87 protein-coding genes (1 of these 87 only partly in view) are annotated in these 99,157 nt (G+C 54.3%); 41 read left to right on the top strand and 46 right to left on the bottom strand.

Translation table 11 applies throughout. From position 1 onward, the window contains the following. On the top strand, positions 1–275 hold a 275-nt coding region (locus tag HEQ61_RS02595; protein ID WP_168084748.1), incomplete at its 5' end, for a helix-turn-helix domain-containing protein. Between the two features lie 246 nt (positions 276–521). Here HEQ61_RS02595 and HEQ61_RS02590 read toward each other — a convergent pair. Continuing rightward, positions 522–1,673: an OpgC family protein gene (locus HEQ61_RS02590; RefSeq protein WP_168019181.1), complete on the bottom strand. Its 1,152-nt coding sequence runs from the start codon at positions 1,671–1,673 to the stop codon at positions 522–524. A gap of 186 nt (positions 1,674–1,859) precedes the next feature. Between HEQ61_RS02590 and HEQ61_RS02585 the strand changes: the two genes are divergently transcribed. Both HEQ61_RS02585 and HEQ61_RS02580 read left to right on the top strand, forming a co-directional pair. After that, entirely contained in the window at positions 1,860–2,582 is a 723-nt protein-coding gene (locus HEQ61_RS02585) for an SDR family NAD(P)-dependent oxidoreductase (RefSeq protein WP_168019276.1), read from the top strand. A gap of 27 nt (positions 2,583–2,609) precedes the next feature. After that, a complete protein-coding gene (locus HEQ61_RS02580) occupies positions 2,610–3,146 on the top strand; it encodes a gamma carbonic anhydrase family protein (protein WP_168019180.1) in 537 nt (178 codons plus the stop codon). Positions 3,147–3,153: 7 nt separating this feature from the next. On the opposite strand, the gene HEQ61_RS02575 is transcribed toward HEQ61_RS02580, so the two are convergent. Beyond that, positions 3,154–4,968, bottom strand: a complete 1,815-nt coding sequence (locus HEQ61_RS02575; protein WP_168019179.1) for a PHA/PHB synthase family protein — start codon at positions 4,966–4,968, stop codon at positions 3,154–3,156. Positions 4,969–5,201: 233 nt separating this feature from the next. Between HEQ61_RS02575 and HEQ61_RS02570 the strand changes: the two genes are divergently transcribed. The 5 genes from HEQ61_RS02570 (at position 5,202) to recJ (ending at position 11,598) form a co-directional block, all read left to right on the top strand. Beyond that, positions 5,202–6,011 (top strand): hypothetical protein, encoded by an 810-nt coding sequence (locus tag HEQ61_RS02570; protein WP_168019178.1) that lies wholly within the window; start codon positions 5,202–5,204, stop codon positions 6,009–6,011. A gap of 164 nt (positions 6,012–6,175) precedes the next feature. Next, a complete protein-coding gene (locus tag HEQ61_RS02565) occupies positions 6,176–7,411 on the top strand; it encodes an LL-diaminopimelate aminotransferase (protein WP_168019177.1) in 1,236 nt (411 codons plus the stop codon). Positions 7,412–7,445: 34 nt separating this feature from the next. After that, the gene (locus HEQ61_RS02560; RefSeq protein ID WP_168019176.1) at positions 7,446–8,738 is read left to right on the top strand and encodes a homoserine dehydrogenase; all 1,293 of its coding nucleotides are present in this window, start codon (positions 7,446–7,448) and stop codon (positions 8,736–8,738) included. 68 nt (positions 8,739–8,806) lie between these two features. After that, positions 8,807–9,811, top strand: a complete 1,005-nt coding sequence (glpX, locus tag HEQ61_RS02555; RefSeq protein WP_209315584.1) for a class II fructose-bisphosphatase — start codon at positions 8,807–8,809, stop codon at positions 9,809–9,811. Positions 9,812–9,828: 17 nt separating this feature from the next. Then, positions 9,829–11,598, top strand: a complete 1,770-nt coding sequence (gene recJ / locus HEQ61_RS02550; protein ID WP_168019175.1) for a single-stranded-DNA-specific exonuclease RecJ — start codon at positions 9,829–9,831, stop codon at positions 11,596–11,598. A gap of 59 nt (positions 11,599–11,657) precedes the next feature. Here recJ and HEQ61_RS02545 read toward each other — a convergent pair whose 3' ends face one another. Genes HEQ61_RS02545 through sdhC form a run of 4 tightly spaced genes read right to left on the bottom strand, consistent with a single transcriptional unit; the run spans position 11,658 to position 15,051 of the window. After that, positions 11,658–12,440, bottom strand: coding sequence for a succinate dehydrogenase iron-sulfur subunit (locus tag HEQ61_RS02545; RefSeq protein WP_168019174.1), 783 nt, complete (start codon positions 12,438–12,440; stop codon positions 11,658–11,660). A gap of 26 nt (positions 12,441–12,466) precedes the next feature. Continuing rightward, positions 12,467–14,257, bottom strand: coding sequence for a succinate dehydrogenase flavoprotein subunit (sdhA, locus tag HEQ61_RS02540; protein WP_168019173.1), 1,791 nt, complete (start codon positions 14,255–14,257; stop codon positions 12,467–12,469). Further along, positions 14,257–14,643 carry a succinate dehydrogenase, hydrophobic membrane anchor protein gene (gene sdhD / locus HEQ61_RS02535; RefSeq protein ID WP_168019170.1) on the bottom strand — a complete coding sequence of 129 codons (387 nt, stop codon included), beginning with the start codon at positions 14,641–14,643 and terminating at the stop codon, positions 14,257–14,259. The genes sdhA and sdhD overlap by 1 nt, the downstream gene beginning before the upstream one ends. 24 nt (positions 14,644–14,667) lie before the next feature. Next, a complete protein-coding gene (gene sdhC, locus HEQ61_RS02530; protein ID WP_168019168.1) occupies positions 14,668–15,051 on the bottom strand; it encodes a succinate dehydrogenase, cytochrome b556 subunit in 384 nt (127 codons plus the stop codon). A gap of 385 nt (positions 15,052–15,436) precedes the next feature. Between sdhC and HEQ61_RS02525 the strand changes: the two genes are divergently transcribed. After that, positions 15,437–17,002, top strand: coding sequence for an ATP-binding protein (locus tag HEQ61_RS02525; RefSeq protein WP_168019166.1), 1,566 nt, complete (start codon positions 15,437–15,439; stop codon positions 17,000–17,002). A 43-nt stretch (positions 17,003–17,045) separates the two neighbouring features. On the opposite strand, the gene HEQ61_RS02520 is transcribed toward HEQ61_RS02525, so the two are convergent. After that, positions 17,046–18,611, bottom strand: coding sequence for a catalase (locus HEQ61_RS02520; RefSeq protein ID WP_168019164.1), 1,566 nt, complete (start codon positions 18,609–18,611; stop codon positions 17,046–17,048). A 59-nt stretch (positions 18,612–18,670) separates the two neighbouring features. On the opposite strand from HEQ61_RS02520, the gene HEQ61_RS02515 reads away from it, so the two are divergent. Together HEQ61_RS02515 and pdxY are read left to right on the top strand one after the other, a co-directional pair. Next, a complete protein-coding gene (locus HEQ61_RS02515; RefSeq protein WP_168019162.1) occupies positions 18,671–18,928 on the top strand; it encodes a hypothetical protein in 258 nt (85 codons plus the stop codon). Beyond that, positions 18,909–19,787, top strand: a complete 879-nt coding sequence (gene pdxY / locus HEQ61_RS02510; RefSeq protein WP_168019160.1) for a pyridoxal kinase — start codon at positions 18,909–18,911, stop codon at positions 19,785–19,787. Before HEQ61_RS02515 ends, pdxY begins: the two co-directional genes overlap by 20 nt. A 12-nt stretch (positions 19,788–19,799) precedes the next feature. On the opposite strand, the gene ctrA is transcribed toward pdxY, so the two are convergent. Then, positions 19,800–20,525 (bottom strand): response regulator transcription factor CtrA, encoded by a 726-nt coding sequence (gene ctrA, locus HEQ61_RS02505; RefSeq protein WP_168019158.1) that lies wholly within the window; start codon positions 20,523–20,525, stop codon positions 19,800–19,802. A gap of 176 nt (positions 20,526–20,701) precedes the next feature. Here ctrA and fliI point away from each other — a divergent pair, with 176 nt between their 5' ends. Continuing rightward, complete coding sequence (fliI, locus tag HEQ61_RS02500) at positions 20,702–22,048, top strand: flagellar protein export ATPase FliI (protein ID WP_168019156.1); 1,347 nt, start codon at positions 20,702–20,704, stop codon at positions 22,046–22,048. 14 nt (positions 22,049–22,062) lie between these two features. Then, positions 22,063–22,509 (top strand): hypothetical protein, encoded by a 447-nt coding sequence (locus HEQ61_RS02495; RefSeq protein WP_167804767.1) that lies wholly within the window; start codon positions 22,063–22,065, stop codon positions 22,507–22,509. Here HEQ61_RS02495 and HEQ61_RS02490 read toward each other — a convergent pair. The 18 genes from HEQ61_RS02490 to HEQ61_RS02405 all read right to left on the bottom strand — a co-directional run bounded on the left by HEQ61_RS02490 (position 22,492) and on the right by HEQ61_RS02405 (position 44,894). Further along, positions 22,492–23,403, bottom strand: coding sequence for an amino acid ABC transporter substrate-binding protein (locus HEQ61_RS02490; RefSeq protein ID WP_168019154.1), 912 nt, complete (start codon positions 23,401–23,403; stop codon positions 22,492–22,494). The two genes, HEQ61_RS02495 and HEQ61_RS02490, sit on opposite strands and share 18 nt — an antisense overlap. 135 nt (positions 23,404–23,538) lie before the next feature. Beyond that, positions 23,539–24,282, bottom strand: coding sequence for an energy transducer TonB (locus tag HEQ61_RS11470; RefSeq protein ID WP_168019152.1), 744 nt, complete (start codon positions 24,280–24,282; stop codon positions 23,539–23,541). After that, on the bottom strand, positions 24,279–24,704 hold the full coding sequence (gene exbD / locus HEQ61_RS02480) for a TonB system transport protein ExbD (RefSeq protein ID WP_168019150.1): 426 nt from the start codon (positions 24,702–24,704) through the stop codon (positions 24,279–24,281). The genes HEQ61_RS11470 and exbD overlap by 4 nt, the downstream gene beginning before the upstream one ends. 6 nt (positions 24,705–24,710) lie before the next feature. After that, positions 24,711–25,634, bottom strand: coding sequence for a tonB-system energizer ExbB (gene exbB, locus HEQ61_RS02475; RefSeq protein ID WP_168019148.1), 924 nt, complete (start codon positions 25,632–25,634; stop codon positions 24,711–24,713). A gap of 221 nt (positions 25,635–25,855) precedes the next feature. Next, entirely contained in the window at positions 25,856–27,127 is a 1,272-nt protein-coding gene (locus tag HEQ61_RS02470) for a DnaJ domain-containing protein (RefSeq protein WP_168019146.1), read from the bottom strand. 117 nt (positions 27,128–27,244) lie between these two features. Then, positions 27,245–28,828, bottom strand: coding sequence for a hypothetical protein (locus tag HEQ61_RS02465; protein WP_168019144.1), 1,584 nt, complete (start codon positions 28,826–28,828; stop codon positions 27,245–27,247). A 23-nt stretch (positions 28,829–28,851) separates the two neighbouring features. Continuing rightward, the gene (locus HEQ61_RS02460) at positions 28,852–29,655 is read right to left on the bottom strand and encodes a MinD/ParA family protein (RefSeq protein WP_066136004.1); all 804 of its coding nucleotides are present in this window, start codon (positions 29,653–29,655) and stop codon (positions 28,852–28,854) included. Further along, on the bottom strand, positions 29,652–30,824 hold the full coding sequence (locus HEQ61_RS02455) for a GTP-binding protein (RefSeq protein ID WP_168019142.1): 1,173 nt from the start codon (positions 30,822–30,824) through the stop codon (positions 29,652–29,654). The genes HEQ61_RS02460 and HEQ61_RS02455 overlap by 4 nt, the downstream gene beginning before the upstream one ends. Positions 30,825–30,882: 58 nt before the next feature. Beyond that, on the bottom strand, positions 30,883–32,961 hold the full coding sequence (flhA, locus tag HEQ61_RS02450; protein WP_209315605.1) for a flagellar biosynthesis protein FlhA: 2,079 nt from the start codon (positions 32,959–32,961) through the stop codon (positions 30,883–30,885). 161 nt (positions 32,962–33,122) lie between these two features. Then, positions 33,123–34,457 (bottom strand): sigma-54-dependent transcriptional regulator, encoded by a 1,335-nt coding sequence (locus tag HEQ61_RS02445; RefSeq protein WP_168019138.1) that lies wholly within the window; start codon positions 34,455–34,457, stop codon positions 33,123–33,125. Positions 34,458–34,535: 78 nt separating this feature from the next. Further along, positions 34,536–35,405: a motility protein A gene (locus tag HEQ61_RS02440; protein ID WP_168019136.1), complete on the bottom strand. Its 870-nt coding sequence runs from the start codon at positions 35,403–35,405 to the stop codon at positions 34,536–34,538. Positions 35,406–35,439: 34 nt separating this feature from the next. Next, positions 35,440–35,796: a flagellar motor switch protein FliN gene (fliN, locus tag HEQ61_RS02435; protein WP_168019134.1), complete on the bottom strand. Its 357-nt coding sequence runs from the start codon at positions 35,794–35,796 to the stop codon at positions 35,440–35,442. A gap of 19 nt (positions 35,797–35,815) precedes the next feature. Beyond that, positions 35,816–36,859, bottom strand: coding sequence for a FliH/SctL family protein (locus HEQ61_RS02430; protein ID WP_168019132.1), 1,044 nt, complete (start codon positions 36,857–36,859; stop codon positions 35,816–35,818). Positions 36,860–36,891: 32 nt separating this feature from the next. Then, on the bottom strand, positions 36,892–37,911 hold the full coding sequence (gene fliG / locus HEQ61_RS02425; protein WP_066135988.1) for a flagellar motor switch protein FliG: 1,020 nt from the start codon (positions 37,909–37,911) through the stop codon (positions 36,892–36,894). Positions 37,912–37,982: 71 nt separating this feature from the next. Next, complete coding sequence (fliF, locus tag HEQ61_RS02420; RefSeq protein WP_168019130.1) at positions 37,983–39,599, bottom strand: flagellar basal-body MS-ring/collar protein FliF; 1,617 nt, start codon at positions 39,597–39,599, stop codon at positions 37,983–37,985. A gap of 266 nt (positions 39,600–39,865) precedes the next feature. Then, complete coding sequence (locus HEQ61_RS02415; protein WP_168019129.1) at positions 39,866–42,052, bottom strand: flagellar hook-basal body complex protein; 2,187 nt, start codon at positions 42,050–42,052, stop codon at positions 39,866–39,868. Between the two features lie 133 nt (positions 42,053–42,185). Continuing rightward, positions 42,186–43,298 carry a FlgD immunoglobulin-like domain containing protein gene (locus HEQ61_RS02410; RefSeq protein WP_168019128.1) on the bottom strand — a complete coding sequence of 371 codons (1,113 nt, stop codon included), beginning with the start codon at positions 43,296–43,298 and terminating at the stop codon, positions 42,186–42,188. A gap of 21 nt (positions 43,299–43,319) precedes the next feature. Next, complete coding sequence (locus HEQ61_RS02405) at positions 43,320–44,894, bottom strand: flagellar hook-length control protein FliK (protein WP_168019127.1); 1,575 nt, start codon at positions 44,892–44,894, stop codon at positions 43,320–43,322. A 501-nt stretch (positions 44,895–45,395) separates the two neighbouring features. Between HEQ61_RS02405 and HEQ61_RS02400 the strand changes: the two genes are divergently transcribed. Then, positions 45,396–45,668: an HU family DNA-binding protein gene (locus HEQ61_RS02400; RefSeq protein ID WP_066135973.1), complete on the top strand. Its 273-nt coding sequence runs from the start codon at positions 45,396–45,398 to the stop codon at positions 45,666–45,668. 91 nt (positions 45,669–45,759) lie between these two features. On the opposite strand, the gene HEQ61_RS02395 is transcribed toward HEQ61_RS02400, so the two are convergent. Then, on the bottom strand, positions 45,760–46,473 hold the full coding sequence (locus HEQ61_RS02395) for a response regulator (protein ID WP_168019126.1): 714 nt from the start codon (positions 46,471–46,473) through the stop codon (positions 45,760–45,762). Between the two features lie 125 nt (positions 46,474–46,598). Then, the gene (locus tag HEQ61_RS02390; RefSeq protein ID WP_168019125.1) at positions 46,599–47,120 is read right to left on the bottom strand and encodes an invasion associated locus B family protein; all 522 of its coding nucleotides are present in this window, start codon (positions 47,118–47,120) and stop codon (positions 46,599–46,601) included. A 274-nt stretch (positions 47,121–47,394) separates the two neighbouring features. On the opposite strand from HEQ61_RS02390, the gene HEQ61_RS02385 reads away from it, so the two are divergent. From HEQ61_RS02385 to rpe, 4 genes are all read left to right on the top strand, one after another. Further along, a complete protein-coding gene (locus tag HEQ61_RS02385) occupies positions 47,395–49,509 on the top strand; it encodes a bifunctional diguanylate cyclase/phosphodiesterase (protein ID WP_168019124.1) in 2,115 nt (704 codons plus the stop codon). A gap of 302 nt (positions 49,510–49,811) precedes the next feature. After that, on the top strand, positions 49,812–51,794 hold the full coding sequence (gene tkt, locus HEQ61_RS02380) for a transketolase (protein WP_168019123.1): 1,983 nt from the start codon (positions 49,812–49,814) through the stop codon (positions 51,792–51,794). A gap of 66 nt (positions 51,795–51,860) precedes the next feature. After that, positions 51,861–52,925: a class II fructose-bisphosphate aldolase gene (gene fba, locus HEQ61_RS02375; protein WP_168019121.1), complete on the top strand. Its 1,065-nt coding sequence runs from the start codon at positions 51,861–51,863 to the stop codon at positions 52,923–52,925. Positions 52,926–52,976: 51 nt separating this feature from the next. After that, positions 52,977–53,624 (top strand): ribulose-phosphate 3-epimerase, encoded by a 648-nt coding sequence (gene rpe / locus HEQ61_RS02370; protein ID WP_168019120.1) that lies wholly within the window; start codon positions 52,977–52,979, stop codon positions 53,622–53,624. Between the two features lie 57 nt (positions 53,625–53,681). On the opposite strand, the gene hemA is transcribed toward rpe, so the two are convergent. Further along, positions 53,682–54,902: a 5-aminolevulinate synthase gene (gene hemA / locus HEQ61_RS02365; protein ID WP_168019119.1), complete on the bottom strand. Its 1,221-nt coding sequence runs from the start codon at positions 54,900–54,902 to the stop codon at positions 53,682–53,684. A gap of 104 nt (positions 54,903–55,006) precedes the next feature. Continuing rightward, positions 55,007–56,488: a thioredoxin-like domain-containing protein gene (locus tag HEQ61_RS02360; RefSeq protein ID WP_168019118.1), complete on the bottom strand. Its 1,482-nt coding sequence runs from the start codon at positions 56,486–56,488 to the stop codon at positions 55,007–55,009. Between the two features lie 162 nt (positions 56,489–56,650). Here HEQ61_RS02360 and HEQ61_RS11465 point away from each other — a divergent pair, with 162 nt between their 5' ends. Continuing rightward, positions 56,651–57,487 (top strand): universal stress protein, encoded by an 837-nt coding sequence (locus HEQ61_RS11465; RefSeq protein WP_168019117.1) that lies wholly within the window; start codon positions 56,651–56,653, stop codon positions 57,485–57,487. Positions 57,488–57,707: 220 nt separating this feature from the next. Then, positions 57,708–59,843, top strand: a complete 2,136-nt coding sequence (locus HEQ61_RS02350) for a YgiQ family radical SAM protein (protein ID WP_168019116.1) — start codon at positions 57,708–57,710, stop codon at positions 59,841–59,843. A 50-nt stretch (positions 59,844–59,893) separates the two neighbouring features. On the opposite strand, the gene HEQ61_RS02345 is transcribed toward HEQ61_RS02350, so the two are convergent. Beyond that, on the bottom strand, positions 59,894–63,502 hold the full coding sequence (locus tag HEQ61_RS02345; protein WP_168019115.1) for a vitamin B12-dependent ribonucleotide reductase: 3,609 nt from the start codon (positions 63,500–63,502) through the stop codon (positions 59,894–59,896). 390 nt (positions 63,503–63,892) lie between these two features. Between HEQ61_RS02345 and HEQ61_RS02340 the strand changes: the two genes are divergently transcribed. The 4 genes from HEQ61_RS02340 to HEQ61_RS02325 are packed head-to-tail and all read left to right on the top strand — an operon-like array spanning position 63,893 to position 65,764. Further along, the gene (locus tag HEQ61_RS02340) at positions 63,893–64,243 is read left to right on the top strand and encodes an NADH:ubiquinone oxidoreductase subunit NDUFA12 (protein ID WP_168019113.1); all 351 of its coding nucleotides are present in this window, start codon (positions 63,893–63,895) and stop codon (positions 64,241–64,243) included. Continuing rightward, entirely contained in the window at positions 64,228–64,860 is a 633-nt protein-coding gene (locus HEQ61_RS02335; protein ID WP_168019112.1) for an outer membrane lipid asymmetry maintenance protein MlaD, read from the top strand. Before HEQ61_RS02340 ends, HEQ61_RS02335 begins: the two co-directional genes overlap by 16 nt. Beyond that, positions 64,860–65,357 carry an MlaD family protein gene (locus HEQ61_RS02330; protein ID WP_168019111.1) on the top strand — a complete coding sequence of 166 codons (498 nt, stop codon included), beginning with the start codon at positions 64,860–64,862 and terminating at the stop codon, positions 65,355–65,357. Before HEQ61_RS02335 ends, HEQ61_RS02330 begins: the two co-directional genes overlap by 1 nt. Then, positions 65,357–65,764 carry a DUF2155 domain-containing protein gene (locus tag HEQ61_RS02325; RefSeq protein WP_168019274.1) on the top strand — a complete coding sequence of 136 codons (408 nt, stop codon included), beginning with the start codon at positions 65,357–65,359 and terminating at the stop codon, positions 65,762–65,764. The genes HEQ61_RS02330 and HEQ61_RS02325 overlap by 1 nt, the downstream gene beginning before the upstream one ends. A 15-nt stretch (positions 65,765–65,779) precedes the next feature. Here the strand turns inward: HEQ61_RS02325 and aat are convergent, their stop codons facing one another. The 4 genes from aat to aroQ form a co-directional block, all read right to left on the bottom strand. After that, positions 65,780–66,418, bottom strand: a complete 639-nt coding sequence (gene aat, locus HEQ61_RS02320; protein WP_168019110.1) for a leucyl/phenylalanyl-tRNA--protein transferase — start codon at positions 66,416–66,418, stop codon at positions 65,780–65,782. Positions 66,419–66,579: 161 nt separating this feature from the next. Beyond that, positions 66,580–67,923, bottom strand: a complete 1,344-nt coding sequence (gene accC / locus HEQ61_RS02315) for an acetyl-CoA carboxylase biotin carboxylase subunit (RefSeq protein WP_168019109.1) — start codon at positions 67,921–67,923, stop codon at positions 66,580–66,582. Positions 67,924–67,943: 20 nt separating this feature from the next. Next, complete coding sequence (locus HEQ61_RS02310) at positions 67,944–68,387, bottom strand: acetyl-CoA carboxylase biotin carboxyl carrier protein (protein ID WP_168019108.1); 444 nt, start codon at positions 68,385–68,387, stop codon at positions 67,944–67,946. Beyond that, positions 68,388–68,885 (bottom strand): type II 3-dehydroquinate dehydratase, encoded by a 498-nt coding sequence (gene aroQ / locus HEQ61_RS02305; protein ID WP_168019107.1) that lies wholly within the window; start codon positions 68,883–68,885, stop codon positions 68,388–68,390. A gap of 138 nt (positions 68,886–69,023) precedes the next feature. Here aroQ and thiS point away from each other — a divergent pair, with 138 nt between their 5' ends. The 10 genes from thiS to HEQ61_RS02260 all read left to right on the top strand — a co-directional run bounded on the left by thiS (position 69,024) and on the right by HEQ61_RS02260 (position 78,490). Next, positions 69,024–69,224, top strand: coding sequence for a sulfur carrier protein ThiS (thiS, locus tag HEQ61_RS11580; RefSeq protein WP_168022321.1), 201 nt, complete (start codon positions 69,024–69,026; stop codon positions 69,222–69,224). A gap of 3 nt (positions 69,225–69,227) precedes the next feature. Further along, a complete protein-coding gene (locus HEQ61_RS02300; protein ID WP_168022322.1) occupies positions 69,228–70,022 on the top strand; it encodes a bifunctional sulfur carrier protein/thiazole synthase protein in 795 nt (264 codons plus the stop codon). A gap of 169 nt (positions 70,023–70,191) precedes the next feature. Continuing rightward, a complete protein-coding gene (locus tag HEQ61_RS02295) occupies positions 70,192–71,475 on the top strand; it encodes a flagellar hook protein FlgE (protein WP_168019105.1) in 1,284 nt (427 codons plus the stop codon). A 203-nt stretch (positions 71,476–71,678) separates the two neighbouring features. After that, positions 71,679–71,960, top strand: coding sequence for a hypothetical protein (locus tag HEQ61_RS02290; RefSeq protein ID WP_168019103.1), 282 nt, complete (start codon positions 71,679–71,681; stop codon positions 71,958–71,960). 94 nt (positions 71,961–72,054) lie between these two features. Continuing rightward, positions 72,055–73,239, top strand: a complete 1,185-nt coding sequence (locus tag HEQ61_RS02285) for a phosphoserine transaminase (RefSeq protein ID WP_168019101.1) — start codon at positions 72,055–72,057, stop codon at positions 73,237–73,239. Positions 73,240–73,417: 178 nt separating this feature from the next. Next, the gene (locus HEQ61_RS02280) at positions 73,418–74,707 is read left to right on the top strand and encodes an adenylosuccinate synthase (RefSeq protein WP_168019099.1); all 1,290 of its coding nucleotides are present in this window, start codon (positions 73,418–73,420) and stop codon (positions 74,705–74,707) included. 145 nt (positions 74,708–74,852) lie between these two features. After that, positions 74,853–76,865: a protein kinase family protein gene (locus HEQ61_RS02275; RefSeq protein ID WP_168019097.1), complete on the top strand. Its 2,013-nt coding sequence runs from the start codon at positions 74,853–74,855 to the stop codon at positions 76,863–76,865. Then, on the top strand, positions 76,865–77,377 hold the full coding sequence (locus HEQ61_RS02270) for a hypothetical protein (RefSeq protein WP_168019095.1): 513 nt from the start codon (positions 76,865–76,867) through the stop codon (positions 77,375–77,377). Before HEQ61_RS02275 ends, HEQ61_RS02270 begins: the two co-directional genes overlap by 1 nt. A 335-nt stretch (positions 77,378–77,712) precedes the next feature. After that, complete coding sequence (locus HEQ61_RS02265) at positions 77,713–78,141, top strand: DUF423 domain-containing protein (RefSeq protein ID WP_168019093.1); 429 nt, start codon at positions 77,713–77,715, stop codon at positions 78,139–78,141. Further along, positions 78,116–78,490 (top strand): response regulator, encoded by a 375-nt coding sequence (locus HEQ61_RS02260; RefSeq protein ID WP_168019091.1) that lies wholly within the window; start codon positions 78,116–78,118, stop codon positions 78,488–78,490. The genes HEQ61_RS02265 and HEQ61_RS02260 overlap by 26 nt, the downstream gene beginning before the upstream one ends. 53 nt (positions 78,491–78,543) lie before the next feature. Here the strand turns inward: HEQ61_RS02260 and rpmG are convergent, their stop codons facing one another. From rpmG to dprA, 5 genes are all read right to left on the bottom strand, one after another. After that, the gene (gene rpmG, locus HEQ61_RS02255; protein WP_066135890.1) at positions 78,544–78,711 is read right to left on the bottom strand and encodes a 50S ribosomal protein L33; all 168 of its coding nucleotides are present in this window, start codon (positions 78,709–78,711) and stop codon (positions 78,544–78,546) included. Between the two features lie 115 nt (positions 78,712–78,826). Then, positions 78,827–80,482: a S41 family peptidase gene (locus HEQ61_RS02250; RefSeq protein WP_168019089.1), complete on the bottom strand. Its 1,656-nt coding sequence runs from the start codon at positions 80,480–80,482 to the stop codon at positions 78,827–78,829. Positions 80,483–80,566: 84 nt separating this feature from the next. Further along, positions 80,567–82,879 (bottom strand): ribonuclease R, encoded by a 2,313-nt coding sequence (gene rnr / locus HEQ61_RS02245; RefSeq protein WP_168019087.1) that lies wholly within the window; start codon positions 82,877–82,879, stop codon positions 80,567–80,569. Positions 82,880–82,897: 18 nt separating this feature from the next. Beyond that, positions 82,898–85,546 (bottom strand): type I DNA topoisomerase, encoded by a 2,649-nt coding sequence (gene topA / locus HEQ61_RS02240; RefSeq protein WP_168019085.1) that lies wholly within the window; start codon positions 85,544–85,546, stop codon positions 82,898–82,900. Positions 85,547–85,619: 73 nt separating this feature from the next. Continuing rightward, the gene (gene dprA / locus HEQ61_RS02235) at positions 85,620–86,759 is read right to left on the bottom strand and encodes a DNA-processing protein DprA (RefSeq protein WP_245183054.1); all 1,140 of its coding nucleotides are present in this window, start codon (positions 86,757–86,759) and stop codon (positions 85,620–85,622) included. A gap of 112 nt (positions 86,760–86,871) precedes the next feature. Here dprA and HEQ61_RS02230 point away from each other — a divergent pair, with 112 nt between their 5' ends. Beyond that, positions 86,872–87,858, top strand: coding sequence for an asparaginase (locus HEQ61_RS02230; protein WP_168019083.1), 987 nt, complete (start codon positions 86,872–86,874; stop codon positions 87,856–87,858). Here the strand turns inward: HEQ61_RS02230 and plsY are convergent, their stop codons facing one another. From plsY to ruvX, 4 genes are all read right to left on the bottom strand, one after another. Beyond that, a complete protein-coding gene (gene plsY, locus HEQ61_RS02225; protein WP_168019081.1) occupies positions 87,859–88,476 on the bottom strand; it encodes a glycerol-3-phosphate 1-O-acyltransferase PlsY in 618 nt (205 codons plus the stop codon). It lies immediately after the preceding gene. Further along, a complete protein-coding gene (gene pyrC, locus HEQ61_RS02220) occupies positions 88,460–89,749 on the bottom strand; it encodes a dihydroorotase (protein WP_168019079.1) in 1,290 nt (429 codons plus the stop codon). The genes plsY and pyrC overlap by 17 nt, the downstream gene beginning before the upstream one ends. A 24-nt stretch (positions 89,750–89,773) precedes the next feature. Continuing rightward, positions 89,774–90,721 (bottom strand): aspartate carbamoyltransferase catalytic subunit, encoded by a 948-nt coding sequence (locus HEQ61_RS02215; protein ID WP_168019077.1) that lies wholly within the window; start codon positions 90,719–90,721, stop codon positions 89,774–89,776. A gap of 116 nt (positions 90,722–90,837) precedes the next feature. Continuing rightward, positions 90,838–91,299 carry a Holliday junction resolvase RuvX gene (gene ruvX / locus HEQ61_RS02210; protein ID WP_415877246.1) on the bottom strand — a complete coding sequence of 154 codons (462 nt, stop codon included), beginning with the start codon at positions 91,297–91,299 and terminating at the stop codon, positions 90,838–90,840. Positions 91,300–91,468: 169 nt separating this feature from the next. Here ruvX and gatC point away from each other — a divergent pair, with 169 nt between their 5' ends. The 3 genes from gatC to gatB are packed head-to-tail and all read left to right on the top strand — an operon-like array spanning position 91,469 to position 94,690. Continuing rightward, on the top strand, positions 91,469–91,756 hold the full coding sequence (gatC, locus tag HEQ61_RS02205; RefSeq protein ID WP_168019073.1) for an Asp-tRNA(Asn)/Glu-tRNA(Gln) amidotransferase subunit GatC: 288 nt from the start codon (positions 91,469–91,471) through the stop codon (positions 91,754–91,756). Then, positions 91,757–93,229 carry an Asp-tRNA(Asn)/Glu-tRNA(Gln) amidotransferase subunit GatA gene (gene gatA / locus HEQ61_RS02200; protein WP_168019071.1) on the top strand — a complete coding sequence of 491 codons (1,473 nt, stop codon included), beginning with the start codon at positions 91,757–91,759 and terminating at the stop codon, positions 93,227–93,229. 6 nt (positions 93,230–93,235) lie between these two features. Continuing rightward, positions 93,236–94,690, top strand: coding sequence for an Asp-tRNA(Asn)/Glu-tRNA(Gln) amidotransferase subunit GatB (gene gatB, locus HEQ61_RS02195; protein WP_168019069.1), 1,455 nt, complete (start codon positions 93,236–93,238; stop codon positions 94,688–94,690). An 80-nt stretch (positions 94,691–94,770) separates the two neighbouring features. Here the strand turns inward: gatB and HEQ61_RS02190 are convergent, their stop codons facing one another. Both HEQ61_RS02190 and HEQ61_RS11165 read right to left on the bottom strand, forming a co-directional pair. Further along, positions 94,771–96,093: a sugar MFS transporter gene (locus HEQ61_RS02190; RefSeq protein ID WP_168019067.1), complete on the bottom strand. Its 1,323-nt coding sequence runs from the start codon at positions 96,091–96,093 to the stop codon at positions 94,771–94,773. Between the two features lie 236 nt (positions 96,094–96,329). Next, the gene (locus tag HEQ61_RS11165; protein ID WP_168019065.1) at positions 96,330–97,355 is read right to left on the bottom strand and encodes a glycosyltransferase family 4 protein; all 1,026 of its coding nucleotides are present in this window, start codon (positions 97,353–97,355) and stop codon (positions 96,330–96,332) included. 94 nt (positions 97,356–97,449) lie between these two features. On the opposite strand from HEQ61_RS11165, the gene HEQ61_RS02180 reads away from it, so the two are divergent. The 3 genes from HEQ61_RS02180 to nhaA form a co-directional block, all read left to right on the top strand. After that, positions 97,450–98,175 (top strand): polysaccharide deacetylase family protein, encoded by a 726-nt coding sequence (locus HEQ61_RS02180; protein WP_168019063.1) that lies wholly within the window; start codon positions 97,450–97,452, stop codon positions 98,173–98,175. 40 nt (positions 98,176–98,215) lie between these two features. Continuing rightward, positions 98,216–98,677 (top strand): YccF domain-containing protein, encoded by a 462-nt coding sequence (locus HEQ61_RS02175; RefSeq protein WP_168019061.1) that lies wholly within the window; start codon positions 98,216–98,218, stop codon positions 98,675–98,677. A 158-nt stretch (positions 98,678–98,835) separates the two neighbouring features. Next, positions 98,836–99,157: the start of a Na+/H+ antiporter NhaA gene (gene nhaA, locus HEQ61_RS02170; protein ID WP_168019059.1), read on the top strand. 863 nt of this gene lie beyond the right edge of the window; 322 of the gene's 1,185 nt are visible here — the first part of the coding sequence; the start codon lies at positions 98,836–98,838; its stop codon lies off the right edge, out of view.

The following is a 99,157-nucleotide window of genomic DNA, read 5'->3' as shown; positions in this document are numbered from 1 at the left end:
CCGACCCCATGGGGAAGATGTTCTTCAACATCCTCGCTACCTTTGCGGAGTTTGAGTCGGACATCATCCGGCTACGGACCCGCGAGGGCATGGCGGTAGCCCGCGCCAAGGGCAAACTACGCGGCAAGAAGCCCAAGCTCTCCGAACGGCAGCAATGCGAGTTGCGGCGGATGTACGATACCGGTGACTACAGCATCAGCGATCTGGCCGAGCTGTTCTCCGTCTCCAGGCCAACCGTGTACCGCACCCTCACACGCACCGAGCACGCCAAATAGCAATCAAAATTCAAAGCCATTTAGCGATCAAGCTCACAAACAGGAGAGCACGAATGCATACTACACCCTCATTGAATGGCATGCCCCTGTAAAAACACGCAACCCCATAATTTAACGATGATTTTTTCTGGATGATCCTTCCTGAAGCAGGGGGAATGCTTAACATTTTTTACTGGCAGTATCGATTCGTCAGAAACCCTCTGTCTGTATATGGGTCTTTGGTATTGTGTCTTTCCAGAAAACTTTTCAGGCTGTTTTTGCATCTGTTCTGGATGCATGCATTGGAATAACGCTCGCTTTCCTGTCTGTGGCACTTGCAAGCAGGGCGAGCAGTGTGGTTCCGGCAAGCCCGGTCACAATATGGGCGACAGGGCTGTTTCCCGCCGCGTAGGCCGGAATGGTCAGGAAGGGAGTGACGATAACGCCGGTACCAAAAACAAATAGAGAGTGACGGCCCATTCTTCTCAGGCAAACAGAATACGTGTGATCCAGCCATGGTCCCGAGGGGATCACCACGATGCTAAACCAAGCGAGGGCAAGAAAGTGAAGGATGCGCATAGGGTCTGGTAGGCTTTTGTCAATGGGATAAAGCCATGTTGCCAACGTTTGGGGTACGAAGGCGTCGTGCAGTTCCGGAAATTTCCAGCTCCAGGCAAGCAGGAAGCCGGTGCCGAGAATCAGCAGGGCCATGGTGCGGGTGCGTGAGGAGTGGGAGGACGGAAGAAAGCAATCACTGTATAACGCGCACAGACCGCCCAGACAAAAAAGAAACTGCCACCCAAGAGGGTTGAAAAAGAGGGGATTTGCAGCCGTTCCCGGAATAGAAAGTTCAAATAGCAGGGTTGAGGCATACAGGCATGCCGACAAGGCCCCGAGAACAAGCGGGCGGTAGACAAGAAGCGGTAGTGTAAGAGCCATGCCAAGCAGAAGAACAATATAGAGCGGCAGTGGATCAAGAAGCGGCAGGCAGTATTGCAGGGTTACAATGCCCCACCAGGCTTGTGTATCATTCAGCCAGACGGGCAGTTGGCTCCATTCCCCTTTATACGCCGATGATTGTGGCAGGAGCTGTAGGGCACAGGCATTGGCAACGAGCAATCCTGTCAGGAGAAGATACGTTCCGTAGAGCGTTATGGCCCGTTTCAGTATGCGCCTTGCCGCAATCCAATACCCTTTCTGCCGCAGAAGGTTCCCCCATGCCATGGCTGCAGAGTATCCAGCGAGAAAGACAAAGATTTCAGCAGCATCGCTCAATCCGAAGTTCCGGATTGTTATCAGGCCCAGAGGATTGTCCGGCAGGTGGTCCCAGAACATGAATACCAGCGCCAGGCCCCGGAAGAAATCAACCCTGGGATCGCGCCGTTTGGTTGTAGGCAGTGTGGGCGTGACAAGGCCCATGGTGGTATTCTTCTCTCATTTGTGGAAGCAGGCTCGGGCGCGGATGTATAGAAGTGAAACGTTGTCCTTTCAATCGGGATATTTTTCTGTTCAGGCCAATATGTAGACCGATATCTGTTATATGCTTTGTTCCATAGTGATGGTCTTCTGACCGGGGAAGAGTAAAGGGCATCGATTGTGGCTATTGTGCATACTGTTTTTATCAGTGGCGCCAGCCGTGGCATTGGCTTGGCAACAGCTTTGCGTTTCTGTGCCGAAGGATGGCGGGTTATAACCTGTGCCAGGGGGGCTGTGTCTGTGCCGCGTCCCGGGGAATGGAGCGAGCACCTCTGTGCCGATTTATCCTGCCCTGATTCTGTCGAGCGTTTGGTGGAGCAGGTGCATTCGGTCTTGGGTGGTGATCCGTTGCATGCCTTGGTCAATAACGCCGGGATCTCCCCAAAAACGCCTTTCCGTGAGCGTTTGGGGGTCCTGAATGGTGATCTCGATGGGTGGCGCTCTGTTTTCGAGCTTAACTTCTTCACCCCCCTGCGTTTGGCCCGGGGGTTCGCTGCTGATTTGCACCGGGGGCAGGGGGCAATCGTCAATATTACCTCGATTGCCGGGCATGCTGTGCATCCCTTTGCTGGTTCTGCCTACTCCACAAGCAAAAGTGCCTTGTCGGGCTTGACCCGGGAGATGGCGGCTGAAATGGCCCAATTGGGCATCCGGGTTAATGCTGTTGCCCCCGGAGAGATAAAAACAGAAATGGTGTCGAGCGAGTATGAGGCTCTGATTCCACGTATTCCGCTTGATCGTATGGGAACACCCGAGGATGTCGCCTCTTGTGTGTTTCGGCTTTGTTCGTCAGAGTTTGGTTATATAAATGGCAGCGAAATTTTTGTGACCGGCGGGCAGCACTTGTATTAAGTCTGCGCAGGCAAAAGGAGCTTTCGCATGCAGACCAATCCCATCATTCTGCCGTGGCGTGGTGTGACTCCGGCTCTTGACCCTACGGTTTTTGTTGCCCCGGGCGCTAGTGTGATTGGTGACGTGGTGATTGGTGCGGGATCTTCGGTTTGGTTCGGGGCTGTGGTGCGGGGGGATGTTCACCAGATCCGGATCGGGTGCCGCTCCAACATTCAGGACGGGACGGTTGTCCACGTCTCGCGCGGGAAGTCTGGTACCGCGATAGGGGATGATGTTCTGGTCGGTCACAACTGTATTATCCATGCCTGTACCTTGCAAAGTCGCTCCTTCATAGGCATGGGGGCCGTTGTTATGGATTTTGCCGTGGTGGAAAGCGGGGCTATGGTTGCTGCCGGTGCATTGGTACCCCAAGGGCGCAGGATACCGTCCGGAGAATTATGGGGAGGGAGTCCGGCCCGTAAAATGAGGGATCTGACGCCGGATGAGACAGACTTTATCGTCAGCCAGTGCGCGCATTACTCTGCACTGGGAAAAGAGTACCGGGAGATGATCGTCTCACTTTGAGAGACTCTCAGCCGGCACGGATGCGGACATACTGGCCCGGTGCGGGTTCAAGCGGTGTCATTGGGCCATGTTCGGGGTCTCGGGCCGGTATGTCTTCACCACTTTGTGGCTTGAGCCATGCCATCCAGTCCGTCCACCAGCTTCCTTTATGTTCCTTGGCTTTCTGCAGCCAGTCATCCGGTGTTTTGGCCTTCTGGCCATTGGTCCAGTATGCATATTTACCGGCTGCCGGGGGGTTTATAACGCCGGCAATGTGTCCTGATGCGCCCAATACAAAGCGTACCTTGCCCGTGAAAATATGTGTTGCGGCATAGGTCGCTTTCCATGGGGCGATGTGATCCTCGCGGCAGGACAGCATATAGACCGGGGTATCGATGCAGCGCAGGTTTATCGGTGTTCCCTTCAGGGTAATGCCGCCTGGTTTGATCAGGTTGTTTTCCCTGTACATGTTGTGCAGGTAGAAGCTGTGCATGGATGCCGGCATCCGGGTGGAATCGCTGTTCCAGTACAGAAGATCAAAAGGGAACGGTTCCTTGCCAAGCAGGTAGTTATTGACGACAAAAGACCAGATTAGCTCGTTGGAGCGCAGCATGTTAAAGCTGTTCGCCATGTCTGCGCCATCAAGATATCCTGTCCTTGACATCTTGCTGTCAAGAACCTCCAGCTGCTCGTCATCGATAAATACGCTGATCTCACCGGGATCAGAAAAATCGGTCAGGGCTGCCAGAAGGGTGGCAGAGGTTATGCACCTGTCCTGTCCGTTGGCTTTGAGCCATGCCAATGTACTGGCCAGCAGTGTGCCGCCAAGGCAATAGCCCAGGGCATGGATGGATTCCGTGTGTGTCTGGGCCTTGATTGCCTCTATTGCAGCCAGTGGGCCTTCGGTCATGTAATCTTCAAAAGACTTTGCCGCCAGATGTTCATCCGGATTGACCCACGAGATGACAAAGACACTGAAACCCTGATCAACACACCATTTGACGAGGCTGTTGTTCTCTCTCAGGTCAAGAATGTAGTACTTGTTTATCCAAGGCGGAATAATAAGAAGGGGTACATGTTTCACAGTTTCTGTTGATGGCGCGTACTGAATAAGCTGGATAAGGTCATTCTGGAAAATGACCTGTCCCGGGGTGGATGCAACATTCCGGCCGATATCGAAAGCATTCTCGTCGGTCATGGAAATCCGCAGCCGTCCGCGCCCGCGTTCAAGATCAGACAGAAGGTGTTCAAGTCCCTTGATCAGGTTCTCACCGCCAGTCTCAGCTGTAATACGCAGAACTTCGGGGTTGGTCAGAACGAAGTTGGAGGGAGCCATCGCGTCAACAAACTGGCGTGTGTAGAAGTCAACCTTGCGGGCTGACTGTTCATCAAGTCCTTCAACATCCTTGACGGTGCTGCGGATCCAGCGCGCTGTCAAAAGATACGACTGTTTTATGAAGTCGAAGAGCTCGTTATCTTGCCATGCCTCGTCACGGAAGCGTTTGTCGCTCTTGTCAGGCTCTACCACGGGAGGGGCTTTTTCACCCATCATGCGCAAGGCTGTGTTCTGCCAAAGATTGACGTAGTCCTGCCAAAGAGACACCTGAGCTTCGACAAGTCTGGCTGGGTCAGCCATCAGGCGGGTTGTCATTTCCAGGAACGCACCGGCGATATTAAGAGGGTCGAGCGTATCCGGTTCTGCATTTTCGGGATGACGCCGGATAAATTCCTGAATCAGGCGCTGACTGCGTTCTGCAATACTGGACAAGGCCCGGGATATGTCCGTGGGGTCCGGGATCTGGGCGTCCGGGCGCGCTGGATGATCAGGGATCTTGTCCGGCATGGGCGTTTTCTTTCCTGGGTCCTTGATCGTTCAGGTCTTGGTGATGGGGTACAAATCAGGCAGACGAGAGAGGATGGCCCAGAAATCAGGATCTGGGGAGGGAACAAGTAGATGCTATCATGAAGATAGTTTCTGTGAATTTCACTACCTTTCAGTAGATTGTTTTTCTTGGGAGTTATAATAAACCCGGGTGGGGTATGGAACGGGTTTCTCGCAAGGGGAGGATTCAAGACATGTTCAGGGCCTTCTATGTGCACCCTTCGGTCATTTCTCGGTTTCTTGCTGTGCTGATCTGCTGCTTGGAAGTGGTTATGCCTGCCAAGGCTGACGGGACGAATCCGGACCTTGTGCGTGATCAGGCTCATGGATCTGAAGGCCTGGTCTCTGCTCCATCTCATCCAGAGTATGTGCTGGATAGGAAGAGAGAGCAGCCTTTCGAGCAAAAGATTCTGAGCCGCTCTGCTGCTGCGTCTGATGTTTCTGTCGATACAGCACCTGCCCCTGCTGTACCAAAGCCGGTTGCTCCTGTGAAAGCGGAGTCTGTTGTTGATGACGTTGCTCCATCAGCAACGCCAAGTAATGGGGACAGAGCCTTCGTGGCAAAGCCTGTTGTTGATACGCAACCGGAATTTCCAGTTACCGTGCTTGTTGATTCGCAAGGCGTATCTGCTGTCTCTCCCGACAGGGTGAGTATTCCTGAAAGGGCAGCCCAAGAGTCCGGGAAAACCACGTTGGTAGCAACCATTGAATATCAGCCCGCATCTTTTTCTCTCGACCGTACAGACCATGACATTCTGCGCCAAGTAGCACGCCTCAGGCATCAGCGGGGGGCAGATGAGACCGTCCACGTGGTTGGTCACGCTGCATCTTATAGTACAGCCTTGCAACGAGCCCGCAGTGTGGTCAGCGTTCTACAGGCCCAAGGAATTCCTGCTACAGCTCTCTATGCATCGGCTATTGTCATAGGTGACAGGGAGGAGCATGAATCGGAGACTTCTTCGGATGAAGGGGGGCATTATACCCGGATTTGGTTTGGTTATTGATATTCTATGTTTTTCCTTTTTTTGTTATGAATGTTCCCGAAAATTGCTTTGATCGTATTTTGATCACTGGAAAGCTGTTTTCTGAAAAACAACTATCGCTTCCGTTTGTGTGACGCGGTAAACAGTGCAGTATCAAGTGCGCAGTGTTTTTTCCGGAACGGGACATGGACCAGGAATTTCATCGTATAAAACGCCTTCCGCCCTATGTTTTTGCTGAAGTCAACGCGATGAAAGCAAAGGCTCGTGCTGCCGGGGAAGACATTATTGACCTTGGCATGGGGAATCCCGACCAACCGACGCCACCCCATATTGTTGAAAAACTGATCGAAGCTGCCACCAATCCAAGGGCGCACTGCTATTCCCAGTCGCGGGGTATACCTGGTCTGCGCAAGGCATTGGCGGGGTATTACCGTCGTCGGTTTGATGTCAGCCTTGATCCCGAAGATGAAGTGATTGTTACTATCGGCTCCAAGGAAGGGCTCGCTAATCTTGCCCAAGCCATAACCAGCCCGGGTGATGTTATCCTGTCCCCTGACCCCAGTTATCCCATTCATGCCTTCGGTTTCATCATTGCCGGTGCAGCTGTGCGGTCAATACCCGCCTGTCCCGATGAAGAGTTTTTGCGTGCCTTGGAGCGTGGAGTACGCCACAGTGTTCCCAAGCCGGTTGCTGTTATTGTCAACTTCCCGTCCAACCCGACGGCGATGGTTGCAACGCTTGATTTTTATAAGGATATCATCGCGTTTTGCCGTAAGCATGACATCTTTGTGCTGTCCGATATTGCCTACTGTGAAATTTATTTTGACGGGAATCCTCCCCCATCCATCTTGCAGGTTCCGGGTTCAAAGGACGTGGCGGTGGAATTTTCCTCTATGTCCAAGTCCTACAACATGGCCGGGTGGCGTATTGGGTTTGCCGCAGGGAATCCCAGGTTGATCAAAGCGTTGGCCCGCGTCAAAAGTTACCTGGACTATGGTGCCTTTACACCTATTCAGGTGGCTGCTACAGCAGCCCTGAATGGCCCTCAGGATTGCGTGGAACAGATCCGCACCATGTACCGCCAACGCCGTGACGTTCTGATCGAGGGTCTGCACCACGCAGGTTGGATGGTTCCCAGCCCGCCGGCTTCCATGTTTGCCTGGGCGCCCATTCCACCCGCTTTCAGTCACCTCGGGTCTGTCGAGTTTGCCAAGCTGCTGATGCAAGAGGCCAAGGTCGCGGTTGCCCCTGGCCTTGGTTTCGGAGAGCATGGCGATGGCTATGTCCGCATTGGCTTGGTTGAGAACAAACACCGGATCCGTCAGGCTGTTCGCAATATCAAGGGGTTCCTGCAGCGCCAGGGGGCGGGTGTAGTGTCGGAATCCGAGATCGGGCGCGTTATGGATCGTCCGGTTATATAAACTCCCCCTTAATTCCCAAGGAGCTTGTTTTCTCGTGCCCAATTCCCTGAAGGTTGCTGTTGTAGGTCTTGGTACGGTTGGTGCGGAAACGATCAGGGTCTTGCAGAGAAATGCCCCGGTTATCGCGGCCCGTTGTGGGCGCCCGATAGAGGTTGTTGCGGTCTCTGCCAGAACACCTGGTCGGGAACGTGGTTTTTCCATGGAAGGGATTACATGGTACGACGACCCTGTGGCGTTGGTTTCTGACCACCACGTTGATGTCGTCTGCGAGCTGGTTGGCGGCGAAGATGGTGTAGCTGGACAGGTGGTCAGGGCGGCCTTGGGGCGCGGGTATCACGTAGTTACGGCCAACAAGGCTTTGTTGGCCCACCATGGCGCTGAACTGGCTGCCCTTGCGGAAAAGAAGGGTGTTGCCTTGGGCTGGGAGGCTGCTGTTGCTGGTGGTATTCCTGTCGTCAAGGTCTTGCGGGAGGGTCTGTCTGCCAACCAGATAAGCTGCGTTTATGGCATCTTGAACGGTACCTGCAATTATATCCTTACAAACATGCGCGAGACCGGACGGAATTTTGCGGATGTTCTACTGGATGCCCAGAAGCTGGGATATGCGGAAGCAGATCCGTCTTTTGATGTTGATGGTGTTGATACGGCTCATAAGTTGGCGATTCTCACCAGCCTTGCATTTGGTACGCGTACTGACTTTGATGCCATTTATGTCGAGGGTATTCGTTCGTTGACGGCTATGGATATCGCCTTTGCTGACGAGCTGGGATACCGAATCAAGCTGTTGGGAATTGCGCAGGCTACAGATCGTGGTATCGAGCAGAGGGTACATCCTTGCCTGGTTCGCAAGGATGCCCCCATTGCTGCCGTAGAGGGTGTTTTTAATGCCGTTGTCGCCGAGGGTCAGTTTGTCGGGCGTTCGGTCCTGGAGGGCCGGGGTGCCGGTGGTGGTCCGACCGCTTCCGCTGTGGTGGCTGATTTGATGGATATTGCGGCGGGGCGTGTTGGTCCTGTCTTTGGTGTTCCGGTGGCTGATCTTGTGCCTTTGCCGGAGTGGACCATGGAAGCCCGCAAGGGTGCTTATTATGTGCGTCTGATGGTCGAGGACCTGCCGGGTGTTTTTGCCGAGATTGCTGCGGCCTTGCGTGATGCCAAGGTTTCGATGGAAGCGGTTGTCCAGAGAGGTCGTGCGCCGGGTGAGGCGGTGCCGGTGGTCATGATCCTTCATGAGACGGTGGAAGCCGCCTTGAATGACGCGTTGCGCCGGATCCGTATCATTGCTGCTGTTGTTGAGCCTCCGCAGGTTATCCGTATTGAATCCTTCTGACATTCTTTTGCCGGAATTTTTACGGCATAGTTCTCTTTTGTTGATCACGACTGGGCGGAGCCGGTGTTATGGCTGATACATCACGTACACCGGTCCCCGGTCTGGAGCGGAACTTGGCACTGGAAATGTGCCGCGTTACCGAAGCGGCTGCTCTTTCAGCGTCCCGCTGGATGGGGCGTGGTAACGAAAAGGCTGCAGACCAAGCTGCTGTTGACGCCATGCGTCGTGCTCTCAATTCCATTCTGTTTGACGGAACCGTTGTGATTGGAGAGGGAGAGCGCGACGAAGCGCCCATGCTCTATATTGGAGAGAAAGTCGGGCAAGGGCAGGGGCCGAAAGTCGATATTGCATTGGATCCTCTTGAAGGGACCACGATCGTTGCAACCGGAGGAGCCAACGCGCTGGCTGTTGTTGCCTGTGCCGAACATGGGGGTTTTCTCAATGCTCCTGATGTTTACATGGACAAGATAGCGGTTGGTGCAGGTCTCCCGGGTGATCTCGTCGATCTTGATGCAACGCCACAGGATAATCTGGAAGCCTTGGCATCGGCCAGGAAGGCTGCAGTCTCGGATTTGGTTGTGTGTATTCTTGATCGACCGCGTCACAAGGACTTGATCAGGGCTGTGCGGGAAGCCGGGGCACGCATTACCCTGATCCCGGACGGAGATGTTTCGGGTGTGATCGCAACAGCAACGCCGGGTTCTGGCGTTGATATGTATATTGGCAGCGGTGGTGCTCCGGAAGGTGTCTTGGCTGCTGCGGCCTTGCGCTGTATTGGCGGCCAGATGCAGGGGCGACTTTTATTCCGGAACGATGATGAGCGTGCGCGTGCCGCCCGTTGGGGCATTACGGATCTTGATCGCAAATACGGTCTTGCCGATATGGCCAAGGGAGACGTTATGTTTGCCGCAACAGGGGTGACGGATGGTGCCATGTTGCGCGGTGTGCAGCGGTGGCATAACGGGGCGCGGACACATTCGTTGGTTATGCGTTCGCGTTCTGGAACGGTCCGTTGGGTTGATGCCTTGCATAATTTTGATCGCAAGGTAGGCTTCCTGCCTGTCGATATGTAGGACGCGCGAGAAAGAACATGGTTGCATTTCTGGATGTGGAGCGGTCATTGGCTGGCCGTCGGTGGTGTCTACGTGCCGGTGATGAGCGCCATGCTGAAACCATCAGCCAGCGTTTCGGGCTTCCTGGTATTGTTGGTCGCATGCTGGCTGCACGTGGTGTTGATGTGGATGCAGCGCCCTTGTTTCTCAATCCAACCTTGAAGGCTCTTTTGCCCGATCCTCTCCATCTGAAGGGCATGGCACAGGCTGTAGAGCGTTTGTGTTCTGCTATCAGGCAAGGGGAAACGGTTGCAGTATTTGGTGATTATGACGTGGACGGGGCTACCTCGTCCGCCTTGTTGCTGCGTTTCTTGCGGATGCTTGGCCTGAAGCCCGTTCTTTATATTCCCGATCGTATTGCCGAGGGATATGGACCCAACACTCCTGCCATGCTTGCACTCAAGGAGCGCGGTGTAGATCTGGTGATAACGGTTGATTGCGGAACAACAGCGTTTGAGCCGCTTCAGGCTGCAGCGACAGCGGGTCTTGATGTTATTGTGGTCGACCATCACGAGGCAGAGCCGACCTTGCCTGAGGCGGTGGCGGTGATTAACCCCAAGCGTCTGGATGATCCCAGCGAGCACAAGCATCTTGCTGCTGTTGGTGTGGTTTTTCTGTTGATTGTTGCCGTCAACCGTGCGCTGCGTCAGCAGGGTTGGTACAGCGATTCATCCCGGCCCGAGCCAGACCTGATGACATGGCTCGATATCGTTGCCCTTGGTACGGTTTGTGACGTTGTTCCCCTTGTCGGGGTCAACCGGGCCTTGGTCGCACGTGGGCTGGAGGTGATGGCGCGTCGCGGTAATGCCGGGCTGGCAGCTTTGGCTGATGTGGCCAAGATCACCGAAACTCCGACAGCTTTTCATCTGGGGTATCTTTTGGGGCCACGTGTCAATGCCGGTGGGCGTGTAGGACAAGCAGATCTGGGGGCCAAGCTCTTGGCGTGTGACGATCCGGTCGAGGCTGGTGTTCTGGCCTTGCGTCTGCACGAGTATAATGCAGAGCGTCAGGATATAGAGGCTGCTGTTTTATTTGAGGCCATCGAACAGGCAGAGAGTCGTGCAAACACGGATGATCCGCTGGTTATGGTAGCCGGAGAAAACTGGCATCCCGGCGTTATTGGTATTGTCGCGGGGCGTTTGAAGGAGCGCTATAACCTGCCTGTTTGCGTGGTTGCGCTTGATGGGGGAATGGCCAAGGGATCAGGGCGCTCTGTTGTTGGCTTGGACTTGGGACGGGCGGTTATTGCTGCCCGTGAAGCTGGCCTTTTGGAAGCCGGTGGGGGCCATGCCATGGCGGCGGGTTTTTCCCTGAAGGCCGAGCGCTTGGATCAATTCCGTCAGTTTCTGGCTGACAGGCTGTCCAGTCAGCTGAAAGAGGGGACCTTGTCGCCCGTTCTTGAGGTTGATGGTGCTGTGGATATTCGTGCGGCCACGCCTGATTTTTTACAGACCGTCGGGAAAGCCGGCCCGTTCGGGGCGGGTAATGAACCCCCTAAATTTGTTGTGCCATCTGCCCGTATTGTCCGTGCAGATGTTGTCGGGCAAGGTCATGTGCGGATGACCCTGACTGGTGCATGCGGCGGGCGCCTGAAGGCTATTGCTTTCCGCAGCATTGATACCGATCTTGGTGTTGCCCTGCTTAATGCCCAAGGGACAGCGTACCATCTGGCCGGATCCCTGCGTCTGGATACGTGGCAGGGGCGGAATGAGTGCCAGCTGGTTGTCGAGGATGCGGCACCGGCCTGAGAAAGAGAAAGGGGAAGCGCGGTCACGCCTCCCCTTCCAACATGCGTTTGTGCGTTCAATCAAAGTGAACGCTCGATGATCTTCTTCTTGATATCCGCAATGGCTTTGGCCGGGTTCAAGCCTTTCGGGCACGTATTGGTACAGTTCATGATTGTGTGACAGCGATACAGCTTGAACGGATCTTCCAAGGCGTCCAGGCGTTTCCCTGTTGCCTCGTCACGGGAATCATTGATCCAGCGCGCGGCCTGCAGCAGCACGGCAGGCCCCAGATAGCGATCACCATTCCACCAGTAGCTGGGGCAGGAGGTGGAGCAGCAGAAACACAGGATGCATTCCCACAGTCCATCAAGCTTCTCCCGGTCTTCTGGAGACTGGAGGCGCTCCCCGTTCGGGGGGAAAGGGGTGTCGGCCTGCATCCAAGGCTCTATGGAGGCATACTGGGCATAGACGTGTGTCAGGTCCGGTACCAGATCCTTGACCACAGGCATGTGCGGCAACGGGTAGACTTTGACATCGCCCTTCACATCCCCGATTGGTTTCAGGCACGCTAGTGTATTTGTGCCGTCAATGTTCATGGCACACGACCCACAAATACCTTCCCGGCAGGAACGACGAAGTGTCAGTGTCGAGTCAATCTCATTCTTGATTTTCAGCAGTGCATCCAGAACCATCGGGCCGCACGCATCAAGATCAATCTCGAAGGTGTCCAGTCTCGGGTTCTGCCCGCTGTCCGGATCATAGCGATAAATCCGGAAGGTCTTGACGTTCTTGGCACCAGCCGGGGCCTTGACGGTTTTTCCTTCGGTAACCCGGCTGTTGGCAGGCAGGTTGAATTCAACCATGGTGTTTTCCCTTTCAGCCAGCGCGCTCAGTAAACGCGCTTTTGCGGCTTGATATACTCAACCTCGTTCGACAGCGTGTAGGTATGCACTGGCCGATAGTCCAGGCGGACGGAATATTTCTCGTCAACATAAGCCAGCGTGTGCTTCATCCACGTCTGGTCATCGCGTTCCGGGTAATCTTCGTGGGCATGCGCCCCGCGTGATTCCTTACGGGCTTCGGCAGAAACCATTGTGGCATTGGCACAGGCCATAAGATTTTCAAGCTCCAGAGCCTCGATCAGGTCGGTGTTGAAAATCAGTGAGCGGTCGGTAATGCCCATATCCGGCATGGTGCCTGCAATTTTCTTCAGGTTGCTCACGCCTTCCTGCAGGGATTTAGACGTGCGGTATACCGCCGCATCCATTTGCATGGCTTTTTGCATGTCAAGGCGAATATCAGACACGCGACGCGGCCCTTTGGCGTGACGAACGCGATCCAGACGGTCCAGCGCATTCTGTCCGGCATCGGCGGGTAGTGGCTTGTGTTTGGAGCCCGGCTTTATCAGCTCCGCTGCCCTGTGTGCTGCGGCGCGCCCAAAGACAACAAGGTCCAGCAAGGAGTTTGTACCAAGCCGGTTGGCTCCGTGAACGGAAACGCAGGCCGCCTCTCCGACAGCCATCAAGCCTCCGCATAGATTATCCGGGCTTCCCGCTTTGGGGCGTACAACCTCGCCGGTGTAGATCGTCGGGATGCCACCCATATTGTAGTGTACGGTTGGAAGAACCGGGATCGGCTCACGCGTGGCGTCAACTCCGGCGAAAATTTTGGCAGTTTCTGTAATGCCTGGCAGGCGTGCATGCAGAACATCAGCACCCAGATGTTCCAGATGCAGGAAAATGTGGTCCTGCTCTTTTCCGACACCCCGTCTTTCGCGGATTTCCATGGTCATGGCGCGGGATACGACGTCGCGTGATGCCAGATCCTTCGCTGTTGGTGCATAACGCTCCATAAAACGGTCGCCACTGGAGTTTGTCAGATAGCCCCCCTCGCCACGGGCACCTTCTGTAATCAGACAGCCTGATCCATAAATGCCGGTGGGATGGAACTGGACAAACTCATGATCCTGAAGAGGCAGCCCGGCGCGGGCAACCATGCCATTGCCGTCCCCGGTACAGGTATGGGCGGATGTACAGGAGAAATAGGCGCGACCGTATCCCCCGGTTGCCAAGACCGTTTGGTGCGCCCGGAAGCGGTGGATGGCACCGGTTGCCATATCGAGTGCGACAACGCCCAGACATTCTCCACTGGATGGATCCATGATCAGGTCAAGGGCAAAATATTCAACAAAGAACTCTGCCTTGTGCTTCAGGCTTTGCTGGTACAGCGTATGCAGAATGGCGTGGCCAGTCCTGTCTGCGGCAGCACAGGCCCGTTGTACCGGGGCCTTGCCAAAGTCACGCATATGGCCACCGAAGGGACGCTGGTAGATCTTGCCTTCGGGGGTACGCGAAAAGGGGACCCCGAAGTGCTCCAGCTCGTGAACAGCCGGTATGGCCTCGCGGCACATGTATTCAATGGCATCCTGGTCGCCCAGCCAGTCTGACCCCTTGACCGTGTCGTACATATGCCATTCCCACTTGTCCTCGGCCATGTTGCCCAAGGCAGCGCCGATGCCACCTTGTGCGGCAACGGTATGGGACCGTGTAGGGAAAACCTTGGTGATGCAGGCCGTCTTCAGCCCGGCAGCCACCATGCCGAATGTGGCACGCAAACCAGCCCCGCCCGCGCCGACAACAACAACATCATACGTGTGGTCAATAAAGGTATATGCAGCCATCAGCCCCGGCCTCCCATTGCAATCATCAGCACCAAAACAACAGAAAAGATGCCGAACAGGACTGCAAGCAGTTTGGTGACAATAATTCCGGCAACCTTTGCCGCATTACAGTGGACGTAGTCTTCAATCACCACCTGGAGGCCCAGCTGGGCGTGGTGAAAAACGGCAACCAGAAGCGCAATCAGCAGCGTTGCGTTGAGCGGCGAAGACAGCCAGCCCCGCATTGCCGCATGATCGGCCCCTACGTGTGATGCCAGCGAGGCAACAAACCAGAACACGAGGGGGATCATGGCAACCGCCGTGACGCGTTGCTGCCACCAGTGGTGTGCGCCCTCGTGGGCAGATCCAAGCCCGCGGGCCCGGGAAAGTGGAGTGCGCAAGGTCATGGTATTCTCAACTCCCTGTCCGGCTCAGTGCATCATGCCTATGCCCCAGGCCAGGGCCGTCAGGGCAATAGAGGCAATGAGAACAACAATGCCGGAACCCCGTATTTCATGAATTTCGAAAAGCTTGCCGGCATCCCAGAACAGGTGCCGGATGCCGTTACATACGTGGTAAAACAGCGCAAAGCTCCACCCTGCAAGCAGAAGCTTGCCCAGCGGAGAACCAATCAGGGATGCGGCGCGGGCATAGGCATCAGGGCCTGATGCTGCAGCCCACAGCCAGTACATCAGCAGGGCGGTTCCTGCGATCAGGGCAACGCCGGTAATGCGATGGCTGATGGACATCGCCATGTGCAGCCTGAAGGCATAAATCTGGAGATGCGGGGATACTGGTCTGGTATCAGCTTTCATGGCCCAAGCCTCTTGCGGGGTTTCCCTGCCGGAGCGCAATACCCTGGATGCGCATGGTGCGGAAAATTTCTGGTTTACGGTGCGTCGGTGATGTAGCTCTTCGTCTCGTTTCTTGTCAATGATTGGAACAGTTTCCAAAGGGTTGTCCGGTATCGTGCCCCAGACACGGGGCTTCTGCAATCCAAAGCCCTGGTATCATCTGCCTTGCTGCGGTGTGAAAGCCCATTTCCATGACCTGAATGGCAGAAAGGCTGGAGAATTGGTGCCTTGGGCAGGGGGAGGCAAAGGGCTGTACAGACAACTTTGCTGTTGGCTCAAGGGTTGACATATACGCCCCAATGGACAGATTCGCCCCTTTGCTGTGTTGACCATTACCGGAGAGATCATGACCGTCAGCATCGATATGGGCCGGACGCAGACGGGAACCCCTGCTTTTCTTGATCTGGAAGAGCTGCTTGCAACACGTTTGCTGGTACAGGGAAACTCGGGATCGGGGAAGTCACACCTGTTGCGCCGTTTGGTGGAGCAGGCGGCCAGTCATGTCCAGCAGGTTATTATTGACCCTGAGGGTGATTTTGTAACCCTGTCCGAACGTTTTGGGCATGTTGTGGTGGATGCGGCCGAGCATTCCGAGAATGGTCTGCAGAAAGTGGCCGGGCGGGTCCGCGAACATCGCGTTTCTGTTGTCCTGACCTTGGAGCACCAGGAAACAGAACGGCAGCTGCGGTCGGCTGCAGCCTTCCTTGGGGGGCTGTTTGATTCAGATAGAACGTTCTGGTATCCAGCTTTGGTTGTTGTTGATGAAGCGCAGCTGTTTGCGCCATCTGCAGCGGGAGAAATATCGGATGAGGCCCGCAAGGTGTCTTTGGGGGCGATGACCAATTTGATGTGTAGGGGTCGGAAACGTGGCCTGGCCGGGATTATTGCAACCCAGCGCCTTGCCAAACTGGCCAAGAATGTTGCCGCCGAGGCTTCCAATTTTCTGATGGGGCGGACCTTCCTGGATATCGATATGGCGCGTGCCGCAGATTTGCTGGGGATGGAGCGGCGCCAGGCCGAGATGTTCCGTGATTTGCAGAGAGGGCAGTTTATTGCGCTTGGGCCGGCGCTTTCCCGTCGTCCCTTGCCCATTCGCATTGGTGCGGTCGAGACTTCGGGCCGCTCTTCCAGCCCGCGTCTTTTGTCTCCACCTCCTTCGCTGGGGGAGCAGGCCCGCGATTTGCTGATGGCTTCCGAAGGGCATGATACTCGGCATATGTCTTGTGCGCGTATTACCCCTGTGACGACGGAGCCTCCCCCTCCGATATCAGATATGCCGTTGGCGCGTGCCCAAGATGAGGGGCAAGAAATTCGGTCGTCTGTTTTTGCTGAAGCTGGAGAAGCTGACTCCCTTCTGGCCCCTTGCCCTGTTGCTGCACCTGCTCCGGTCCAGGCCGTCAAGCCTATCGCTGAAATTGGACAGAGCGCTTTTTACGACATGGTGCTCCGCGATCTGTTGTCTGATGACGATGCGCCCTATCGTTCAGTCGCCGTCCTGTATCAGGATTTCCTGGTCTGCTGTCGTAGTCATGGTGCCAGCGGTCGGGGCCTTGATCTTCCTGGCTTCCGGCGCCGTCTGGCTGTTGTGCGGGCCGGGTTGACCGAGCGTTGCATGCCGGAAGAGGATTGGAATCGTGTGATGGCGGCTGCAGATCTGATTCCCGAAGATTTACGGGCGTTGTTCCTGATGTTGGCCAAGGCCGCCTTTGAGAAGGGCCCTTGTCCATCCGATGCGGATATTGCCAAGGCCAGAGGCAGCCGGTCATCACGCCGTGCCCGTGGCTTGTTAAGTCATCTGGAGGAACAAGGCGTGATTGTCATTCGTGACGATGTGTACGGGAACCGGGCGATTGCACTGCCGGGTCTTGGTTGGGAAACTGCACCGGGGCATCCGGATGCTGTAGACGCTTAGGCAGCACCTGCCATCGTGTGAGATGACAGGTGCTACATTAGGCCTACTTCTTACGTGTTCCTGACTTTGCCGTTTTACTTTTGGCGGTAACTGTTTTTTTCTTTGTCTCTTTTTTTGCCTTTGCAGCTTTCTTGGTTTTGTCACTTGACCCACCTTCTTTCAGGCCAAGCGCTTTGGCAACGCCAGCCCCGTAGTCTGGATGCACTTTCTTGAAGAGGGCAATCTGGCGCTTTTGTATATCCTTTGGCACTCCATCCATATCTGCCGCAATGTTTTTGAAGAGCCTTTCTCTTTGCCCTTTGTCGAACAGCTCGAACAAGGCGCATGGCTGGCTGTAGTAATCTGTATCCTCACGATGGTTCCAATGATCCGCATCGCCTTCAATTTTCAGCGGCGGTTCGGCATGTTCCGGATGTTCATTCCAGTATCCGAAGCTATTCGGTTCATAGGTCACGCGCCCGGAGTTGATGTTGTCAACGCGCATGGGTCCATCCCGGTGGTAGATCCCATGTGCCGGGCAACGTGATGCATTGACCGGAATTTGATGGTGGTTGACACCCAGCCGATAGCGTTGTGTGTCCCCATAAGAGAAGAGCCGGCCCTGTAGCATCTTGTCCGGCGAGAACCCAATACCGGGCACAACATCAGCCGGGTTGAAGGCTGCTTGCTCCACTTCTGAAAAGTAATTTTCAGGATTGCGGTTCAGTTCCAGCTCGCCGACCTCGATCAGGGGATAATCTTTGTGAGGCCAGACTTTTGTCAGGTCAAAAGGATTGAATCGATATTTGGCCGCGTCTTTTTCCGGCATGATTTGTACACAGAAACGCCAGCGCGGGAATTTGCGGTTTGAAATGGCATCGTACAGGTCGCGTTGAGAGCTTTCGCGGTCCTGCCCGATCAGGGTGGCTGCTTCTGCGGGGTCCAGGTTCTGGATTCCTTGCCGTGATTTCAGATGGAATTTGACCCAGAAGCGTTGCTTTTTGGCATTGATGAAGCTGAACGTATGGCTGCCAAAGCCATGCATATGGCGATATGAACGGGGGATGCCTCGATCACTGAAATCTATGGTCAACTGGTGCAGGCTTTCCGGCAGATGGGAGAAAAAGTCCCACTTCCATGTGGCATTGCGCAGGTTGGTGTGTGGATCGCGCTTCACCACGTGATTGAGGTCGATAAACTTGAGCGGGTCGCGCAGGTAAAAAACAGGTGTGTTGTTGCCAACCAGATCCCAGTTTCCATCGTCAGTATAGAACTTGATGGCAAATCCACGGATATCACGTTCGGCATCGGCGGCACCGCGTTCTCCGGCAACGGTTGAGAAGCGTATGAACAAGTCGGTTTTCTTGCCAACTTTGGAAAAGATCTTTGCTTTGGTGTATTTGGTGATGTCCTTGGTAACGGTAAAGGTGCCATAGGCACCTGATCCCTTGGCATGCATTCTGCGCTCGGGGATAACTTCACGGTCGAAATGCGCCATCTTTTCCAGGAACCATACATCCTGCAACAGGAGTGGCCCCCGGGGTCCTGCTGTCATACTGTTCTGGTTGTTGGTAACTGGTGCGCCCGCTTTTGTGCGTAAGCGGCGATGTGACGTTGGTGTACTGGCCATGGATTCTTCCCCCGAAATCCAGAATGTGTTCTAGAGCGGTAGTGAGAATGAGCGAGGCCATGACCGATGCAAAGAGGCGACAACAGGCGAGAAAATTCATGGAACGTACAGCCATGACTTCTTTTTATGATACCGATAGTTATGAGATGTTACGTCATGCCGTCGTCAGGGCAAATTTTCTGTTCGGAGATATACCGGTTCGTTCTGGTGCTGTGACCGCAACACAGTGCGGTACTCAAAAGATGTTCGTGATGTTTTGTGCGACGCAGTTTTGTTCTTCAGGAGTGTTCTTTGGGCATGTTTCCTCCTGTTCGTAGTGTCGTATCCGTACAGTCGCATGTAGCCTATGGCCATGTCGGCAATGCTGCTGCTGTCTTTCCCTTGCAGCGGATGGGATTTGAAGTGTGGCCGGTTCATACGTGTCAGCTGTCCAGCCGGCTTGGTTATCCCGATGTTCGTGGTGATATTTTTCGTCCGGCGCATGTCCGCGATGTTTTGTCTGGTTTGGACAGTAACGGCATTCTTGGGCAATGTTCTGCCATGGTATCGGGTTTTCTCGGACGTGCCGCACTGGGAAAGGTCATTGCAAAGGCCGTTTGTCGCATGCGTGATTGCAACCCGGAAAGCTTGTATGTCTGTGATCCTGTTATGGGAGATGACAATGCTTCCGGAACCGGGGTCTTGTATGCACCTGCGGATATCCCGGCCTTCTTTGCCGATTGTTTGGTACCAATGGCTGATGTTGTGGTTCCAAACCGTTTTGAGCTGGCTCTTCTTGCTGGCATGGATGTTCGTACAGTTGAAGATGCCTTGAAGGCAGCCAAGATTGTTATTGGACGGGGGCCCCGCCTTGTGGTCACGACCAGTCTTCCTTTGCCTGATCCTGGCGAGATTGGTTGTTTGGCTGTAACTGCTGAACAGGCTTGGTTGGTTCGTGTCGAACGTATTCCAGTCAAGGCCAGCATGCATGGAACCGGTGACATTTTCACCGCATTGCTGACCGGTGCCTTGTTACACGATGTGCCTGTTCCTCAGGCAATGTCACATGCGGCATCCTCGCTGCATGCCATTATTAAAGAGACCGTTCATCGGGAAGAGGTGGAGCCTCAACTGATCGTATGCCAAGAATATCTCCTGACACCCCCATACCTGTTTGATTCTGAAAGTCTTGTGTAGTATGCGCCTGTTTCAGGCTGACACAGCATCGGAGGTCTGATAAGCGGCTGTTTCGCCGGCAATAGATGGATCGCGCAGTACATAGCCACGCCCCCAGACTGTTTCGATGTAATTATCTCCGTCTGATGCTACGGCAAGTTTTTTCCGTAGTTTGCAGATGAAAACATCGATAATTTTCAGCTCTGGTTCATCAATGCCATTGTAAAGATGGCTGAGAAATTGGTCCTTGGTGAGTGTCGTGCCCTTGCGGAGAGCCAGAAGCTCAAGAATACCGTATTCCTTGACCGTCAGGTGTACGGGGTTGCTGTCGATCGTGACGGTATGGGCGTCCAGGTTGACGCACAGCCGCCCTGTTCGCACAACGGATTGGGAGTGACCCTTTGAGCGTCGCACGATTGCCTGAATACGTGCGATCAGTTCTGAGCGGTCGAATGGCTTTGTCAAATAGTCATCGGCGCCGCTGCCAAGCCCACGGACTTTTCTGTCTGGTTCGTCAAGGCCGGACAGGATCAGGACTGGTGTTTCAATCCGCGCAGCCCGCAGCTGCCGGATGACGTCCACCCCGTCCATGTCCGGGAGGACCAAGTCGAGCAAGATGATGTCATAATCGTAGAGCTTGCCGATCTCCAGGCCATCTTCGCCCAAGTTGGTGGAGTCAACAACCCACTGCTCTTTGCGAAGCATGAGTTCGATACTCTGCCGGGTGGCTGTATCGTCTTCTACGACAAGAACGCGCATGGGGCACCCTCATGCTCTGCGCAGATGTCTTGATCCCTGTTCTTTGAATCCGGACATCCGATTAACCCGAGATTAACGATAGAGTGATTGATTGTTACGTGCAAGCACCAAGTGTCTGTGTGCCCGTAGTGTAACAGTACGCAGTGTCTTGTGATTCATGGCGGAAAGATCCTCGTATGCCCATACCGACAAGCAATCTGCTGACAGACATTGCTCGCTTGCCTGATTACAGACTTTTTGGTCGCGTGGTTGCTGTACAGGGGCTTCTGGTCGAAGTTGGAGGCATACAAACATCTGTCTCGGTCGGAGACCGTGTGATGCTCACAAGGCGGGATCAGCACATGGTGCCGGGAGAGATTGTCGGTTTTCGCGATGGTCGGGCACTGCTGATGCCTTTTGGGACCTTGGACGGGATAGGTTTGGGGGCTTGTGCCGAGGTGGTTGCTGCCGCTCCGGCTGTCTATCCGCATGAATCATGGCTGGGGCGTGTCATAACCGCCATGGCTGAGCCTGCAGACAGTTTGGGGCCTTTGTTGTCAGGACCTGTTGCCTATCCGGTTCGGGCCTCGCCGCCACCAGCTCATGCACGACAGAGAGTAGGGGGGAAGCTGGACCTTGGTATTCGGTGCCTGAACGCTTTCACAACGTGTTGCGTTGGCCAGCGTATGGGGATTTTTGCCGCATCAGGCGTCGGAAAATCTTCTGTCATGTCCATGATGGCCAAGTACTCATCGGCTGATGTGATTGTTTGTGGGCTTATAGGAGAGCGCGGGCGTGAGGCCCGGGAGTTCATAGAAGATGATCTGGGGCCTGAAGGTTTGGCCCGCTCTGTTGTTGTGATTGCCACGTCTGATGAGCCCCCCTTGATCCGGCGTCAGGCTGCTTATTTGACCATGGCGGTGGCAGAGTATTTCCGGGACAAGGGTGCCGAGGTCCTCTGTTTGATGGACAGTGTGACCCGTTTTGCCATGGCCCAGCGCGAGATCAGCCTTTCTGCGGGAGAGCCACCGGCCAGCAAGGGGTATACACCAACCGTTTTTGCCGAGTTGCCCAAGTTGCTGGAGCGTGCTGGCCCGGGAGGTCCCGGGCAGGGTAACATAACCGGCCTATTCACGGTTCTGGTCGAGGGGGATGATCACAACGAGCCCGTATCCGATGCTGTGCGCGGTATTCTGGATGGACATGTTGTGCTGGAGCGGTCCATCAGCGAGAGGGGTCGCTATCCCGCCATGAACATCCTGCGATCTGTTTCCCGGACCATGCCCGGCTGCAATACGGAATGGCAAAACCAGTTGATTTCACGTTGCCGCCGGATTGTGTCTGTTTATGAGGATATGAGTGAACTGATCCGTCTTGGTGCCTACAAAGATGGATCCAATGCGGAAGTGGACGAGGCGATAGCCCTGTATCCCCGTATAGAAGCCGTGCTGGGTCAGGGCAAGACTGAGTCCGCAACGCTGGATCAAACGTATGCCGCTCTGGCTGAGGCCGTTGGGTTCGAGATGGCAGCTGATAGCAGATAAAAGGGGAGTCTGTCGTGTCACGTACCCTGAAGGGTCTTGTACGCCTACGTAAGTGGGATGTTGATGAGAAACGTCGCTTTCTGGCGCGTCTGATCGCTTCGGAGGAGCAGCTTATCGCTTTGCTTCTTGCTCTGGAAGAGCAGGGGATCAAGGAGCGTCATGCAGCCGCGGCTGATCCCTTGGGTGCCGGCCTGACCTATGGCGGCTATGTGCGCTGGGCCAAGGAGCGCCGCGAGACACTTGAAAAAACTCTGAAAGACCTTCGTCGGCAGATCAGTGCTGCCCGTGATACGCTGGCCGAGGCATTCAAGGAACTGAAGACCAGTGAAATTGCCGAGGACAACCGTATCGGGCGTGAGACATCCATGCGTGAACGCCAAGAACGTGCCCTGCAAGATGACATCGGTCTTGAGATTTATCGCCGTCGTGGGGGGCGGACCAGTTTATTGACCCGTAAGTAACTCTGTGGTCGGGATTGCCAGTGTGGGACCGTGAGCATCCGGATCATTCAGCATAATAACGTGACGGCTCTTCAGGTTCAGGGCCTCCAGATCCTTGCGGAACAATGCGTCAAACCGGGTCTTCAGGGCTCCATTGGCCAATATGCGGTCCATCCCCGCTTCGAGGCGTTCTTTCAGCCTGTCCTCACCGACTGATACGTAAAGCCACATGGCAATCGGGGTTCGGACCAGTAGTGTTTGTTCGATCGCCAGGTCCGGGTATGTCTGCTTGTAGTGATCAAGTTCACGCATGACTTCGTAGACGCTACGGGACAAATAATCTACCCGACCTATAGACAGGAGATTGTACAGGCCATCCAGATCAGGCCACAGAGTCACGGGCAAATCATTACCTATGAAGATTTTGCTTATATGCCAGTTCCGGCCAGAGGCAACGGCGAAGGCAGCAAGATCATTCAGAGTTTTGACGCCGGAAAACTTGTTCTGCTCACCGGCCCGTATAATGGCAACCCGGTATCCCAGAAGACCCCGGTCCGCAACGTGACTGACCCGCATGAAGCGTTTGTCACTGATCGTACAGCTGGGGAGAAGGGCAACATTGATCAAGCCCCCCTTCTCAAGCTCTGTTTCCAGTCGTGTTCTATCCGAGACCCTGGATTCCAGAACCAATTTCCATGGACCAAAGTCCTGCTCTGTTGCCTGTAGGGCCATCCTCAGCACTTCTACAGACCAGGCAAAGCGGGGATCATCCGGATTTTCCGGGGCAGGCGTCCGCACTTCCATAGGCTCTTGCGCCAGGCAGAGGCCAGATACGGGAAGCAGGGCAACCATCAGCGCAACCATTGCCAACCTCAACATCCGCCATGCCTGACAGGGACTGATGGTCTGGAACATATGCGCTCACCCCTTGTCATGCGATAGAGTGTTGACCGGGTACTCTGGTATTCAGGAAGACCTCAGTAAGTATGGCAAATATACTTACGCAAAACCAGTATACTTGACCAAAATGTGTCACCGGGATCTTTGATCTTATCTCAGGTAGAATTGTATCGGAGAGACAAGCTCAAGAACAGAGCTTTCTGTTCCGGACGGAGGGGGAGGAAGAGGGCTTGCGCGCCTTACCAGATCCAGACCTTCCTGATCCAGAAGCGGGAAGCCCGATGATTCTTCCAGGCCCACGGACAAAACATCCCCCGTTCTGGCAATCATGAACCGGATAACAACAGTACCTTCCTGATAGCGTGCTTTTGCAAGGCGGGGGTAATGTTTGTGGCGTTCAAGATGTGACAGGATCTGGCCATGCCAGAGCGACATTTTGGCCGCAGCAGAGCTGTCGGATTGTGTTGTGACGCTGGTGTTGGAAGAAGGTGCTTGTTGGCCTGGGGTATCCTGCGACTGGTCCCGTTGTACCGGGTTCTCTTCCGTAGTACGTAATGCAGCAGGCTTGGAATTGGTTTTGCGGCGGCGCGTTTCTGTCCTGGGGGCCGGCTTGGGGAGCGTTACGTCTGCTTCCTGAACGGGTTGCAGTTTTTGCTCTTGCTGGTGTGGTTCTTCTACCGCATGAGATGGTGGTGCAGAGGCTGACGGCGCAGGCAGCATGTCAACAAGCAAAGCTTGCCCTGTGACAAAGCCTGCTGTCGGCTCCGGTGTGATCCAGGTTTCCAGCGCGGCAGCCACAAGAAGGCAGTGAGCCAGAAGCACAGTACCAAAACAGCTCGCCCAGCGATTGAAGGATTCTGGCTCCCATGGCAAGGATGCTGTGTGCTTCCTCACGGATTTTGTCCTTCCTCCACTCCGGTCAGGGCAATTTTCAGATATCCATTGTCCCGCAGTACATTCATGACGGCCATGACTGTTCCGTAATTCACCGCCTTGTCTGCCATAAGAAAAATGCGCTGTTCACGGTTCTGACCGGTTTGGGCATCCAGTGCTGCGGGGAGCATGGCGGTGGACAGTGTCTCGTGCCCCAGAAGAAGGTTCCCGTCGCGGGTCACTGTCAGAAAGACGGGATTGTCTGGTCTGGGTGTTGGTATCGCGGTTGAGGAGGGCAGATCAACGGGTGTGTCAACGGTCGACAGGGGGGCGGCTACCATGAAGACGACCAAAAGCACCAGAACAACATCGATAAAGGGTGTCACGTTGATAGCGTGATTTTCCATCAGTTCATCGCGACTATTATGAACAGGGCCGGCCATGCCTTTTTACTCCGCAGCAGAGCGCGGGATTGCCACCCGGACGGGGGAGGATTGGTGGTTGCGTGGCTGATGAACATCGGGGGAGCTGTCCGAGCGCAGATCCAGCTCACGACTGACCAAACGCAGCATAGTTGCCGACATATTGCCAACAAGACCACGGTACGCCCCTATCGAACGAACCAGCAGATTATACAGGATAACCGCCGGGATTGCCGCTACCAGCCCCATTGCCGTTGCCAGTAAAGCCTCGGCGATACCTGGTGCCACGATCGCCAAGTTTGTTGTTTGTGCTTTTGAAATACCAATAAAGCTGTCCATGATCCCCCAGACAGTGCCGAACAGACCAATGAACGGGCTGTTCGAGCCTATGCTGGCCAGGACACCCAGGCCTGAGGCCATACGTCGCCCGGCATCGGCCTCAATCTGTTCAAGCCGTGAAGATGTCCTGTCTCTGATGCCGTCCTTACCGCTTTCTCCGGACAGGGTGATTTCAATAATGGCAGCTTCGATCATTGTGTGGCACAAGCCGGTATAGTCGCGGAGTGCGGTGCGTGCTTCTTCCGTTGTGCGGCATGCATCCAGTACATGGATGGCACGGGATAGGTCGCGCTTTGCCTTGCGTAATTCAAGGCTCTTTGCCCCCCAAGTGGTCCATGTCATAACCGAGGCGAGAGCCAAGCATCCCATAACAGCTTTGACCACGCTGTCGGCAGCCATGAACATGCCGCCCAGCGAAAGATCATGAGGCAGTGCTGAAATGGCGGCTTCAACGGCTCCGGTGGCTTCAGCAGCAGCGGTTGTTGCTTCTGTGGCATCGGTCGCGGACGCTTGGGACAGAAGGGAAAATACACAGAAAAGCACCACGGCCGACGGGATAGTCAGAAGGCGTATGGTGTCTGTCGAGAATACTTTTGCATTTATTTTATACATTTCAAAAAACCCTGTCCGCCCTGGCGGGGCATTCTGGAACAGCGCTGCCTTGATTCCCGCGCTGTCCGATTGTCCGGAGAGACAGGCACTTTATGGAAAGTGAGAGTCATCCGCAACAAGACTCGTGCCAGCATACACGTCCTGACGGAGATGGGTCCAGCCCATGATCGGGCTTTTTGGCCTGATTCTGCCAGTATGCCTTACTGTAACTATACTTTCTCCTATTCCCTTTGTGTTCCCGTTGTTCGCTCTTGGCGTGGAATATGAACCGGGTTAAGAAACCGGGACGGGACATAGCCTGACATGCCTTCCGGTGTGATAATGCGGGCCCAGTTACCACCGGTATCTGTCTCTGTTACCAGAACCATGGCACCGGCTGCAAGTTCTCCCGTTTTCTGGAAACCTGTCCCCGGTCCGCTGCGTATGGCCAAGCCCGCAGCCATGGTTTCATGCAGCCCCCCCGCTTTCAGGGACGGTGACGACGGGGATACAGAGTCAGTGTTTCCAGGCTTGTCTTTATCAGGCCCGACAAGGGGCGTCTCGGCATCACGGATTGTATTCCAGCTGACAACGGCTGTTACGGCGCCGGCCAGGTACAGTGGCGACAATTGAAGCAGACGGAAAGCGCCAACGCCGCTCCATCGATCCTTCAGTTGGCGGGCCGCCGACTGTGGGGAGGCAGGGACAAGACTATCCGCCATATACTGTTGCCCGACTGTTGTGGCAAATTGCCTGGCCTGCCGCGCGATATTATGGGCCATGTCCCTGTCCTGCCTGGCCAGGAAGGCGCGTGCCTGGTGCATAAGGGCCCGATAGTTACGATCCGCAGGCAGAATTCCTCCCCGTGCGGTTACCCAAAGGGCATGAATGGTATCAACTGCTCCAGATAGGCTCCACCAGCCCAAAAGCCAGTTCCGGATGGAAACCTGCAAGCCGGTTATATCGGCACAGCGGCGACAGTACAGACCCTCGATGCTGGAGTGCAGACTGCGTACCAATGTCCCACGAACCAGTGGAAAAATAACGTAACGCGGCTGTGCTGCAACGCGGCCACAGCGGTCGCACGTGGAGAGAGGAAGAAGGGGAGGGGGGGATGATGTGGACCATGTCCGTTTCCGTCGTTGGTCTTGCGGTTTTTCCTGTCTGGCTTGATTGGCTGAGGGTCTGGGGTCTGTACGTTCGGACTTCTGCTTGTCCCGTGCCCCTGTTCCTGCGGACGCTTGCCGTTTATACTGTGTTTGCTGTTTTTCGGCTGTATCAGTATTCCGGGACAGCGCATCGTATTGCGCCTTTTTCTCGGGGTTGGAGAGAATTTTATAGGCTGCGGTAATGGCATGAAATTTTTCGTGTGCATCCGGGCTGTTGTTCCGATCCGGATGCAGCGCCATGGCCAGCTGACGAAAAGCTGTTTTGACAGCGGCGCCATCCGATCCGGGATCAAGGCCCAGAACGTGGTAATATCCTTTGGGATCACCGGGGAGCTTGGCAGCCATTCCGTACGGTCTCCTCGTATCCTTTGAATCTGTACGGACTGTCTTTCACGTTCTGATCCTTAGTACAGGCATTACATGCATGTCAAATGATCTGCACGTCATGCTGTCCCCGTTTCCTTATACAATCAGACCCGGGCCTGGATCAGGGTGTCCGGGTATGGCATCAGCCGGTCCTGCGAAGGCTGTTGAGACATGAAACAGCAGGCTTCCGACCAGGTTCAGGGCTTGGGATGCATTGGTATGCAAGGCCAGCATGGTGGTTCTGATCTCTGTATCCAAGGGGATGTGCGTGCGGATCAGAAGGTCCAGACGGCGGTCCTTATACAGGTAAAGGCCATCGAATTGCATTGGGCCAAGGCGGGAAAGGTTGAGATTAAGCAGAAAACGGAACCGTTCTCCTTTTTTTGCTTTCGCTGCGTCCTTTTCACTTTCCTGCTCTCCGTCGCGCCTGCTGATAAGGGCAATCTTTTCAATACTGTTTCCATTCAGGAAGGGGAGATTCTGAAGTCTCCAGTCTCCTCCGCCATCTGTAGAGGGGCGTATCATTTCGCGCAGTTCTGCGGAAAGGGTACGGGCACTTTCACGCCCCAAGGATTGTTCAAGAACATCGCGCAGGGTTTCCCCCGGCCATGGGCGCATGCTCCCAACCGGGCGTGATAACTGGCTGAACGCCATAAGGGCGAGCAGCATGCGTCCGTCGCTGGTTGGAAGGTGGCGGAGCAAAGCCTTGATCCCTTCAGGTCCGTTGCTCTGCAGGGCCATGGCCAAGACCCGCTCCATCCCTGGCCAGCCAGGCGCGGATACGGGGCCGGTCTTCATGCTTTCAGCTGATGATATGATGTCTGGGCGAACGGATTGTGAGGTGACCTGCATAATATCCAGCGTAACAGGTGTACCAGCCGGAAGGGACAGGGGACGATCCATGGATAGCAGGCCCATGGGAGTGGCAATAATGGTATGCCCGGAATTGGTATGTGGGGCGATGATTCCGGTTATGGATCCAGGAGTGGGTATTGATGCTCCGGCAGGAACCGCGGATGGAGTGCCCTGCGGCACAGGTTGGGGGACGGAACCTTGCCCTGTCAGCGATCCGGTTTGAGAGGCAGGGACCGGAGAGTGTATGGATGACGGTGCGGGTGCTGCTCCGGCATTGTCGGACGCAATTGGGGTGAGGCGGACCAGAACACTTGTCCCTATTGGCCACGGAGGCAAGGGGGCTGAACTGCGATCAGGAGGAGCCGGGAAGAAACGATCCGGTGCGGCGATAACCTGTGCAGGTATGTGACTGGGCAATGATGTTTGCCATACGGCTGCAGCTGTTGGATTTACACCAGGTCCGGGAGGAGGGGATCCCAAAAGAGTATCAGGCTTGGGGGATAGCCATGGCACAGGGTTTACAGCCATGATGCGGAGCATGACAGCCTGTCCGGGTCGGGCTTCTGTTGTCTCCAGAACAAGACGTGTTCCCGCCGCAAGTGTAATCATGGCGGGCAGCTTGGCTTTTATTTGGCCATAGGGTGTATCAAGAAGAACGTCGTAACGCGATGGCTGTGGCGCGCGAACGACAACGGCCTCGATCTTTGTGCCAGCGGGCAGTGATGCCACCGGAGCAGGGGGAGAAAGAAGGGTTACAGAGCCTGAAACAGATGACGTCTGAGGCAAGGGTGGGCCTGATGGGGGAGGTGGGGGAACATTCGACATGTACGCCCCCTCCCAGTCTTTGCTTACCCTGCCAGCAGACGGTCGGCAATTGCCTCTACATCAACCGCAGCATCGGCCCCCGGGGAGCGCAGCAGAATGGATGTTTGGTTCCGGATTGCATCCCGGACACGCATGTCCCTCCGCACAATCCCAACCAAGGGCGGGCTTATTTTCAGAAACCCCTCGCAGGCCTTGCGCAGGGTTGCGTAGGTGCGTTCCCCTTCACGGACGGAATTGGCGGCGTTGATGACAACCCGGATATCCGCATTTGGACGCTCCATGGTCGTTACCTTGATAAAGGCGTAGGCATCGGTCAGCGATGTTGGTTCATCCGAGGTAATGACCAGAATGGTTCCGGCAGCCCGTGAAAGCTGGCGTATGCTTTTTTCTACCCCAGCCCCCAGATCGATAATTACTTTGTGGTATGCCGGGGCGGCCAGTTCAAGGTCTTCGGCCAGTACCTGCAGACGCGAGAGCGGAATATTCGCCAGCGAACCAGATCCGGAACGACCGGCGAGAACATCAAACCCCCCGCTTTGATAGGGCGTAAAGGCCTGGTTCAGGGTTACGCGTCCGGTGATAACACTGGCCAGGTCGTAACGCGGCATCAGCCCAAGCTGAATATCCACGTTGGCAAGCCCAAGATCTCCGTCAAAAAGCAGGGTCTTGCGTTTGCGCATGGCAAAGGCGTGCGACAATGTGATCGAGAACCATGTTTTACCGACCCCGCCCTTGCCGGATGCAATGGCAATAATATTGCTGCTGTGCCGGCCCGGAGCCGATGGTGCAAGAACGGGCGCCTGTCCGTAATCGGTTTGAAGAGTCATCCGCGGGCCTCACTCATGTCATTTCCTGTTTCTTGAATATCCGCCCCGGCGTGGATGGCGAACATTGGCCTGGTATCCTGATCCGGGTCGGGCAGGTCCACGGGATCCTCCTGCTCGTCCATCAGAGTTGGAGTATCTTGATTCCACGAGGTTTTCTTCTGTGGTGGTGTTGCAGGTCTACGGCTGGCCCAGTCATCAGGAGCAGCCGTCAGCGAGTTGTCTCCTGGCGGGACCAGAAGGCGTGCCATGGAGATTGGATTGATAGGGCACAATCCATTGGCAACATGTGGATTGATGCTGACATCGCAGAACATGAACTGCCCGGAATCGGCTGCAGCAAGAACGGCCCCCAGCCGTCGTGTCATGTCCAGACGGGTTGCCAGAATGCGTGTTGCTCCCACCGCTGCGAAGGCTTCAGCGACTTCCGTTGCTTCCACAGGGTCCCCCCCCGCCGCCAGAACCAGTACGGGTTCCACCTCTATGGCACGGGTCAGGCCACGCAGAAAACCCATGTCTTCCGGGCTGAACGGATTAAGGCCCGGGGTGTCAATGTAAACAAGGTCGCTACAGGCCGCAGCCTCTGCAACCATCGTTTCCAGGCTGGTTATGCCGCGTGCTTTCTTGAGTTCAACGCCCAGGATATTGGTAAAGGCAGATAATTGCTCCAAGGCACCGGCCCTGACAGAGTCCGCTGTTACAACAGAAACAGAGCGGCCTGCAATACGCGCCCGTGCGGCTAGTTTGGCTACCGTGATTGTTTTGCCGGTCCCCGGAGGACCAACCAGCATGACTGGTACTGGCGAGCGTTTTGCAGGCAATGCGGCAAAAGCAAACAGTTCATCCAGGGCGCCGGCCGTTGCCAGTGTGGGGTCATCGGTTCCAATGGCCTTTGCTGCGGCCACAATACGTTCTGAAAGGCGGGGCAGGACGCCGTGATAGGATAGGCATTCGCGGATTGTTTCGGTCAATACAGAGGGCGGTGTCCCCAAGGCAAGGTATTCGTTGATTTCCTCGTCCGGTGCGGTTTCCTCCAGTGCTGCGGTGATGCGTACACCCTCACCACCATTGGCTCTCTGGGTTGAAATGATGATGGCATCATCACCCAGCTCTGCCCGTATCATGGCCATACCTTCAGCCATCGAGGGTGCTGTATAATATTTCATCCGCATGGCATGCCTCCCCACTTGGAGGAGATATGTGCTTTATATGGGGAAACGCGGTCTGCCATCATACCTGCCCCAGTGTTTTGATACGAGCTTTGGGATGGATTTCGTTCTGACTCATCACCATGGTCATGGGACGGAAACGTTCGATGATTGATCGCACATAGGGCCTGATCATCGGACTTGTTAACAAGACCGGGGTTTCCCCCTGCATGGCAAAGCGTTCAAAGACCTGTCGCACACCGTTGATAAACTCGTGAAGCGTGGATGGTGGCATAGCCAGCTGGCGCTCTTCACCCTGACCGACCAACGCTTCAGCAAAGTTCTGTTCCCACTCTGGCGACATCGTGACCAAGGGGATAACCCCTTCTTCATCGGTGCAGGCATCGCACAGCTGGCGGGCCAGCCGCATGCGGACGTGCTCTGTCATCATTGTCAGATTCCGGCTGATTCCCGATGCCTCGGATATGCCTTCCAGAATAGTTGGCAAATCACGAATCGAAACCCGCTCCGCCAGAAGATTTTGCAGAATCCTCTGGATCCCGTTGATGTTGATCTGGTTGGGGACAATGTCGGCAATCAGTTTCTGATGATCCTTGTCCAGCTCATCAAGGAGCTTTTGCGTTTCGGCATAGGACAAAAGTTCCGCCATGTTATCGCGGACAACTTCGGTCAGGTGTGTGGTGATGACCGTTGCAGGATCAACAACCGTGTAGCCCCGGAACAGGGCTTCCTCGCGATTGGAGCTTTCAATCCACACAGCAGGCAGACCAAAGGTCGGCTCGCGTGTTTTTTCGCCGGGCAGCGTTATGTCTTCGCCACGCGGGTCCATGACCAGCAGCATGTTGGGGCGCAGATCACCGGTCCCAGCTTCGACTTCCTTGATAAAAAGCGCGTATTCATTGGCTGCAAGCTGCATGTTGTCCTGGATACGGACACTGGGCATGACAAATCCCATTTCTGTGGCCAGTGCGCGGCGCAGGGCCTTGATCTGGTCTGTCAGCCTTTGGTTACCCCCGGCAGAGATCATGGACAACAGTCCATACCCAAGCTCGAGACGAACCATATCAATCCGCAGGGCGCTTGAAATAGGCTCTTCTGCGACCGGTGCGGCCTCACGTTCGGCTTGGGCGGCCATCTCTGCCGCATGCATGGCGGCTTTGTGGTGGCGATGATCCGTAAACCATGCGGCTCCGCCGGTTATGCCTGCAAGAAGCAGAAAGGGCAGGGCCGGTGTGCCCGGAATAACAGCCAGAAGACCTGCAACAGCCGATGACATGCCCAATGCTTTTGGATACTGCGTAAACTGGCTTCCCAAAGCCACTTCGGTACTTTCGCTCAGCCCTGCCTTGGAAACCATCAAGCCGGCGGATACTGAAACAATCAGGGCCGGGATCTGGCTGATCAACCCATCCCCGACGGTCAGACGGGTATATGTGTCGGCAGCGACCGAAAAGCTCAGATTATTCTGGGCCATGCCGATGATCATGCCACCCATGATGTTGACGGCCGTAATGATCAGGCCGGCAATCGCATCGCCTCTTACGAACTTCGAGGCACCATCCATGGCCCCGAAAAAGTCTGTTTCTTTTTGCAACTCACGACGGCGGGCGATGGCTTCACGTTCATCAATGACCCCGGCAGACAAGTCCGCATCAATCGCCATTTGCTTGCCGGGCATGGCGTCCAGGGTAAACCGGGCCGTGACTTCAGCGATACGGGTTGATCCCTTGGTAATAACCATGAAGTTAACAAGAATAAGGATCAGGAAGACAATTACCCCGATGACGAAGTTTCCACCCATGATGAAGCCACCGAAGGCTTCTATGACATGACCGGCAGCATCGGTACCCTGATGCCCGTATTGCAGGATCAAACGGGTTGATGCCAGATTCAGGGCCAAGCGAAGCAATGTTGTCATCAAGAGAATGACCGGGAAGCTGTTCAGCTCCATGGCCTTCTGGATGAAAATCACGGTCATCAGGACAAGAACAGACAGGGTCAGGGACAGAGCCAGGGCAATATCCAGAAGCCATGGTGGCAGCGGAATGATCAGGATGACCAGTGTTGCGGCAATACCAAGAGCCAGGAACAAGTCACCACGCAGCGCCGCCCGTTTGAGGAACGCCGCCCCGCCGTTCATGGCACCGGACAAGCCCGCTGTTGCTGTCGCCTCTGTCGAAGAGGGATCAACGCGGTCTGCCGTTTGCAGGTGTGTTGCCTGTTCTGCCATGCGTTTGTCAGTTCCCGCGCAAAGAGTGTGTTGAACTGTTCTAGATTCGAAAACCTGATGCTATTTCACAATCAGGCTGGAACATCGGCCTCCCCACCTGTTGGTGGCGGGACCGGAAGCCCTTGATCAGTGTACAGCCTGAGTTTGTTGCGAAGAGTCCGGATCGAGATCCCGAGAATATTGGCAGCGTGCGTCCTGTTCCCCAGCGTATGGCGCAGGGTATCGATGATCAGGTCCCGCTCAACATCAGCGACGGTCCGTCCTACCAAGGTTCCGATACTGCCGCCCGGGTTGGGTACATTCTCCCCGTCTTCCGTCAGAAGAATGGCGTCACGGTCAATTGTGTCGCCGCGTGCCAGAAGAACAGAGCGATGGATCGTGTTCTCAAGCTCGCGGACATTTCCTCTCCATATGTGCCGCTGCAAGGACTCCATCGCATTGGCCGCAATGGGGCGGGCCGGTACCTTGTTCAGGGACGCATACTTTTCTGCGAAATGCTTGGCGAGAATCTCGATATCCCGGGGGCGGTCACGGAGTGGTGGAAGAGACAGCGTCACGACGTTCAGGCGGAAAAACAGGTCTTCGCGGAATCTGCCCTTGCGTACTTCTTCCTGAAGGTTGCGGTTGGACGTTGCCAGAATGCGGACATCAACCTTGACGGATTGGTTGCCCCCGACGCGTGTCAGTTCCCGTTCCTGAAGAACGCGCAGCAGTTTGGCCTGAAGGCGGACGTCGATTTCCGATATTTCGTCCAGCAGCAAGGTACCGCCGGTGGCTTCCTCAAACTTGCCGATACGTCTGGCAATGGCACCGGTGAAGGCCCCCTTCTCGTGGCCAAAAAGCTCTGATTCAAGAAGATTTTCGGGAATAGCGGCGCAGTTGACAGCAACAAAAACACGGTTCGCCCGTCGTGACTTCTGATGGATGTGTCGGGCAACCAGCTCCTTGCCGGTTCCGGACTCTCCGACGATCAGGATACCGGCCTCGGAAGGAGCAACCTGATTGGCCAGGTCCATGATTTTTTGCATGGAGGGGTCACGGAATATAATGGTGTTGTCCTGCTGCACAACGGCGGCAAGGACAGCGGCAATCAATTCCGGATCAGGAGGAAGGGGGACGTATTCCTTTGCGCCGGCCCGTATTGCCTCCACGGCTGCCTTGGTATCGGTAGAAACGCCACAGGCAACGACGGGCACAGATATGCGTTCGGATTCAAGGCTGGCGACAAGAAGACGGATATCCAGCCCGATATCAACCATCATCAAATCAGCACCATGGCCACCACGCAGTTGGGTCAGCGCAGCGTGAATATCGTCGGCCTGACTGACCTTGGCACCACGGCGCATGGCAATCTGGCTTGCCGCACCAATCTGTCCGCCCAAGGAGCCAACAATCAACAAACGCATTCGTACAATCCCCCACTACAAAACAGACACGACCCAAGGCTGCTACCGCACTATAGAACGGCAAATGTCAAAAAAATCTTATCCTCCTGCCGGTTGTCGGATCAGGTCGGCGTGTATGGGCAGCCGCTGACCAGGGGGCAGGATACTGTTGAAGTGCAGTTCCAGTTGCGATGGACTCTCCCTGCGTTCAATCGACAGGACTGTTGTCAGCCATATCTGGTGCACCAAGGCTTCTTCCTGACCATTTCGTTCCAGCCGTGACCCAAGGGGGCCAAGGATCATGTAGGCCATGACGGCACCGTAGAAAGTGGTCAGAAGGGCAATTGACATCCCCGGTCCTATTGCGGCCGGATTATCCAGATGCCCCAGCATTTGTACCAAGCCAATCAGGGTTCCGATCAGTCCCATGGCAGGGCTGGTCTCTGCTGCGCGCCGCAGGACGCAGACCGCTCGGTCACTGTGAACCCGGCTTGAGGCGATATCTGAAGAGAGAATACGTGCAATTTCATTTTCGGCTGTACCGTTCAGCACAAGCTGAAGCCCCTTGTGCAGAATCTGGTCGCGATGCAGGGAATTCAGAACAACGCCGCGTAGTCTCAGGATGCCATGGCGGTGTGTATATTCGGCGATACGAAGCATATCGAGCGCCACATCCTGTGGGGCGGGCATCTTGTATCCAGCCGATCGACCCAGTTCGCGTAGTGTTTGCCGTATATCAGCCCAACTGAAGCTGGTTGCTGTGATCAGTATGGTGCCACCCAACACAATTAACAGGCCCGACATGTCGACAAATGACAATGGCGAGCCGCTGGCTGCAATAGCCATCCCCGTAAGGGCAACAGCACCCAGTATGCCCGAGAGTGTTGCAACATCAACGCCCCGGGGTCGGCTTGTGTAGTCATCCGAGGAGTCCGGCAGGCTTTCCTGTATGTTACCGCTTTCGGCCATCAGGTCTGGTCCTTGATGCGCATTGAGGGATGTATCAGGTACGGTCTGTCTTGATAATTTCTGTCATGGTAATGCCGAGCCTGTCTTCGACGACGACAACCTCTCCACGAGCGACGAGGCGATTGTTGACATAGATGTCAATAGCTTCCCCGACTTTTCGGTCCAGTTCTACAACGGCTCCGCGCCCCAAGCGCAGCAGGTTGTTGACCTGCATGGATGACTTTCCGAGAACTGCGGACACTTGTACCGGGATATCGTAGACAGCCTCAAGATCAGCGGCCGAGCGTGGTTTATCCGGAAGTTCCTCGGCAATCTCTATATCGTCATCTTGTTGGCCGGTTTCATCTTCTTCCTCCGGCATTTCATCCAGTTCAAGATCATTGTCAGCCATGACAAGCGTTCCTCCCTGTTTACGCTTCGGGTTTCAGGTCTTCTGTCGGATCTGCATCCGCAGCTTGTTGTGTTATCTCGCTTGCTTTCATTATTTCAGCGTCTTCACCTGTATTTGTGTTTTCACTGATGATGGCCTCGGATTGCACGGGTTTTGGTTCGACCAAAGTGGCCTGTTCAGGGGCTTCGCTCATCATGTTCTCTTGTTCCGGATGAGTTTCTTGCTGTATGGAGACCGTTGTCACAGGCTTGTCCGGAGGCGTGTACCATTTGGCCGGATCAATATCGGGCCAAATGTCCTCGATTGTCTTGGTTATGGTATCGGCTTCCCCACTATGGGACAGGTGCCCGGGCTCCAAGGCTTGCCCCTGCTGGAACAGCGGAATATTCCGTTGCATCAGGGCATCTATTTCATCAAGCGCCTTGGCCATGTTTCGCTCTGCGCCACCATCGGCCCACTCAACCCGGGCATCAGTGGGAAGCATGACGGAATCACCCAGCAGAACCATACGTCCCTCGAAACCCGTTTTGCTGATTGTTTCAGTCAGACGTTTGCGGAGGAGATCCACCATTTTCGGGCTGGTATGGATCAGGATACGGGGTTGACCGATCAAATCTGGCAGCAGGGACTGCACAAGGCTGGTAATCTCCCGTATGGCATAATCGTCGGCTGTATGTGGCAGCAACTTCCGGCAAATCGTGTGTACAACCTGGATGGCTGCAGATGTGGCCGCATCAGCAAGAGGGTCTGTCTTGCTTGCAAGAGCAGTCATTGACTCTGCGCAGCGATTTAATGCCTCGGCTACAAATTGCTCCACGGATGCGGCCGCTTCCTGAAGGGCAGCAGCGTGGCCGGCGACATAGGCTTCTTCGCGGGCAAATTCGAGCTCTTCCTGACTGAAAACAACCGGGGGCGGCTCTTCTGGTTCTGGCGGCAGTTCCGGCTCTGGCTCTGGCGGAGGTTCGCTGATCAGGAGTTCGGAAAGAACAGGCTGTCGCTCCGAAGGTGTCGGTTCGTCGAAACGGACATCAAAGGTAAATTTGCGGACAGTCGGCGGGGCCATGAAGTACTCCGGGGATCAGGCAGGGAAAGGAATCAATAGACCAGTTCGTCGTCTTCCTTCCCTTCAGAGATGACAATCTGCCCGGAATTGGCCAGCTCCTTGGCCAGGACAACAATAATATTCTGCGCTTCGTCCACTTCGCGCAGACGGACAGGGCCCATGGCATCCATGTCATCACGCAGCATCTTGCCGGCGCGCTCGGACATATTCTTGAAGAACAGGTCTTTCAGACCATCCGAGGCCCCCTTCAGGGACAGGGCCAGCTTGTCCTTTTCCACATGGCGCAGCAAAGTTTGAACGCCGGCTGCATCCAGGCGGTTGAGATCCTCGAACGTGAACATGAGTTGCTTGATCTTTTCCGCACTTTCGCGGTTACGCTCTTCAAGGGCACCCATAAACCGGGCTTCAGTGTTGCGATCAAGGTTATTAAAGATGTCGGCCATCATTTCATGCGCATCGCGGCGTTGTGTCCGCGCCAGGTTCGACATGAATTCGGTCCGCAGTGTCTTTTCAACACCATCCAGAACTTCTTTCTGGATGGCTTCCATGTGCAGCATGCGCATGATGACTTCCAGCGCAAAGGGTTCGGGCAAAAGGCCCAGAACTCTGGCACCGTGATCCGCCTTGATCTTAGAAAGCACAACGGCAACGGTTTGCGGGTATTCGTTCTTCAGATAGTTTGCCAGCACCTGTTCGTTAACGTTACCAAGCTTGTCCCACATGGTACGCCCTGCGGGACCACGAATTTCCTCCATAATGGATTCCACGCGGTCTTTGGGCAGGGTTTTCATCAGCAGGCGTTCTGTCGTGTCAAACGAACCAACCAGCGACCCGGTGTTGGAGATGGCATCGGCAAATTCCACAAACAGGCGCTCGACAAGGGCCGCCGAGACGGTACCAAGGTTCGCCATGATCTGTGAAAGTTCCTTGATCTCGTCGTCATTCATCATTGAGAACAAGCGGGTTGAATGCTCGTCACCCAAGGACAGCAGAAAGATGGCCGCTTTCTGTGGTCCGGTCAGGCTTCTGTAATCTTCTTTCAGGCGCCCCACGGTGCCTTCTCCTCTGTCAGGTATGCATCAACAGGCCAGAACATGTGCATGCCCGGGCACAAGCCCAACCTCTATGCGGCCTCCTGGTACAGCCAGTTACGAATGATCGACACGGCCTCTTCCGGATGCTTGTCGACAATCTCCCCGATCTTGCGCAGGGATGATGCTTTTACGCGGCCCTCAACCTTGTCGATATCAATCAGCTCGTCAGAAATGTCCTCTTCCTCCGGAATGGGCGCTGGGCCGGACAGCTGCGCATTGGGCATTCCATCTGCGGTCAGCAGCTGGTTGTCTTCGCTTGCTGCCATGCCCTCGAAGGCCCGTGCCACCAAGGGACGCACTACCATCAGGATGATCAGGATCGCAACAATCGCAACACCAAAGCTTTCAGCCATACGCATGACTTCGGGTTTGGTGAAACCCATGAACATCCATGGCGCTTCCAGATCGGCCTCGTCCAAAGCCTGGAACTGCATGTTGACCAGCTCAACCTGATCGCCGCGCGCGGCATCGAAACCAATGGCCGAGCGTACAATAGCAGCCAGCTTGTCCATTTCTTCGGCGGGACGAGGCTGGAATTGCCTTTCTCCATTGTCCCCTGTGCTGTAAATGCCGTCAACAAGGACTGCGACAGACAACCGCCGGATTTGGGGGCCTTCCTTGACTTGGTTGGTAACCTTCCGGGAAATCTCGAAGTTTGTTGTTTCCTCGGTCCTGTTTTCCCGCGATGTGGCGGCAGGCCCACCGGAGGCCGTTTGTGCATTGGGCAAATTATTGGCAACGCTGACATTGCCAGGATCATTTTCCGATGATTCGTTGCTTTCCTGACGATTTACGGTAGATCTTGCTACCTGGGCTTCTGGATCGTAGATTTCTTGGTTGGTCACAACTTTGTCAAAATCGATATCGGCGCGGACTTCGGCCCGAATCTTGCCCAGCCCCACGACATTTTCCAGAAGCTGTTCCAGGGAGCGTGCGAGTCGTGCTTCTTCCCTGCGGCGCATCTCTTCCTGGGTATTGAGCTTGGCGACGCCTTCATCTTCCATACCCGGTGTCAGAAGGGTTCCCCGATCATCCACGATAGAGATCCGTGCTGGTTTCAGGCGCGGCACCGAGGCGGCGATCAGGCGCTGTACGGCATTGGCTTGTTCACGGGACAGGCGGCCACGATGCATTTTGATGAAGACGGCAGCAGATGGATCCTGCGTTTCGCGGGTAAATACCTCCCGCTTGGGCATGACGAGGTGTACGCGTGCCGCCTTGACTCCCTCTATAGCCATGATGGTCCGTGCCAGCTCACCTTCCAGTGCCCGCACTTGATTGACGTTCTGCATGAAGTTGGTGGCGCCCAGACTGTCCATTTGGTCGAATACTTCGTAACCAACGGCCCCGCCTGTTGCAGATGCTTTTTCGGCAAGTTGTACCCGAAGTTTAAGAACCTGGCTGGATGGTACCGCAATTTCAGTACCGTTGTTGCGGAGCTCAAAAGGGACTTTCTGGCTTTCCAGCTCGGAAATAATGGCTTTTGCATCGGCTGTAGACAAATCGCCAAACAGGCGTTCCATAGGCGGTGTGCCCAGACGTGTGGCAAAATAAACAAGAAAGCCAAGAAGGCCGATTGCGACGCCAGCCAAGGCAGCCAAGCGTGCCGGTCCCAGATTACGCATTTGCTGAACAAATGAGTCCACAGTCCGCTTCCCGCCAAGCCATATCCCGGTTTATGCCCGAGACTGTACGTTTCTGAAAACAAGGGCAAGATCACCCCTGCACCCGTACTCAGGAGGCTATGCTGTGACGGTGAACAACCGGTTAATACCGGGCAATTTTTGCCTGGCATGATGGCTTTCCGGACAAGAGAAACGGGGCTACAGGAAAGCTCCGTGACGCAAAAGCCCGGAGCTTTCCTGTAGTTACCAGCACAGACAATCTGCACACATAATATCAGTCAGGATCATCAGCGCTTGATGTTGACCAGTTCATCCAGCATCTGGTCGGTTGTGGTAATGATTTTTGATGCTGCTGAATAAGCTCTCTGTGTCGTGATCATCGTGGTGAATTCTTCCCCCAGATCAACGGTCGAAGCCTCCAGAGATGCACCGGATACAACGCCGGCTGTTCCGCTTCCCGCTTCGCGCAGGGTTGGCAGGCCGGACTGGCTTGTTTCCTGGAACACGTTGCCGGTTTGGCTGTTCATGCCATTTGGGTTCACAAACGTGGCCAGCGGGATCATGAAGATGGGAATGGTGACCCCGTTGTCAAACCGGGCTGTTACAACGCCATCTTCCCCGATTGTCAGACCGGCAAAGTTACCGAATTTGTTACCGTTTTGGGCAACCTTGTTCAGCTGATAGGCCCCGGCTTTTTGCTGCATGGCTTCGTTAGGGCTGTTGTAGTTGCCCAGAAACAGGGCAATACCGGGGCTGCCGCCTGTCAGTGGCGTTGATCCATCCATATTCAGGGCCCCGTTGGCCCAACCAACGCGAACCCGCAAGCGGGGGTCAACGGCTGTTGTTTCATCCGATCCGTGCAGTTCATTAATGGTACCATCCCCATTGAACTTGACGGCGGGTGGCTCACCCCCGGTAGGCTTGATCCACGACATGCTGGGGCCAAGGGCTGGTACCGTAAAGACAGTGCTCTGGAGAACAGATTTCTGACTGTTGATGTCTTCCAGTGCGGATGCATCAACAGAAATTTCCTGACCGGGTATAGCCGAGAACTGACGGAACATAATGCCATTCTCCCCTGCTACCCGGATGGCCAGATTAGCAGGAGGAGAGGGAGGGAACCGGCCAGCAACATCATTCAGCGACGCGGAGGAGGCCGTATTGATCATTTTGCCAAGAATATCCAAGATCTGGCTCAATGATTTACCGGTGGTGTTGATGACGAACTCGTTGGGTGTTCCGCTTCCAATTGTTACGTGAGCTGGTGCTGTTGCAAACGTGGTTCCTGAAACCGCGCTTATCTCAAAGGATGATTGAATATCCCCTGCCGAACTTGTTACCCAATTTCCTGGTCCAAGGCGAGTACTGAAATAGGATTGTGCTGTCTGAGCGATCTGATTGGCTATAGCTGCGGCCCCTGTGAGGCCGCTTACGTCAACTTCGGTTGCATTACTTGCTGGGCCGGGTGTCCGAATGGTAAAGGTAATACCTCCTATTACTATCGTATCTCCGTTTGCTCCCGCTGCATTTGCCGTCACGCTGTTATTCTTGGCTCCGTCATCACGGTATCCGCTGGTTGGATTTGCCGTACTGAAGCGGAATGTGTAGTTGTTCCCGCCCAGAGCCATTGTCATAGTTTTACCATTGGCGGGGATATTGCTGAAATCAATCCGTCCTGCAGCGAAGTACACGCGTTTGGCGTCTGTCTGGTCATCAAGGGTCAGGTATGTGGTTCCTTCCGGCGGCATTGCCTCGTAGTCCCACTGGTTTTGTCCCCGCTTGATCCATGAAAAGTTCAGGTTGTGGCTGTTTCCAAGGCTGTCAAAAATCGGGGCGTTTGTCTTCTCGGTGGCACCGACCAGAGCGCCGGAAGGCAGATTGGCGGCAATGGACAATATCGAGGTTGCACGTGCAGTCCCCCCGATGCTGCTGAGGTTCATAGGCTGCAGATTGACATTATCAATGGCGTTATCGTTCATGTAGTACGTTTCGCCAAGATTGTTTTTATACGATTTCATATATGTATTGCCGTCTTTGACAACGGTGGCTGCACTTAATGATCCATCCCAGTTTTCCAAGGGCCACCCTTGCAGATAGTATCCGCCAACGTTTTGCAGATATCCGTCTTTATCGATCTTGAAGGAGCCGGCCCGGGAATACCCGAAGCCCGTGGAGTTCAGGGCCTGCTTTGACACGACAAAGAAGCCGGCACCGGATATGCCAACATCGGTTGAGGAAGTGGAGGATTGCAGAAGCCCCTGTATGTCAACCCCAGTGCGGGGGCGTGACTGCACACCGCCGGCGCTGTAGGAAGTTGACGAGACCTGACGGGTCACAAAGGTGGAAAAGTTTGTCTTTGTCCCCTTGTATCCGATCGTGTTGATGTTTGTGACGTTGTCGGCAATTGCCCCCATGGCCGTAGACTGGGCGGACAGGCCGGACACACCGGCAAACAGGGCTCCGTACAGCGACATTGGTTGAACTCCTTGCTTCTTGCTCCATCCCTTTTCGCCTCTGTTCGGGACGGAAGATCACTCTTTCTGCTTTCTGACTGCTCCGGGGCGGATACTGTGTCCGCTCATGTGGACAGTCTTTCTTTGTCCTGACCTACACGCCTGCCGCTGCCAGGATGGCAGAAACCGGAATGGTTGATGTGCCCATCACGACCATTGGTGTGCCGCCGGCATTGCTGACTGCGGTTACGGTTCCAAAGGTTGTGGTGGCAATATTCTCCAGCAAGGTTTCTCCTTGCTTGGCTGTGACCCGTACAGAGTAGGGACCGTCTTCCAGAAGAAGCCCCTCGTCATTGGTACCATCCCATTCCAGGGTATGGTTTCCGCTTCCGGTACGACCGTCCAGGGTCCGGACAACAAATCCGTCACTGTCCACAATGCTGATTGTTGTGCTGTCTGCCATTGACGGCAGTGTATACCCCAGTCTGGCCTTGCCATTTTGCAGGGTCAGCATATTGCTTCTGACCTCGACGCTTTTGCCCACATAACCAAGGGCAGAATCCAGGGAGGCATTCTTGCCGTCCCATGTGGCAGAGATGGACAGGATCTTGGAAATCGGGACACCGGCCTTGTCCATGACCAGAAGCACTTCACCATCCTTGCTGGTGACGCCTGTGACCTTGCCAAAGGCCGTGGACCACGTTTCGACAGATCCCTTGTCGTTTGTGGCCGTGATGGCAAGGTTATAGGTTCCGTCGGGCAGCTGGTCGCCGTTGTCGTCCTTGCCATCCCAGCGGAAGTCGTGCATCCCGGCCGATGTTTCACCATTGAAGGAGCGGACAACGCGCCCGGTGGCGTCTTTGACCAGAATACCAACCTGCTTGGCCGCTTCACGCAGGCCGTATGCAAACCGGCCTTTTCCATCCTGAAGGGGAACCTGGTTGCTTTCTGCTTCCACGTAATTACCGATATAGCTGACAGCTGTTGCGGCCAGGCTGGCATTCTGCGCAGCGACCAGTTTATCGAGTTTCTCGTTTTGTGACATTTGCTGTTCAACTTGTGCAAATTGAACCAGCTGCTGGGTAAATTCTGTTGAATCCATCGGCGACAGGGGATCCTGATGCTTCAGCTGACTGGTCAGAAGCGTCAGGAATGTGTTCAGGTCCTTGGCCAGCTTGTTCCGTGATACATTCTCTTTCCCACCATTTTCTTTGGTGAGCTGCTGGTAAAGAGCCTGATCATGGGCCGAAGCACTTACCGATGGCATGGTCTCTCTCTCCGTCCAGATCTAGATGCGGACATCAACGCCGCCGCGGGCTGCGGCTGCTGTTCTGCGCAGGCTTTCGATGTCCGGTGCTTCTGCCAGGTCATCGTCCAGGGTGTGACGGTGAGGGTCATAGGGGGTGCCAGCCCCTTGGCGTCCGCCGTCATTCTGATCGGCTTGCCGTGGGTTTCCCTCACCACGTAGGGAGAAATTCAGACTGCCGCTGTCTGCCTTCAGCCCCGAGTCCTGCAGGGCACGTTCCAGGTTGCGGGCATCTGCCTTGAGAAGATCCAGCGCGTCCCGGGTCTCCGCAACAACATGTGCGCTGACCCGTCCTTCATGGACTTCCAGACGGATATCAACTTTCCCCAGCGTTTCGGGGCGCAGCTGTATGCGAATGGTATCACCGTTGATGGCCCCTTTGGTTATCTTGAGCCGGATCTGCTCGACCGGACTGGGGTCAGGTGTCTTGGGTGTTTGTGTCGGTCTGAAAGTAGACGTAGTTCTGGATGCTTCGCGCTGCTGCTGGGTTGTTGCACCAGTTGCTTGTGCGGATGTTGCCTTTGAGCCTGACGCGGCTTCGGCATTCTGTCCGGATGATGCGTCAAGGGTCGTGCGGAAGGAGGGTGTCGATGTACTGGTTGTTCCGGCTAGAGCTGAACCGCCGTTCTGGAGGCTGTTCCCTTGCGGAAGGTGTTGTGTTGTCTTGCCATTCTGGCCTGTTCCGTCGCCGTTGTTGCCATTCTGGCCGGTCGTTCCTTGATCTGATGCCTGTGATGCCAGTGTCCAAGATTCTCCCTTGGTGGACTGGCTGAAATCATGTCCTTGGTAGCGGGCTTGCCCATCGCGGGCTTCTGCCCGCACGGTTACTTTTATACCCCCCTCTACAGCATCTCCGACGGCAGCCTCGATGCCTTCGGACTGCGCGATATTGGCTGTCCGGAGATCTTGTGGCCGTATCTGGTTCTGCTTTGCCTCTTTTTGATCGGTGGGTTCTGTGGTTGCAGCCTGTAAATCAGCAACGGGGTTTATCGGTCCTTGGCGTACAGACCCATCAACCAGACCATTACCGGCCTGTTGTGGCCCGTTTAGTTTGACCTGCGCCCCTGCGTTCACACCCAGGGACTCATCACCCTCTGATGTGGCAACAAAGGACATTGCCTGTGTCTGCGAGACCAGCGGAACCAGTGCTTCCGTAGCCCTGTCCTTCCCTTCCGACCTATCCGAGGAGGAGGACTCAGTCTCACTCCTGCTGGTGTTGTTTTTGCGCTCGGTATGGGTAGAGCCTGTTGAGGCCCGTGCTTCATCCCGTTCTCCTGCCGTCCGTCGTGGCTCTGTACGTTGACGTACGCTCCGCTGGGATGGTTCAGGCCGCTCGGCGCGTTCAATGGTGCGTGTTACGGAGTGGGCCGCCGTCAGGGTATCGGCAGACTGGATCAATTTCTCACGCAGGGCATCCGTGCCATCCGTCAATGCACCCTTGGCCAGAAGAGCGGCAAAGTCCGGGGTCTCTCCATCAAGGGAAGGTGTGGCATCCGGGTTTGCCGGATTGCTTGACTGATTCGAAAGCGCTTTCGTTTTGACCGCTGACACATCCATTGTTGGCTATCCCTGACTTTGTTGTCCCATTTATCTGTCGTCCCGGGGCAGACAGGTGCTCCCACCACCAGTGCAGCAAATGGTGTGCCAGATCAGTTTTGGGCTGTCGCGGGGGCTTCTTTTATGTTTGGGCGGTTGTTGTGGTTCGCCTTGGCGTACGACGCGGTAAATATTGCCGCCTGATGGGGTATCTCCTGCCGACCTTGGAGGATACTGACTTCAGGCTTCCTGCAAGGTAAAACATCATTTGTTCTTTCTATGTTCTGGTTTGGTGGGTGAGAACAAGGGGGATGTGATGAAAAAATAAACTGTCAAGGTAGGAAACATGTGCCTTTGGTAAGGGATTCTCTTGCGTCCGGGCGTGAAGCAGATGAAACTGCCGCCTCGACCAGGATGTTGGTTTCGGAGGGCATGGTTTCCCGAAGAGGCCTGCCCCACCAAGGGTCGGGGGATGGATTGCTATTTGCCATTCGTTGTCTGAACGCAAGGAGATCTTGAGTTATGAACAAGAGCGAACTCGTCGACGCTGTATCCAATGAAGCCGGCCTCAGCAAAACAGATGCTGCCCGTGCTGTTGATGCACTTTTTAATGCTGTGACCTCTGCCCTGAAGAAGGGGGACGAGGTGCGTCTGGTTGGTTTCGGGACCTTTGCCGTGTCCAAGCGTGCGGCCCGTACCGGGAAAAATCCGCGCACAGGCGAAGAGATCAAGATTGCTGCCAGCAAGCAGCCAAAGTTCCGGCCGGGAAAGGCCCTCAAGGATTCGATCGCCTGAAGAACCCTTGGCAGATTACGGCCAACAGAAGACCCTCCTGCTTTTTCTGGCAGGGGGGTTCTTTATATCCTGATTCCGCTGGGTCAGAATATCAGGAGGGTACCTGTTCTGCCTCACGTCGCGCAGCATAGATGGCTTTTGCCCGGCTGCTGACGGCATAGGCTTTTAGAATAGCTGTAATGTGTACTTTTACAGTCGATTCGGCAACACAGAGAATTTCTGAAATCTCGCGATTGGAGTATCCCTCGATAACCAGCTCCAAGACCTCTGCTTGCCTTGGGGTCAGGGTTGTTGCCCTGCCTTGTTCCACGAGAGGTGTACTTGAGGAAAAATTGCCGTGATCCGGCTTGCTGTAACCGGCAAAGGGCCTTTGTCCATGTTCGGTAGAGGAGGAGGGCGTTGTCCGGTATGCTGACAGCACCAAGGGAGGAATATAAGTACCACCTGAAAGTATCAAGGTGAGGGCAGCTCTCATAACATCTTCTGGAAGGGATTTTGGCAGATATCCGACGGCACCAACGCGCAAGGACCCAAGCGCGGTTTCAGGGCGTTCATCCGCAGAAACAACGGCCACCGGGCTTGGCGCAGCATGGTTTATTGCTTGCTCCAGACTCCCGATGCCTGATGTGCCTGGCATTGTCAGGTCCATCAAAATCAGGTCAATATCAGGGTGAGCACCGAGATGTCCGAGCAGCTCTGTCATGTCGGCAGCCTGAAGAACAGAAGCGGTACAATCAACTTTTTCCAAGGTTATGCTGAGTGCCTTGCGAACCAAGGGGTGATCATCTGCGACAAGAAATTTCATTCAGTGCTGCTTTTCCTCTGACAGAAAATACGGGATGTGGCTCAGGCCTTGATCCTGCTGTATGTAGCGGTCGAAAATATTCATCAAGCAATGCCTCTACGTTTCATTATCTGTACACAGGCGTGTTATTGCTTGCTGCTTGGCATGGCATTGATTCCCGCCGTCAAGCCATCAAGAGAGAGTTTTGCGCTGACTGTTTGCTGGTTGGGCAGCGTATAGGTCAGTATCATCTTTTTCCCGGCTTTCATTTTCTCGACTGCATCAGTGGTCAGCAGAACGTCTGTCATACAGCCATCGGGGATACAGCGTGTATAGGGCAGATCGGCAGGATTCTTGTCATCAATAGTTACGCGCAGGGGAATAAGAAGGATAATCCCAAGTGGAGCAACAATCCGCATGGATAGATCAGGTGTGTTGCCCTGTGCTGTGATTTCTGCCACGAGGATGACCTTTTTGTCTTCATCCAGGGCTTTCTGGTGCAGGATGCATTGCTTTCCATCTTCCCGTGTCAGGCAATGCTGGGTCCAGGAACCGTACGCTTTCTCGGAAATTGGGTTCTTCGCATGTGCGTCTCCGGCGGAGGCTGGTGTCGCAAGATGGACCAAGGCACATGCAAGAATGCCCGTTCTAGTCAATTTTCTGTTCACGGCACGTTGCTTTCAAAAGAGCCCGTATACAAGGAACGGCATAGCAGGAGAGTGGGGGGTCTGGCAAGAAAAGTAGGTTTTATACGGCTGTGCTTGACGTCCTGTGGGTCGACAGGCATTCTCCGTGGCGAGGATTCCAAAGGTATAAGTGGTATAAAAGTTATTGTTGCAGGGTATAATTAATCTTGTTTTTGCAAAGGCATGAAGTGTGGTGCCAGAAGTACGAAGGTGGACGGTGGGCAGTGTTTCTTCGTCAGCCCGGACGGAGCAGATCGTGCAATGTGCTGAGATAGAGTGTCTGGATGCTTCCCTGGACTTTGTTGACCTGTTCTCCGAGCCTGTTTTCGTGTGCAAGCAGGGCACTGTTGTGCGTTATAACCAAGCGGCCTTGAGTCTTTTCGGTGGGAGTTTGTGTCTTGGGGGGTCTGTCGCCGATCTTCTGGGGATGGCTGTGGGTGATCCAGCCTGTGCTGGACTGTCTTCCCTTGTATCCCGGGGGCCCATCAATGTCGATGTTCATGGAGAGGAAGGAAAGCTGAGTGCGGAGCTTCAGGTTTATCCTCTTCCTGCCGGCTTTTCTGATGAGGACGTTCCTTTCCTTCTGATTTCCTTGCGGGTCAGTTCGCGCTTCAGGGTTGATGAGGCATCTTCTTGCCGTCCTTCCCGGCTTGCTGCTATTCTTGACGCCGTTGTTGACGGGATTCTGGTTGTTGATCCAAAAGGGATAGTTGTTTCCGCAAATCGTGCTGCATTGCTGTTGTTCAATCGACATTCCGATGAAATGCAGGGGCTGGGGATTTGCGCAATGATCCCCCAGTTTGCCGCAGGGCGTTGGGCATCCTGTGTCAACGCATCCTGGCTCGTCGGGCGAAGCCAGGAGATGTCGGGTCGTCACCGCGACGGCACGTTGTTTCCTTTGGAGGTTACGGTAACCCACCTTGATGAAGGGGAGGGGCCGATGTTCGCGGTTGTCCTGCGGGACATCACGGACCGCTGCCGCTCGGAGCAGGCGGAACTGCGTTATATGGAAGCCCTTGAGCGTCAGATCGAGATGCGTACGGGGGAGCTGCATAAGCTTCACCGGCGCACCGAAGGAATTTTGAACTCTGCCAGTGATGCCATCATGGGTATTGATATCAATGGACGTATAACCTTTGCCAATCCGGTTGCGGGCGCCCTGCTGGGATATCCGCCGCTGTCTCTTCCGGGGAAGCTGGCAGATGATGTTTTTATCCATGGTGACGGGGTCCGTTCCGGGCGTAGTGTATTGGTTCGCGCGGCTCTGCGGCGAAGGCTGTTTCATGAGCGTATGGAACTTACCCTGTGCAGACGGGATGGTTCTTCCTTTGTTGCCGAATATTCATCGCGTCCTCTTGAAGACGATACGGGTATGATCGGTGCAGTGGTTGTCCTGCGTGATATCACAGGGCGCAAGGTTGCCGAAGAGCGTCTGGGTGTTGCCGCCAAGGTTCTGGAAACAACGGCTGAGGCCATATTTGTGTGTGATTTGCAGGGGCGCATCCTTGTTGCAAATCCGGCAGCAGTGTCCCTGTCTGGTGTGTCGGACCATGTACCTGTTGGTCTGTCGGTAACCGATATCATGTTCGGTGGTGACAGTCGTGGTTGGCCGTCGCTTCTGGACGGTATGCAGGCTCAGGAGGGGCACTGTCGTCGCGAAATGTGGTCTGTTCGCTGTAGCGGGGAGCGTTTTGCCCTGCGTCTGACTGCTTCAGCGTTACGCTTGACCGATGGGCAGCTGCATCGTGTGGTCTTGGTTGCCAACGATATTACCCAGCGCAAGCAGGATGAAGAGAAGGTTCAGTATCAAGCCAATTACGATGTTCTTACGGCCTTGCCCAACCGGAATCTGTTCAATGATCGCTTGGAGCATATGCTGCGTGTGATCAGCCGTACAGAAGGGTCTATTGCCCTCATGTTTCTTGATCTGGACGGTTTCAAGTGCGTCAACGATGATTTCGGGCATGAGGTTGGCGATATTCTCCTTCAGGAAGTTGCCCGTCGCCTTGTCTCGTGCGTCAGGGACAGTGACACCGTGGCTCGCTTTGGCGGGGATGAATTTACAATTATTCTGGGGGTTGTAGATGGATGCGAGGGCGCGGCCCACGTTGCCCGTCGCATTTTACAGGTTCTCGCGGCTCCCTACAGTTTGTTGTGCGGGCAACAAAGCATCCGGATACAGGATATCTCGGCTTCGATAGGCATTGTTATTCTGTCTGGCTGTGTGAGTGAGGATTCCTGTCATTTGCTCAGGAAGGCGGATGCAGCCATGTATCATGCAAAACAGTCTGGCAAGAATGGCTTTGCATTCTGGGATGAGGTGACAGGGGAGACAACCTGTGCCCATACGGTTGGCTGTAGGGGCGCGTAGTACGCGGGTTCCCAAGCGTTGGGAAAGGCAGTTTTACTCGTATAGAAAACGATATCTGTCTGTTTGCCAGACGTGGTATGGAGTGTCTGTTTTTGCTGCGCGGTGATTGTACCAGTGCCGTGTGGTCAATATGGAGGGACGTGCTACAGGTCTTTTTGCCGTGGAATGCCTTGTTTATACGTGGGTTTTAAGGTCACATCCCTGCTCCTTTGGTTCAGGTAGACTTTCATTCTGGTCGGCAGGTTATCTTCGTTGCGTCTTTCCGGTAAGCCTTGGTGAATTTTGACCGGAGTCCGAGAGTCATGAGTACCCCTGACCATGCTGAGATGGCCAATGCAATCCGTTTTCTGGCTGCAGATGCGGTTCAGAAGGCTAATTCCGGGCACCCGGGCATGCCAATGGGAATGGCAGATGTCGCAACTGTTCTTTTTACCCGATTCCTGAAATTTGACAGCTCTGCCCCCTGTTGGGCTGACCGGGATCGTTTTGTCCTTTCGGCAGGTCATGGCTCGATGCTGCTGTACAGTCTTGGCTATTTGCTGGGCTATGAAGACGTAACCCTGGATCAGGTAAAGGCGTTCCGTCAGTTTGGTGCGATCACGGCAGGGCACCCGGAATACGGCCATGTGTCTCTGGCAGAAACAACGACCGGCCCCTTGGGGCAGGGGATTGCCAATGCCGTGGGTTTCGCCTTGGCTGAAAAAATGATGGCTGCACGCCATGGCCGGGATGTGGTTGATCACTGGACCTATGTGATTGCGGGCGATGGATGCCTTATGGAAGGCTTGTCGCAGGAAGCCATAACCATGGCCGGGCATTGGAAGCTCAACCGGCTGGTTGTACTGTGGGATGATAATGCCATCAGCATTGACGGGCAGGTGTCCTTGGCAACCTCAGAAGATCAGCACGCCCGTTTTCGTGCAGCAGGTTGGAATACGGTCGCTGTTGATGGTCATCATCCGGAAGCGGTTGCCGCTGCGATTGAGGGAGCCAAGAAATCCGATCGTCCGACCCTGATTGCCTGCAAGACAGTGATAGGATTTGGTGCTCCGACTTTGGCAGGTTCAGAAAAAACCCATGGAGCCCCCTTGGGTGATGTCGAGCTTGCGGGTGCCCGTGCCAAACTTGGCTGGAATTGTGATGCTTTCGATATTCCTGCCCCTGTCTTGTCAGCTTGGCGCAAAGCTGGTCAGCGTGGCAGGGCAGAGCGTCAGGCTTGGGATAATCGTGTTTCTTGCTTGCCCGGTGAACGTCGGGACACGTTTCTTGCAGCTCTGTCAGGGGCATTGCCAGAGGGCTGGGAGCAGGGCCTGATCGATCTGAAAGCCAAGGCAGTTACAGAAAAAACAAAGGTTGCAGCAACCCGAAAAGCCAGCCAGATGGCACTGGATGCAATCGCCCCGTTTTTGCCCTCCTTGGTCGGGGGATCTGCCGATCTGACGCATTCTAATCTTACCCTGGCCAAGGGGATGATGTCGGTTCTCCCCGATGACGCCTCTGGCAACTATATTCACTATGGTGTCCGGGAACATGGCATGGCAGCGGTTATGAATGGCCTTGCCCTGCACGGTGGCTTCATTCCCTATGGCGGTACCTTCCTGGTTTTTGCGGATTATGCGCGTCCTGCGATCCGCATGGCAGCCCTTATGGGAATCCGGGTTGTCTATGTCATGACGCATGATTCCATCGGGCTGGGTGAAGATGGGCCGACCCATCAACCGGTGGAGCATCTGGTGTCCTTGCGTGCAATGCCCAATCTTTTGGTGTTCCGCCCTGCCGACATTGTTGAGACAGCGGAGTGTTGGCAGCTGGCCTTGGAAACCACAACCGGGCCAAGCCTTCTGGCATTGTCGCGTCAGAACCTTCCGTGTTTGCGTGACCGGGTCGATGAGAATCAGTCAGCGCGTGGCGCCTATGTTCTTGCCGAGGCAGCTGATGGGGTCCGTGACGTCACCCTGCTGGCTACCGGCTCGGAAGTTGAGATTGCCATGACGGCACGGGAAAGTCTGGCTGGTCGTGGAGTTCGGGCTGCCGTTGTATCAATGCCCTGCCAAGAATTGTTTGATGCCCAGACGGCAGAGTATCGTCGCTCTGTGCTGGGTGACGCTCCGCGCGTTGCTGTTGAAGCGGCAGCGACCTTGGGGTGGGAGCGTTATGTCGGGCTGGATGGCGCGATTGTCGGCATGAAGTCCTTTGGGGCGTCGGCACCGGCTGCGGATCTGTACCGTCACTTCGGTATTACAGCCGAGGCTGTTGCAGCAGAAGCCCTGCGTGTGATGGCCTGATCGTATTGGTGAATCGCGCTTTGTCGGTGCGGGTCACATAAACTGTTTATTAGAGGAGAGAGCTGAATGGCTTCCGTTACACTCCGCCAGCTTCTGGACCATGCAGCCGAATATTCTTATGGAATGCCAGCCTTCAATGTGAATAACCTTGAACAGGTTCTGGCCATCATGAAGGCTGCTGACAAAACCGATTCACCCGTTATTTTACAGGCCAGTCGCGGTGCCCGCAAATATGCGGGCGATGTCATGATCAAGCACATGATCCTGGCCGTGACCGAGATGTACCCCCACATACCGGTCTGTATGCATCAGGATCACGGTAACAGCCCTGCAACGTGTATGTCAGCGGTGATGAGTGGTTTTACATCGGTCATGATGGATGGATCGTTGGAAAGCGACGGCAAGACGCCCGCAAGCTATGACTATAATGTGCGTGTTACCAGGACCGTTGCAGAGATGGCGCATATGGTCGGTGTTTCTGTCGAGGGTGAGCTGGGCTGTCTGGGGTCACTGGAAACGGGAAAGGGGGACAAGGAAGACGGGCATGGGTTCGAAGGCACGCTTGATCATTCCCAGCTTCTGACAGATCCTGATCAAGCTGCTGATTTTGTTTCAAAAACAGGCGTTGATGCATTGGCTGTAGCTATTGGCACCAGTCATGGGGCTTATAAGTTCAGTCGTAAACCTACGGGCGATATCTTGGCTATGAACGTCATCAAGGCGATCCATGCCAAGCTTCCCCGGACTCATCTGGTTATGCACGGTGCTTCTTCTGTTCCGCAGGACTTGCAGGATATTATCAACGTGTATGGCGGTGATATGCCGCAGACCTTTGGTGTTCCTCTGGAAGAAATTGAGCAGGGGATCAAGTATGGTGTCCGCAAGATCAACATTGATACCGACAATCGTATGGCGATTACCGGGGCTATTCGCAAGGTGTTTGCGGAAAACCGGTCAGAGTTTGATCCACGCAGTTACATGAAACCAGCCATGGACGCCATGGAGAAGGTGTGTGTCAATCGCTTTGAACGTTTCGGGGCTGCCGGGCATGCGTCGCGAATCAAGGTCATTCCGTTGGCTGACATGGCCAAGCGCTATGCAGAAGCGGGTGCTTTGACCGAGGTTGCCTGATAGTCGGTGGTTATAAGAAGCGGTTTTAGATGTGTGAAAGGGTTGGCCTCCATGGCTGTCAAGATTGCCACCAGTATCCTGTCTGCTGACTTTGCCTGCCTTGGCGAGGAGGTGCGTGCCATTGATGCGGCGGGGGCGGATTATATCCATATTGATGTCATGGATGGCCACTTTGTTCCCAACATCACGATTGGTCCTGCTGTGGTAAAGGCTCTACGGCCGCATACCACCAAGACTTTTGATGTGCATCTTATGATTGATCCGGTTGATCCGTACATAGAGGCTTTTGCAGCTGCCGGGGCCGATATTATCACCGTGCATGCCGAGGTTGGTGGGCATCTGGACAGGACTTTGCAGCTGATCCGTTCCCTCGGCAAGAAAGTGGGAATCTCACTCAATCCGGCAACACCGGAGTCCGCTCTGGATTATATTCTTGATCGTTTGGATCTGATTCTGGTGATGTCCGTTAATCCTGGTTTTGGGGGCCAAGCATTTATTCCTTCACAGCTGGAGAAAATCCGCCGTATTCGCGCAAAGATCGGATCCCGCCCGATTGAGCTGGAAGTTGACGGGGGTATAACGTCGGCTGTGGCGCTGGAATGTGTCGAGGCCGGGGCTGATGTTCTGGTCGCCGGGAACGCCGTCTTTTCGGGTGGTTCCGGTCAGTACGCGGCCAATATCCGGGCCTTGAGGGCATAGATCCTGTATCATGACAGAAGGGTAGAGATAGAATCCCACCCTTCTGTCCATTGTGGGCTAGGCTGCAGCAGCCTTTGCTTTTATGCCCAAGCGTTCCCAAACTTGGACAAGGGCGTGACACAGGTGATCGATGTGCTCATCTGTGTGGCGGGGTGTTGGTGTGAAGCGCAGTCTCTCCGTACCTTTGGGAACAGTTGGGTAGTTGATGGGCTGCACGTAGATTCCGTGTTTCTCGAGAAGCTCGTCACTTGCTTGTTTACAGAGGGCGGGATCACCAACCATGACAGGCACGATGTGACTTTCCGAAGCCATAACCGGTATGTCCAATGACTGCAGGCGTTGCTTGAGTGTTCTGGCCCGCTCCTGATGGCATTCGCGGATGGTATTGTGTGTCCGCAGCCAGCGAATGCTGGCCAAGGCTCCTGCTGCAACAGCTGGGGGCAACGATGTTGTAAAAATGAAGCCGGCCCCAAAACTACGAACGAAGTCAACAATGTGTGACTTGGCCGTAATATACCCCCCTATGGTTCCTACGGCTTTCCCCATGGTGGCCTGTATGATATCGACCCTGTCACGAACGCCGTCGCGCTCTGCAACGCCTGATCCTTGTTCCCCGTACATTCCGACGGCATGGACTTCGTCCAGGAATGTCATGGCGTTATGATGCTCGGCCACATCTATGATTTTCTCGAGTGGGGCAATGTCGCCGTCCATGGAATACACGGACTCGAAAATAACTAGTTTGGGTGTGGTGCGGTCGTGCTGGGATAGCTGGCGATGCAGATCATCGTAATCATTATGCTTCCAGATATGCTTCGGTGCGCGGGAATGCCGTATTCCCTCGATCATTGAATTGTGATTGTCCGAATCGGAAAACAGAACCATGCCCGGAATTTGCGATCCCAAGGTCATCAGGGTGGTCATGTTGGCAATATAGCCAGATGTGAACAGCAGGGCGGCTTCCTTGTTATGCCAGTCGGCCAGCTCTTGTTCCAGAAGCACGTGGTAGTGGTTTGTACCGGATATGTTGCGTGTGCCCCCGGCGCCACCTCCGCAGCGGTCGATGGCATCCTTCATGGCCTCGCGCACCATCGGGCTGACCCCCATGGCCAGATAGTCATTGCTGCACCAGATGGTAATGTCCTGCACGGCTCCGTTACGGTGGCTCCGGGCTTTGGGGAAGGCGTCGACATAACGCTCCAGGTCGGCAAAAATCCGATAATTGCCGGATGAACGCAAACCATCCAGGCGGGACCTGAAGTAATCGTCGTAATTCATTCTCAATAATCCTCCGCCCGGACGACGCGGGCCAGCTTTCGGGCAAACAAGACCTGTTTATCACGCCTGTATTGCTTTGGGGCAAGGCAGAACAACAGCTTTGCTTACGAATACCACGATATCATCGTATTGTTGTGGCGATGAATTTCCAAAATTCTGTGATTGTTGGTGTCGCTGACCAGCAACCTGGACTCCCCGTCACACCAAATCCCGGCCGGTTCTCCCAGGGGTTGGCACAGCATGTCGGGGCATTCCAGCTTACTGTGATCAAGTGTTGTCACGACCTGAGTGGCCGTATCGATCATACGAATACAGCTGTTGTAGCTGTCGGCAACGTACATGGTCTTCCCATGGCCGCAGAGGCCCAATGGGTGTTGCAGGAGAGCCTGTTTGCCAGGCCCATCTTGTAAGCCGAAGTCAAATAATCCTTGCCCCGCAAGGGTTTCGACTGTATTCCGCGCAACAACAAGGCGCCGTATGGATGATGTTTCGCTGTCGGCGAAGTACAGCGCCTGTTCCTCTTCCCTCCAATATAATCCGCTGGGTTGGGCCAGAAGTGCGTGCCTTGCGGCTCCATCCAGTAGATCCTCACCCCCGCTTCCTGCCGCTTGACGGATCATCATGCGGTCAAGATCCAGGGCGAGGATTTGATGCGTGCCCGCGTTGGCAATCCACAGGGTCTGTTCGTGGATCTCCAGATCCCAGGGAGACGCTAGCGCCGTATGTGGTGCTTCGTGGGTGCCAAGGATCGGTGTGCCGCGTTGCCCATTGCCGCCCAAGGTTGAAGCATGCCCGCTTTTGAGATTGATACGGCGAACAGAGTGATTTCCTGTATCTGCAACAAAGATATCAGTTTTTGTGCAGACAAGACCCTGGGGGCTGTTGAAGCGGCATTTTTCCCTGTCTCCGTCTTGGTATCCCGGCTTGCCATTTCCGACCTGGAACAGCAGTGTTCCAGAATCATCCAGAACACTGATGCGGTGATGACCGGAATCAGCAACGGCCCATGCCGGGGTGCCACCGGCACGCGTACTGTTCGGGATTGGCTTGATCTTGCCGGGAAAGCGCAGATTTCCGCTGCGCTCCAATGGCGTCGAGAGATGTCGTTTTACTCCTGTCCCTTTCTGGCCTTGTTGGTTTATCTCGGTAACAATGTCCCGTACGGCACTTTCCAGGCGTTCAGGGTCAGGTTCTCCCTCCAGACGTCCGATGATTTTTCCGTCAGGGCCAATAAACACCAGTGTTGGCCACGCCCTGACAGCATACTGATTCCACAGGATATGGTGGGGATCATGAAGCACAGGATGTGTCAGATCATAACGCTGTACGGCACTGCGTACAGCGTTCGCATTTTCCTCGGCCATAAATTTGGGAGAGTGGACGCCAATGACAACAACATCATCGGGAAATGCATTTTCAATCTGTTTAAGCGTTGGCATGACCTGAATGCAATTGATGCAACAAAAGGTCCAGAAATCCAGAATAACCAGACGCCCCCTGAGATCTGACAGCAGCAGAGGCGACGGAGTATTGATCCAGACAAGGTCTTTGCCTTTCAGCTCAGGTGCATGGACGGGGCCGTACATGATTCCGGATACCTCGCGATATATGGGAAATGATAGCAGACAAGGCAGGTGATTTCGGTCTGTGTTGTACGAACGGGGGTTGAGGAATGCGTACATCCGGGTATGATGCCAGAGACAGTTTTGTGTACCTGATATAATCCGGGACTATGCAGGAGATTGTGCGTGTCATTCAAAGATATTCTCGTGATTGCAGATACGACACCCGGGTTTGCGCTGCGTCTGGATGTTGCCCTGAAGCTTGCTGTGCGTTTTGATGCCCATGTCACGGTGCTTTTTGTGCGTCAGTCCCCCTCTTTCCCGCCTTTTATTGAAGGGCAGGTTGCTGCTGATTTTCTGGAAGCCGTAGAAGCTTGTTCTATCGCCGCCCAAGGGGAGGCAAAAGCTGTTTTCGATGACAGGGCGTCCCGTTATGCCAAGGCATATTGGAAACAGCTTGAAGGTGATTTGGTCGACGAGGCTGTTCATCATGCCATGCATGCTGACTTGACTGTTGTTGGGCAATATAACCCCGATGATCCGGCAACAGACGCACAACGGAACCTTTCTGATCTTCTGCTTCTGGATTCCGGCGCACCTGTTCTGGTTCTGCCGGGATCGGTGCAGGTTGATACGCTTGGTGACCGGATTGTTGTAGGCTGGAACTCAAGCCGGGAGTCCTGTCGTGCTGTTCATGACGCGATGCCTCTGCTGAAGGCTGCGCAGCGTGTCGAAGTTATTGCGGTGGACGATACACGTCATGATGAGAAAATCCGCCAGGATGATGCACAGCTTACCATCATGCCCAATCTTTCCCATCATGGTGTGAAAGCCGACGGAAAAGTGGTTGGAGATGTATGCTATGACATCGGGCAGACCTTGCTGCAGTGTGCTCAGGCCGCCAATGCAGATTTGATCGTGACCGGAGCCTGGGGGCGTTCGCGTCTGCGCGAAATGGTTCTGGGTGGCGTGACCAGCCATTTGTTGCGTCATGCCGGAATTCCTATCCTGATGTCCCACTAGGATTGTGGTCCCGGATTCGGACAGGTTATTGATCCAAGGGATGATTCGTGGGCTTTGAATAGCGCCATGGTTGTTGTCGGGTGCCTTATAAAAAGGGCATCCGGCGGTTTTGGGTTCCGGAAGGCAGGGTCTTTCTTGACCCTGCTGTGCTCTCGCGTATTGTCCGCACCCGGGCTGGAAACACCCTGTTCCGGGTGTTTTCGTGTTGTCAGGAGAGAGTATGGACAGCGCCAAGGCCATAACATCGTATCGGAAGCACTGGGCCAGTCGGTTTGGGACAGCGCCGTTTCTTCCCACAAGTCGTGCCGAAATGGATGCGCTGGGTTGGGACAGTTGCGATATCATCCTTGTGACCGGGGATGCTTATGTCGATCACCCCAGTTTCGGCATGGCGGTTATTGGGCGCACGTGGGAAGATCAAGGCTTTCGTGTTGGTATCATTGCCCAGCCGGACTGGACAAACCCGGATGCTTTCCGGGCTCTGGGTCGTCCCAACCTGTTTTTTGGGGTGACGGCCGGCAATATGGATTCGATGGTCAATCACTATACCTCGGACCGCCGCATCCGCCACAATGACAGTTATACGCCCAACGATGAAGGTGGGAAGCGTCCTGACCGGGCTGTGATTGTCTATTCACAGCGTTGCCGCGAAGCATGGCGGGACGTGCCGATCGTTATTGGCGGTATAGAAGCTTCGCTTCGCCGGATTGCTCATTATGACTATTGGTCAGACAAGGTGCGCCGGTCCGTTCTGATGGACAGCAAGGCTGACATCTTGTGCTATGGCAATGCCGAACGTGCCATTGTAGAGATTGCCCATCGTGCTGCCCGGGGTCAGCATCCGCGCACCATGACGGATATAAGGGGCGTTGCCGTCATGCGTGACTCCGTTCCCGAGGGCTGGGTTGTGCTGGATGCCAGTACGATTGATTGCGCCAGCCGCCATGTGGGAGAGGGTGCGGAAGTGGCTGGTGGCGAGAGTGCTTTGCGTCGGGTGAATACGGCTGATCATCCTGCGGAGAGAACGGTTGTACGTCTTCCTTCGTTCGAATCCGTGGCAGATGACAAGGTGCTGTATGGTCACGCTTCGCGTATCCTGCATCTTGAAAGCAATCCCGGTAACGCCCGGGCTCTGGTCCAGCGTCACGGGGACAAGGAGGTTTGGCTGACACCTCCGCCTATCCCCTTGACGACGGCGGAAATGGATCATGTGTTTGGCTTGCCTTATGCCCGTGCCCCTCATCCGTCGTACGGTGATGCACGGATACCTGCTTGGGAGATGATCCGGTTTTCGGTCAATATTATGCGGGGATGTTTTGGTGGGTGTTCTTTTTGCTCCATTACGGAACACGAAGGCCGCATTATCCAAAGTCGGTCCGAGGCATCGGTCCTGAAAGAGATTGAATTAATCCGCGACAAGACCAAGGGTTTTACCGGTGTTATCTCCGATCTGGGTGGTCCTACGGCAAATATGTATCGTCTGGCCTGCAAGGATCAGGCTATCCAGGATGTGTGCCGTCGGCCATCCTGTGTGTATCCATCCATTTGCAGCAACCTGAACACAGATCACAGCAGTCTTGTCCAGCTATACCGCAAGGCCAGGGATATTGACGGGATCAAGAAAATCCTGATTGCGTCCGGTTTACGCTATGACCTTGCAGTCCGAAGTCCGGAATATGTGCGGGAACTTACTACGCATCATGTGGGCGGTTATCTGAAGATTGCGCCCGAGCATACCGAAGAAGGTCCCCTGTCCAAGATGATGAAGCCGGGGATCGGGACCTACGAAGCGTTTCGTACCCTGTTCGAGAAATACTCCCGCGAGACCGGGAAAGAGCAGTACCTTATCCCCTATTTTATTGCGGCTCATCCCGGCACAACGGATGAGGACATGATGAATCTGGCACTCTGGTTGAAACGCAATGGATTCAGGGCCGATCAGGTTCAGGCTTTTCTACCATCCCCCATGTCGCTGGCTGCGGCCATGTATCGCAGCGAGCGCAATCCGCTCAAGCCTGTGAAACGCGATGAGGGAGACATTGTGTATACGCCCCGGGGCTTGAGGCAGCGTCGTTTGCACAAGGCATTCCTGCGTTACCATGACCCGGAAAATTGGCCCATGCTGCGCGAGGCGTTACAGCGCATGGGGCGCGCAGATCTTATTGGAAATGGCAAGAAGCATCTTGTGCCGTCCTGGCAGCCTGCAGGGACCGGAAGACAGGGGGGGGAGGGAAAGCGTACCGGGCGCAAACACGGTACGCAGTCATTCTTTACCACGCACGCCGGGCAGGGGCGTCGTCCTGCGAACGCTTCCAAGACAGGAAGGGTGAGGGCACGCCACGTGCCCTCACCCTGAGTACCGAAGCCCGGGAAAGGAAAGGGGCTTGTGTGCAGGTCCCTTTCTTTTTACGAGCAGCCGCTGGTCGAGCCGCATGTTTCGCATTTCATGCAAGTACCATTGCGGACCAGTGTGAAGTTGCCGCACTCCGTGCAGCTGTCACCTTCGTATCCTTTCAGGCGTGCTTCCCGGATACGATTGCTGCGATCAGCTGAAGGAGTGCTGGGAAGCGTACTGCCATAGCTGTTCCCGCCGCCCTGTGCTGTTTTCAGAACATACAGGTTGGACAGGTCAGCCGTGCGAACGTACCCCTTGGAAACAGTGCGTTCGACCAGGTTTTCACCCCATTGGTCCAAGTCACCTTCTTCATGGCCGTCGCCAATGGCATCGGGAACCAGGTCCGCAGGTTCAACATGGGCCAGATCGGTGCGACCCAAGTAGCTAACTGCAACCTCCCGGAAGATATAGTCAAGAATGGAAGTGGCCATTTTGATGGCGTCATTTCCCTCCACTACGCCGGACGGTTCGAAGCGGACAAAGGTAAATGCCTCGACGAACTCTTCCAGCGGCACGCCATATTGCAGGCCGATTGAAATGGCGATGGCAAAGTTATTCATCAAGGACCTGAAAGCCGCTCCTTCCTTGTGCATGTCAATGAACAGCTCGCCGAGCGTCCCATCCTCATACTCTCCTGTTCGCAGGTACACCTTGTGGCCGCCAACGACGGCTTTCTGGGTATATCCCTTGCGCCGGTCGGGAAGGCGACGGCGCACAGCTGTCCTGATCAGACGCTCCGTGACCTTTTCGGCCACAAGGGCAGCCCGCTGCGGAGAGGGCGCCTTGACAACTGTTTCAACAAGATCAATGGCATTTTCGGTATCGTCGTCGGGATGGGTATCCAGTACAGCCTGCAAGGGCTGCGACAATTTGGATCCATCACGATAGAGTGCGTTGGCTTTGAGTCCCAGTGACCACGATAGTTCATAGACACGTCGGCATTCTGCCACGGTGGCATGGTTTGGCATGTTGACGGTCTTTGAAATGGCACCAGAAATGAATGGCTGGGCCGCAGCCATCATCTGGATATGACTTTCAGCGGATAGAAACCGGGTCCCGGTGCGGCCACATGGGTTTGCGCAGTCAAAGACCGGCAGGTGTTCCGGTTTTAGATGAGGTGCTCCCTCTATGGTCATGGAGCCACATACCCACGTGTTGGCACGTTCAATCTGTTCCTGGTTGAAGCCAAGAGCCTTCAGCATGTCAAATCCCGGGTCATCGGTTATGGTGTTGCTGAAACCGAGAACGGTGCGGCAGAAATCATCTCCCAGCGTCCACTTGTTGAAGACAAAACGGATATCAAATGCAGATTTGAGGGCTTGTTCCAGCTTGTCCAGAACCTCGGGTGTGAAACCAAGACGGGAGAGGGCTTCATGGTTGATATCCGGGGCCTTTTCCAAGGATCCATGACCAAGGGCATGGGATACAATGGCATCAATCTCGGCATAGCGGTATCCGAGAGAATGCAGTGCCAGAGGGACCATACGATTGATGATCCGGAAGTATCCGCCCCCGGCCAGCTTCTTGAACTTCACCAGCGAAAAGTCCGGCTCTATGCCGGTGGTGTCACAGTCCATGACCAGCCCGATTGTCCCGGTGGGTGCGATGACACTGACCTGGGCATTGCGGAATCCGTGTCGTTTTCCCATTGAAAGGGCATGATCCCAGGATTGTCGGGCCATCTCTGTCAACTGGATATCGGTGCAGGCTGCGGCATTGAGGGGGGGTGGCGCAACGCTGAGGTCCTCGTACCCTTCTGTATGTCCATGGGCTGCCCGATGATGATTGCGGATTACACGCATCATATGCGGGGCGTTGTCGGCATATCCGGCGAAAGCCCCCAGTTCACTGGCAATCTCGGCAGAGGTTGCATAGGCAGTTCCGGTCATCAAGGCTGTGATGGCGGCACACGTAGCCCGGCCTTCCTCGCTGTCATAGGGGATGCCATTGGCCATCAGGAAGCCACCCAGGTTGGCATATCCCAGCCCGAGGGTACGGAAGCGGAACGACTGCTCGGCGATACGTGCTGACGGGAACTGTGCCATCATGACCGATATTTCAAGCACCAGCGTCCACAGGCGGCAGGCATGGGCAAAGGTGGCGCTGTTGAAGGTGCCATCTTTTTCCCGGAACGCCATCAGGTTCAGGGATGCCAGATTACAGGCTGTATCATCCAGAAACATATATTCGGAGCAGGGGTTTGATGCATTGATCCGGCCGGATACGGGACAGGTATGCCACTCGTTGATGGTGGTATCGAACTGGACCCCGGGATCGGCACAGGACCAGGCAGCTTCGGCAATGCGGTCCCACAGGTCTCGGGCCGGAACAGTTTTTGCTATTGTACCATCTGTGCGCTGTCGCAGGGTCCAGTCCTTGTTCTCGCGAACAGCTTCCAGGAACACATTACTGATCCTGACGGTGTTGTTGGAATTCTGGCCGGAAACCGTGGCATAGGCTTCGGAGTCCCAGTCTGTGCTGTATTCCGGGAAGGTGATATCGACAAAGCCTTCGGCTGCCAGCTGAAGGGTGCGGTGGATCAACGCTTCGGGAACATCGGCCTTGCGTGCTTCCCGGATGACCTTCTTCAGAGAGGCATTGCGATCCGGGTCACAGCGGGCTTCGGGCTCCCCCGTTGCATTCCGGCATGCAGCCAGCAGGGCACGTGTGTAGCGACGGATACTGCGCGATCCTGCGACAAGGGCGGCGACCTTCTGCTCCTCCCGCATTTTCCAGTCAATAAAGGACTCAATATCTGGATGGTCGATGTCAACAATAACCATTTTGGCAGCCCGGCGTGTTGTTCCGCCGGATTTGATCGCTCCGGCGGCCCTGTCGCCAATTTTCAGGAAACTCATCAAGCCAGACGACCGCCCCCCACCAGCCAAGGGTTCATTCTCTCCACGCAGGGTCGAGAAATTGCTGCCGGTTCCGGAACCGTATTTGAACAGGCGTGCTTCACGGACCCACAGGTCCATGATACCGCCATCCCCCACCAGATCGTCATTGACCGACTGAATAAAGCAGGCATGAGGTTGGGGGTGTTCGTATGCCGATGTCGAACGTGTCAGCTTTCCGCTTTGGTAATCAACGTAGAAATGCCCTTGTCCCTTGCTGTCGATCCCATAGGCCCAGTGCAGTCCTGTATTGAACCACTGTGGGGAGTTCGGGGCACCAATTTGGCGGGCCAGCATGTGACGTGTCTCGTCATAGAAGGCTGCAGCATCCTGTTCTGTTGAGAAGTAACCGCCTTTCCACCCCCAATAAGCCCATGTACCAGCCATGCGGTCAAAAACCTGCCGGGCATCATGCTCTCCCCCGCTGCGTTCGGCTTCCGGAAGAGAAGCCATGGCATCAACATCGGCAATGCGTCTTTGCAGAAAAGAGGGTACGCCCTTTTCCCGTACTGGTTTTACCGTCTTGGGGACGCCACGCTGCCGAAAGTATTTTTGTGCCAGGATATCGGTTGCAACCTGGCTCCAAGCAGAGGGAACAACGATATCGGCATGTCGGAACACCATCGAGCCGTCCGGGTTGCGAATTTCACTGGATGCTGTGCGGAATTCTATTCCGGCGTAAGCATCTTGGCTTTTGGTTGTGAACAGACGGTTGATCTTCATGGCGCTCTCAGCCTTTTTTCCGCTGGTGACATGCGGTTCTGCATCGCAGGTCTTCCGGAGGGTGTCCGGTGGATGATTTTTCTGTGAGACGCGATGCAAGCACAATATGTAGTGCTTCATTCGCTTCAACAACACTACATTACGATTTATGGCTGTCGCGAACAAATCAATTATCTGACCTGGACGGCAAAAAAAATGTTGTTCTCCGTCCAGGTTATTCCAATGCCGTGCCGTGTTTGTATCTGTGCACGCTGGACGCTGCCGGGGGTTTGCCTCATAATAAGGGGAGTGGTACCCTGTGAAGCCCCCTTCACAGGGCCTCTCCTGTTGATTTGTGCCGGTTAATGCTGGTACACCCTAGTTTCCTGTTCTCGAAGGAGGCGTGCGAGGATGATCACCGGCACCTTGGTACATACCCTGCTCTGCGGTCGCCAGGTTGGCACTGATGAGTTTGGAAATCGTTACTACGAGGCCCGGAAGAACCCGCGGACGGGGGAGCGCCGCCGTCGTTGGGTGCTCTTCAAGGGAGAGATTGAGGCATCAAAGGTGCCGCCCCACTGGCATGCTTGGCTGCATTATACGACGGACGCCCCGATAGTGGTGTCTACGCATGCTTGGGAGAAACCCCATACCAAGAATATGACGGGTTCCTCTTCTGCCTATGTTCCTCCCGGTGATGACCGGGCAGGTGGCCGGCGTGCCCCTGCGACCGGCGACTATGAGCCGTGGCGTCCGGCCTGAATGTTCAGAAAGCGGCTGTTCTCCTGATGTCAGTACGTATGGCGTCTCTGGTAACTTATCGGGACACGCTTGTCGGCGGTGTCGTTCTTGCCTGCCTTGCATTTGCTTTGGGCGCAAATGCTTTGGGGCGGAGTCGTTCCGAAGTGGCTGAGGGATATCTGCTGCGGGCCTCTTTCCACAGCGCAGAGGGTTTGTCTGTCGGTGCGGATGTACGTCTTGCCGGTGTTTCCGTTGGTCGCGTTTCTGCCCAGTCTTTGGGTGAGGCCGGTCGTGCTGATATTGATATGATCATTGCCAATAGTGTTTCCATTCCCTTGGACAGCGCTGCAATGATCGAGACCGATGGTCTTCTGGGGGCAAAATATATTGAAATACAGCCTGGTGGCGACGACGATCTTCTGAAGGCAGGACAGACTTTCGGGTATACGCAGGATTCACTGGTTCTTGAGGACTTGCTGGGGCGTGTTCTGGAGATGGCACGCAATAGGCAGTCGAAACTTGTTCCGCCGTCCTGTCCCGTAACAAGGGATCCGGGCGTTTTACCAAGGCAGGATGTATCTCCGGATGATGAGCAGCACACACGGGCTACAACCCGGATGGACAAGCAGGAAGGCTGATGACACGTAATCCTATTGAAACCGTGATAGGCGCTCTTGTACTGGCCGTGGCTCTGCTCTTTCTGCTCTTCGCTTGGCAGAGTGCAGATCTTCGTCCCGTTTCCGGATACCCTGTGCACGTCCAGTTTAACAAGGTTGGTGGTCTTGCTGTTGGTGCGGATGTTCGTATCTCTGGCATCAAGGTGGGTAGTGTCAGCCGCCAGTTTCTTGATAATCAGACCTATCGGGCCATTGTGTCGCTCTCCATTATGCCCGGGGTTCAACTTCCGGAAGATACCGTTGCCAGTATTGCATCTGATGGCCTTCTGGGCGGCAAGTTTGTCCGACTGGAACCTGGTCAGAGTCGTTCCTTCCTGCAATCAGGCGGAACGATCGCGAACAGTCAGGATTTCCGGTCTGTGGAAGATATGGTGAGTGAACTGATTTTCCTTGCGACGAAGGAACCTGCTTCCACTGGTGCTATTCCGGTGCCCGACAAAGGGTCTGTACCAGAGTGATGGGGGCATTGGAAGCCCGGACTGAATTCTTGCTGCGCACCTTGTGTGTGTTGCTGGTTGTTGTCGCTGAGGTATTGGTTGTTACGCCGTCCGATGCTGCTGAAACAATCGAGCGGCGTATGGCTGTTTTGCGTTGGTTGGATAAAGCCGCTGCCAGAGTTCAGACCATGGAAGTTGAAGTGAACCGCACCTTCCAGATCCAAACGCTTCAGATTATCGCCCGTGCGTGCGTCGAACGCCCTCCTGAGGAGCCACCTGAAAGTGCTGTTTTTCTCGATGTGTGGGAAAATAAAGCCAATCAGCCAGCTGTCGAGGTCTTCCGTGGTTGGATGTATGCTTCCAGCCCTGGCTTGTCTGCTATGGAGCATCCTGTTTATGACATCTGGGTTCTGGACTGCAAGGAATAGTAAGAAGACCATATCTTAGTAGATATGGCTTCTGATCATCCATGCTGGTGCATGAGCCGGGAACGTTGCCTGAACCACGATAGCCGAAGCCAGCATAGACCGATATTCGTTTTTCGGCACTTGTCGTGCTCCAAACCGTGACAAATGGTCCGTTATGAACTGGGTGTCGAGAAGCGTGAAGCTACCTAGGCGCAGGCGTCCCACCAAATGGCACAGTGCTACTTTTGAAGCATCTGTTGCGCGTGAGAACATGCTTTCTCCAAAGAATGCGCCGCCCAGTGCCAAGCCATAAAGTCCACCAACCAATACGTCCTCCGTATTCCATGTTTCGATGGAATGGGCGAGCCCCATATCGTGCAGTTCATTGAAAAGGGACGCAATTTCTTTGTTAATCCACGTGTCAGGTCTGGTCGTTGTTGCTTCTGCGCATCCTTGTATGACCTCGGCAAACGCCTTGTTACAGGTTACGTGGAAGCGATCACTGCGCAGTGTTTTCCGCAATGATCGGGAAATATGGAAGTTTGTATCCAAGGGCAGTATGCCCCGTTCGTCCGGATCAATCCAGTATACCGTGGGATCACCCTGTGAGCGTGCCATTGGGAAAACGCCGTAGGCATAGGCTCTTAGCATAAGTTCTGGTGTGATGGGCGTCATTGATCCCCACAGCAAAGGGAAAACTCGGCCTGCTCAGGATAAGGTGCCTGTGTCAGATCGTCAGCGCATTTCCGTGATGCAGCCTGAAATGTGCCGTTCCTGAAAAGAGTGCCCATGGAAAAATCCCCCGTATGGAACGGGGGATGGAAGCAACCAACATTTCATTTGGAACGAGACAAGAATTCTTCAAGCCATCGAATATCATAGGCACCATTCTGGAAGTCATTGTCTTCCAGCAGTTGGCGATGCAGAGGAATTGTTGTATCGATACCACCGACAACAAATTCTCCCAAAGCACGACGCAGGCGCATCAGGCATTCGTTGCGACTGGTGCCATGGACAATCAGTTTTGCAATCATGCTGTCATAGTGAGGGGGAACCTTGGCCCCGGAAAACAGCCCGGAATCAACACGAACGCCCAACCCGCCGGGTTGGTGAAAGTCATTGATCTGGCCTGGGCAGGGCCGGAAAGTTTCCGGATCCTCGGCATTGATGCGGCATTCGATGGCATGCCCGGAAAATGTGATGTCAGATTGGCTGTAACCCAAGGGAGCGCCATTGGCGATGCGTAGTTGCTCGCGAACCAGGTCAAGGCCAGTGACGGCTTCGGTGACAGGGTGTTCCACCTGTAGCCTTGTGTTCATTTCGATGAAAAAGAATTCACCATTTTCATACAGGAACTCAATCGTTCCTGCATTTCTGTAACCCAAGCGCCGTATGGCGGCTGTTGCAATATCTCCGATGCGTTCGCGCTCTTCGCTGTTCAGGGCTGGAGAGGGCGCTTCCTCCAGAACTTTTTGGTGGCGACGTTGCAAGGAGCAGTCGCGTTCTCCCAAGTGAACGACGTTCCCGTGGTTGTCTGCCAGTATCTGGATTTCAATATGTCTGGGATTACCCAAGTATTTTTCCATATAGACTTCAGCATTGCCAAAAGCACTCAGCGCTTCAGCCCGGGCCGTAGACCAAGCTTCGGCCAGTTCATCACGCGAGTTGGCAACTTTCATGCCGCGCCCTCCCCCTCCGGCGCTGGCCTTGATCAGAACGGGGAAGCCTGTTGTATCAGCAACAGCATGGGCTTCTTCCAAGGTTTCAACAGCCCCCGGTGATCCAGGTACGACGGGCAAGCCAACATCTACGGCTGCTTTTTTGGCAGTAACCTTGTCGCCCATCAAACGGATATGGTCCGGGCTGGGGCCGATCCACGTAATGCCGTGTTCTTCCACCATGTGGGCAAAGTCGGCATTCTCCGACAGGAAACCATAACCGGGGTGAATGGCATCAGCACCGGTTATGACGGCCGCAGAGATGATCGCAACCTTGTTCAGGTAGCTGTCACGCGTGGCAGGCGGGCCAATGCACACGGATTCATCAGCCAATCTAACATGCATGGCCCCGGCGTCTGCTGTGGAGTGTACAGCCACGGTCTTTATGCCCATCTCACGGCAGGCACGGTGAATCCGCAGGGCAATTTCACCACGATTGGCAATAAGCACTTTATCGAACATTGATGTTTCCGTCGCGCTGCTTATTCAATGATGGCCAAGGGTTCGCCGTGCTCGACAGGCTGTTTGTCGCTGACAAGAATCTGGACGACGCGCCCTGCGCAATGCGCTGTGACCGGGGTATAGGTCTTCATGGCCTCTATCAGCATCAGGGTCTGCCCTTGGCTGACAGTTTGTCCGACGGACACGAAGGGAGCCTCTCCCGCGCCTGGAGCCAAATAAGCTACCCCAACCATTTTTGAAACAACGGTACCCGGGTGCAGGGCTTGTGGTTCATCCGCAGTTGATCTGGTCGCTGGCGCTGCCAAGGGTGCTGCTGCCGGTGCTGCATGGGTGACAACGGTAGCCGCCTTGCCAACGCGGATACGCAGGGCCTCTGTTTCGTACTCAATCTCATGCAGGCCTGTATCATCCAGCAAAGAAGCAAGCTGGCGGATGGCTTCGCTGTTGATAGTGGTCTTGCTCATTTATTTCTCTTTCTGTTTCTGGTCGGTCAGCAGCGCATTCAGCGCATCCAGGGCCAAGATGTACCCGTGGCTTCCCAAGCCGCAGATCATTCCGTGGGCAGCCCGGGCAATCCAGGAGTTATGGCGAAAAGGTTCACGCCGGTGAATGTTTGTCAAATGCACCTCTATTGCGGGGATCTGGACCGAAAGAAGGGCATCCATCAACGCAATGGACGTATGTGTGTAGGCTGCGGCGTTTATCACAAGGCCACCGAAGGCCCCGGGTGCTTCCTGTACCCAGGAGACCAGTTCGCCTTCATGGTTGGACTGCCTGAAAGCCAACGTCATCCCCAGCCCTGCCGCATGCGTATGGCACATTGCCTCTATGTCAGCCAGTGTTTCATGGCCATAGAGGTCTGGTTGCCGTGTTCCCAGCATATTAAGGTTGGGTCCATTCAGGATCATAACCGATGTGCGCACGCGTCTTGACCTGCCGTACAGGGTGAAGGGAAATGACATAACGTGGCTTCTGCATAGCCCAAAGCGGACTTTCGGGCAACAGGGACCGTGATGTGTTGCCAAGAGAGGCCTGTCGGCCCATATTCCGTCTGTAGCCGGCCAATCAGCCCTTTGCCCCGTTAATTGTGGATTGCGTTTATGGAATTGATTGTCAATGGAGAACGTCACGCTGTGGCTCAGCGGGTGACTGTGCAAGAGTTTCTCGATTCTGTCGGATTGGACGCCCGCAAGGTCGCGGTTGAGCGTAACCGTGAGATTGTAATCCGTTCGGCTTATGGGCAAACACTCCTCGATGAGGGCGACAGGATTGAGATCGTTCATTTTATTGGAGGTGGCTGAGCCATGGCCGAGGCGCTGGTGTGTGAGCGTGCGGATACTTTCAGCATTGCGGGAAAGGTGTTCGCGTCCCGTTTGCTGGTCGGGACCGGTAAGTACAAGGATTTTGAGGAAACAGCGCTGGCCATAGAGGCATCAGGCGCCGAGATCGTTACAGTGGCCGTACGCCGGGTCAATATAGCAGATCCGGGGCAGCCGATGCTGGTCGATTATGTCAGCCCCAAGCGGTACACCTATCTGCCCAATACGGCAGGCTGCTTTACAGCCGATGATGCCGTACGGACGCTGCGCCTTGCGCGTGAGGCCGGGGGGTGGAATCTGGTGAAGCTGGAGGTGCTGGGGGATCAGAAAACGCTGTATCCGAACATGCCAGAAACCCTGAAGGCGACGGAAGAGCTTATTCGGGACGGCTTCCAAGTGATGGTATATTGCTCTGATGATCCCATACAGGCCCATATCCTTGAGGATATGGGGTGTGTCGCCATCATGCCTTTGGGTTCCCTTATCGGGTCAGGGCTTGGTATTCTGAATCCTGTCAATATCCGTCTTATCAAAGAGCAGGCCAAAGTTCCTGTGCTGGTTGATGCCGGCGTCGGAACAGCATCGGATGCAGCGGTTGCAATGGAACTGGGTTGCGATGGCGTTCTGATGAATACCGCTATTGCGGGGGCACGGAACCCTGTTCAGATGGCCTTGGCCATGAAGTTGGCTGTTGAGTCCGGTCGCTTGGCTTATCTGGCTGGTCGGATGCCCAAGAAACTTTATGCCGATCCATCATCGCCCTTGGCTGGGCTGATATGAACAGCAGGCCGGCAAAATATGCCGGCTTTCAGTGGGACAGGGAGGTCTGGAGAGACCTCCCGTTCTTTTTAGATCATTGATTTAGAAAGACTCTCTCTTCTGGCCCCTGTCTTGCTTCTGGGTCAATCGCTCTTACGGTGTGTGGCCGGCTTTGCAAGCGAGGGGTACCATGGCGATTTTCGGAGTTCTGAATACATCCGGTACAGCTATGAATGCGCACAGTGTTCATATGCACCAGATCAGTACGAATATCGCCAATCTGAATACGACGTCCTATAAAGATATCGAGACGCATTACCAGACCCTGAAGAACAGGGTAGGCCCTCTTGGTAATTTTTTCGGGGTTAAGACGGCTGAAATTCGTCGTGTGGAGGAGCAGGGGCTTGTAGCGCCCACGGCACGTTATTTGGACGTGGCAATCAATGGAGCCGGTTTTTTTGTGCTTAACACTGCGGTTGATGGGTCGGGAGAGCAAAAGTATACGCGTGACGGCTCGTTTACCGGCGAGGTTTATGTCCGGGGTGGGGACACAAATGGGGATGGCCTTCCTGACCAAGGGACGCACTTGGTAACCCGGAGTGGCGTTTACGTCATGGGTTACAAGGCTGCGGAGGACGGAACATTCTCCAGCGCCATGTCAGCGATTGACTATTCCAATGAAGCCATCGATCCTGGACGAGCAACATCCAAGGTTGAGTTGCGCGGGAATGTACCGGCAACGGAACTGCAGAAAATTACCTACCGTCTCAATGTTCCTGTTATTCAGCAAATTACGTCTCCAGAAGGTGTTCCGCAAACTGTAACACATGGGGTTCGTCTTGCTTTTACCCCACGGGATGCTGTTCCGGGGGGCTGGACCTTGGTGCCATCAGGCGATGCTGGCATCACAAGTGTGACCACGACGCCTAATGAAATTAAGTTTACAGGTGAAGGTAAACTTGATGTGGCTGCTTCAGGCGGGGGAATAACAACCCTGACAATCACATATGATGGAGGTCAAACGCAGGATGTTGCCGTTGATCTCAGGCAAATGACGCAGTTCAGTGGTGGTGATGACCTGGAGCTGCGTCAGCTGATACAGGATGGTTATACAGCCAGTGTCATGCGTGATGTTTACTTCAACAGCGAAGGGGTTATGCTGGGACGTTTTTCCAATGGCGTTGAGAAGCCCCTGTACAAGTTGCCAATTGCAACATTTCCAGCCCCCCAGAAGCTTGATCTCCAGAATAACAACATCTACGCAGCGACAGAAGAAGCAGGGAAACCCACAATCAAGTCTCTTAGCCCTGATGACAGAATATCAGAATTTGTCGGGAGTGCCTTGGAGTACTCAAATGTCAGACTTGAGGACCAGTTCAGTCGCATGATTATCACGCAGAGGGCCTATAGCAGTGCAGCCACAGTCTTCAGGACTGGTGATGAAATGGCAAAGACAACACGCGATATGTTCTAGGTCTTATAGGCGTGGATAATCTTATGTGTCTGTTCAGAATAAAATGAACACTCAAGGATAAAAATATCCTCACTTTTTTCCGTGGAAACATGGGGGAAATTATACTCTATTACTATCTGAATGTTGTGATAACTCCGTGCCTTGGTTGTCAACCATGTCGGCCATCGCGCGGGTAGTGGGGTGTGTTATCCAGGAGGCATATCGTGGGGGATTCTGGTAGGCGTGTTGATGCCCGTACCAAAAGCGGGGACAGGATGATTGTGTGGAAGGGAATCGTTGATCGTGGTTTTCACAGTATTCTCCGTCGGTTGGATCCCTTGTGGCATCGTGCCTTTACGTCCTTTGACCGGGTGCGTGAAGAAATTGAAATGGATCGGCATCGCCGCCAGATCCTTGGTCTTGACGAGCGTCTTTTGAGAGATGTCGGTTTGAGTGCTGCAGATGCCTGGAAGATTGCCCGCCGTCGCGATAACCGGGGCAAATAGCGAAACCGTGGGCTGATATTTTGCATTTCTATCTGGCTGTGACAGAGTTATCTTTCGCACCCTTGTTTTTACTTCTGTCGCAGAGCATTCGTTCATGTCAGAAAAACCGGCTCGTTATCCCCGGCGTCCCTTCTTTTCGTCCGGCCCGTGCGCCAAGCGACCGGGGTGGTCGCCTTCGGCTCTTGAGGGTGCCCTTCTTGGGCGTTCGCACCGCTCTGCTGCCGGACGTGCCAAGCTGGAAGAGGTTATTACCCGCCACCGGGATCTGTTGTACATCCCCGAAGATTGGCGGCTGGCGATTGTGCCAGCATCGGATACTGGTGCCGTCGAGATGGCAATGTGGAATCTCCTTGGTGCGCGCGGAGTTGATGTTCTGGCTTGGGAAGTCTTTGGGCGGATCTGGGCCGATGATGCACGTGATCAGCTACGTCTGCCTGATTTAAGAATTTATGATGCTGCCCCGGGCTATTTACCGGACTTGGCACAGGTAGATTGGTCCCGTGATGTTGTTTTTCCATGGAATGGCACAACATCGGGCGTTTGCATCCCCCATGCAGACTGGATCGCGGATGATCGCAAGGGGTTGGCGATTTGTGATGCAACGTCGGCTCTTTTTGCCATGGATGTGCCGTGGAAGAAACTGGACGTTGTAACATGGTCTTGGCAGAAGGCCTTGGGTGGTGAGGCAGCCCACGGCATGCTGGCTCTTGGTCCACGCGCTGTCGAGCGCCTCCATTCCTATACGCCGCCTTGGCCTTTGCCCAAGATTCTGCGTTTGACGACAGGAAGGCAGCTGAATGAGGCCCTTTTTACTGGTGAAACACTCAACACGCCTTCGCTTTTGTGTGTAGAGGATATTCTGGATGCCCTGAAGTGGGCGGAGGATCAGGGGGGGCTTCAGGCCTTGCAGAAGAAGTCCTCGCAAACGTTGGCTCTTGTTCGTGAATGGGTTGACAGGTCGCAATGGGCTGCTTTTCTGGCCGAGGATCCGGCAACCGTCTCTTGTTCCTCCATCTGCCTGAAAGTCGTTGCGCAGTGGTTTCTGGATCTTCAGCCTGAACGGCAAGTTGCCACGGCTCGTGCCATAACGGATTTGCTTGAAGCAGAAGGGGTTGGTTTCGATCTGGCATCCTATCGTGGCATCGTCCCCGGTATTCGTATATGGGCTGGTGCCACAGTTCTGACCGATGATGTGGCATGTCTTCTGCCGTGGCTGGACTGGGCAGTGGAGACTGTATCCAGAAACACAAAAAATAGTATGCAGGATATCCGTATTTGAGGTTGCCTGGTTCTGCGACAATAGGATAAAGAGTGTTACCGCCGGTCATGGGGTTCCCGTGGCCGGCGGAGCCTTGTGCGGCCTGTCTTATTGTCCGATAGAGCCCGTATTGCATGGTTTCAGTTTTTGTGTGTGGTCGTCGTTGTATGGCGTCCTCTCTGAAGCAAGGAAAGCTTCCATGAGCAATGTGGTTGTTATCGGTTCCCAGTGGGGGGATGAGGGCAAAGGCAAGGTTGTTGACTGGCTTGCTTCCCGGGCCGATGTCGTGGTCAGGTTTCAGGGTGGGCATAACGCCGGTCACACACTGGTTGTGAATGGAACGTCCTATAAGTTGAGTCTGTTGCCGTCGGGTGTCGTCCGCGGCACTCCGTCTGTGATTGGTAACGGCGTCGTTATCGACCCGTGGGCGTTGTCCCGCGAGATTGAGGTTTTGTCTGGCCAAGGCGTTACGGTTACGCCCGATGTTCTGATGATTGCCGATAATTGTGCCCTTATTTTGCCATTGCATGGTCATCTGGATCGTGCGCGTGAAGAGGCTGCCGGCAAGGGGAAAATCGGGACCACCGGGCGTGGTATCGGGCCTGCTTATGAAGACAAGGTAGCGCGCAGGGCAATCCGGGTTTGCGATCTTGCTGACCCCGATTCTCTGGATATGAAGATTGATCGCCTGCTGACGCATCATAATGCCTTGTTGAAGGGGTTGGGGGCGAAGACTCTGGATGCAGCTTCGATCCGGGCAGAGCTGGAAGAGATCGCCCCGCACATTCTGCCCTATGCGCGCCCTGTATGGCGCGAGCTGGCGGCTTATCGCAAGATGGGCAAGAGAATTTTGTTCGAAGGTGCCCAAGGGGCTCTTCTTGACGTTGATCACGGAACGTACCCCTTTGTAACGTCGTCAAATACGTTGGCAGGACAGGCTGCGGTTGGCTCGGGTATGGGGCCTGGCGGTATTGGATATGTTCTCGGGATTACAAAGGCTTATACGACCCGTGTAGGTGAGGGGCCATTTCCGACGGAATTATTTGACAACAAGGGTGAACGTCTTGGTGTTCGTGGGCATGAATTTGGTACAGTGACCGGGCGCAAGCGCCGTTGTGGTTGGTTTGATGCTGTTCTTGTGCGCCAGTCCGTGAAACTTGGTGGAATCGACGGCATTGCCCTGACCAAGCTTGATGTGCTTGACGGCTTTGATACCCTCAAGGTCTGCGTTGCTTACCGCCTTGATGGAAAAGAGATTGATTATTTTCCTTCGTCCATGAGTGAGCAGGCACGTGTTGAGCCTGTTTTCGAGGAGATGGAAGGATGGACCCAGAGCACGGAAGGCGCACGATCGTTTGCAGAGCTGCCGGCGACGGCTGTCAAGTATGTGCGCCGTATAGAGGAATTGATTGAAGCCCCTGTTGCTCTTCTTTCAACCAGCCCTGAGAGAGATGACACGATTCTGATGCACGATCCGTTCGAGGATTAATCCAGTACCTTCGTCTCTGTTTCAATGCGGCTCGGTTGACAGGACTGGGCCGTATTCTTTTTCAGTCATTTATCATTTAGAAAATTCTGGTAACCTGCATGAGAAAAGCTGATCACAAGTCAGTTTCTTGGCGGGGATGCGTAGGATGCCAAGCGGGGGTGATACAGCCGAAACTGTCGTTCTGCGGGATCGTTTTACAATTGATCCCTCTATGCCCCTGCAAGATCTCAATATGCCTCATGCTGATGCGTATCATGCCGAAGACCGCCGTGGGTCTGGTAAGCCGGTCTATGCGCTCGTATGTCGTACAGATCTTCCTGTGCGTATTGGAGCCATGCGCGCCCTGAAGGGGGTTCAGTCTCCTGGCCTCTTGCAATTACTGGAATGGGGTACGGTAGAGTGGCCTGCCTTGGGGCGCAAGGTGATGGTTGTTGTCTACGATCGTCCTTCCGGCGGTCGAGTTCTGCCGGCTCCCGGTCAGCGGTTCGATCCGATATCAGAGGTTAATTTCGTCAAGAAAGTCTTTCGCCCACTGTATCACGCCTTGAATGAAATATCCCAGCATGGGGTAACGCATCGGGCTATCCGGCTTGACAATATGTATTGGTTTGACAAGGAGAAAGAACGTCTGGTTCTGGGTGACTGCACGACATCACCACCGGGATACGATAATCCGCCAGCTTATGAGCCTGTTGAATACGCTATGTGTATACCGGAGGGGAGAGGAAGCGGAACCCTGAAGGAAGACATGTATGCGTTGGGTATCACGTGTATTGGCCTGATGAATGGGCGTGATTACGTCTCCCAGCTGTCTGATGTTGACGTTGTCCTGTCAAAATTGGCGCATTCAACATATGCCAATTATGCGGGCGAGGGACGTGTGCCCATGAATTTCCTGGAAATTATAAAAGGGCTTGTTGCTGATGAGCAACGGGACCGCTGGGGGTTGGAAAGTGTGGACATGTGGTTGAACGGTCGACGTCTTACCCCTATACAGCCACAGCCAGCGCGGCGATCACAGAGACCTTTTAAATTCGAGGGAAAGGACTACACATCAGCCAGAGAGCTCGCCAATGCCATGGCCATGAACTGGGATGCCGCTTTGGCCCCTATTCTGGATGGTCGTCTGGAAATATGGTTACGGCGTGGGTTGGAAGTCATAGAGCTGGCCGATGCTGTTGCATTGGCTATCCGTATGAGCCAGGCCGTCCAGATAGAAGCCCGTCAGGTTAATGATCTGACTATTGCACGCGTCTTGATGTTGATGGACCCCCGTGCGCCAGTGCGTTATCGGGATATTCATGTGCATCCCGAGGGACTTGGGAATGCGTTGGCTGTGACTATTATGCAAAAGAAAGCTCTGCGGCCTTATGTAGAAATTATTGGCCGGGAATTGGTGAAGTACTGGGTTGAGGCCCAAGGGTATCATGATGCAGAGCTGGGGCATTTTGAAAGTCAGGCGAAGGAGCATGCCGGCAATCTGAGTACAACAATGATGGGGTATGGTATAGAGAGGTGCGCATATGAAATGAGTGATACTCTCCATTGCCTTAGTCCTCTTGTAGAAGCGGAGTACGTGAGTGAGATCAGGGAGCTGCTTCCAGCTCTGGATCGCGTTTCGTCCAAGGTTGATCCGAAGACACAGGTTGTTGATCGTCATATAGCGGCATATATCGCGGTGAAGTGGCAGCGTGACACCAAGGTGCAGTTTCGTGCCATGGCGGAACCAGATGTATACAGGGCAACGTTGGGTATGGTCAGTCTCTTGGCCGTTTTGCAGTGGCGCCTTGGCCCCCCTGCCTTGCATGGGCTATGTGGCTGGATTGGTGGGCAGTTGGGACCCATTATAAACAGCTATCACAGCCGTATTCGGCGTAAAGATTTGGAGGAGCAAATCCCCAACCTGGTTCGCAAAGGGAGCTTGCCAGAGCTTTATAATACCTTGGACAATCAGGAGGAACGACAAAAGGATGCAGAAGGATTTGCCTGGGCCAGGGCAGAGTACAGTTCTGCCGAACAGAAAATCCGTAGTTTTGAGCAGGGAAATCTTGTCAGGGATGAAAGGGGTTATGCACGGGGGCAGCAAATGGGCGCCCTGTTGTCTGTTGCTGTTGCGCTTTTAACTGTTACGACGCTTGTTTTCCTGAGGATGATATAATGGCAGGCGATCCCAAGAATGCGTCGGTTGCCAGGAAGAAGTCGGGTGGGAATATTATTACCCTTCTGCTTATCATTCCTCTTATTTTTATGTTTATGCCGACGTTCATATTTCTGACTATCGTCATGATGCCAAGCCTTGTAGCCTTTGTTGTTGACAGAAGCAAGCAACGCTATGGGGCCATAACAGTTGGGGGAATGAATTTTGCGGGCTGTTTCCCATGGCTGATGGATCTTTGGCTACGTGATCACTCGGTGCCGCATGTCCTTGATCTTTTAACTAATGTCTGGGCGCTGATTGTCATTTTTGGTAGTGCAGGGCTTGGATGGATTTTATCCTCTACCGCTCCGTTTCTGGCCTCAACAATTATGTCTGTGACCTCAACGCACAAAATTGCTGGACTGCAGGCACGTCAGAAGCAACTCTTGGAAGAGTGGGGGGCAGAAGTCTCCCGTGCAGATACAGGCGAAGATATTCTGGCGGCTGATACTCCTGTCACAGAGGAAGAGTAAGCATACATATATCAGACTATCTATGTTGCAAAAACAGACGTATTTTTCTGTTTATTGTTTATCTGGGCGGTCAAGATGGAGCTTCTGGTTAATGGCCCATGTTTTATAGGTATAGCTGTTCTTCTGGCTTGCTTGGTTGGTGTTTAGCGAGGACAATGGCCTTGGGTTCGACGGAATCGTACACCGCATCTTTCGTTTCTGCGACGTAAGAGAGTCAGACGCTCTTGCTGCTACGATGGTGGCTGCGTTGTATAGATCCACTTTCCCTCAAAAGCGCACTAGGCGGGGCTGTTTGCTCCGCCTCTTTTTTTACACAAGAGCTTGGAGAAGATGCGATGCCTTTGATGATGATCTGGGCTTCCGTTAACGGCTTCGTTGCAATTATCCTTGCGGCTTGGGCAAGCCATGGGGGCGTCATCGAAGGTTCTTATGAAAGCAGCTTGATCACGAAAGCATCATATTATCAGTTGGTTCATTCTACTGTTATCATGTGGGTTGCCATTCTGGCTGAAAGATCCATTTTATTTCGTATTGCGGGCCTCTTCTTTGGGTCGGGACAGATTTTGTTTTGTGGCTCTCTCTATCTGATCGCGTTCTTGGATGTTCCTGCCGATCATGGAGCGCCACTTGGTGGAATCAGCTTTATGGCAGGATGGGTGATGTGTGTTTTTGCGGGTGCCAAGCATGGTGCTCAAGGTAGGAAAATACTAGATAAGGTGGGCGAGGGGGCATATCGGAATGCGCAAGTTGATCTTGATCGTTGAAGATAATGAACTGAATATGCGGCTTTTTAATGACCTGTTGCAGGCCAGTGGATACGAAACCCTGCAAGCGAGAGATGGGCGGAATGTGACTGATCTGGTTCGTCGTAGTCAACCTGACCTTATACTTATGGATATTCAACTGCCGGAGATTTCCGGAATGGAGATAATCCGTGATCTTAAAAAAGACCCCGAGTTATGCTCAATACCCGTCATTGCCATAACGGCCTTCGCTATGTCCGATGATGAGCGCAGAATCCGGGAAAGTGGGTGCGATGGCTATATATCAAAGCCGATAGAGGTTTCTGGTTTTCTGGAGACGGTAAAGCGTGTTTTGGATAGGGCGCACTAAAAAACCGGCACCCTTTATTCTCGGGGATGCCGGCTTTTACGGAGCGAGCTCTCTTACTTCATCTTCGTTTCACGAAACAGGACATGCTTCCGCACAACTGGATCGTATTTGCGAAATTGAAGCTTTTCCGTGATATTGCGAGGATTCTTCTTGGCAATGTAGAAGTACCCGGTATCTGCGGTGCTCTCAAGCTTGATCTGAATAGTGGTCGGCTTCGCCATAACCCGAATTCCTGAACCCGAAATATTACCCGAGCCGCGAAGCATACAGATAATATTGAGAGAGTCAAGAGAAAGAGGTCGTGGACATAACAGGCATCCATCCGCACCGGCTTTGTCAGTGATAAGACAAGGGGGCAGGGGGCATCATGATTGCGGCCGTTATATCCTTGTATAAGGCACTGTTATTAATAATGTCTCTGGCAACAAGAATATCGCCATAACGTCCGCCATGACCTTCGGGTGGGCATAGGGAACGAAGAGACTCTCGTCCCTCATGATCTGTCAGACCAACTGTACGCCACCGCGACGCTATAGCGGCAGTAGCATCAATGTTACCGCCAACAGTTTGTAATGGTTGTATATTCCCAAATCTAAGGGTCGATGTGCACAGTGAGGGCATAACCCCAAGTTTATTAAGGGAGTATCCGGCAGGTGTATGGAGCCGGGACCATGTCAGTGTCAGCTCTCCATTGTTAGGAAGGCGGATTATCGTCTGTACCGTGCCTTTCCCGTATGTTGAGGTGCCAACAACAAGCGCTCTCCCTTTGTCTTGCAGTGCAGCACCCAGTATTTCTGCGGCCGATGCGGATCTTTCATCCAGCAGAACAACGATGGGGCGTCCGTCCATAATATCACGGCCGTTGGTGCTGTAGCTTTGCACGGATTCCGGGTGGCGCCCAAGGGTGGAGAGCAGACGCCCTGAAGAAATAAAGAGCCCCGCACATTCTACCGCTTGATCCAGAAGGCCACCTGGATTGCCGCGTAAATCAAGGATCAGTCCTCTTAACGAGCCTTTGTGTTTCCTTTTAGCCTCATGGATAAAGGCTGCCAATTTTTCAGCTGTATTTTGAATGAAGTAGCGAATGTGAATGATTGGAACAGCATCTTCAGCAAGCTGGGCATCTACGGTCTGAACGGCAGCCTGTCCCGGTTTGATATTGATGTCGCGGCTAAGGCCGTTTCTTTCGACTTTCAAGCGTACTGGTGATCTCACAAGACCACGAATATAGCGAGCAATATCTTCGTGATTGCCTTTTATATCCGACAGGTCTGTGTGCCCGATCCTTGTAATATGATCTCCTTTCAGGAGGCCGGATAGTTCCGCTGGCGTATCGGGCTGGACGTCGAGAACCAGCAAATGATCACTCATAATCTGATAGCGCATACCAATGCCGCCATAGCCGCTGCGATTGGCTCTTTGTTCAGCGGCTTCTTCCGGGCTGGCGTACCGTGAGAATGGGTCGAGATGTGAAAGGATAGCACCAAACAAGGCCCGGTAGAGAGGCTCTGGCTTTGTAATTTGGATATGAGGAGAGATTTGCCCTGCATGGGTGACAACGTTGACAACAAGATGCCCCCATGCAGTTGGGTCTTTTTGCATGGGCATGGCAAATGCACCGATTGGTGTATCTTTCTGGTGCAGATGGAGCCAGTTGTTCTCGGCACGTAGTTTCAGATCAGGGTCCATGGCTATGATACCATGGAGACCATCTTGAGCTATTGTACTGATCTCGGCTGGCTCTAGAGAACGTGCTGCAATCACGTCAAGGCCATAGGATATAACCCGGACCATGTCTTCTTGGTCATGCACCTCGGCAGGGGGCTGACCTTCCAAGGATACAGGTGACGCATAACAAGTCACCGAGATCCGGGTCAGCACCATGGCTATTCCCAGAATCCAAGCCAGCTTGCTGGGTGTCCGCGACCGACAGTGCATTGTGACTGGCATGGGGTAAATTTGTTCCAACTGTTCACCGGGGCGCCTGGTCATTCGGACTTTCACGTCAGTGCTGTCTGAAAACCAGCCGTTCTTATTATGATCGCAGAAGGAAACACCAAACAAGCGCAGACACCGCTATTTCCTCTTTCCCGGTTTCCTTTTTGTTGACGACGCTGGGTAGGCCACTTGTAAATCCCGTGGTGCTTGTCTGGACCCAATCTTGCGCCGATTGTTCTTGACAGGTTTTGGTCCCCGATGAGCGTGTGTATTGGTATTCTCACGTTGCAAGTCCTGATGGTCTCTGCCTTCGCGAACGATTCCAAAAATCAATGAGCCGGTCAGAGGGTCAGCTTTTGCAAGGGTGACCATAATCCGATCTCCCAAGGTGTGCGACATCCTGCCGCTTTGTCCGGTCAGGCGATGTGCCCCTTCGTCGTAATGGTAAAAATCATCCTGCAGTGTGGATATCGGTATCAGGCCGTTGGCACCTGTTTCATCCAGCTCGACAAACAGTCCGAAACGATTGACGCTGGCAACACGTCCCGCAAAGCGGGCCCCTACCTTTGATGCCATGAAATGAGCCGTATACCGGTCTATGACATCACGTTCGGCCTGTGCAGCACGCCGCTCCGTAGACGAAATATGCTCGCCTGCCTGGGGAAAGGATGCAGCCTGTTCTTCCGGTAGATATTCGTTCCGTGTTCCCAGCCCAAGTCCTGATATCAGGGCCCTGTGTACCAAAAGATCCGCATAGCGTCGAATGGGGGAGGTAAAGTGTGCGTAATGACGCAAGCCCAAGCCAAAATGCCCTCGGTTCTCAGGCGTATAGATGGCCTGTGACTGGCTGCGCAGAACGACCGAGTGTACCAGATGCTCGTGGGCCGTATCTTTGACCCGTTCCAGAATATGATTGAAGTTGCGGGGTGTCAGGGCACCAGTCGCCAGATTCAGACCAATTGTACGCAAAAATGTACGCAGGTTTTCCAGACGTTCCATCGGGGGCTCGTCGTGCACCCTGTACATGCAGGGGGCCTCCAGCGATTCCAGTGTTTCTGCGGCACAAACATTCGCTGCAACCATCAACTCCTCAACCAGGCGATGGCTGTCGCTCTGGATGCGTGGCTGGATTGCGGTAACAGCCCCGGTGTCATCGACCAGGATCTTTCTCTCCGGGATCGTGATCTCCAGGGCACCGCGCTGTTCTCTGTATGAGCGAAGAACCTTGAAGCAACCGTACAAAGGTTTCAGAATATCTTCGGCAAGAGGCGACGTTGCTTCATCCATAATGCCATCGAACGCATTCTGAACTTGGGTATAGGTCAAACGGGCCCTGGATTTCATCAAGCCACGGACGAATGTATGCCTGATTTTCTTGCCTTTGGCATCGAACCACATGTGGACAGCCACACAGGGTCGCTCTTCATGCGGGCGGAGTGAGCACCATCCGTTCGAAAGAGCCTCTGGCAGCATGGGAACAACCCGGTCAGGAAAGTAGACCGAATTGCCGCGTTCATACGCTGTCTTGTCCAGCGGGGTACCGGGACGCACATAGTAAGACACGTCAGCAATGGCAACCAGTGCGTGCCATCCGCCATCCTCTGTTGGTTCTGCCCATACCGCGTCATCAAAGTCCCGTGCGTCTTCGCCGTCAATCGTTACCAAAGGAACAGACCGTAGATCTGTACGCTTTCCCAAGGGGGCTTTCCGGGCCTTGGCGGCTTGCTCCAGGGCATCTGCAGGGAATTCTACAGGGATACCATGGGCATGGATGGCAATCAGGCTGACAGCCCCGGGGCTGTTCATGGTGCCAAGCCTTTCCAGAACCTTCGCCTGGCGTAGACCGGAACGCCGTCCGGAGAGAATCTCTGCCTCCACCAGCTCCCCCACATGGGCCCCGGCAGCGTCACCTCTGGCGATAACATAGCCTTGGCGGTCCCGGCGATCTGTGGGGCGCAAGAGCAACCCATTAACTCCCGCTTCCAGAATACCCAGAACGCGCGCTGGCGTTTCGACAAGCTTCTGGATGACATGGCCGTTGTAATTTCCGCTTCGTCCCGGTGTCAGCTTGCACAGTACGTGATCCCCGACCCCGACCGTTGGTAGGCCGCGGCGGGTTGCCGTGACAAAAACCCGGGGAGGCGATCCTTCCTGTTCCCACGTTAATGGGCGCCCTACCAGTTCCCCTTCGGAATCCGTCCCGGTTATCTGAACCGCGACCATCTGGGGCAGACGTTCCGGATACTGGGGGCGCTGTTTGTGGCGGCGCTGGATTTTACCCTCTTTCTCCAGCCCTTTGATGATTTGTTGTAGCAGCGGGCGCTGCTCTGCGGTCAGGTTGAAGGCCCGGGCCAGTTCGCGTTTACTGATCCGGCCCGGATTTCCCTGAATAAAGTCGAGCACATCCTTGCGGGTGGGAACAGGGACATGTTTTGGATTTTTCTTTGCCAAAATCAGGGCCTCCTGCACTCAGGAGACATCATCGTCATTGGTTCTCTTCTTGCTACGGGATCGTGGTGCGGGCTTGCTTGCTGTCTTCTCTTTCTTGTCAGCCGGCTTTGTAGCTGCTTTCTTGCTTTTTGTTTTGGCAGTGGTCGCTTTGCCAGTCTTTGGATTTTTTTCGGCCTTGGCCGCCAGCCATTCCAAGGCTTGCTCCAGCGTTACTGTTTCAGGATCAGTACCCTTCGGAATATTGGCCCGTATGCTGCCATGTTCCACATAGGGGCCATAGCGCCCTGAAAGGAGCTGCACGCTCTTTCCGTCATCGGGATGGATGCCCAGTTCTTTGCCGGCTGCCTTGGGTGCGCGTGTCTTTGCCGATGCGAGAAGATCCACGGCACGGTTGATGCCGATATCCAGGACATTGTCCTGGCGCAGGTTGACGTATTTGCCATCGTGCACAATGTATGGACCAAAGCGGCCAATGCCAGCCAGAATGGGCAGACCGGTTTCGGGGTGCTGACCAACGGTTCTTGGCAGGGAGAGAAGAGACAGTGCACGCTCCAGATCGATGGCCTGAGGATCTATGTCCTTTGGCAATCCGGCTCGTTTGGGTTTGGTTTTTGCCTTACCTTCCCCGGTTGCCTCCCCCAGCTGCACGTACCAGCCATATGGCCCCTTGCGTACCACAATGGCCAAGCCGGTTTCCGGGTCTGTCCCCAATTCACGGTCTCCGGCACCTGCATCTTCGGCATTTCCGCCCAGGGGGCGGGTATAGCGACACTCGGGGTACGCCGAGCAGCCTATAAAGGCCCCGGTCTTGCCAAGTTTCAGCGAAAGGCGCCCGGTTTGGCAGGATGGGCAGATGCGAGGATCGGATCCATCCTCCTTTTCCGGGAACAGATGCACGCCAAGGTCAGCATCCAAGGCATCAAGAACCTCGCTGATTCTCAGGTTCTTGGTTCCGGATATGGCCTGTGTAAAATCCTGCCAGAAATTGCGGAGCACATCTTTCCAGTTCACTGCGCCAGCTGATATTTCATCGAGCTGATTTTCAAGGGTAGCCGTGAAATTATATTCCACATAACGGCGGAAGAAGCTTTCAAGGAATGCTGTGACAATACGCCCCCGATCTTCGGGGATGAATTTGCGTTGCTCCAGCCTGACATAGCTTCGATCCTGCAGGACGTGGAGAATAGAAGCATAGGTCGAGGGTCGCCCAATGCCCAGCTCTTCCATCTTCTTGACCAGACTGGCTTCAGAATAGCGGGGCGGAGGCTGGGTGAAGTGCTGATCGGTCCGGGCGTCGGACAGCGTTGTCGTTTCTCCCTCATGCAGGGGGGGGAGTATACGTTCCTTGTCCTCGTCATCCTGACCCGATACATCGTCCAGATCTTCGCGGTACAGGATCAGGAAGCCCTCGAAGACAACGGTTGACCCATTTGCGCGAAGTACTGTTTTCCGGTCCCGGGTCGACAGGTTCACGCCGGTCTGGTCAAGCAGGGCGCTTTCCATCTGACTGGCAACGGTACGTTTCCAGACAAGTTCGTAAAGTTTGAACTGATCATCATCTAGGGAATCGCGAACATCTGCCGGACGCAGAAAGACGTTGGTCGGGCGAATGGCCTCGTGCGCTTCCTGGGCATTCTTCTGTTTCGTCTTGTAAACCCGGGGCGTTGAAGGAAGCAGTTTGCTGCCCCATCCCTGTTCAATCAGGGTACGGATGTCATTGACAGCTTCCGGTGTTATGGAAACAGCATCTGTACGCATATAGGTGATCAGACCAACGGTTTCACCGCGGATAGTGACACCTTCATACAGCCTTTGTGCTGTCTGCATCGTCCGGGTGGCAGAAAAGTACAGTTTCCGTGCGGCTTCCTGTTGCAGTGTCGATGTTGTAAACGGCGGGGCAGGATGGCGTTTGGCCTGCTTGCGTTCCAGAGATGAAACGGTAAAGGTACCTGCCTTGACGGCAACAAGTGCTCTTTCGGCAGAAGATGCATCGGGCAGCGAGAACTTTTCAAGCTTCTGGCCATCCAGATGCGTCAGGCGTGCTGTAAAAGGCTTGTCCATGGCTGACCGCATGTCAGCTGTAATGGTCCAGTATTCTTCGGAACGGAACCGCTCAATCTCGGACTCACGCTCGCAGATCAGGCGCAGGGCAACAGATTGCACCCGGCCGGCAGAGCGTGATCCGGGCAGCTTTCGCCACAGCACGGGCGACAATGTAAACCCGACGAGATAGTCCAAGGCCCTTCTGGCCATATAGGCATCAACCAAAGGCTGATCTATGTCGCGAGGGTTATTGATAGCCTCTGTTACCGCAGTTTTGGTAATGGCATTGAAGGTGACACGCTTGACATCCACCCCCTTCAGGGCGCGCCGACGGGCCAGTTCCTCCAGCACATGCCAAGCAATTGCTTCCCCTTCACGATCCGGGTCAGAGGCCAGAAAAACGCGCTCGGCATTCTTGACCGCCTGAACAATCTCGCGAATGTGCTTTTCTGACCGACTGTCTGTATCCCAGTCCATTGCAAAGTCTTCATCCGGTCGGACAGATCCGTCTTTTGGCGGCAGGTCGCGCACATGGCCGAAGGATGCAAGAACGGTATAATCCTTGCCCAGATACTTGTTGATGGTTTTGGCCTTGGCCGGCGACTCGACAATGACAACGTTCATGGGATATCCGGGCACACTTCTTTCCTGATCACAGAGTGGTGTCGTCCCGCGATAATCCTTCTGTTCCAGAGAATTAAGCAAGCATTGACACGCGACCTCCGGGGTGCCGTTCAAGGCGCCCCGCCAACTCCAGCTCCAAGAGAACCATGGAGACAGCAGCCGGAGACAATTGGCATTGCCGGATGATTTCGTCAACAGTCACAGCAGCAGGTGACAGCAAACCGCCAACAATCTCTCTGGCCTCTGCCAAGGTACTTTCGTTGAAATGCGACGGTTTTCCCATGGAAAAACGGGTGTGTCCGGGTTCGCGGAACGGCGTGTGCCCGGCATTGCCCAACGCGAAAAGAATATCATCCGCGCTTCTGACCAGTGTTGCACCATCCCGTATCAGATTGTTGGGGCCTTCACTACGGGGGTCCAGGGGTGATCCCGGTACGGCAAAAACATCTCGCCCCTGTTCAGCGGCCATACGTGCTGTAATCAACGAGCCGGATCGGGCTGTTGCCTCCATCACGACCAAGCCTCGTGACAGGCCGGATATGATACGATTACGTCGTGGAAAATGGCGGGCTTGTGGCTCAGTCAGAGGAGGCATTTCAGAAACAATAGCACCTGTGGCCCGGATTTTATCATACAGATCCTTGTTCTCGGGTGGATAGATCACATCGGGGCCGCCAGCCATCACAGCAATGGTTCCTGTTTGTAGAGACCCTTCATGTGCGGACGTATCAATGCCGCGAGCTAGTCCAGATACAACGGTCATCCCTGCCTTCCCAAGATCCATGGCCAGCCGCCAAGCCAGTTGACGTGCGCTTGCTGATGCGTTTCGTGCTCCGACAATGGATACGCAGGGATTTTTCAGGACTGACTCATTGCCCATGATATAAATGCAGGGTGGTGCATCATCGATTGCAGACAAAAGAGCAGGATAGTTTGGTTCAATGGCACAAAGCAGCCGTGCACCCACTGTTTTGGCTGTCATCAGCTCATGCTCTGCTGTGCTGGTGGAGCATATCTTGATGGGTTTGCCCCGTCCTCCACGGCGAGCCAATTCCGGCAAGGCATTCAAAGCATCACGGGGTGTTCCAAATCGGTCAAGAAGTTTGAAAAATGTAATGGGGCCAACGTTCTCACTGCGGATCAAGCGAAGCCAGCTAATCTTGTCGGAGTGAGACAGGGTGGAGGCGGGGGGAGAGAAAAGAGTCGTCATCATGACGATATATTATCTATCCAAGGTTATATATCAAGGCGATGATTGACCTTCCAATACTCTTCCCCATTATTACCAAGCGTTAATGTTAATTTTTCTGCTCAGCAGGGGTGATATGCGTCCAGTCACAATTGTGTATACAGGTGGTACCATTGGAATGGAGCTTGGTGAGAGGGGGTGGCGTCCTGCTGCTTCCTTTGTCTCGCTCCTTGATCGTATGCTGCCGGGTTGTATGGATGGCAGGGATGTGGTGCTGGAATATGCCCCTGCTGTTGACAGTGCTCATGTTGATCCTGCTCTTTGGTACAAGATCGGTCGCGAGTGTGTACGTGCGACATCATCTGGCCATGGTGTCATTGTCGTGCATGGTACTGATACATTGTCCTGGACAGCCGCAAGCCTTGCCCTGCAACAGGTTGCATGTGGAGCACCTGTTGTTCTGACTGGTTCCATAATCCCTTTGGTTGTTCATGGCAGTGATGGTATCGGGAATCTGGAACAGGCACTTTCAGTTGCGCGGGACCCCGATGTCCATGGCGTTCTCGTTTGCTTTGGAGGCCGCATCATCCCTGCTGTACGCAGCCGTAAAATATCTACATCAACTCCTGATGCGTTTCGTGATGTTTTGTCCTTGGCGCATGCAGATGCTTCATGGTTAATCCCGAGCAACGATGGGATTCGTCTCGGTTCCCCACCGCTGTCACCAACTGTTATAGACATTGGTTTTGTTACCTGCCATCCGGGGCTCTCTGCCGGGTTCTTGGCTGGGCTGACGGCATGGAATCCAAGTGGATTGGTTCTGGAATGTTTTGGCAGCGGTACAGCTCCTTTTGTAGAGGGAGCCTTGCAACGGGTACTATCCGATCTGGTGCATCACGGAACATTGATCGTTGCTGTTAGTCAATGCGCGGACGGAGCCATCGATCTGGATCATTATGAGGCAGGTGCGGTGCTACGCGATGCAGGTGTCCTTGCAGGGCGTGGCCTGACACGGGAAACGGCTTTTGCCAAGCTACACCTTATCTTGTCTCATAGCCTGCGTGGCCAGAAAGCCGCCGATATGTTCCTTCGTGATTTTTGTGGAGAAACGCGGATCTGCTAGTTACTGTGCCTTTCTCAGCCTGATCTTTGACTCTGTGCCTTGAAGGAGCCGTCGTATGTTTTCATGATGGCGTACGAAGGCAAGAATGGCCAAGACGGCAAACGCCACAGTATGGGCCGGGGAGGCCAAGAACCATGCTGAAACCGGGGCTGTACCCAAGGCCATCAAGGCAGAGAGAGAAGAGTAGCGAGTCAGAAGTGCCATCAGAAACCAGACGCTGCACGCTATGGCTCCGACAGGCCAAGCTGTCAGGAATAAAACGCCCAGCGTGGTGGCAACTCCTTTACCCCCCTTGAAGCGAAGCCAAATCGGGAAGTTATGCCCCAGAACGGCGGCACATCCGGCAACAAGGCTGCCAGATGCGTCAACCAGTATTCCGGCCAGCGCAGCTGCAATACCTCCTTTGCCCGCATCCATGACCAAGGTTGCCAGCGCCAGATCCTTGCGCCCTGTACGCAGGACATTGGTGGCGCCGATGTTTCCCGATCCAATGGATCGAAGGTCGTACCCAAACGGCTTCGTCAGCACAATACCGAACGGTATGCTGCCAAAAAGGTATCCAAAAACAGAGCATAGAAGCAGGGCAAGCTCTGCAGGCACCTCAGGTACCGTGAACATAAATTGTTTTCCCGTCAACAATGGTACGCAACACCCGCCCCTGTAAGAGGTGTCCGTCAAAAGGCGAGTTTCTGGAGCCTGAGCAAGACTTGTCTGCACTGTACTTCCAAGGCTTGTCTAGATCTACCACAATCAGATCGGCAGGGTACCCTGCTGCCAGTTTTCCGGCTTTGAGACCAAGTATGCGTGCTGGGTTGAGACTGAGAAGAGCAAGAGACCGCAATATGGGCATGCTCCCATCGTGGACCATACCCAGCGTCAGGGGTAAAAGCGTTTCCAGTCCAAGACCTCCGCAGGCGGCACGCGCGAAGGGAACATCTTTTGCGTCACTATTCTGCGGCGCATGGTCGGAAACGATGGCATCGATGGTGCCATCCATCAAGCCGGCAATGACAGCTCTTCTGTCGCTCTCGGATCGTAGCGGGGGGCTTAGTTTTGCTGATGTGTTGTAGCCGGATATGGCCAGTTCATTCAGTGTAAAATAAGGAGGGGCTGTGTCGCATGTGACAGAAAGCCCCTTTGCTTTTGCTTGACGTATGGCCTCGACACTGTCTGCTGTCGAGATCAGTGATGCATGATAGCGGGCACCGGTCATCGCGACAAGGCGCAGGTCTCGCTCGAGAAGGATGACTTCAGCCTCAGATGGTATACCGGAAAGGCCCATGCGGGTTGCCAGTTCTCCACTGGTTGCAACACCCTTTGCCAGTGAGGGGTCTTCCGGTCTCTGGATTAACAGAAGCCCGTACATGGACGTATACTGCATGATCCGCCTTAGTGTGCCTGCATTCGATACGGCGTGCTCTCCATCGGTAAAAGCGATGGCGCCCGCTGCAGACATAAGGCCATACTCAACCAGCTCTGTTCCTTTTGCCCCGGCTGTGGCCGTTGCATAGGGATAAATTTTCACGGCTGAATCTGTGCGTGCCTTGTTCAGGACAAAGGCAAGGGCTGCTTCGTTGTCAACCAGAGGATCCGTTCCGGGAAGGCCGGCGACTGAGGTTACGCCGCCCGATGCAGCCAGTAACCCAGTCGTGCGTAGTGTTTCCCTGTGCGCAAATCCCGGTTCGCGCAGATGGGTTCGCATGTCAACCAAACCAGGCGCAAGCGCCATGTTTCTGCAGTCAATTGTACTGTCTGCATGTATCGCGCCTGAGTGCTGCAAATGCGGCCCGCAATCAAGGATAAAAGACCCTTCAACCAGAAGGCCACCCGGAACATCCAGGTCAACGGATGGATCCAGAAGGCGGGCGTTGAAATAGTGCGTACGATGCATGGACGTTTCTGTTCCCGGGGTGGCTTACAAGCCATTATTCTCGGCATTGCGGATCAGGATATCCAGAATGGCCATACGGGCCGCAATGCTCATTTCAACCTGTTGGCGAATTAATGAACGATCAAGATCGTCAGCGACATCGGAATCAATTTCGATACCCCGATTGATGGGTCCCGGGTGCATGACAAGCGCATCGGGTTTGGCCAAGGCAAGTTTGTCGCGGTTCAGGCCAAAGAAGTGAGCGTATTCACGGGCAGAAGGAATGCAGGATTCACCAAGGCGCTCATTCTGTACGCGGAGCATCATGATAATGTCAGCATCCCGTATGCCTTCACGCATGTCGGTAAAGGGAGTTACGCCCATGCATTCAATATGCGAGGGCAGCAATGGGCGGGGCGCAACAACCCGGATATTAACCCCCATGGTGCTCAAAAGATGAATATTGGACCGCGCAACCCGGGAATGGGCGATGTCTCCACAAATGGCAACCTCCAATCCCGCAAGCCGCCCCTTGTTTCGCCGTATGGTCAGGGCATCGACAATGGCTTGCGTCGGATGCTCGTGCAGGCCGTCGCCAGCATTGACGACGGCACACTGTACATGCTTGGACAGTAGCTTTGCTGCGCCTGAATCATGGTGGCGAACAACCAGTATATCCAGCTTCATGGCGTTCAGGGTTACGGCCATATCAACAAGGGTCTCACCTTTGCAGATGGAGGATCCTGCCGATGTCATGTTAATGACGTTGGCCCCCATTTTGAGTCCGGCAAGCTCGAAAGAAGCCCGTGTGCGGGTTGATGCTTCCATGAACAGGTTGACCTGCGTCCGTCCTGTCAGGCGATTGGACTCATACCGGGGTTGGCGATTCCTGTCTGCATAACTATCCGCGAGATCGAGAAATTCTTCAATCTCGTGAGGGTACAACCCCTCCATACCAAGAAAATGCCTATGAGAGTATGCCGGATTTTTCATAAGGGCGGACTATGAAGTTAAAACATCATTCCGGCAAGGGGAGAATGGTGTGCGCTAGGGCTTTATGGCGGCCCTGCATGCCATGCAAGGAAGTCATATATCGATTGACGGTAGATTTATTTGTCTGCAAAAGCAATGGCATCAAGGAAACCTTGAAGAATCCAGGATGCGGCGTTTCTATCCACGGTTTTCGCCCTTTTTTTGCGGGACATGTCCAGCTCATCAATCATGACGCGTTCTACGGCTGCGGTTGACAAACGTTCATCCCAGAATGCGATTGGAAGCTGGGATATTGGCTGTTCCAGCGCTCTGATATTATCGGCAAACGTTCTTGTCGACTGGCAGCGACGTCCTTCTGTTCCATCCATTTCCACCGGAAGCCCAAGGACCAGGCCGGCTATTTCGTACTCTGCAACCAGCTCGGATAATAGGGTCATGTCCTTGGTGAATTTGGTTCGCCGGATTGTTGTGAGCGGAGTAGCGGTGATCAGCAAGGGGTCTGACAGGGCGATGCCTATGGTCTTGGTGCCAAGGTCCAGCCCGGCCAGCCTGCCGGCGGTGGGCAGGGCGTGTTTCATCTGCAAGGGCGAAAGACCTGTCACAGGAAGTGGTGCGGGGTTGTTGCAGTCAGTCATGACGAGTGATACCTTCCGGCGATTTTACGCGTGTACAGCCCCGGATCGGCGCGTACTGTGTGCCGACGGGGATGCTCCCAAGACACTTACTCCCGCCAGGAGACTTTTTTCAATGTCGCTCGACAAAGATATCGTCCGGAACGTTGCGTTCCTAGCCCGTATTGAGGTGCCCGAAGACAGGCTTGATCCTCTGGCCAGCCAGCTTTCCGGTATTCTTGACTGGGTTGAACAGCTTGCTGACGTCAATACCGAAGGAACAGAGCCTATGACCAGCGTGACGGATGCGGTTCTGCGCTGGCGGGAGGATATCGTCTCTGATGGCGGTATGTGTGACTCCATTCTGGCCAATGCGCCGGAAGCCATGGATGGTTTTTTTGCCGTGCCGAAGGTGGTGGAATAAATGTCTGTTCTTGACCTGACCCTGGCCCAGGCCCGTGACGCCCTGCGCTCTCGCACGTTTTCAGCTGTTGAGCTGGTTGATTCCTACATTAGTGTCATGGAGCAGAAGCGCCCGCTGAATGCCTTTATTACTGAAACAGCGGAGCAGGCGCGCCAACAGGCCGTGGAAGCTGATGCTGCCTTGGCAGCAGGAAGCGCAGGACCGATGACGGGCATTCCCGTTGGCCTCAAGGACCTGTTCTGTACAGAAGGTGTTCGCACTACTGCTGGAAGCCGAATGCTGGAAGGGTTCATTCCGCCTTATGAAAGCACGGTTTCGGCAAATCTGCGAAAGGCTGGTGCTGTTTCGTTGGGCAAGCTGAATCTGGATGAATTCGCTATGGGTGGATCCAACCAGACAAGCTGGTTCGGCCCGGTTCGTAACCCGTGGAAGCCACGTGGCCAGGATGTGGACTTGGTGCCCGGCGGATCGTCCGGTGGATCTGCTGCTGCTGTTGCGGCCCGTATGGTGCTGGCCGCAACGGGTACAGATACCGGTGGATCTATCCGGCAACCTGCTGCTTATTGTGGGATTACGGGTTTGAAGCCAACGTACGGGCGTTGTTCCCGGTATGGCACCATTGCCTTTGCAAGCTCCTTGGATCAGGCTGGCCCCATGACCCGCACGGTTCGCGATGCGGCAATTATGCTGGGCGCGATGGCTGGCTTTGATCCAAAAGATTCCACCAGCGCAAACATTCCGGTGCCTGATTTTGAGGCGGCCCTGACTGGTGATATCCGTGGTTTGAAGATTGGTATCCCGGCTGAATATCGTTCGGATGGCCTGGATCCCGAGGTTGCTTCCCTGTGGGACAAGGGGGTGTCGTGGCTGAAGGATGCGGGGGCCGACATTCATGACATAACCTTGCCGCACACCCGGTATGCTCTCGCAACGTATTATATCGTTGCGCCAGCCGAAGCCTCTTCGAACCTGGCTCGTTACGATGGTTTACGCTTCGGGATGAGGGTGGAAGGCAAATCCCTGGACGAGATGTATGCTAAAACCAGGGCGGCAGGGTTTGGTGAAGAGGTCCAGCGGCGTATCCTGATGGGGACCTATGTCCTGTCTGCCGGCTATTACGATGCCTATTACCTTAAAGCCCAGAAAGTGCGGTCATGCATTGCGCGGGATTTCCGCGATGCCTTCCGGTCGGTTGATGCGATCTTGACGCCAACCGCCCCGACTGCAGCTTTCGCGCTGGGTGCAAAAATGGATGATCCTATCGCAATGTATTTGAATGATATTTTTACGGTCCCTGCCTCATTGGCCGGTTTGCCCGGATTATCTGTGCCTGCGGGATTGAATGCATCGGGTCTGTCTCTTGGGCTTCAGATCATCGGTCGTCCTTTTGATGAGGAGACTGTTCTGCGGGCCGGGGATGTTCTGGAAAAGGCCGCTAGTTTTCCGGGTGTTCCGGCTTTGGTAAAGGGATAAGGCGCGATGAGCTATCATATCAAAGGTGAAACCGGGGACTGGGAACTGGTTGTCGGGCTTGAGGTTCATGCCCAGGTTATCTCTCAATCCAAGTTGTTTTCGGGTGCCGCAACAACGTTCGGAGCGGAGCCGAATACGCAGGTTTCGTTTATTGATGCCGGCTTTCCCGGCATGCTGCCGGTTATCAACGGCGTGTGTGTGGAGCAAGCCGTTCGTACGGGTTTGGGGCTGAAAGCACAGATCAACAAGCGCAGTATTTTTGCGCGCAAGAACTATTTTTATGCTGATTTACCCCAAGGGTATCAGATCAGCCAGTATGATCAACCCATTGTTGGTGAAGGGCAGATCGTGCTGGATTTGCCCGATGGATCAAGCCGTACGGTTGGTATCGAGCGCCTGCATCTTGAGCAGGATGCAGGGAAGTCTGTTCATGACCAGCACCCTGCAAAGTCTTTGATTGACCTGAATCGTTCTGGTGTTGCGCTGATGGAGATTGTTTCCAAGCCAGATATGCGTACGCCGGAAGAAGCCGGGGCATACTTGCGTAAGCTGCGCTCCATTCTGCGTTATCTTGAAACATGTGACGGCAATATGGAGGAAGGCTCCATGCGTTGCGATGTCAACGTATCGGTCCGCAAAGCCGGGGAGCCATATCGGACACGTTGTGAGATCAAGAACGTCAATTCCGTTCGCTTTGTCATGCAGGCCATTGAATATGAAGCCCGCCGCCATGTTGAAGTGTATGAAAGCGGTGGCCAGATTGTTCAGGAGACACGTCTGTTTGACTCCTCACGTGGTGAGACACGGTCAATGCGGTCCAAGGAACATGCGCATGATTATCGATATTTCCCTGATCCGGATCTTTTGCCCCTGGAGTTTGATGATGCGTTTGTTGAGCGCATCAAGGCAACGTTGCCCGAGCTTCCTGATGATAAAAAAGCGCGGTTTGTATCCTCCTATGGCCTGACACCTTATGATGCAGGCGTTCTGGTTATGGAGAAGGAAACTGCTGCTTATTTTGAGGAGGCAGCGGAGGGACGTGACGGAAAGCAGGTTGCGAACTGGTTGATCACAACGCTTTTTGGTGGCCTGAACAAAAAGGGGCTTTCCATTTCACAAAGCCCGGTCAGTCCATCCCAGCTTGGTCAGTTGGTGGATCTGGTAAAAGACAACACTATATCCGGGCGGTTGGCGAAGGACGTTTTTGAGATCATGATGGAGGAGGGAAAAGATCCTGCTCTTATCGTGGAAGAGCGGGGTATGAAACAGGTTACAGACAGCAGTGCGATTGAAGCTGCCTGTGATGCTGTTATTGCAGCTAATCCCGAGAAAGCTCAGGAAGTACGGGATGGTAAAGAAAAGCTGGTTGCCTGGTTTATAGGGCAGGTTATGAAGGCAACTCAAGGCAAGGCCAATCCAGGTGTGCTGCAAGAAGTTCTCAAGAAAAAGTTGCTTGGTTAGAAAGCTGTGACTTTCTCTATGCGGGATAAAAAAAAGGCCCCGAGCTATATCGGGGCCTTTCAAATTATTGCGTATAAACCTTACCCGGCAGCAGGCTTGCTGGCCAAGGATCGATTGTTCGCATGTTGATGAGCATCTCCGGCACGGTGACCCTTGACGCCATAGTACAGAATATAGGCGTAGCATACGAGCGGCACAAAGAACGCGGCCAGAAGCCCGACTTGATCAGCAACAAAGCCGTGGATCAGGGGCACAATAGCCCCACCGACAATGGCCATACACAGAATACCCGATGCTTTGCTGGTATGATGACCAAGCCCCCTGACCGACAGGGTAAAGATTGTCGGGAACATGATGGAGTTGAACAGGCCAACGGCTATCAAGGACCACATGGCAACATGGCCACTGGACAGGATAGCTGTAATGATCAACCCTATAGCAATGGTGCAGTTGAAGGACAGAAACGCTCCGGGATTCACATAGCGCATGATGGCTGCCCCAACAAAGCGTCCAACCATTGCGCCACCCCAGTACAGGGACAGGTAAAAACCAGCCCCGGCTTCTGGAAGGCCTGCGATCTCCGGCATTGCTAACAGATTAATCAAAAAGCTGCCGATTGCCACTTCTGCACCGACGTACATGAAGATACCGATGGTCCCCAAGACCAGATGACGATGGGACCAGATGCTGCCATGGTTTTTTGCATCAGTGCTCTTGTCCAGATCAATGACCGAGTTGGTATTTCTGATGTCTGGCAACTTGATGAACATCAAAGCGAGCGCATTGGCGATCAGGATACCTGCCAGCCACATGTAAGGGCCTTGCACAGAAGCGGCTTCTTTTGCCCGATATGCAGCCTGCTCTAGCTCTGACATGCCTGCCAGTTCGCTGGCTGACAAGACAACCGTACTCAAGATGAACAAGGATCCAATGTACGGAGCAATTGTTGTGCCGACGGAATTAAATGCCTGAACGACAGCAAGGCGACTGGATGCTGTTTCCTGCTTGCCGAGAATGCTGACATAAGGGTTCATGCAAACTTGGATCAGGGTAATGCCAGAGGCCAAGATAAACAGGGCACCCAGAAAAAGCGGATAGGACCGTTCGCTGGCTGCAGGCCAAAAGGCCATACACCCGGCAGCCGTCACCAGAAACCCCACAACGAGGCCACGTTTGTAGCCGATCCGTTCAGCCAGCATGCCCGAAGGCAGGGACACGAAAAAATAAGCGGTAAAAAAGCAGAACTGGACCAGTGCGGCCTCGGCATAGCTGAGTGTAAAAACAGCCTTCAGATGAGGTACAAGCACGTCGTTCAGGCATGTAATCATACCAAGGAAAAAGAACGGTGCGGTCAACACGGCCAATGGGCCAAAATAGGAGCGATTTTGATGTGCAGTGGACATCGGAACAGCCTTTGTTCAGCGCTTCTGAAACAAACCGGTTCTTTTGCCGGTTTCCCCAAAACGGGGGTATGCGTGATGCCTTCAGATGCCTGAATTCTTTTGTCCTGACAACCCCCGATTTCCTTCTTTCTCCATAGGACAGGATAATGCATCACCATGTTGCGGTTTGAATTCATGTCGCAATGCAAAATTGTGCGATGGTGCAAATACAAACCGTCCTTTGGCTTTTATCAATCTCAAGTTATTGTTTGATTGATAAAATCACGGGCTACGTCTTCCCAGCGTCGGATTGGCGCCAGCAACAGGCTTTGATGCATGCTCTGCCATAACGTGTCATCGGACAGCAGGCGGATTGTTGCGTCTGCGAAAGATCGAGGGTTGGCTGTCATTGTGACAAAGCCTGTTTTTTTGTCTGTTATTCTTTCAGGCAGTGCCCCTGTATCATTGACGATGGCTGGAACGCCACAGGCTTGAGACTCGGCAATGGCCAAGCAGAAGCTTTCTGGTACCGTTGAGGGGTAGCAGTGCACCCTCATTGACCTCAGGGCGGATGCCAGACTATTCCTCTGCAGGGGAGGGTTGAGGAAAACGCCCGCAGTATGTTGCGCTTTTTCAAGAACAGCCTGCGTTTCTTCTGAACCACCTTCCCGCTGGCTCATAATGCCCGGCCCCGTAAACAGGTGCAGCTCGGCTGAAGGAATGGCAGGAACAACATGCTGTTTCCACATATCGAGCAGGGGATCCAGTCCACGCAGGGGATTGGACAGGAAAACGGCACGTGGTCCGGGGGGGATAGTTATGTGGGGGGAGGGGTAAAATACGGGATCGACACCATGAGGTATAACAAGCCGCCGCCCTGGAACCCATGCCGGAAGGGTAGAGGCATGGAATTTTGACAAAAAGACCATGGCAGACTTGCGCCTGACAAGAGGCCACAGGTAGCGTGTCTTGAGAAGGTATTGGGCGGGATTATGGATCCAGAAAGCAACGTGCCTTGCCTTTGGAATAAGGCGCAGCACCGTATGTCCCCGGTTGGCAATGTACAAGTCGGCTGATTCCGGGTGGTTCCCGTCGATGGGTTCCCAGTTCACGCCATTATGTAGAAGTGAGGTATTGGAGTTTGTCAGACATGTTACATGGTGCCCCAGTCTGGCAAAGGCTTCGGCAAGCCAGATAACACAGCTTTCCGCTCCCCCAAGAGGTCTCTGCTCCAAGCATAATCCGTTAAAATGAACGCCATCATCAGCAATAATAATTCTCACCGGCCCGTAACTTTCATTGGTGTGCAATTGTTATGGATCTGCTAAGGGAGCATAATCGACCCGCATCCGTTTTTCCGGAAAAATATTGAGTGCAATGAAATTTGATCTTTTCGCCCGCTGGTTGCCTATCGTTCGTCGGCTCTCTCATCATGATGGGAGGGTCGGGTTATCCTATGATGACGGCCCTACTCCGGAAGCAACGCCGGGAATATTGAAGCTTTTGTCGGAGTATAATGCCGGTGCAACCTTTTTCCTGTCAGGGTGCCGCACCGTTCAGTACCCCGATCTTGTAGCAGACATTGTGCGGGCAGGGCATCCGGTTTATGCCCATGGGTGGGACCATATTCGTCTTGACCATGCCGGTCCTGAACGTCTGAAAGCCGACCTTCTCAGGGGAGAGGAGCTGCTGGCCCGTTTCCGTCCGACGCCAGATCCTTATCTCGTCCGTCTTCCTTATGCTGGTGGCTATCGTAATCCAAAAGTCCATCATACCATTCGCTCGTTCTGGCCTTCTGCCCAGGTTGCTCACTGGTCGTTGCATGTTGATGATCCCGGCTTGGCACGTATGTGCAAGACACCTGATGAGGTGCGCCTCGAAGGACAGAAGCGGATTGATGTTGCACTGGATACGGGCAGTCTGGAAGGGGCGGTGATGTTGCTGCACGATATGGCCTTTGATATAGACAGCTCCGTGCGTGCCGAAACGTCCTTAATTTTGACCGAGCAGTTTTTGGGGGGGCTTGCCAAAAGAGGGTTACGTGCCTGTCCTATGGATATATGTTCAGCGCCAAGCATCCTGGATCGTTTCCTCCTGCTATAATTGGCGATAGTCTTAACATGCCTCGAGAGGGGATCTTGTTGTGAGACAAAACAGCGCAGAGTATCCCCAAACCCCTGATCCCATTGTTCTTGTCTTGAATGTGGTCTGGGTTCTATTGGGTGGTTTTGTGATGTTCTTGGGCTGGGTTCTGGCCGCTTGTCTGATGGCCTTGACCATTGTCGGGATTCCGTGGGTCAGGTCTTCCCTGAATATTGCATTTTATTCGCTATGGCCTTTTGGCCGTATGGCTGTTGACCGCCAGGATTTATACGGGGAGCGTGATATCGGGACGGGGGTCTGGGGCCTTTTGGGTAATGTGCTGTGGTTTGTCCTTGCCGGTTGGTGGCTGGCGTTGGGCCATATATCGTCTGCCTTGGCTTGCGCTATTACTCTTGTTGGTTTGCCGCTGGCATGGGCGCATTTGAAGCTGGCGTGGATTTCCATCTTCCCTGTAGGAAAGGCCATTGTTGAGATCCCCAAAGGAATGGGACCGCGTTTGTAGTCAAGGAACGTGTTCCTTCGTCTGAGATCTGTACGCAAGGGAAAGAGCATCATACCGTGCGGGAAAGGGGCCTTTTTGGTTGATGCGGGAGGATCCGTACTTTATTCATTATTTCTATGGGGTTGGTAGTTTTGAAAGAAAAAGAAAGGTTTCTTGGTATGGCATTGTCGATGATCCGGAAGTTCATGCATATGGAGGCTGCCGGAGGGCTTTGCCTTGTCGGTGCGGCATGCATAGCCCTTCTTTTAGCCAACAGTGCGGGGGCACCCTTTTATCAAGACTTTCTGACGACAAAGCTTGCTGTGACCTTCAATGGAGCTGGTATAGACAAGCCTCTTCTTCTTTGGATCAATGATGGCCTTATGGCTGTCTTTTTTCTTTTGGTAGGTCTTGAAATCAAAAGAGAAGTCCTTGAGGGAGAATTATCATCCCGCAAGAAGGCGTTGATGCCCGGCATTGCTGCGCTTGGTGGTATGATAG

The sequence above is a fragment of the Haematospirillum sp. H4485 genome (genome assembly GCF_012102745.1).
Lineage (GTDB): Bacteria > Pseudomonadota > Alphaproteobacteria > Rhodospirillales > Rhodospirillaceae > Haematospirillum.
This window is presented reverse-complemented; position numbering and strand designations above follow the sequence as displayed.

Excerpts from the sequence above, each read along its gene's own strand:
- HEQ61_RS02590 (WP_168019181.1), bottom strand. The coding sequence starts at position 1,673 with ATGGGCCTTGTCACGCCCACACTGCCTACAACCAAACGGCGCGATCCC.
- HEQ61_RS02580 (WP_168019180.1), top strand. The coding sequence starts at position 2,610 with ATGCAGACCAATCCCATCATTCTGCCGTGGCGTGGTGTGACTCCGGCT.
- HEQ61_RS02575 (WP_168019179.1), bottom strand. The coding sequence starts at position 4,968 with ATGCCGGACAAGATCCCTGATCATCCAGCGCGCCCGGACGCCCAGATC.
- HEQ61_RS02570 (WP_168019178.1), top strand. The coding sequence starts at position 5,202 with ATGTTCAGGGCCTTCTATGTGCACCCTTCGGTCATTTCTCGGTTTCTT.
- HEQ61_RS02565 (WP_168019177.1), top strand. The coding sequence starts at position 6,176 with ATGGACCAGGAATTTCATCGTATAAAACGCCTTCCGCCCTATGTTTTT.
- glpX (WP_209315584.1), top strand. The coding sequence starts at position 8,807 with ATGGCTGATACATCACGTACACCGGTCCCCGGTCTGGAGCGGAACTTG.
- recJ (WP_168019175.1), top strand. The coding sequence starts at position 9,829 with ATGGTTGCATTTCTGGATGTGGAGCGGTCATTGGCTGGCCGTCGGTGG.
- HEQ61_RS02545 (WP_168019174.1), bottom strand. The coding sequence starts at position 12,440 with ATGGTTGAATTCAACCTGCCTGCCAACAGCCGGGTTACCGAAGGAAAA.
- sdhA (WP_168019173.1), bottom strand. The coding sequence starts at position 14,257 with ATGGCTGCATATACCTTTATTGACCACACGTATGATGTTGTTGTTGTC.
- sdhD (WP_168019170.1), bottom strand. The coding sequence starts at position 14,643 with ATGACCTTGCGCACTCCACTTTCCCGGGCCCGCGGGCTTGGATCTGCC.
- sdhC (WP_168019168.1), bottom strand. The coding sequence starts at position 15,051 with ATGAAAGCTGATACCAGACCAGTATCCCCGCATCTCCAGATTTATGCC.
- HEQ61_RS02525 (WP_168019166.1), top strand. The coding sequence starts at position 15,437 with ATGACCGTCAGCATCGATATGGGCCGGACGCAGACGGGAACCCCTGCT.
- HEQ61_RS02520 (WP_168019164.1), bottom strand. The coding sequence starts at position 18,611 with ATGGCCAGTACACCAACGTCACATCGCCGCTTACGCACAAAAGCGGGC.
- HEQ61_RS02515 (WP_168019162.1), top strand. The coding sequence starts at position 18,671 with ATGACCGATGCAAAGAGGCGACAACAGGCGAGAAAATTCATGGAACGT.
- pdxY (WP_168019160.1), top strand. The coding sequence starts at position 18,909 with ATGTTTCCTCCTGTTCGTAGTGTCGTATCCGTACAGTCGCATGTAGCC.
- ctrA (WP_168019158.1), bottom strand. The coding sequence starts at position 20,525 with ATGCGCGTTCTTGTCGTAGAAGACGATACAGCCACCCGGCAGAGTATC.
- fliI (WP_168019156.1), top strand. The coding sequence starts at position 20,702 with ATGCCCATACCGACAAGCAATCTGCTGACAGACATTGCTCGCTTGCCT.
- HEQ61_RS02490 (WP_168019154.1), bottom strand. The coding sequence starts at position 23,403 with ATGTTCCAGACCATCAGTCCCTGTCAGGCATGGCGGATGTTGAGGTTG.
- exbD (WP_168019150.1), bottom strand. The coding sequence starts at position 24,704 with ATGGCCGGCCCTGTTCATAATAGTCGCGATGAACTGATGGAAAATCAC.
- exbB (WP_168019148.1), bottom strand. The coding sequence starts at position 25,634 with ATGTATAAAATAAATGCAAAAGTATTCTCGACAGACACCATACGCCTT.
- HEQ61_RS02470 (WP_168019146.1), bottom strand. The coding sequence starts at position 27,127 with ATGGCTGCCAAGCTCCCCGGTGATCCCAAAGGATATTACCACGTTCTG.
- HEQ61_RS02465 (WP_168019144.1), bottom strand. The coding sequence starts at position 28,828 with ATGTCGAATGTTCCCCCACCTCCCCCATCAGGCCCACCCTTGCCTCAG.
- HEQ61_RS02460 (WP_066136004.1), bottom strand. The coding sequence starts at position 29,655 with ATGACTCTTCAAACCGATTACGGACAGGCGCCCGTTCTTGCACCATCG.
- HEQ61_RS02455 (WP_168019142.1), bottom strand. The coding sequence starts at position 30,824 with ATGCGGATGAAATATTATACAGCACCCTCGATGGCTGAAGGTATGGCC.
- flhA (WP_209315605.1), bottom strand. The coding sequence starts at position 32,961 with ATGAACGGCGGGGCGGCGTTCCTCAAACGGGCGGCGCTGCGTGGTGAC.
- HEQ61_RS02445 (WP_168019138.1), bottom strand. The coding sequence starts at position 34,457 with ATGCGTTTGTTGATTGTTGGCTCCTTGGGCGGACAGATTGGTGCGGCA.
- HEQ61_RS02440 (WP_168019136.1), bottom strand. The coding sequence starts at position 35,405 with ATGGCCGAAAGCGGTAACATACAGGAAAGCCTGCCGGACTCCTCGGAT.
- fliN (WP_168019134.1), bottom strand. The coding sequence starts at position 35,796 with ATGGCTGACAATGATCTTGAACTGGATGAAATGCCGGAGGAAGAAGAT.
- HEQ61_RS02430 (WP_168019132.1), bottom strand. The coding sequence starts at position 36,859 with ATGGCCCCGCCGACTGTCCGCAAATTTACCTTTGATGTCCGTTTCGAC.
- HEQ61_RS02415 (WP_168019129.1), bottom strand. The coding sequence starts at position 42,052 with ATGTCGCTGTACGGAGCCCTGTTTGCCGGTGTGTCCGGCCTGTCCGCC.
- HEQ61_RS02410 (WP_168019128.1), bottom strand. The coding sequence starts at position 43,298 with ATGCCATCGGTAAGTGCTTCGGCCCATGATCAGGCTCTTTACCAGCAG.
- HEQ61_RS02405 (WP_168019127.1), bottom strand. The coding sequence starts at position 44,894 with ATGGATGTGTCAGCGGTCAAAACGAAAGCGCTTTCGAATCAGTCAAGC.
- HEQ61_RS02400 (WP_066135973.1), top strand. The coding sequence starts at position 45,396 with ATGAACAAGAGCGAACTCGTCGACGCTGTATCCAATGAAGCCGGCCTC.
- HEQ61_RS02395 (WP_168019126.1), bottom strand. The coding sequence starts at position 46,473 with ATGAAATTTCTTGTCGCAGATGATCACCCCTTGGTTCGCAAGGCACTC.
- tkt (WP_168019123.1), top strand. The coding sequence starts at position 49,812 with ATGAGTACCCCTGACCATGCTGAGATGGCCAATGCAATCCGTTTTCTG.
- fba (WP_168019121.1), top strand. The coding sequence starts at position 51,861 with ATGGCTTCCGTTACACTCCGCCAGCTTCTGGACCATGCAGCCGAATAT.
- rpe (WP_168019120.1), top strand. The coding sequence starts at position 52,977 with ATGGCTGTCAAGATTGCCACCAGTATCCTGTCTGCTGACTTTGCCTGC.
- hemA (WP_168019119.1), bottom strand. The coding sequence starts at position 54,902 with ATGAATTACGACGATTACTTCAGGTCCCGCCTGGATGGTTTGCGTTCA.
- HEQ61_RS02360 (WP_168019118.1), bottom strand. The coding sequence starts at position 56,488 with ATGTACGGCCCCGTCCATGCACCTGAGCTGAAAGGCAAAGACCTTGTC.
- HEQ61_RS02350 (WP_168019116.1), top strand. The coding sequence starts at position 57,708 with ATGGACAGCGCCAAGGCCATAACATCGTATCGGAAGCACTGGGCCAGT.
- HEQ61_RS02345 (WP_168019115.1), bottom strand. The coding sequence starts at position 63,502 with ATGAAGATCAACCGTCTGTTCACAACCAAAAGCCAAGATGCTTACGCC.
- HEQ61_RS02340 (WP_168019113.1), top strand. The coding sequence starts at position 63,893 with ATGATCACCGGCACCTTGGTACATACCCTGCTCTGCGGTCGCCAGGTT.
- HEQ61_RS02330 (WP_168019111.1), top strand. The coding sequence starts at position 64,860 with ATGACACGTAATCCTATTGAAACCGTGATAGGCGCTCTTGTACTGGCC.
- HEQ61_RS02325 (WP_168019274.1), top strand. The coding sequence starts at position 65,357 with ATGGGGGCATTGGAAGCCCGGACTGAATTCTTGCTGCGCACCTTGTGT.
- aat (WP_168019110.1), bottom strand. The coding sequence starts at position 66,418 with ATGACGCCCATCACACCAGAACTTATGCTAAGAGCCTATGCCTACGGC.
- accC (WP_168019109.1), bottom strand. The coding sequence starts at position 67,923 with ATGTTCGATAAAGTGCTTATTGCCAATCGTGGTGAAATTGCCCTGCGG.
- HEQ61_RS02310 (WP_168019108.1), bottom strand. The coding sequence starts at position 68,387 with ATGAGCAAGACCACTATCAACAGCGAAGCCATCCGCCAGCTTGCTTCT.
- aroQ (WP_168019107.1), bottom strand. The coding sequence starts at position 68,885 with ATGTCATTTCCCTTCACCCTGTACGGCAGGTCAAGACGCGTGCGCACA.
- thiS (WP_168022321.1), top strand. The coding sequence starts at position 69,024 with ATGGAATTGATTGTCAATGGAGAACGTCACGCTGTGGCTCAGCGGGTG.
- HEQ61_RS02300 (WP_168022322.1), top strand. The coding sequence starts at position 69,228 with ATGGCCGAGGCGCTGGTGTGTGAGCGTGCGGATACTTTCAGCATTGCG.
- HEQ61_RS02295 (WP_168019105.1), top strand. The coding sequence starts at position 70,192 with ATGGCGATTTTCGGAGTTCTGAATACATCCGGTACAGCTATGAATGCG.
- HEQ61_RS02285 (WP_168019101.1), top strand. The coding sequence starts at position 72,055 with ATGTCAGAAAAACCGGCTCGTTATCCCCGGCGTCCCTTCTTTTCGTCC.
- HEQ61_RS02280 (WP_168019099.1), top strand. The coding sequence starts at position 73,418 with ATGAGCAATGTGGTTGTTATCGGTTCCCAGTGGGGGGATGAGGGCAAA.
- HEQ61_RS02275 (WP_168019097.1), top strand. The coding sequence starts at position 74,853 with ATGCCAAGCGGGGGTGATACAGCCGAAACTGTCGTTCTGCGGGATCGT.
- HEQ61_RS02270 (WP_168019095.1), top strand. The coding sequence starts at position 76,865 with ATGGCAGGCGATCCCAAGAATGCGTCGGTTGCCAGGAAGAAGTCGGGT.
- HEQ61_RS02265 (WP_168019093.1), top strand. The coding sequence starts at position 77,713 with ATGCCTTTGATGATGATCTGGGCTTCCGTTAACGGCTTCGTTGCAATT.
- HEQ61_RS02260 (WP_168019091.1), top strand. The coding sequence starts at position 78,116 with ATGCGCAAGTTGATCTTGATCGTTGAAGATAATGAACTGAATATGCGG.
- rpmG (WP_066135890.1), bottom strand. The coding sequence starts at position 78,711 with ATGGCGAAGCCGACCACTATTCAGATCAAGCTTGAGAGCACCGCAGAT.
- HEQ61_RS02250 (WP_168019089.1), bottom strand. The coding sequence starts at position 80,482 with ATGACCAGGCGCCCCGGTGAACAGTTGGAACAAATTTACCCCATGCCA.
- topA (WP_168019085.1), bottom strand. The coding sequence starts at position 85,546 with ATGAACGTTGTCATTGTCGAGTCGCCGGCCAAGGCCAAAACCATCAAC.
- dprA (WP_245183054.1), bottom strand. The coding sequence starts at position 86,759 with ATGATGACGACTCTTTTCTCTCCCCCCGCCTCCACCCTGTCTCACTCC.
- HEQ61_RS02230 (WP_168019083.1), top strand. The coding sequence starts at position 86,872 with ATGCGTCCAGTCACAATTGTGTATACAGGTGGTACCATTGGAATGGAG.
- plsY (WP_168019081.1), bottom strand. The coding sequence starts at position 88,476 with ATGTTCACGGTACCTGAGGTGCCTGCAGAGCTTGCCCTGCTTCTATGC.
- pyrC (WP_168019079.1), bottom strand. The coding sequence starts at position 89,749 with ATGCATCGTACGCACTATTTCAACGCCCGCCTTCTGGATCCATCCGTT.
- HEQ61_RS02215 (WP_168019077.1), bottom strand. The coding sequence starts at position 90,721 with ATGAAAAATCCGGCATACTCTCATAGGCATTTTCTTGGTATGGAGGGG.
- ruvX (WP_415877246.1), bottom strand. The coding sequence starts at position 91,299 with ATGAAACACGCCCTGCCCACCGCCGGCAGGCTGGCCGGGCTGGACCTT.
- gatC (WP_168019073.1), top strand. The coding sequence starts at position 91,469 with ATGTCGCTCGACAAAGATATCGTCCGGAACGTTGCGTTCCTAGCCCGT.
- gatA (WP_168019071.1), top strand. The coding sequence starts at position 91,757 with ATGTCTGTTCTTGACCTGACCCTGGCCCAGGCCCGTGACGCCCTGCGC.
- gatB (WP_168019069.1), top strand. The coding sequence starts at position 93,236 with ATGAGCTATCATATCAAAGGTGAAACCGGGGACTGGGAACTGGTTGTC.
- HEQ61_RS02190 (WP_168019067.1), bottom strand. The coding sequence starts at position 96,093 with ATGTCCACTGCACATCAAAATCGCTCCTATTTTGGCCCATTGGCCGTG.
- HEQ61_RS02180 (WP_168019063.1), top strand. The coding sequence starts at position 97,450 with ATGAAATTTGATCTTTTCGCCCGCTGGTTGCCTATCGTTCGTCGGCTC.